This window comes from Pseudoalteromonas carrageenovora IAM 12662 (genome assembly GCF_900239935.1).
Lineage (GTDB): Bacteria > Pseudomonadota > Gammaproteobacteria > Enterobacterales > Alteromonadaceae > Pseudoalteromonas > Pseudoalteromonas carrageenovora.
Map to the genome: position 1 here is coordinate 2,715,219 of NZ_LT965928.1, position 115,343 is coordinate 2,830,561.

The 115,343-nt window shown below is 38.9% G+C and carries 105 protein-coding genes, 1 tRNA gene and 1 riboswitch (2 of these 107 cut by a window edge); of the genes, 32 read left to right on the top strand and 74 right to left on the bottom strand.

The window, feature by feature from the left end; all coding sequences use genetic code 11:
• On the bottom strand, nucleotides 1–2,069 hold the 5' end (the start) of the coding sequence (locus tag ALFOR1_RS12275; protein ID WP_104643128.1) for an Ig-like domain-containing protein. It extends 14,269 nt beyond the left edge of the window; 2,069 of the gene's 16,338 nt are visible here — the first part of the coding sequence; the start codon lies at nucleotides 2,067–2,069; its stop codon lies beyond the left edge, outside the window.
• A 239-nt stretch (nucleotides 2,070–2,308) separates the two neighbouring features.
• On the opposite strand from ALFOR1_RS12275, the gene ALFOR1_RS12280 reads away from it, so the two are divergent.
• The 4 genes from ALFOR1_RS12280 to ALFOR1_RS12295 all read left to right on the top strand — a co-directional run bounded on the left by ALFOR1_RS12280 (nucleotide 2,309) and on the right by ALFOR1_RS12295 (nucleotide 8,600).
• Nucleotides 2,309–4,288 (top strand): TolC family outer membrane protein, encoded by a 1,980-nt coding sequence (locus tag ALFOR1_RS12280; protein ID WP_104643129.1) that lies wholly within the window; start codon nucleotides 2,309–2,311, stop codon nucleotides 4,286–4,288.
• Nucleotides 4,289–4,431: 143 nt separating this feature from the next.
• Complete coding sequence (locus ALFOR1_RS12285) at nucleotides 4,432–6,570, top strand: type I secretion system permease/ATPase (protein ID WP_058548586.1); 2,139 nt, start codon at nucleotides 4,432–4,434, stop codon at nucleotides 6,568–6,570.
• Nucleotides 6,567–7,988 carry an HlyD family type I secretion periplasmic adaptor subunit gene (locus ALFOR1_RS12290; protein ID WP_104643130.1) on the top strand — a complete coding sequence of 474 codons (1,422 nt, stop codon included), beginning with the start codon at nucleotides 6,567–6,569 and terminating at the stop codon, nucleotides 7,986–7,988. The genes ALFOR1_RS12285 and ALFOR1_RS12290 overlap by 4 nt, the downstream gene beginning before the upstream one ends.
• Before the next feature lie 24 nt (nucleotides 7,989–8,012).
• Nucleotides 8,013–8,600, top strand: a complete 588-nt coding sequence (locus ALFOR1_RS12295) for a response regulator transcription factor (protein ID WP_104643131.1) — start codon at nucleotides 8,013–8,015, stop codon at nucleotides 8,598–8,600.
• Nucleotides 8,601–8,603: 3 nt separating this feature from the next.
• Here ALFOR1_RS12295 and ALFOR1_RS12300 read toward each other — a convergent pair whose 3' ends face one another.
• From ALFOR1_RS12300 to ALFOR1_RS12310, 3 genes are all read right to left on the bottom strand, one after another.
• The gene (locus tag ALFOR1_RS12300) at nucleotides 8,604–10,565 is read right to left on the bottom strand and encodes a bifunctional diguanylate cyclase/phosphodiesterase (protein ID WP_104643132.1); all 1,962 of its coding nucleotides are present in this window, start codon (nucleotides 10,563–10,565) and stop codon (nucleotides 8,604–8,606) included.
• Nucleotides 10,565–11,272, bottom strand: coding sequence for a transglutaminase-like cysteine peptidase (locus ALFOR1_RS12305; protein ID WP_104643133.1), 708 nt, complete (start codon nucleotides 11,270–11,272; stop codon nucleotides 10,565–10,567). The genes ALFOR1_RS12300 and ALFOR1_RS12305 overlap by 1 nt, the downstream gene beginning before the upstream one ends.
• 135 nt (nucleotides 11,273–11,407) lie before the next feature.
• Entirely contained in the window at nucleotides 11,408–11,866 is a 459-nt protein-coding gene (locus ALFOR1_RS12310; protein ID WP_104643134.1) for an LPP20 family lipoprotein, read from the bottom strand.
• Between the two features lie 141 nt (nucleotides 11,867–12,007).
• Here ALFOR1_RS12310 and ALFOR1_RS12315 point away from each other — a divergent pair, with 141 nt between their 5' ends.
• On the top strand, nucleotides 12,008–13,201 hold the full coding sequence (locus tag ALFOR1_RS12315) for a flagellar assembly protein FlgT (RefSeq protein ID WP_104643135.1): 1,194 nt from the start codon (nucleotides 12,008–12,010) through the stop codon (nucleotides 13,199–13,201).
• A 5-nt stretch (nucleotides 13,202–13,206) separates the two neighbouring features.
• On the opposite strand, the gene ALFOR1_RS12320 is transcribed toward ALFOR1_RS12315, so the two are convergent.
• Entirely contained in the window at nucleotides 13,207–14,109 is a 903-nt protein-coding gene (locus ALFOR1_RS12320) for a LysR substrate-binding domain-containing protein (RefSeq protein ID WP_104643136.1), read from the bottom strand.
• Nucleotides 14,110–14,218: 109 nt separating this feature from the next.
• Here ALFOR1_RS12320 and ALFOR1_RS12325 point away from each other — a divergent pair, with 109 nt between their 5' ends.
• The 5 genes from ALFOR1_RS12325 (at nucleotide 14,219) to ALFOR1_RS12345 (ending at nucleotide 19,432) form a co-directional block, all read left to right on the top strand.
• Nucleotides 14,219–14,947, top strand: coding sequence for a glutathione peroxidase (locus tag ALFOR1_RS12325; RefSeq protein WP_104643137.1), 729 nt, complete (start codon nucleotides 14,219–14,221; stop codon nucleotides 14,945–14,947).
• A gap of 86 nt (nucleotides 14,948–15,033) precedes the next feature.
• Nucleotides 15,034–16,482, top strand: coding sequence for a dihydrolipoyl dehydrogenase (locus ALFOR1_RS12330; protein WP_104643138.1), 1,449 nt, complete (start codon nucleotides 15,034–15,036; stop codon nucleotides 16,480–16,482).
• Nucleotides 16,483–16,635: 153 nt separating this feature from the next.
• On the top strand, nucleotides 16,636–17,568 hold the full coding sequence (locus ALFOR1_RS12335) for a DHH family phosphoesterase (protein WP_104643664.1): 933 nt from the start codon (nucleotides 16,636–16,638) through the stop codon (nucleotides 17,566–17,568).
• Between the two features lie 123 nt (nucleotides 17,569–17,691).
• On the top strand, nucleotides 17,692–18,291 hold the full coding sequence (locus tag ALFOR1_RS12340; RefSeq protein WP_104643139.1) for a DUF4303 domain-containing protein: 600 nt from the start codon (nucleotides 17,692–17,694) through the stop codon (nucleotides 18,289–18,291).
• A gap of 145 nt (nucleotides 18,292–18,436) precedes the next feature.
• Nucleotides 18,437–19,432: a hypothetical protein gene (locus ALFOR1_RS12345; RefSeq protein WP_104643140.1), complete on the top strand. Its 996-nt coding sequence runs from the start codon at nucleotides 18,437–18,439 to the stop codon at nucleotides 19,430–19,432.
• Between the two features lie 122 nt (nucleotides 19,433–19,554).
• Here the strand turns inward: ALFOR1_RS12345 and ALFOR1_RS12350 are convergent.
• The 17 genes from ALFOR1_RS12350 to rppH form a co-directional block, all read right to left on the bottom strand.
• Nucleotides 19,555–19,629 (bottom strand) — tRNA-Arg (locus tag ALFOR1_RS12350).
• A 121-nt stretch (nucleotides 19,630–19,750) separates the two neighbouring features.
• A complete protein-coding gene (locus tag ALFOR1_RS12355; RefSeq protein ID WP_058548597.1) occupies nucleotides 19,751–20,419 on the bottom strand; it encodes a FlgO family outer membrane protein in 669 nt (222 codons plus the stop codon).
• Between the two features lie 7 nt (nucleotides 20,420–20,426).
• A complete protein-coding gene (locus tag ALFOR1_RS12360) occupies nucleotides 20,427–21,119 on the bottom strand; it encodes a FlgO family outer membrane protein (RefSeq protein ID WP_058548598.1) in 693 nt (230 codons plus the stop codon).
• A 13-nt stretch (nucleotides 21,120–21,132) separates the two neighbouring features.
• Nucleotides 21,133–21,726, bottom strand: a complete 594-nt coding sequence (locus ALFOR1_RS12365; protein WP_104643141.1) for a FlgO family outer membrane protein — start codon at nucleotides 21,724–21,726, stop codon at nucleotides 21,133–21,135.
• Nucleotides 21,727–21,782: 56 nt separating this feature from the next.
• The gene (locus ALFOR1_RS12370) at nucleotides 21,783–22,400 is read right to left on the bottom strand and encodes an SPOR domain-containing protein (RefSeq protein WP_104643142.1); all 618 of its coding nucleotides are present in this window, start codon (nucleotides 22,398–22,400) and stop codon (nucleotides 21,783–21,785) included.
• Nucleotides 22,401–22,410: 10 nt separating this feature from the next.
• Nucleotides 22,411–25,359, bottom strand: coding sequence for a fimbria/pilus outer membrane usher protein (locus ALFOR1_RS12375; protein WP_165491320.1), 2,949 nt, complete (start codon nucleotides 25,357–25,359; stop codon nucleotides 22,411–22,413).
• Nucleotides 25,346–26,176: a fimbrial biogenesis chaperone gene (locus ALFOR1_RS12380; RefSeq protein ID WP_104643143.1), complete on the bottom strand. Its 831-nt coding sequence runs from the start codon at nucleotides 26,174–26,176 to the stop codon at nucleotides 25,346–25,348. The genes ALFOR1_RS12375 and ALFOR1_RS12380 overlap by 14 nt, the downstream gene beginning before the upstream one ends.
• Before the next feature lie 9 nt (nucleotides 26,177–26,185).
• Nucleotides 26,186–26,662, bottom strand: a complete 477-nt coding sequence (locus ALFOR1_RS12385) for a DUF4402 domain-containing protein (protein ID WP_104643144.1) — start codon at nucleotides 26,660–26,662, stop codon at nucleotides 26,186–26,188.
• Nucleotides 26,663–26,665: 3 nt separating this feature from the next.
• The gene (locus ALFOR1_RS12390) at nucleotides 26,666–27,268 is read right to left on the bottom strand and encodes a DUF4402 domain-containing protein (RefSeq protein WP_104643145.1); all 603 of its coding nucleotides are present in this window, start codon (nucleotides 27,266–27,268) and stop codon (nucleotides 26,666–26,668) included.
• 114 nt (nucleotides 27,269–27,382) lie between these two features.
• Nucleotides 27,383–27,880: an SPOR domain-containing protein gene (locus ALFOR1_RS12395; protein WP_104643146.1), complete on the bottom strand. Its 498-nt coding sequence runs from the start codon at nucleotides 27,878–27,880 to the stop codon at nucleotides 27,383–27,385.
• Between the two features lie 216 nt (nucleotides 27,881–28,096).
• A complete protein-coding gene (locus tag ALFOR1_RS12400; RefSeq protein ID WP_058548605.1) occupies nucleotides 28,097–28,780 on the bottom strand; it encodes an SPOR domain-containing protein in 684 nt (227 codons plus the stop codon).
• A 349-nt stretch (nucleotides 28,781–29,129) separates the two neighbouring features.
• The gene (gene galU, locus ALFOR1_RS12405; protein ID WP_104643147.1) at nucleotides 29,130–30,008 is read right to left on the bottom strand and encodes a UTP--glucose-1-phosphate uridylyltransferase GalU; all 879 of its coding nucleotides are present in this window, start codon (nucleotides 30,006–30,008) and stop codon (nucleotides 29,130–29,132) included.
• A gap of 20 nt (nucleotides 30,009–30,028) precedes the next feature.
• Nucleotides 30,029–30,880 carry a thymidylate synthase gene (locus tag ALFOR1_RS12410; RefSeq protein WP_104643148.1) on the bottom strand — a complete coding sequence of 284 codons (852 nt, stop codon included), beginning with the start codon at nucleotides 30,878–30,880 and terminating at the stop codon, nucleotides 30,029–30,031.
• Nucleotides 30,881–30,890: 10 nt separating this feature from the next.
• Nucleotides 30,891–31,694 (bottom strand): prolipoprotein diacylglyceryl transferase, encoded by an 804-nt coding sequence (lgt, locus tag ALFOR1_RS12415; RefSeq protein WP_104643666.1) that lies wholly within the window; start codon nucleotides 31,692–31,694, stop codon nucleotides 30,891–30,893.
• Nucleotides 31,695–31,707: 13 nt separating this feature from the next.
• On the bottom strand, nucleotides 31,708–32,517 hold the full coding sequence (locus ALFOR1_RS12420; protein WP_104643149.1) for a sulfite exporter TauE/SafE family protein: 810 nt from the start codon (nucleotides 32,515–32,517) through the stop codon (nucleotides 31,708–31,710).
• Between the two features lie 71 nt (nucleotides 32,518–32,588).
• Nucleotides 32,589–34,853 carry a phosphoenolpyruvate--protein phosphotransferase gene (gene ptsP, locus ALFOR1_RS12425; RefSeq protein ID WP_104643150.1) on the bottom strand — a complete coding sequence of 755 codons (2,265 nt, stop codon included), beginning with the start codon at nucleotides 34,851–34,853 and terminating at the stop codon, nucleotides 32,589–32,591.
• Nucleotides 34,854–34,883: 30 nt separating this feature from the next.
• The gene (gene rppH, locus ALFOR1_RS12430; RefSeq protein ID WP_002958704.1) at nucleotides 34,884–35,402 is read right to left on the bottom strand and encodes an RNA pyrophosphohydrolase; all 519 of its coding nucleotides are present in this window, start codon (nucleotides 35,400–35,402) and stop codon (nucleotides 34,884–34,886) included.
• Between the two features lie 529 nt (nucleotides 35,403–35,931).
• Between rppH and mutH the strand changes: the two genes are divergently transcribed.
• On the top strand, nucleotides 35,932–36,603 hold the full coding sequence (mutH, locus tag ALFOR1_RS12435) for a DNA mismatch repair endonuclease MutH (RefSeq protein WP_104643151.1): 672 nt from the start codon (nucleotides 35,932–35,934) through the stop codon (nucleotides 36,601–36,603).
• A gap of 290 nt (nucleotides 36,604–36,893) precedes the next feature.
• On the opposite strand, the gene eno is transcribed toward mutH, so the two are convergent.
• The 5 genes from eno to rlmD form a co-directional block, all read right to left on the bottom strand.
• The gene (gene eno / locus ALFOR1_RS12440; protein ID WP_058548611.1) at nucleotides 36,894–38,192 is read right to left on the bottom strand and encodes a phosphopyruvate hydratase; all 1,299 of its coding nucleotides are present in this window, start codon (nucleotides 38,190–38,192) and stop codon (nucleotides 36,894–36,896) included.
• 275 nt (nucleotides 38,193–38,467) lie between these two features.
• Entirely contained in the window at nucleotides 38,468–40,102 is a 1,635-nt protein-coding gene (locus ALFOR1_RS12445; protein ID WP_058548612.1) for a CTP synthase, read from the bottom strand.
• 162 nt (nucleotides 40,103–40,264) lie between these two features.
• Nucleotides 40,265–41,062, bottom strand: coding sequence for a nucleoside triphosphate pyrophosphohydrolase (gene mazG, locus ALFOR1_RS12450; RefSeq protein WP_104643152.1), 798 nt, complete (start codon nucleotides 41,060–41,062; stop codon nucleotides 40,265–40,267).
• A gap of 2 nt (nucleotides 41,063–41,064) precedes the next feature.
• Nucleotides 41,065–43,221 (bottom strand): GTP diphosphokinase, encoded by a 2,157-nt coding sequence (gene relA / locus ALFOR1_RS12455; RefSeq protein WP_058548614.1) that lies wholly within the window; start codon nucleotides 43,219–43,221, stop codon nucleotides 41,065–41,067.
• Between the two features lie 8 nt (nucleotides 43,222–43,229).
• On the bottom strand, nucleotides 43,230–44,555 hold the full coding sequence (gene rlmD, locus ALFOR1_RS12460; RefSeq protein ID WP_104643153.1) for a 23S rRNA (uracil(1939)-C(5))-methyltransferase RlmD: 1,326 nt from the start codon (nucleotides 44,553–44,555) through the stop codon (nucleotides 43,230–43,232).
• Nucleotides 44,556–44,665: 110 nt separating this feature from the next.
• Here rlmD and barA point away from each other — a divergent pair, with 110 nt between their 5' ends.
• Nucleotides 44,666–47,440, top strand: a complete 2,775-nt coding sequence (gene barA, locus ALFOR1_RS12465; protein ID WP_104643667.1) for a two-component sensor histidine kinase BarA — start codon at nucleotides 44,666–44,668, stop codon at nucleotides 47,438–47,440.
• Nucleotides 47,441–47,552: 112 nt separating this feature from the next.
• Here barA and pdxJ read toward each other — a convergent pair whose 3' ends face one another.
• The 10 genes from pdxJ to rpoE all read right to left on the bottom strand — a co-directional run bounded on the left by pdxJ (nucleotide 47,553) and on the right by rpoE (nucleotide 56,262).
• Nucleotides 47,553–48,284 (bottom strand): pyridoxine 5'-phosphate synthase, encoded by a 732-nt coding sequence (pdxJ, locus tag ALFOR1_RS12470; RefSeq protein WP_058548616.1) that lies wholly within the window; start codon nucleotides 48,282–48,284, stop codon nucleotides 47,553–47,555.
• 22 nt (nucleotides 48,285–48,306) lie between these two features.
• The gene (gene recO, locus ALFOR1_RS12475; RefSeq protein WP_058548617.1) at nucleotides 48,307–48,999 is read right to left on the bottom strand and encodes a DNA repair protein RecO; all 693 of its coding nucleotides are present in this window, start codon (nucleotides 48,997–48,999) and stop codon (nucleotides 48,307–48,309) included.
• Between the two features lie 20 nt (nucleotides 49,000–49,019).
• Complete coding sequence (gene era, locus ALFOR1_RS12480; protein WP_058548618.1) at nucleotides 49,020–49,952, bottom strand: GTPase Era; 933 nt, start codon at nucleotides 49,950–49,952, stop codon at nucleotides 49,020–49,022.
• Nucleotides 49,942–50,619: a ribonuclease III gene (gene rnc, locus ALFOR1_RS12485; RefSeq protein WP_058548619.1), complete on the bottom strand. Its 678-nt coding sequence runs from the start codon at nucleotides 50,617–50,619 to the stop codon at nucleotides 49,942–49,944. The genes era and rnc overlap by 11 nt, the downstream gene beginning before the upstream one ends.
• Before the next feature lie 2 nt (nucleotides 50,620–50,621).
• Nucleotides 50,622–51,557 (bottom strand): signal peptidase I, encoded by a 936-nt coding sequence (gene lepB, locus ALFOR1_RS12490; protein WP_058548620.1) that lies wholly within the window; start codon nucleotides 51,555–51,557, stop codon nucleotides 50,622–50,624.
• A 16-nt stretch (nucleotides 51,558–51,573) separates the two neighbouring features.
• Nucleotides 51,574–53,361, bottom strand: coding sequence for a translation elongation factor 4 (gene lepA, locus ALFOR1_RS12495; protein ID WP_104643154.1), 1,788 nt, complete (start codon nucleotides 53,359–53,361; stop codon nucleotides 51,574–51,576).
• A gap of 276 nt (nucleotides 53,362–53,637) precedes the next feature.
• Entirely contained in the window at nucleotides 53,638–54,087 is a 450-nt protein-coding gene (locus ALFOR1_RS12500) for a SoxR reducing system RseC family protein (RefSeq protein WP_058548622.1), read from the bottom strand.
• 19 nt (nucleotides 54,088–54,106) lie between these two features.
• Entirely contained in the window at nucleotides 54,107–55,057 is a 951-nt protein-coding gene (locus ALFOR1_RS12505; protein WP_058548623.1) for a MucB/RseB C-terminal domain-containing protein, read from the bottom strand.
• A gap of 4 nt (nucleotides 55,058–55,061) precedes the next feature.
• A complete protein-coding gene (locus ALFOR1_RS12510) occupies nucleotides 55,062–55,679 on the bottom strand; it encodes a sigma-E factor negative regulatory protein (RefSeq protein ID WP_104643155.1) in 618 nt (205 codons plus the stop codon).
• Nucleotide 55,680: 1 nt separating this feature from the next.
• Nucleotides 55,681–56,262 (bottom strand): RNA polymerase sigma factor RpoE, encoded by a 582-nt coding sequence (rpoE, locus tag ALFOR1_RS12515; protein ID WP_058548740.1) that lies wholly within the window; start codon nucleotides 56,260–56,262, stop codon nucleotides 55,681–55,683.
• A 246-nt stretch (nucleotides 56,263–56,508) separates the two neighbouring features.
• Here rpoE and nadB point away from each other — a divergent pair, with 246 nt between their 5' ends.
• The gene (nadB, locus tag ALFOR1_RS12520) at nucleotides 56,509–58,119 is read left to right on the top strand and encodes an L-aspartate oxidase (RefSeq protein WP_104643156.1); all 1,611 of its coding nucleotides are present in this window, start codon (nucleotides 56,509–56,511) and stop codon (nucleotides 58,117–58,119) included.
• Here nadB and ALFOR1_RS20520 read toward each other — a convergent pair.
• Both ALFOR1_RS20520 and ALFOR1_RS12525 read right to left on the bottom strand, forming a co-directional pair.
• The gene (locus ALFOR1_RS20520) at nucleotides 58,094–58,450 is read right to left on the bottom strand and encodes a hypothetical protein (protein ID WP_058548626.1); all 357 of its coding nucleotides are present in this window, start codon (nucleotides 58,448–58,450) and stop codon (nucleotides 58,094–58,096) included. The two genes, nadB and ALFOR1_RS20520, sit on opposite strands and share 26 nt — an antisense overlap.
• Before the next feature lie 55 nt (nucleotides 58,451–58,505).
• Nucleotides 58,506–58,757 (bottom strand): FAD assembly factor SdhE, encoded by a 252-nt coding sequence (locus tag ALFOR1_RS12525; RefSeq protein WP_058548627.1) that lies wholly within the window; start codon nucleotides 58,755–58,757, stop codon nucleotides 58,506–58,508.
• Nucleotides 58,758–58,921: 164 nt separating this feature from the next.
• Here ALFOR1_RS12525 and ygfZ point away from each other — a divergent pair, with 164 nt between their 5' ends.
• Nucleotides 58,922–59,833: a CAF17-like 4Fe-4S cluster assembly/insertion protein YgfZ gene (gene ygfZ, locus ALFOR1_RS12530; protein WP_104643157.1), complete on the top strand. Its 912-nt coding sequence runs from the start codon at nucleotides 58,922–58,924 to the stop codon at nucleotides 59,831–59,833.
• Nucleotides 59,834–59,845: 12 nt separating this feature from the next.
• On the top strand, nucleotides 59,846–60,331 hold the full coding sequence (locus ALFOR1_RS12535; RefSeq protein ID WP_058548629.1) for an FKBP-type peptidyl-prolyl cis-trans isomerase: 486 nt from the start codon (nucleotides 59,846–59,848) through the stop codon (nucleotides 60,329–60,331).
• 38 nt (nucleotides 60,332–60,369) lie between these two features.
• Here ALFOR1_RS12535 and ALFOR1_RS12540 read toward each other — a convergent pair whose 3' ends face one another.
• The 3 genes from ALFOR1_RS12540 to ALFOR1_RS12550 are packed head-to-tail and all read right to left on the bottom strand — an operon-like array spanning nucleotide 60,370 to nucleotide 62,059.
• A complete protein-coding gene (locus tag ALFOR1_RS12540) occupies nucleotides 60,370–60,858 on the bottom strand; it encodes a hypothetical protein (protein WP_058548630.1) in 489 nt (162 codons plus the stop codon).
• Nucleotides 60,859–60,882: 24 nt separating this feature from the next.
• The gene (locus ALFOR1_RS12545; RefSeq protein WP_058548631.1) at nucleotides 60,883–61,695 is read right to left on the bottom strand and encodes a DUF481 domain-containing protein; all 813 of its coding nucleotides are present in this window, start codon (nucleotides 61,693–61,695) and stop codon (nucleotides 60,883–60,885) included.
• Nucleotides 61,696–61,738: 43 nt separating this feature from the next.
• Nucleotides 61,739–62,059 carry an HI1450 family dsDNA-mimic protein gene (locus ALFOR1_RS12550; RefSeq protein ID WP_058548632.1) on the bottom strand — a complete coding sequence of 107 codons (321 nt, stop codon included), beginning with the start codon at nucleotides 62,057–62,059 and terminating at the stop codon, nucleotides 61,739–61,741.
• A 344-nt stretch (nucleotides 62,060–62,403) separates the two neighbouring features.
• On the opposite strand from ALFOR1_RS12550, the gene ALFOR1_RS12555 reads away from it, so the two are divergent.
• The 7 genes from ALFOR1_RS12555 (at nucleotide 62,404) to ALFOR1_RS12585 (ending at nucleotide 70,538) form a co-directional block, all read left to right on the top strand.
• Complete coding sequence (locus ALFOR1_RS12555) at nucleotides 62,404–63,195, top strand: crotonase/enoyl-CoA hydratase family protein (RefSeq protein ID WP_104643158.1); 792 nt, start codon at nucleotides 62,404–62,406, stop codon at nucleotides 63,193–63,195.
• A 72-nt stretch (nucleotides 63,196–63,267) separates the two neighbouring features.
• Nucleotides 63,268–63,621 (top strand): CidA/LrgA family protein, encoded by a 354-nt coding sequence (locus ALFOR1_RS12560; RefSeq protein ID WP_104643159.1) that lies wholly within the window; start codon nucleotides 63,268–63,270, stop codon nucleotides 63,619–63,621.
• Complete coding sequence (locus ALFOR1_RS12565; protein WP_104643160.1) at nucleotides 63,614–64,333, top strand: LrgB family protein; 720 nt, start codon at nucleotides 63,614–63,616, stop codon at nucleotides 64,331–64,333. The genes ALFOR1_RS12560 and ALFOR1_RS12565 overlap by 8 nt, the downstream gene beginning before the upstream one ends.
• A gap of 39 nt (nucleotides 64,334–64,372) precedes the next feature.
• Nucleotides 64,373–65,203 (top strand): mechanosensitive ion channel family protein, encoded by an 831-nt coding sequence (locus tag ALFOR1_RS12570; RefSeq protein WP_104643161.1) that lies wholly within the window; start codon nucleotides 64,373–64,375, stop codon nucleotides 65,201–65,203.
• A 433-nt stretch (nucleotides 65,204–65,636) separates the two neighbouring features.
• A complete protein-coding gene (locus ALFOR1_RS12575) occupies nucleotides 65,637–68,891 on the top strand; it encodes an nSTAND1 domain-containing NTPase (protein ID WP_104643162.1) in 3,255 nt (1,084 codons plus the stop codon).
• Between the two features lie 23 nt (nucleotides 68,892–68,914).
• The gene (locus tag ALFOR1_RS12580) at nucleotides 68,915–69,298 is read left to right on the top strand and encodes a DP-EP family protein (protein ID WP_104643163.1); all 384 of its coding nucleotides are present in this window, start codon (nucleotides 68,915–68,917) and stop codon (nucleotides 69,296–69,298) included.
• Nucleotides 69,299–69,548: 250 nt separating this feature from the next.
• On the top strand, nucleotides 69,549–70,538 hold the full coding sequence (locus ALFOR1_RS12585; RefSeq protein WP_058548639.1) for a sensor domain-containing diguanylate cyclase: 990 nt from the start codon (nucleotides 69,549–69,551) through the stop codon (nucleotides 70,536–70,538).
• A 77-nt stretch (nucleotides 70,539–70,615) separates the two neighbouring features.
• Here ALFOR1_RS12585 and ALFOR1_RS12590 read toward each other — a convergent pair whose 3' ends face one another.
• A complete protein-coding gene (locus ALFOR1_RS12590) occupies nucleotides 70,616–71,098 on the bottom strand; it encodes a winged helix-turn-helix transcriptional regulator (protein WP_058548640.1) in 483 nt (160 codons plus the stop codon).
• Nucleotides 71,099–71,267: 169 nt separating this feature from the next.
• Here ALFOR1_RS12590 and putA point away from each other — a divergent pair, with 169 nt between their 5' ends.
• The gene (gene putA, locus ALFOR1_RS12595) at nucleotides 71,268–75,071 is read left to right on the top strand and encodes a bifunctional proline dehydrogenase/L-glutamate gamma-semialdehyde dehydrogenase PutA (protein WP_058548641.1); all 3,804 of its coding nucleotides are present in this window, start codon (nucleotides 71,268–71,270) and stop codon (nucleotides 75,069–75,071) included.
• Nucleotides 75,072–75,188: 117 nt separating this feature from the next.
• Nucleotides 75,189–76,382: an HD-GYP domain-containing protein gene (locus ALFOR1_RS12600; protein ID WP_104643164.1), complete on the top strand. Its 1,194-nt coding sequence runs from the start codon at nucleotides 75,189–75,191 to the stop codon at nucleotides 76,380–76,382.
• A gap of 53 nt (nucleotides 76,383–76,435) precedes the next feature.
• Here the strand turns inward: ALFOR1_RS12600 and ALFOR1_RS12605 are convergent, their stop codons facing one another.
• From ALFOR1_RS12605 to ALFOR1_RS12630, 6 genes are all read right to left on the bottom strand, one after another.
• The gene (locus ALFOR1_RS12605; RefSeq protein ID WP_104643165.1) at nucleotides 76,436–77,500 is read right to left on the bottom strand and encodes a general secretion pathway protein GspB; all 1,065 of its coding nucleotides are present in this window, start codon (nucleotides 77,498–77,500) and stop codon (nucleotides 76,436–76,438) included.
• A gap of 11 nt (nucleotides 77,501–77,511) precedes the next feature.
• Nucleotides 77,512–78,429: an ExeA family protein gene (locus tag ALFOR1_RS12610; protein WP_104643166.1), complete on the bottom strand. Its 918-nt coding sequence runs from the start codon at nucleotides 78,427–78,429 to the stop codon at nucleotides 77,512–77,514.
• 183 nt (nucleotides 78,430–78,612) lie between these two features.
• Complete coding sequence (locus ALFOR1_RS12615; protein WP_058548645.1) at nucleotides 78,613–79,131, bottom strand: Lcl C-terminal domain-containing protein; 519 nt, start codon at nucleotides 79,129–79,131, stop codon at nucleotides 78,613–78,615.
• Between the two features lie 9 nt (nucleotides 79,132–79,140).
• A complete protein-coding gene (locus tag ALFOR1_RS12620) occupies nucleotides 79,141–80,793 on the bottom strand; it encodes an Lcl C-terminal domain-containing protein (protein WP_058548646.1) in 1,653 nt (550 codons plus the stop codon).
• 68 nt (nucleotides 80,794–80,861) lie between these two features.
• Nucleotides 80,862–81,194 (bottom strand): hypothetical protein, encoded by a 333-nt coding sequence (locus ALFOR1_RS12625; RefSeq protein ID WP_058548647.1) that lies wholly within the window; start codon nucleotides 81,192–81,194, stop codon nucleotides 80,862–80,864.
• Between the two features lie 21 nt (nucleotides 81,195–81,215).
• The gene (locus tag ALFOR1_RS12630) at nucleotides 81,216–81,920 is read right to left on the bottom strand and encodes a DUF2982 domain-containing protein (RefSeq protein WP_058548648.1); all 705 of its coding nucleotides are present in this window, start codon (nucleotides 81,918–81,920) and stop codon (nucleotides 81,216–81,218) included.
• A gap of 246 nt (nucleotides 81,921–82,166) precedes the next feature.
• On the opposite strand from ALFOR1_RS12630, the gene ALFOR1_RS12635 reads away from it, so the two are divergent.
• The 3 genes from ALFOR1_RS12635 (at nucleotide 82,167) to msrA (ending at nucleotide 86,943) form a co-directional block, all read left to right on the top strand.
• Nucleotides 82,167–83,219 carry an efflux RND transporter periplasmic adaptor subunit gene (locus ALFOR1_RS12635; protein WP_058548649.1) on the top strand — a complete coding sequence of 351 codons (1,053 nt, stop codon included), beginning with the start codon at nucleotides 82,167–82,169 and terminating at the stop codon, nucleotides 83,217–83,219.
• Between the two features lie 3 nt (nucleotides 83,220–83,222).
• Entirely contained in the window at nucleotides 83,223–86,321 is a 3,099-nt protein-coding gene (locus ALFOR1_RS12640; RefSeq protein ID WP_104643167.1) for an efflux RND transporter permease subunit, read from the top strand.
• Nucleotides 86,322–86,406: 85 nt separating this feature from the next.
• A complete protein-coding gene (gene msrA, locus ALFOR1_RS12645) occupies nucleotides 86,407–86,943 on the top strand; it encodes a peptide-methionine (S)-S-oxide reductase MsrA (RefSeq protein ID WP_104643168.1) in 537 nt (178 codons plus the stop codon).
• Between the two features lie 126 nt (nucleotides 86,944–87,069).
• Here msrA and ALFOR1_RS12650 read toward each other — a convergent pair whose 3' ends face one another.
• From ALFOR1_RS12650 to ALFOR1_RS12660, 3 genes are all read right to left on the bottom strand, one after another.
• Complete coding sequence (locus ALFOR1_RS12650; RefSeq protein WP_104643169.1) at nucleotides 87,070–88,899, bottom strand: TonB-dependent receptor domain-containing protein; 1,830 nt, start codon at nucleotides 88,897–88,899, stop codon at nucleotides 87,070–87,072.
• Between the two features lie 37 nt (nucleotides 88,900–88,936).
• Nucleotides 88,937–89,103: riboswitch (cobalamin riboswitch) on the bottom strand.
• Between the two features lie 86 nt (nucleotides 89,104–89,189).
• On the bottom strand, nucleotides 89,190–89,981 hold the full coding sequence (locus tag ALFOR1_RS12655; protein ID WP_104643170.1) for an ABC transporter substrate-binding protein: 792 nt from the start codon (nucleotides 89,979–89,981) through the stop codon (nucleotides 89,190–89,192).
• 174 nt (nucleotides 89,982–90,155) lie between these two features.
• Nucleotides 90,156–90,638: a YajQ family cyclic di-GMP-binding protein gene (locus tag ALFOR1_RS12660; protein WP_058548654.1), complete on the bottom strand. Its 483-nt coding sequence runs from the start codon at nucleotides 90,636–90,638 to the stop codon at nucleotides 90,156–90,158.
• A gap of 151 nt (nucleotides 90,639–90,789) precedes the next feature.
• Here ALFOR1_RS12660 and ALFOR1_RS12665 point away from each other — a divergent pair, with 151 nt between their 5' ends.
• Together ALFOR1_RS12665 and ALFOR1_RS12670 are read left to right on the top strand one after the other, a co-directional pair.
• Complete coding sequence (locus ALFOR1_RS12665) at nucleotides 90,790–91,143, top strand: VanZ family protein (RefSeq protein ID WP_058548655.1); 354 nt, start codon at nucleotides 90,790–90,792, stop codon at nucleotides 91,141–91,143.
• Nucleotides 91,136–92,065, top strand: coding sequence for a ketopantoate reductase family protein (locus tag ALFOR1_RS12670; RefSeq protein ID WP_104643171.1), 930 nt, complete (start codon nucleotides 91,136–91,138; stop codon nucleotides 92,063–92,065). Before ALFOR1_RS12665 ends, ALFOR1_RS12670 begins: the two co-directional genes overlap by 8 nt.
• An 11-nt stretch (nucleotides 92,066–92,076) precedes the next feature.
• On the opposite strand, the gene thiI is transcribed toward ALFOR1_RS12670, so the two are convergent.
• Both thiI and ALFOR1_RS12680 read right to left on the bottom strand, forming a co-directional pair.
• Nucleotides 92,077–93,534 carry a tRNA uracil 4-sulfurtransferase ThiI gene (gene thiI / locus ALFOR1_RS12675; RefSeq protein WP_104643172.1) on the bottom strand — a complete coding sequence of 486 codons (1,458 nt, stop codon included), beginning with the start codon at nucleotides 93,532–93,534 and terminating at the stop codon, nucleotides 92,077–92,079.
• Nucleotides 93,535–93,631: 97 nt separating this feature from the next.
• Nucleotides 93,632–94,285, bottom strand: coding sequence for a TetR/AcrR family transcriptional regulator (locus ALFOR1_RS12680; protein ID WP_104643173.1), 654 nt, complete (start codon nucleotides 94,283–94,285; stop codon nucleotides 93,632–93,634).
• A 174-nt stretch (nucleotides 94,286–94,459) separates the two neighbouring features.
• Here ALFOR1_RS12680 and coaD point away from each other — a divergent pair, with 174 nt between their 5' ends.
• Nucleotides 94,460–94,951 (top strand): pantetheine-phosphate adenylyltransferase, encoded by a 492-nt coding sequence (gene coaD / locus ALFOR1_RS12685; protein WP_104643174.1) that lies wholly within the window; start codon nucleotides 94,460–94,462, stop codon nucleotides 94,949–94,951.
• A 40-nt stretch (nucleotides 94,952–94,991) separates the two neighbouring features.
• On the opposite strand, the gene ALFOR1_RS12690 is transcribed toward coaD, so the two are convergent.
• The 14 genes from ALFOR1_RS12690 to argC all read right to left on the bottom strand — a co-directional run bounded on the left by ALFOR1_RS12690 (nucleotide 94,992) and on the right by argC (nucleotide 106,059).
• Entirely contained in the window at nucleotides 94,992–95,408 is a 417-nt protein-coding gene (locus tag ALFOR1_RS12690; RefSeq protein ID WP_227006944.1) for a hypothetical protein, read from the bottom strand.
• A 128-nt stretch (nucleotides 95,409–95,536) separates the two neighbouring features.
• A complete protein-coding gene (locus tag ALFOR1_RS12695; protein ID WP_104643176.1) occupies nucleotides 95,537–96,049 on the bottom strand; it encodes a hypothetical protein in 513 nt (170 codons plus the stop codon).
• Nucleotides 96,042–96,560, bottom strand: coding sequence for a hypothetical protein (locus tag ALFOR1_RS12700; RefSeq protein WP_104643177.1), 519 nt, complete (start codon nucleotides 96,558–96,560; stop codon nucleotides 96,042–96,044). Before ALFOR1_RS12700 ends, ALFOR1_RS12695 begins: the two co-directional genes overlap by 8 nt.
• Before the next feature lie 510 nt (nucleotides 96,561–97,070).
• Nucleotides 97,071–97,583, bottom strand: coding sequence for a hypothetical protein (locus tag ALFOR1_RS12705; RefSeq protein ID WP_165491321.1), 513 nt, complete (start codon nucleotides 97,581–97,583; stop codon nucleotides 97,071–97,073).
• On the bottom strand, nucleotides 97,583–98,026 hold the full coding sequence (locus ALFOR1_RS12710; protein ID WP_104643668.1) for a hypothetical protein: 444 nt from the start codon (nucleotides 98,024–98,026) through the stop codon (nucleotides 97,583–97,585). Before ALFOR1_RS12710 ends, ALFOR1_RS12705 begins: the two co-directional genes overlap by 1 nt.
• A 176-nt stretch (nucleotides 98,027–98,202) precedes the next feature.
• A complete protein-coding gene (locus ALFOR1_RS12715; RefSeq protein ID WP_104643180.1) occupies nucleotides 98,203–98,691 on the bottom strand; it encodes a hypothetical protein in 489 nt (162 codons plus the stop codon).
• Nucleotides 98,675–99,154 (bottom strand): hypothetical protein, encoded by a 480-nt coding sequence (locus ALFOR1_RS12720; protein WP_232007037.1) that lies wholly within the window; start codon nucleotides 99,152–99,154, stop codon nucleotides 98,675–98,677. The genes ALFOR1_RS12715 and ALFOR1_RS12720 overlap by 17 nt, the downstream gene beginning before the upstream one ends.
• Before the next feature lie 26 nt (nucleotides 99,155–99,180).
• On the bottom strand, nucleotides 99,181–99,714 hold the full coding sequence (locus tag ALFOR1_RS12725; RefSeq protein ID WP_104643181.1) for a hypothetical protein: 534 nt from the start codon (nucleotides 99,712–99,714) through the stop codon (nucleotides 99,181–99,183).
• Nucleotides 99,715–99,729: 15 nt separating this feature from the next.
• The gene (locus ALFOR1_RS12730) at nucleotides 99,730–99,936 is read right to left on the bottom strand and encodes a hypothetical protein (protein ID WP_064386906.1); all 207 of its coding nucleotides are present in this window, start codon (nucleotides 99,934–99,936) and stop codon (nucleotides 99,730–99,732) included.
• Between the two features lie 288 nt (nucleotides 99,937–100,224).
• Nucleotides 100,225–102,090, bottom strand: a complete 1,866-nt coding sequence (gene argH, locus ALFOR1_RS12735; RefSeq protein WP_104643182.1) for an argininosuccinate lyase — start codon at nucleotides 102,088–102,090, stop codon at nucleotides 100,225–100,227.
• A 51-nt stretch (nucleotides 102,091–102,141) separates the two neighbouring features.
• Nucleotides 102,142–103,344, bottom strand: a complete 1,203-nt coding sequence (locus ALFOR1_RS12740; protein WP_058548669.1) for an argininosuccinate synthase — start codon at nucleotides 103,342–103,344, stop codon at nucleotides 102,142–102,144.
• Nucleotides 103,341–104,273, bottom strand: a complete 933-nt coding sequence (locus tag ALFOR1_RS12745) for an ornithine carbamoyltransferase (RefSeq protein WP_089346939.1) — start codon at nucleotides 104,271–104,273, stop codon at nucleotides 103,341–103,343. Before ALFOR1_RS12745 ends, ALFOR1_RS12740 begins: the two co-directional genes overlap by 4 nt.
• Before the next feature lie 7 nt (nucleotides 104,274–104,280).
• Nucleotides 104,281–105,048 carry an acetylglutamate kinase gene (argB, locus tag ALFOR1_RS12750; protein ID WP_058548671.1) on the bottom strand — a complete coding sequence of 256 codons (768 nt, stop codon included), beginning with the start codon at nucleotides 105,046–105,048 and terminating at the stop codon, nucleotides 104,281–104,283.
• A complete protein-coding gene (argC, locus tag ALFOR1_RS12755) occupies nucleotides 105,049–106,059 on the bottom strand; it encodes an N-acetyl-gamma-glutamyl-phosphate reductase (protein WP_104643183.1) in 1,011 nt (336 codons plus the stop codon).
• Between the two features lie 225 nt (nucleotides 106,060–106,284).
• On the opposite strand from argC, the gene argE reads away from it, so the two are divergent.
• Complete coding sequence (gene argE / locus ALFOR1_RS12760) at nucleotides 106,285–107,436, top strand: acetylornithine deacetylase (protein WP_104643184.1); 1,152 nt, start codon at nucleotides 106,285–106,287, stop codon at nucleotides 107,434–107,436.
• A 65-nt stretch (nucleotides 107,437–107,501) separates the two neighbouring features.
• On the opposite strand, the gene panP is transcribed toward argE, so the two are convergent.
• The gene (gene panP, locus ALFOR1_RS12765) at nucleotides 107,502–109,130 is read right to left on the bottom strand and encodes a pyridoxal-dependent aspartate 1-decarboxylase PanP (RefSeq protein ID WP_104643185.1); all 1,629 of its coding nucleotides are present in this window, start codon (nucleotides 109,128–109,130) and stop codon (nucleotides 107,502–107,504) included.
• Between the two features lie 266 nt (nucleotides 109,131–109,396).
• Here panP and ALFOR1_RS12770 point away from each other — a divergent pair, with 266 nt between their 5' ends.
• Complete coding sequence (locus ALFOR1_RS12770; RefSeq protein WP_058548675.1) at nucleotides 109,397–111,280, top strand: bifunctional diguanylate cyclase/phosphodiesterase; 1,884 nt, start codon at nucleotides 109,397–109,399, stop codon at nucleotides 111,278–111,280.
• On the opposite strand, the gene trmB is transcribed toward ALFOR1_RS12770, so the two are convergent.
• The 5 genes in view from trmB to mpl are tightly spaced (at most 1 nt apart) and all read right to left on the bottom strand, a layout consistent with a single transcriptional unit that may run on beyond the window.
• Entirely contained in the window at nucleotides 111,277–111,942 is a 666-nt protein-coding gene (gene trmB, locus ALFOR1_RS12775) for a tRNA (guanine(46)-N(7))-methyltransferase TrmB (protein WP_058548676.1), read from the bottom strand. The two genes, ALFOR1_RS12770 and trmB, sit on opposite strands and share 4 nt — an antisense overlap.
• Nucleotides 111,942–112,709: an ABC transporter permease gene (locus tag ALFOR1_RS12780; RefSeq protein ID WP_058548677.1), complete on the bottom strand. Its 768-nt coding sequence runs from the start codon at nucleotides 112,707–112,709 to the stop codon at nucleotides 111,942–111,944. The genes trmB and ALFOR1_RS12780 overlap by 1 nt, the downstream gene beginning before the upstream one ends.
• Entirely contained in the window at nucleotides 112,710–113,639 is a 930-nt protein-coding gene (locus ALFOR1_RS12785) for an ABC transporter ATP-binding protein (RefSeq protein ID WP_058548678.1), read from the bottom strand.
• Nucleotides 113,639–114,259 (bottom strand): flavin prenyltransferase UbiX, encoded by a 621-nt coding sequence (locus tag ALFOR1_RS12790; protein ID WP_104643186.1) that lies wholly within the window; start codon nucleotides 114,257–114,259, stop codon nucleotides 113,639–113,641. Before ALFOR1_RS12790 ends, ALFOR1_RS12785 begins: the two co-directional genes overlap by 1 nt.
• Nucleotide 114,260: 1 nt before the next feature.
• Nucleotides 114,261–115,343: the 3' portion of a UDP-N-acetylmuramate:L-alanyl-gamma-D-glutamyl-meso-diaminopimelate ligase gene (mpl, locus tag ALFOR1_RS12795; protein ID WP_104643187.1), read on the bottom strand. Its footprint extends 273 nt past the window's final position; the window shows 1,083 of its 1,356 coding nt (coding positions 274–1,356); its start codon lies beyond the right edge, outside the window; its stop codon occupies nucleotides 114,261–114,263.

Sequence of the window (115,343 nt, forward strand, 5' to 3'; positions counted from 1 at the left end):
GTGGCCCCTGCAGGTACGTTGCCAGTATTACCACTTAAAAATGGCGTGGTATCGTTTGTATCTGCAATCGAGTTAATTTGAATTGAAATAGGCGCAAAGGTCACTTCACCACTTGTTTGTGCTGATGCTTCGTTTCCAGCAGGATCGCTAACCGTAGCAGTAACATTAAAGTCGCCGCCAGGAATTGCGCTTGGTGATTCAACACTCCATGTGCCATCGGCTTCAAGTGTCGTGGTCAATGTTTGTAAATTACCGTCACTGTCTGTTACTAAAACAGTGATTACTGAGCCCTCTGGCGCACCGTCAACACGCCCAACAAAAGTTGGAGTAGCATCGTTAGTATCAGCAATTGCTGTAACGGTGATTTCAGGGCTTGTTAAGTCAACTAAACCTTGTTCAATAGCTTGCGCTTGGTTACCCGCATTGTCTGTAACCGTTGCGTTTACATCAAACTCACCTTGCGCTAAAGGAGTCGATACACTGACAGACCAACTACCGTCATCATTAGTTTGTGTTAAAAGCGTTTGGGTTTGACCATTAATATCAGTGATAACAACCGTAATCACTGAGCCTGCTGGCACATCTTGAGCAGAACCTGTAATTACAGGCGTTGTATCTTGTGTATCTGCAATGGCATTAATTTCAACAATAGGTGCGGTCAAATCTATAATACCAGCATCACTTGCTAGAGCCTGATTCCCTACACTATCACTTACTTGCGCATCTACTGTAAAATCGCCCTCAGGTAATGCAGTTCCAACATCCACCGACCAGCTTCCGTCTTCAGCGGTAACGGCAGTTAACAGCTGTACATCTCCTACGCTATTAGTAACCGTTATTGTTACCTCTGTGCCTTCTGGTACACCACTGGTTGTACCGGTTAGAGGAGGTGTTGCATTATTCGTCTCTCCTGCAACCGTTACACTAATTTCAGGTGCTGTTAGGTCAACATTTGCAATAGCTTGATCTATCGCTTGGTTACCAGCGGCATCTACTGCTACAGCATTAACGCTAAACTCGCCCTCTGCTAACGGCGACGTGGTTGTAATACTCCAATTACCTTGCGCATCAACTTGTGTAATAACAGTTTGCTGTGTACCTGTGCTATCTGTAAGCGTTACAGATACATTATCACCGGTATTTAAACCCGCAACAGAGCCTGTTACCGTAACCGTTTGCGAAGCAGAGTCCGCAACTGGGTCAATATTAATAACAGGTGCTGTGGTATCAATTTCAATAGAAATAGCATCGTTAAACGCATTACCATCAGGGTCTACTGCCTCAACAACAACATCAACTGGGCCATCAGCTATTGGGTTTGGAAGCGTAATTTCAAATGTGCCATCTGGACCAATAACTGCAGTGACCACTTGCGAGTTACCATCTTCATCCGTCACCGTTATATTAACAGTTTCACCGATAAGGTTTTCACTAGTACCGCTAATAGTAGGTTGAGATGAGTTGGTTATACCCAACTCGTTTAGCGATATAGACGCGGTGCTATCATCTGGTACTACCCCGTCTGATGTGTCACGTAAGTTAAATGCCTCAGCAGTACTTTGATCAAGTGATGAGTCAAACGCCACACTGTTCGGATCAACATTTTCAGATATACGGGTAAGCTGCACAAACGAGCTACCACCGCCAGAACCAGCAGCGCCACCGCCACCAGCGGCTGTTGCTTCTAGGTTATCTAAAATATCACCATCACCCTCTAGGGCATCTAAAAAGTCAGTTACATCCGAATTAGCCGAGGTTGTAGAATCTTGATCAGTGCCTAAGTCTAAACTTGCAATGGCCTCATCTAAGCTTTCATCAAAAATAGTTGTTTCGCTTGAGTCTCTGGCTTCTTTTGCTAATAAGTCTGGAGTTATTTTTACCTTTTGATTTGCAGGAATAGAAAGTGTTTCACCTTGTACATCAATTTGTAGTGAAGACTTAACAGCCGTAACTACTAAATCTCCCACATTAATGAAATCACCTACGTTTAAAGCCTTAATTGAGCCATCTTCTAAAACTACACCCGCAGAGCCCTGAATATCGGTTACTAATAATTGATTTGCTTCCATTTGGGTACCCTCAAACTTTTTAAATTACGTTCTAATAACTTAAAGGTAGAACACAAAATCAATCTAGGTACTGGACTCAAGTACAGGTTTTGCAAATAAATTCCAAAACAAAATAATCAACAAAAAAGTGGTAGAAAACTTATTTTATGCTACCCAAAATGATTATTTGCAAAATTGATATTCCTTTACTAAATATTGAAGGGAGTATTTTCGGTCTTAACAGGATCTAAGAGGAAGAAATGATTACAAAAAACACTTTTAAAAAGCATCATGGAAATATTTTAATTGGGTTAGCCGTAGCATCGGCCGCTCTGTCTAGTTACGCGCAAGCTACAAGCGAATCAGCTATGCCCCTAACCTATGTTTCTAGTAAAGCCATAGAGAATAATCCTGAAGTCCAAGAAGCGTGGCATGCATTTAAATCCTCTATTTATGGAGTCGATGCTGCACGTTCTGGTTATTTACCCAGTGTTGACGTATCTGCCAGCGCAGGCTACGAGAGAAGAAATTATGGAGTTGAAGAAGAATACAATCGAAATACAGCAGAGCTAAGTGTTACTCAAATGCTTTACGATGGGTTTAGAACATCTAATACCGTTGACCGCTTTAAGCGTATTCAGCTTATTCGCTATTTTGAGCTTATAACGCAAACAGAGCAAACAGCGCTTGAAGCCTCAATAGCATTACTTGATGTACAAAAATTTAAAGAGCTAGTTCAGCTTGCTGAAGCTAACCTACAAGAGCATGAATCGGTATACCAACAAATAGAACAAAGTGTAAGCGCAGGCGTAGCACGGGCGGCCGATTTAGAGCAAATTAGCGGACGTTTATCGCTTGCGCAATCGAATGTACTTACAGAGTACGCAAATTTACATGACGTAAGTGCACGTTATTTACGAGTTGTAGGAGAGCTTCCGTTACAAGAGATTAAACAAGCAGATCTGAATGAAGATAATATCCCTATTTCAGTCAATCAAGCGCTTAGCATAGCGTATAAAAACAGCCCTACCTTTTATGCGTCTTTGTATAATATAGAGGCGCAAAAAGCGAATGCCGAAGCGCAAAAAGCCGCGTTTCATCCTAATGTAGATTTATCTGCCCGTTATGGCAGCCAAGATAGAGATGAGCTTGGGCAAAACGAAACCAGAACAGAAGCCCGTGTAGGCATAGATATAAGCTACAACTTATATAATGGTGGGCTTGATAGCGCTAATCTTGAGCAAGCCTATCAAGATATAAACATTGCTAAATACCAACGAGATCAAGCGTGTATTGATATTCGCCAAAGCTTACAAATTGCATACCATAATGTGACTATACTTGAGCAGAAACTACCCGCACTAGATCAGCACAGAGCATCTTCAACTAAAGTAAAAATAGCTTACAAAGACCAATTTGATATAGGTCAACGTACATTACTAGACGTACTTGATGCAGAAAATGAGTCATTTCAGTCAACTCGTTCATACATAGTTGCGCTTTACGATCGGCAGTCGGCTATTTTAACAATGCTAAAAGAAATGGGGAAACTTCTACCCGCGCTAAACGTAATGTCAGATCAATACCCATCTATAGAAGATTTGACCGACGATCCTATTGTTCACGATGCACAAAATATTTGTCCAACCTACGACGTAGCCACAACCTTTAGCCGTAAAGCCTTTTTACAAAAAAAGGCCAAGCAAGATAACGCCTATATGAGTGTAACGGCAATGCCTCGCTATCTTGATATTCCGCTAGAGACAAATACTGCACCGAGTGGAGAGTTTTTAGATGACGACGGTGACGGTGTGCCAAACGAGCAAGACACTTGCCCAAGTACACCAGCGGCAACGAATGTTGATTTGTCAGGATGTACTTTATACAGCCCAGAAACAGACTCTGTAGAAATAGGGATCCCTTTTTCAGCTGATTCTAGTGAAGTTCGTTCTGAGTATATACGTGAAGTCGAAAGGCTAGCTGATTTTTTAAAACAAAACCCAAATAAAATGGTGGAAATTCAAGGTCATGCTTCTTTAGATGGGGATAAAACTTACAACCGAAAACTATCTGAACAACGTGCTTTTAGCGTTGCACAAATGCTAATTGAGCAATTTGGTATAGAGCCTAACCGTGTTAAATCATTGGGTTATGGCATTGATCAACCACGTGTAAACGAAATATCAGTAAGGGCTAATGCACAAAACAGACGTATTGAAGCCGTTATTACTGATAGTTAATACCAACCAGTTTAAACACAAAGGCAATTAGCGTTATGTAAATAACCTAAACTTTATCTAAAAGCTTAAGTAAAAGCCTTTTATGTAGGGTTTAGGTTAAGTAGTAACAACCGCTTGTAGTTCTTCATAACATTGGATGGTTTATGGAATTAAATGATGTACTTGATCACGGTGGCAAATTAGTCGACTGCTTAGCAGTGCTATGTCGCCACCATGATAAAGATTTTTCAAGAGAAGCCCTTTTAAATGGCTTACCACTTAGCGACGGGAACCTTACTCCTTCAGGATTTGCACGCGCGGCTAAACGTATTGGTTTTAAATCAAAAGTAGTTAATAAGCCACTACAAAAAATAAATACAGCACTATTACCCGCCATTTTAATATTAAAAGATAACCAAGCATGCGTTGTTACTAAAATCGATTTTAGCAACAATCTCGTGAGTGTTATTTACCCAGAGTTAACTGAATCTGTTATTGAGCAAAGCATTGATGAGCTGGCATTAACAAGCGTTGATATGGTTATTTATGCTCAACCCGAATTTGCATTTGACGAACGTACACCAGTACTCGAAAAACTATCAAAAGATGGATGGTTTTGGGGCGTAATAAAGGAGTGTCGATCACTTTACAAAGACGTGATTATATCTGCTATTGCGCTTGGCGTGCTTTCTGTTGCTATGCCTTTATTTGTAATGAACGTGTATGACCGCGTTGTGCCAAACCATGCCACCGAAACTCTTTGGGTACTCGCGATAGGAATTTTAATAGCCTTAACCGCTGACTTTGCACTTAGGTTAGTACGCGGCTATTTTGTAGAGCTGGCTGCCAGCAGAATTGACGTAAAAGTATCAGCGGTGATCATGGAGCGAGTTTTAGGCATGAAGCTTGAAAATCGCCCATCTTCAGCGGGGTCTTTTGCAAGTAACATACAATCTTTTGAAGCGGTAAGAAACTTTTTTAGTTCTATTACGCTTGTAGCCTTAGTAGACCTCCCCTTTGTTGTTTTATACCTGATTGTTATAGCAATTATTGGCGTCCCTCTGAGCCTTCCTATCATTGCAGGCGCGCTTATATTACTTACCTATGCTATAGCGGCGCACCGTAAACTTGAAGCACTTTCAGAGCAAACAATGAAGGCAAGCTCAATGCGAAACGCAGTCTTAGTAGAGAGCCTAACAAATATAGAAGATGTAAAAAGCTTTCACTCTGAGTGCAAAACACAATCCACGTGGGAAAAATCAACCATATACATTGCCCAAGTAAATGCACAAAGCCGATTAGTTTCCAGCTCAATATCTAATACTGCGTCGTGGATACAACAATGTGTAGGTGTGATCATAATGATAATTGGTGTTCACTTAGTTATCGAAGGCGAACTCACCCAAGGTGGCTTAATAGCCGCCTATTTACTCTCATCTCGTGCTATGGGCCCCATTGGGCAGTCTGCTGCAGTTTTAGCGCAGTACCACCATGCTGCTATTGCTATGCAATCTCTTAACGAAATAATGGAAAAAGAGATAGAACGCCCTACTGGTAAACATTGGTTAAGTCACCCTATTTTAAAAGGCGATATAGAATTTAAAGATGTGTGCTTTAAGTACTCTGACGAATCACACAATGCGCTTAACGGGGTTAGTTTTAAAATAAAAGCAGGCGAAAAGGTCGCTATTTTAGGTCGAAATGGTTCAGGTAAAAGTACCTTAGAAAAGCTCATTTTAGGTCTATACGAGCCAAGCTCAGGTAATATTTTAATGGACAATAACGATATTCATCAAATAGATCCGGCAGAACTTCGTCACAATATTGGTTATGTGCCTCAAACCATTTCATTATTTTTTGGTACTTTAAAAGATAACTTAACCATGAGTGCCTGGCATGCTAAAGATGAGCAAATTATAGAAGCGTGTGAGCGAAGCCAATTATTTGATTTAATAAACTCACATCCAGACGGCTTCGACTTGCAAGTAGGCGAGCTAGGCAGGCAACTTTCAGGTGGCCAACGCCAAGCTGTGGGAATGGCAAGAGCATTAATTAACGACCCGCCAATTTTATTATTAGATGAGCCAACGTCGTCGCTTGATCACAACAGCGAAAACAAGATCATTAATAATCTAAAAAAATGCTCTACAGATAAAACCTTAATTGTAGTTACACATCGCTCATCATTACTTGAGCTAGTTGACCGTATTATTGTATTAGACAATGGCAAAGTAGTTGCCGACGGTCCTAAGCAAAAAGTAATTGCTGCATTAAATAATAAAACAGTGGAGCAAGCATCATGAGTAATGACAAAAAACCACTAGAACAACGCTCCTTCGAATCTGTAAGTAGGGCTATTGAATCCAGAAAAAAAGGCAAGCCATCAGTTTTCAATAAATTATTTAGTGGATGGCTCTCGCCACCAAACACGCAAGACTGGGTAGTAGATGCCCAATGGGAAAAAATGCAGCAAGAGCCCGCCAGTGCAAGGTTACTGCTTTATTTAATTTGCATTGCATTTATAAGCCTTATTGTATGGGCTGGATTTGCTAATTTAGATGAGGTTGCACGTGGAGAAGGGCGAGTTATCCCCTCGAATAAATTACAGTTGGTTCAATCCTACGATGGCGGCATGGTAGAAAAAATAAATGTACGTGAAGGGCAAATAGTTAACGAAGGCGATGTACTTATTAAAATTGACCCTACTCGTTTTATTTCTAGCTTTAGAGAAAATCAATCAAAAGTGCAGTCACTTACTGCGAAGGTTGCACGCTTGAAAGCATTAACTAAAAAAGAAGAACTTATTTTCCCTGACGGTTTAGCTAAAGACGTACCTGAAGCCGTTATACATGAGCAATCTATTTACTTAAGTAATCGACAAGAGCTTGAGCAACAGGTGGCAATACATAAGCGTCAGCTTGAACAGCGTCGACAAGATCATATTGAAGCTAAAGCGGCGCTACAGCAGCATACCAACGCATTAAGGCTAACCAATAGAGAGCTTAAAGTAACTCGCCCACTACTGCGTACAGGTGCCGTATCTGATATCGATATTATTAGATTAGAGCGAGAACTAGTCGATATTACTGGCGAAGTAAACCGAACCAAAGCAGTTATAAACCGAAGTCTTTCGGCAATTAATGAAGCTAAGAATAAGGTTACCGAAGTTGAACTTGCGATGATAAACCGCTGGAACAATGAGTTATCTGAGGCACTACTTCGCTTAGAGTCGATTAAAGAAACGGAATCTGGCCTTGCCGATAAAGTCACTCAAACTGAAATTCGCTCGCCAGTTAAAGGCACTGTACAACGCTTATTAGTCAATACAGTAGGCGGTATTTTACAACCAGGCAGTGACGTTATGGAAATAGTACCACTGGATGACCAACTAGTTGTAGAGGCAAAAATTCCACCAAAAGACATTGCTTTTTTACGCCCTGGGCAGCCAGCTATGATCAAATTTAGCGCCTACGACTTTGCTGTGTACGGTGGCCTAGAGGCAGAAGTATTACACATCAGCGCAGACACCATAACAGACGATAGAGAAAACACGTTTTACTTGGTGCAGTTAAAAACCACCAAAAATAACTTTTCTAAAGAACTAACTATTATCCCAGGGATGACCACTCAAGTAGACATTATTACCGGTAAAAAAACCGTACTTGAGTATCTTTTAAAACCTGTTCTCAGAGCAACATCACAAGCAATGACAGAGCGTTAAAGCATTTATATAAACGGAGAAATAATGCGTCAAAGTATTTTTATTACACAACCTGAGTTTGAGTCGAAACACTGGCACACAGCGTTTCCGGGTTGTGTAATATGCACAAAAGAACCTAACAGAGTAACAGCATCCAATGTTATTTGGATTTTAGCTGGCACCTCTAATTGGCTCGAACTTGTTAAAAAATATTCGCAACAGCGTTTACTCGTTATAGTAATGACCAACGAGCTTGAAATTAACGAACTCAGAGCAGCCCTAGAGGCTGGCGCAAGAGGTTATGTAGAGGCTTTAGCTGCTAAGGTTATTATTGAACAAGTATTAGAAACAGCCTGCTCAGGAGGTATTTGGCTGCCAGGTCAATTGCTGTCAAACCTAGTTGGTGCTTTATCACAAACTCAGTTTAACTATACGCATTCATGCAACCTTGACTCGCTCACCAAACGAGAGCGCCAGGTAGTTGGTATTGTGGTTACAGGCGCCACCAATAAACAAGCCGCAGAGTCATTAAACATTACAGAGCGCACTATTAAAGAGCATATGAGCTCTATATTCAATAAACTAAAAGTACGCGACCGAATTCAATTAATGTTAGTCGTAAAAGGGCATTAACTTTTACGACTCTTTAATAACTCCATCAAAGCCAAGATTAATAAGGGTGTCTAAATCATCTTGGCTAGTAACTCCCTGAGCCACCACCTTAATACCAATAGAATGTGCGAGAGTACACACACCACGTAAAAAGGTTTGATTGTCTTGGCTGTAGCTAATGTTGTGACCATACACACTATCAATTTTAATCATTTCTAAGCCAAACTCTTGAATTTTCTTAATTTTGGTAAACTCAGGTCCTACCCGTTTTAAGGCTACTTTTGCACCCATACACCTAACTTGCTCACAAAAGTCTTTAAATATTTCGATTTCGCTAACCGCAATACTTTCACGAATATCAAAGCAAATTTTTGAGGCTAACTCAGGAAATGCCGATAAGTAAGTTAATATAGAAGCAAGAGCCGTATCATCTAATAAAGTTTGCGACGAAAGCTCAACTGAAATAAGCTCGTTTGGCGGCTCAACATTATATTCACTAACTAACTGTTTAATTAACCCCCAATCTAAGCGTGCTAATAGCTTTAAACGGTTAGCCCATTGGTAGTAATAACTTGCGCGGTACAGTTGCCCACCAAGCTCTAGGCTTAGCCCTAGCTGATTTTGCATTAACTGCCCTGTAAAGCTCATTACTGGGAGGGAGTTTATTTCGAGAGTTTGATTATCTAAAGCAGACTCTATTGCACTTTGCCAACTTGTGGCGTCATCAAATAACTCGCTTTTTTGTTTACTGTCGACTTCTTTAGCACGAACAGCCACCTGCTTGGTATTGCCCGATTTTAATAACTCATCAACACGCTTTAATACATCAAACCTCGAATCCTCTTTTAGTATGTATGTACAGCTATGAGGAATTGCTAACTTAACGCTTTTATATTCTTCAATAAAAGCCTGATGCATAACCTTAACTCTTTCACTTAATTGCTCTATGTCGTCTATATCACTAAATAAAACCGTAAAATCACTATGAGAGATACGCGCAATGTAGTTTTCAGAAAAATGCTCTTGGTTTAACTCTAAAAACCCAATTAGCATATCTGAAAAACGGCGCAAAAAATTAACCATTTCGACCCGGCTAATTTGCTCACTAATTTGATCTAAGTTTACAATTCTAAATAAAAATAAAGCACCATGAGCATGATCTTTCGACTTTTGTAAATGCGCCTCAAGCGTAGCGCCAAAATATTCACGATTAGCCAAACCGGTTAATTCGTCATGCTGCGACTTAAACCTAAGCTCTTCTAAGCGCTTACTGTCTTCTTTAATAATGCGGCTAAAACGAGTTGATAACTGATTCATTGACTGTACTAGTCGAGCAAACTCAAATGTGCGCGGCACCTTAGATTTAATAAAGCGTTTTTCTCCAAACGCGTTTGCCTGATAAACCACATCATCTAGTGGTTTTAATATTCTACTTAAAAAGTAAGCACTAACTATACAAGCAAAAAAAGCGACTATTAAAAAGCTAAAAAACAGCTTAAGTGCACTTTCCCATAGGGCTTGCTCTGCGTACTGACTATGGCTTTCTATAAATAACGTACCAAACTGTTGCCATCCATTATTTACTTGCCCTACCCCTGGCTGCACATTTAGCCCATATATTGCTTTAAACCAGTTTGGCGCAGACGCTTCAAGCTCATCTGTAAAAGTGCGTTTAATTATTACCTCACCATTAGGGTCTTGAAGTTCAATGCGTTTGTAGTGCCCAGTATCAAACGTGGCAGATACCAATAACTCAAGTTCTACGGGGTCTTTGTCTAGCTGGCTAATCATTAACGCAAGTGAGCTTGCGTTATCTACATTTTTTAAATACAACTGAGTAGAAAAGTAACTTTTAGCCGAATTAGTGCTAATTAAAACACTGCTAACAAACCCAACAAAAATAACAATTAGCAATGCAATCCAAAGCTCTTGTCGAAGCGTAATTTTGCGCTTTTTAAAATAGTTAGATAAGGAAAATGATGCCATTACCACATAACTCCTTCATTGGTTGTCTGCTCCAAAATTTTACGCCAGCGAGAAAGCCTTGCTGTTGGGCTAGCGACACTTTTGGTTGAATTATTAGCCCATAAACCTTGGCTGTTAAAGCTAAAAACAGGGCTTAAATCTACACGTTTTGCAGCAGGTAAAACCTTTGTAATTAAACTGTCTAAAATAAGTGGTTGAGCGTTAGGTGTAGCAAAATAACCAAGCACCATGTGTGCTTGAGTTTTGTTTGAACCTGCTAGCTTTGCTTTTACGTAAATAAGCCTTAACTTATCGTCGCTCACACCTAATGCTCTTAAACTAATGTATTTTGCAATTGCGTAGTCTTCGCAATCTCCCAAGCCTCGGCCTAATGTTTCTAATGGGGTGGCCCAATAGTCGTTTTGTTTCCAAAGTAATATATCGGTTTGATAACGTAAGTTACGTGCAAAAAAGTCGTTTACTATAAGTATTTGTTGTTGCTCTGGCTTATTTTGTGTTTGTACCAACATACTTTGCCAACTACGGGCAACAGCTACTCGCGCAGGGCCATACTTTTGCCCCATAAGCTCAATAAACGTATTAAATTGAATACTCAGGCGGCTTGCAAAAACACCACTAGAAAGTAAAAAAAACAGCAATAGGTAGCGCAAATTGGCTTTGCACCATGTAAAAAACGTGGGACGAATATGAGTTGGCTTAAGCGCCATTTATACTACTTGTAGCAATAAAATACATCGGTTGAGCACTACGCAGTCTGTTTAAAAATTAATCCTAACAACAGCATAGCACTCAATATAAGAGGATGAGATATTTTGTAAGAGTTTTTTAATAGCGGTCGTAATTTAGTAGTAAGTGACCTTTTTAACCTCACGAGGTTTTACTTCGCCTATGTACAAATCGTGTACGCGCTTCATATTAAGCTCAAGCTCTGTAATGTAGGTATCATCTACAGCGTAGGTTTTAATTATTTGAGCGCCTTTAATAATACCTTGCACTTGGCTTTGTAAATAATCATCTTGTGCAATTGAGCCTTCCACCGTGGTGCCAGCGGTAATTTTTTGCCCGTACACCTGCTCGGTAAGTTCACGGTAGGCTTCAAGCTTTGACGCTTTAATTGCCATTAACTGTTTTTGCGATAAATTAGCACCACTTTGCAAACTTATAGGCGCATAGCCTACTGCTTTTAAAACAGGATAATTATTTGGCTCTACGTATTTGTACTCAACATGTTTATCAAAAATACTGCTACAGCCACTTAAGCTTAAACACCCAAGTGTAATTAATAATGAAATTACTCGCATAGCACATCGCCCTTAAAAAACTAATTACAGCAATCTATGCACGTTTAATGCCATTTATAAGCTAAACAATGCGCTGAAATAACATTGGTACAGTCCTTGCTCTAAACACCTTACTAGCTAAAGTTTAATTGGAGTAAGAGTATGAAGTCGTTTTTATCATTGGCATTTGCAGGCTTAAGTGCAACTGCTTTATTAACGTTTTCGGCTTTTACTAAAGCACAGTGGTATGAATCTACAGGCCATGCACAAATTCAAAATGGCGATGTAGCAGCGGCTAAATCAGCGGCTATTAAAGATGCCATAACTCAAGCTCTTGTATTCTCAGGAGCACGTGTAAGCTCTGTGCAAACCTTGGTAGATGGCGTTTTAATGCAAGATCAGCTCAAAATTAGCAGCCATGGAGAAATTCAAAAAATAGAGCTAGTAAGCGAAGACCGCCACAGCAGTAAATTTGCAATTACCCTACGTTTAGATATTTTTGCTCAAGCACAGCAATGTCCACAAAATAGCTTTAATAAATTTATAGCGGTCACTCAAAGCCGCCTTGTGCATCGCGAGCATGCCATGATGGGTCAAATATTTGACGTAAATAAAGCAATTAGCAAAAATATATTTACCGCACTGCAAAAATCAAAAATGAGTGCTATTCCTATCGCTTATTATAATAACGCGATTAGTGTAGATAAATATTTTTCGCAGCAGCACGACTACTCAAATGCGCAACTAGAAGAAATAGCATCACGAAGTAACGCTCAATATGTATTGCTTAGCCAAATAACGGATTTATCAACCAGTGATAAACTAAATAACGATTACGCATTTTGGCAAGATGAAGCTTATCAACGAGGTTACAACATTGAGTTTGTATTATTTGATGGCACAACATACGAACAACTTTGGCAAAATAGCTATCACACTAAAGCAATTTGGCCATTTGAAAAAACGACAATTATTGACGTGAACTCTGATAGGTTTTGGCAATCACCTTACGGGCAAAGCATAACCGAACTAAATCAGTCGGTAAGTTACGATATTCAAGCAGCTATGGCGTGTTTGCCAACTCAAGGTAAAATAATGCACATGGAAAATAGCAAAATAGTGATTAACCTAGGTAAAGCGCACGGGCTTAAAAAAGGCCAGATGCTAAGCATTGCACATCATAACTACTTAACCGATGCCCAAGGTAATACCATGCCCCACACTATTACAACACTTAACACCATTCGTGTAGAGCAGCTTTATCAGCAAAGCGCAATTGCAATTAGCATCGACGACAAGCCGTTACCAGGTGTGCAAATTAATGATGTGGTAGAAATAATCAGCCAAGATCTTTAAATAGCTTAATTAAGCTTTTCACTCAATTTAGCTTTTAAATTTGGGTGCTTAGTTAACCACTCACCTAATTGCTCAACACCCGACAAGTGCGGGTAATGCTTTCTACATGCAAACACTACATTGCGTTGCTGATTAGGAAATATAGGCAAATATTCAATACCTATGCGCTGTGTACATGCAAGTTTAGGTACAAATGTAATACCATCATCCATAGCCACCAGCGCCAATAACGTTTCAAGGCTATTGCCCTGATACTGCTTTGAGACATCAACCCCAGCCGAAAAACAAAACTTTTGGGCTTGATCTTTGAAGCAATGACCATCACTTAACATTAATAGGCTGTAATTTTGTAAATCGCTTATGGCCACTTTTTTATGTTTAGATAACGCGTTATCGTGAGAAACAGCGACTAAAAAATCTTCTTTATACAAATTAATCGTATGATAATTTTTAAGTTCAGGTACGTCGGCTAATATCGCAAAATCGAGTTCACCGTTATCAAGCGCATCCAAAATTGTTGCCGTTTGCATTTCAGTAAACGCAAATTGACTGTCTTTAAAGGCTTCTTTCATTGAAGTAAGTAAAGCTGGTAGTAAATACGGCGCAATGGTCGGAATGATCCCGATAGTAATTTTACCCTGTAGAGGCTCATTTGAGGTCGCTGCAAGCTCTTTTAAGATTTGTGTTTGCTCTAAAATAATCTCTATTTGTGTCAATAAACGTTCACCTTGAGCTGTTAACGTTATTTGCTTAGTAGAGCGATCGAACAACACAACACCAAGCTCTTGCTCAAGTTTTTTAACTTGTCCACTCAATGTAGGCTGGCTAACAAAGCAAGCATCAGCAGCTTTGCGAAAATGCTTATAGTGCGCTATTGCTTTAACGTATTCGAAATCTTTTAAGTTCATATTCATCACAGCATGATAGGTTATACCTATTAGTTTAATACAAACAAACGATTGGAACTATATTTATTTATTCGCCATAATGGCTCCAACAAATCAAGAGGAACAAACTATGTTAAAGAATATTGAAGGCCAAACAATCCCAAACGTTACATTTGCAACTCGTCAAAACGACGAATGGAAATCAGTAACAACAGATGAAATTTTTAAAGGTAAAACCGTTGCTGTATTTTCATTACCAGGTGCATTTACCCCAACATGTTCATCAACGCATTTACCACGTTACAACGAGCTAGCTGGCGTATTTAAGAAAAACGGCGTTGACGAAATTGTATGTTTATCAGTTAACGATACCTTTGTAATGAACGCATGGGCTGAGCACCAAGAAGCGCAAAACATTACATTATTACCAGATGGCAACGGCGAATTTACTGACGGCATGGGCATGTTAGTAGACAAGAACGACTTAGGTTTTGGTAAGCGCAGCTGGAGATACTCTATGCTGGTTAAAGATGGCGTAATTGACAAAATGTTCATCGAACCAGATTTACCAGGTGACCCGTTTGAAGTATCTGATGCAGACACAATGCTTGACTACATCAACCCAAAACAAATTAAGCCAGAGCCAGTAACTGTATTTACTAAACCTGGTTGCCCTTTCTGTAAAAAGGCAAAAGATCTTCTTACTGAAAAAGGCTATGCATATGAAGAAGTTGTTATGGGTGCAGGCGCAACATTAACAAGCCTTAAAGCAATCACTGGCCGTGACACTGTTCCACAAATATTTATTGGTGGTAAACACATTGGCGGTTCAGACGATTTAGAAAATTACTTTGCTTAATTAATATAATAAGTAAATAAAAAAACCTAATGTAAATAGGTAAAAATAGGGGCATACATGCCCCTATTTATTAGAGGAAAAACGCTATGAAAGAATTGCAAACCGATGTTGTTGTTATAGGTGCTGGCACTGCAGGTTTAAGTGCATACCGTAACGCTAAACAGTTCACACAAAACGTATTAATGATTGAATCAGGCCCATACGGCACAACATGCGCACGTGTTGGTTGTATGCCAAGCAAATTATTAATTGCCGCAGCCGAAGCCGCTCACTCAATTGAAATGGCACCTGCATTTGGTGTACACAGCTCAAAGCCAGAAATTGATGGCAAAGCAGTAATGGCACGTGTTAAAAGTGAACGAGATCGCTTTGCAGGATTTGTAGTAGAAGCCGTTGATGAACTACCAGATGGTGATAAAATTCGTGGTTACGCTAAATTTTTAGATGCCAACCGTGTACAAATAAATGACGATACAATTATAACCGCTAAACGCTTTGTAATTGCCACAGGCTCTCGCCCTTCATACCCTGGCGTATTTAATAACTTTGGCGACAAGCTAATTATTAACGATGATGTATTTGATTGGGACGACCTACCAGAATCAGTCGCGGTATTTGGCCCAGGCGTTATAGGTCTTGAAATTGGCCAAGCACTTAGCCGACTAGGCGTAAACGTAAAACTATTTGGTGTAGGTGGCGCAATTGGCCCACTTACAGATCCAGTAGTAAGAGACTACGCAAACACAGTTTTTGCAGAAGAATTTTTTGTAGATACCGACTCGAACGTATCTGACATGATGCAAGTGGGTGATAAAGCCCAACTAACTTACACCGACAAACAAGGTGCTAAGCATACAGAACAATTTGACTACGTACTTGCAGCCACAGGCCGAGTACCCAATGTAGATAAATTAGGCCTAGAGAACACAGGCATAGAACTTGATGATCGCGGTGTGCCGCACGCCGACCCACATACCATGCAATGTGGAGAATCAAATATATTTATAGCAGGCGATGCCAGCAACATGATCCCATTGCTACATGAAGCATCGGACCAAGGCGCTATCGCTGGTCAAAATGCAGGGCGTTTCCCAGATGTACGTATCGGGCTTCGTAGAGCTAAAATTGCTGCTGTATTTAGCGACCCACAAATAGCAATGGTTGGCGAAAGCTACAAGCAAATTACAGAACGCCTAGGTGAATGTGGTTGTTTTGAAGTAGGCGAAGTAAGCTTTGAAAACCAAGGCCGCAGCCGAGTTATGCTAAAAAATAAAGGCCACATGCGCGTTTATGCAGAGCAAGGCACAGGCTTATTTTTAGGTGCAGAATTTATTGGCCCACAAGCCGAGCACATAGCCCACTTACTGGCATGGGCTGTGCAAAATAAAATGACCGTACCAGAAATGCTAGATATGCCATTTTACCACCCAGTAATAGAAGAAGGCTTACGTACCGCACTGCGTGATTTAAACGCCAAACTAAAATTTGGCCCAGATATTATTAATAGCTGTATGGAATGTGGCCCAGGCGCTTAACGTTTATATAGTAAAAAACAAATACATACTTGCTAACAAAAAGCCAAAACATCTGTTTTGGCTTTTTTATGTGTTTTTTTAACGCTAATCTCTCAAAAAATATATTTGCTGTTACACTCAATTGATTACTCAATTAAAAAAGATGGAACAGCCATGCCCAATAATAAATTTAGACTAGTCACCCGCAGCGATTTTGACGGCTTAGTGTGCGCCGTACTGTTAAAAGACTTAGACCTAATTGACGACATCTTATTTGTACACCCAAAAGATATGCAAGATGGAAAAATAGACATAACAGCAAACGACATCACCACTAACCTCCCCTACGTTGCAGGTTGCCATATTGCATTTGACCACCACTTAAGCGAAACCGTACGTAACGCAAGCGACATAAAAAACCATGTAATTGATCCAGAAGCCCCCTCTGCTGCGCGCGTTGTTTACGATTATTACGGCGGCGCTGAAAAGTTTCCAAACATCAGCATTGATATGATGGACGCAGTAGATAAAGGCGATGCCGCACAGTTTTCAAAAGACGAAATACTCAACCCAACCGATTGGGTATTAATGAACTTTATAATGGATGCACGCACAGGCCTTGGCCGCTTCCGCGAATTTAAAATTTCAAATTACCAATTAATGATGAAGCTCATTGATGCCTGTAAAGATCAAAGCATCGAAGACATTTTAAAAATGGAAGACGTAGCCGAACGTGTTGCGCTTTATAACGAGCATAACGAAAAAGCAAAAGCACAAATAACACAGTGTGCAACGGTACATAAAAACCTAGTGGTACTGGATTTAACACAAGAAGAAACCATTTACGCCACCAACCGCTTTGTAATTTACGCCATGTACCCCGACTGTAATATATCAATACACAAAATGTGGGGCCTTAAAAAACAAAACGTAGTGTTTGCCATTGGTAAATCAATCACCAACCGCAGCTCAAACACCAACGTTGGCGAACTGTGCCTTAAATATGGCGGCGGCGGCCACTTAAATGCAGGTACTTGCCAAGTAGAAACTAGCAAAGCCGAAGCAGTGCTTAGTGAATTGATTGATACGATTACGAGTGATGGCTAGGTTTAGCATCAACAACGCTTCTTATAGAGCGAGCTAATTCTTAGCTCGCTTTTATTATTAGATAATAAGGTTTAATATAGCCAAATAAAGGACAGTAACTAGTTTAAAAGGAATTAATCTCTAATGAATAAAATCGAAAATTTTGAAAATACCCTATATAAAGAATCAAAAGTAGCATTCACTAAGATTATTGAAGAGCACGGTAATGAACTCTATGTTATTGGGTTTTACTTCACAGGAAGCTACAGCCTGCTGCCAATGTTTAATACTTTGTCAGGTTTAAAAAAAGTTCATGAAGAAGAATACGACAACGAAGACGATGATTTTTTATTAGCTAAATGGAACGTTTCTGATTTCCCCTCTCTTGAAATGTACTCCGAATACTTTAATGATACAGAAAAAGCCTGCTATGAATTTGATGATATAGACTACACAGCATCTGATGATCAAATAAATGAGCAATGGCAGCAATGGTTAAGTGCATTAGAAAGGGTTTTAATTCAACTAGACTCCGAGGGTGTGTTCGCAAACGGTATTGATCGTAACAAAATCACCATAGCAATACTTGCATATGATGAAACCGAAGCGGCTCAATTTGAAAGAATCAAGCGCATTAACCCACCCATTGTTTTAGAAAATATAAAAATAGATTTTGATACAATGATTGCCAACCGTAATGAAATTGAACAATCAGTATTGGCAAAATTTGAGGGGGTTTCATAACAGCGCGAATGATTAGTAAAAATAAATTTTTTACATTGACTGTAGAAAATAATTTAATAAAGAGCATTTAGTTATAGCCACATTTAATAAAACACTTGAAAACGGGCTATCATAGTGTTCGCAATAAAACTAGAAGGAACTTTAAATGTGGTTTGAAAAACTGACAGGTTTTGCTGAAGAGTCTCCACTACAAGTTCGTAAAAATTTATCAGTTCACGGGAATATCTTAAAGTCTCATATTAATGGAAATGAGTACTTCCATGGTTTACTGCAAACACCATCATTATCCGAATTACAAAATCGAGTTAACGATATTGAAACGCGAAATATAAAAATATCCATACAAGAAATTGTCGCGGATGTTCAGGAACTACATACGCAAGAAGCAAATGCTGGAGCATTATTTCAAGTTGCTTCGCAATTCAATTTGTTAGAAATGGTTTCTCCAAACGTTACACCAGAACAAGGGGTCGATGGATACGAGTACGATTACACTCAAGGTCCTGCTTGCGCTATTGCAGCTGGCGCGGGAACTATTTATCGTAACTATTTTGCAAATGTTAATGGTGAAGTTGGTCAAACATCTGATAATCAAATAAATTGTCTTTGTGATATTGATGATGCATTAGGAAATAAAAATAATCGCCTATGGAAAATGCAAAATGGCTACGTTTTATCATCTATAGAGGGATTGATAGAAATAAATGCAAAGATTGAATCATTAACTAAATTTGAACTTGATAAATTAAGAGGTTTATTACGTATCGGGATTCAATGGGATACAGAGGTGACACTAAACGATCTAAAGCAAACTGTAACTCAAGTTTATTGCTCTGCACTTCCCATTGCATATTCAAAAATACCACTAGAGTTGTGGGCTAATTTTGCCAAACTAATATTGGAAGCTTCTTATGAGGCAACTATATGTTCTGCTATTTTAAACTTCCAAAAGACGGGTAACAATAAAGTGTTTCTTACACTTTTAGGGGGGGGTGTATTTGGTAATAATACAGAATGGATTTTAGAAGCAATTGAACGCTCTTTGAAATTATACGAGTCCACAGCTCTTGATATATTCATTGTTAGTTACGGTGCCTCGGACCCTTACGTTCAAAAATTAGTTCATAACTTTCAAAAATAACAAAAAATTAGCAACTATCCGTATTGTAAATATTCACAGATATAAAAGTCTAAATTACGCGCTTTAAATGCTTTATAAAGTTAGTATTGCAACAGGAAGACGACATAACCTTCCGTTTTGATTGGTAGCCCCTGCAGGAATCGAACCTGCAACTGCCCCTTAGGAGGGGGCCGTTATATCCATTTAACTAAGAGGCCACATCGAGCTTACAGCTTACAGCTTACAGCTTACAGCTTACAGCTTACAGCTTACAGCTTACAGCTTACAGCTTACAAAATTATAACGGCATCTTGTTTTTCATATCAAGCTAAAATTAACTTAATTGCTTGATAAATATATATCTTCTTTGTTTAGTACATAAAGCGGGATGAGTTTTCTACTAGTGGCAACCACATGCTTGCTGTGCACGTTTATAACGCGGGTATTTACTGCTACGCCATTTGGGCGGTAAATTAACGTGCCTGCTAATACGTAGTTGGCCATGCTGCTTTCACTCAGTTTTTCTATATCGCGAGATAATACAAAGTCACCTCGGTTTGATACATCAATAGAATTCATAGCTTTGAAGTCAACAACACCGTAACCAAATTTTTGCAGCTGATGAATAAAGCTCTCAGCTATTTGATTCCCTAATTGATTACTTTTATTGAGCGATGCGTCTAAATCTACAATGGTTGTTACCGCTATATTAATGCTGTTGTTATCTTGTGCTTCAGACTCAAGCGTGTCGACTAAATCAAGCGCCATTTGTTCAACGTAATTAACAAGCGTTTTATGATGCTTAAGAGGCACAAACGCACTGCTATCTTGAGGCTCTGAATTTTGCTCGGCTTGAACTGACTGTAGCATGCTGGTCAAATCGTAATTTGGGGTATTATCAACCGGCGTAACAACCTCTACTGATTCGTTATTTTGAATAATTGAGCAACCTGCTAAGGTTAAAAGTATGGCTAAGCCTATTGCGCTATTTAAATATTTAAAATGCATTTTGGCCTCACTTACTAGCTTGTTTAAGCATTATTCCATCAGTGCGATAGCTACTGTTAAGTGCATCAACAACTGATTGAGGGATAAACCCTTGCGCAGTACCTACCACTGCCTTGCTTTGTATACCCACTACACGCGCATTTACTAATACGCCACCTTGATGGCTTACTAACGTTCCTGCTAACACATAATTAAAGTTTTGATCTTGGTTTAGCTCCAAGTAATCACGGCTAAATACAAAGTCACCATCGGGCGTTACACGCATGTAATCGGTTGTTTTAAAATCGATAACCGGCACACCAAAACTATGTAGTTCATGCATAAAGCTTTCGGCTATTTGATTGCCTAGTAAGCTACCATCACTATAGTCATCATCTAAAAATACAAAACTAGATACAGCTAGTGGTGTTTTATCGTTCACATATTGCAAGTTTTCCACCATGTCTTGCATTATGCCGCGCACATAATGATTTATATTTTTTCGCTTTGCAGGCGCGCTTTTAGTGTAATTACTTTGCTGGTTCAAGTTAGATTGAAATAGCGCTGTATTAGTCTCAGGTGCTTTTACCGTACGTTGGTCAGATACCAACTGAGCTGAATTATCTTGCTCTACTGGCTTTGCCTCTGGGCTTAGCGAATCTAACATTTGTGAACAGCCAAAGCCTAATGGCAAACATAGGGTAATTAATAGGTTTCTCATGGTGTGCTCCTGATTAATATTCGCTGCGGTACAAAGACCCGTCACGCTGCTGAATTTTTTCATTTCCCCACATTACATTTATAGGGATCTCTGTACTGCCCGCCGACAAAACTTGCTTGTTTTCAATATTAACGAGCCGAGCATTAACTATATAGGCATGCTGCTGACGAGTCACTGTGCCGGTGATCACTAAGTCAATATTTTGGCGATTACGTAATTTACTTAAGTCGCGGCTTAAAATGCTGTCTGCATTTTGCGCTAAAATTAGATTGTTTCCGAGGCGGTACTCAACCGTATGATAGCCAAGCTGGGTAAACTGAGTTAATAAGCTTTCTTGAATTTGCAAGCTCAAGCCCGATGCTTGCCCTGTTACTAGCTTTGTATCTAATGCATCTGCGTAATAAAAGCTGCTTACACCAATGCGCGCATTGGCATTTAAAGCACCATTTACTTGGTTAAGTTGTGAGGTTAAATTAACCATGTACTCGTTAACAGTATAAGGTGCCATTGCCGCTTTAGGGGCGTCAGTCGGTATGCTCGGCTCCTCAGGCGGAACCAAGTTACAAGCTGTTAAATTTAACATTACTAAAGGCAGTAAAAGGCGCATAGTTGCCGTCCTCTTTAAAACATAATGAGGATAAAGCAATTATTATGCCTACTTATTTAATCTAATATGAAGGGCTGTTCGACATAATAACTAACTATACAATTTACACTTTGGCTCTTTAGTTTTTGACAATCAGCTGTCGCGTTTTCTTTACTTATATACGCACCTAGCTTTAAACGATTATACATTACGCCTTTAACATTAATTGTTTCAACATTTATAACGTAATTAGATTCAAGTAGTGCGGGGACCTTTTTCTGTAACTGCTTAAACGCAGAAGCTAATTGCTCTTTGTGAGTAATTGATAGCACTTGTAAAGCAAACTTTGGAGCACTTTTGTTATTATTGTTAGAGTTAAATCTGTTAGTTTTAGGCTCTTTATCAACCACTTTTTTTTCTTGCTTTAATACTGAGGTATTTTCTTCCTTTACCTTTGCAATAGTATTTAATTGCGATATTAATAAGCTTAGGTCTTCTTCAATAAGCAGTAAACGAGATAGTTCGGGCTTCATATTTTGCCATTGTTCAGAGCTCTTTTTTAGCTCATCAAGTTCTTGTGCCGTTATTTTTATATAATTTTTAGTATTTTCATTCTCATCAACTACCTTATTGCTAGCACAGCCATAACTTAATAATACCGCACTAATTAAACAAATAACTTTAGCCCTTTTCATCCTAATTCCTTTAGTGGAGTATTTTGTGTTTTTCCACAGTGCAGTTAAGCCCTTGCGCTTTTATTGCGTTGCATACAGAGATAAGATCTGGCGAAATTTCTTTTGCATACCCTAACGCTAAAATAAACTTATTTTTAACTTTATCATGTATATAAAAAGCTTTTTTGTGCTCTATTTTTGGTGCTATTAATCGGTAATAAATTTTTAATATGTTTAACGAGCTAAAACTCCCCGCATTAGCAATAGCGCCTGTTATTTCGCTAAGGGCTTTTAATGTAAGATCAACCCCCATTACAACATCTCCCTCTGGCGGCAATGACACATTGACATTTTGGGTGCTTTTTAGCTTCTTGCGCTGTTTATATTCATCATTTATAACCGCTTTATATTGCCCAGGCTTTAAATCTGTAAATAAATAATAACCATCATATGCAGCTTGAGCTTGCGCAATTTGTTCACCTTTTTTATTCAACAGTGAAACACTCGCAAACGGTTGAACTTGTATATCATCACCTTTTTGCTGATAAACAACCCCCTCCACTTCACTTGCATTATTTAACGCAAAATCCATGTATTCTACAAAACCAGCTCGAGGCGTTATAGAAAAGCCATCATTAGCGGGAATTATAAATGGATCTTCAAAGCTATCTCTATCAAGTATTATGTCTGTCGTTCGGTTTGCAGGCATTGAAGTTAATAGCGCAATACCATGTTCATCTGTAATTGCTTGGCGGTAATTATGAACCCCTTTGACTTTAACGCCGGCTATCCCGCGCTCGTCATCATCCATAATGCCGTTATTGTTTTGATCTAAAAATACTCTTAGCATTAAGCTACCCGTGTTAGTTAAGCTGTGCTTAGAGATAAAGTATGTATTGTTTTCTACATCAAACCCGAGACTAAAACGACTGTAAATGCCAAGTCGCCAATCATCATTACTATTGTAATTTACGTTACTTGTTAAGCTTAATTTGTCACTTTGCCAGTTGAGGCCTAATTCAGCCGATTGAATATTGTTACTGAGTGAGTCAGTTAAAGTAAGTTCTGCTTGTAAGTCTCTGCTCAGGTTACGGCTAAACTCTGCCTCATAACTTACAATTTCACTTACTGGTGATAACCTATAATCAACACCAAACCTTGTGTAAGTTCTACCAAAGCGCTTTTGAAAACGTGTTGTTCCAAATGTGCTCTTGGAGCTATTATCGTGTTGCCATAGTAATTGGTTACTTAATGCAAAGCCTGAATACGAATAATTTAATTGGTTGCGTACTTGTTTAAAACGCCCTCTGGTATCACTATCGTCATATAAAAAGTTATTTTGATAAGAAAGTCGCCCATAAATATTATTCATTAGGCCACCAGCTAAATTTATTTGATAACTGTTAAAATCTTGCTGTTGTTCGTCGGTGCGGTTAGAGGCACTAAAAAGTAGTGATTGTTCGGCAAGTTGAGTTCGAGCTGTAAATTCAAATTCTTGTTCATTTTTATTGTTTTTTTCAATGTTTGCATTTAATAGTAACCGGTCAAACACACTTATATTGGTACCAAAAGCATATTTGAGTAAATCATCATCTGAATTTTTTTGACCGAACGCTGCCGAGTAAACAGATACGTTATTAGTAAGCCCTTGTTCGTATCTCCCTGCAACTTGCCATCCATGCCCTTGTGAATTAAAAACATTATTATTTAGTAGCTGCTTACCTTGTTCAGTAACTGATAATTCATAGTTGCCTTGCCCTTCTTTGAGCTGATTTCCATCTACAAAGTAATAGTCACTTTTGCGCTCAACTTGCCCTTGGGGGCCATAAAAAATAAGCTCAAAGTTATTAGCTCCAAATAATAAATCTATGTTATCAAAAATATATCGACCATCTGCGAGGCTCAGCTGCTGATCTATTAATATTTCATTGCGGTACAACTCTACATCCCAACCAGGCTGGATAGCACCACTTAAATTAATTTGATTATTAACTATTATTTTATTAGTTACATTATTAGACACTTTAATGCCACGAGCATACTGGCTGTTATAGTTATTACCTACTTGAGTTGCGATTACATCACCAAAAGATATTTCTGTTGGCATAAAGCCATTTTCTATGTTTTTGTCTAAATTTTGCTTTGTAAACGTTAACCTAGAATTGGTTAGTAAATCAGTACTTCGACCAGCCAAAAAATATTCAGCCGATAAATAAGCAAAATCCTGCGTTCCTAAAAGGGAATAGTTTGTGGAATGCTTATCATCGCTTGCGGTAAAGTTTAACTGTAAATCAGCCACTGGGGAGGATAGTGCCTGATAAGGGCTTGCTTTCCAGGGAAGCGTTGGAGGCGACTTTTTATTAGCTGATTTAAAATTACGTGATTGCCTGTACCTTTGTAACTCAACTGGAAGCGGTATTTCTGAGCTAATAAATAGCTCTAGATCTGGGTAATCAATACTAAATTCTAGATTTAAAATACTATGTAAGCTTTTAATATCTACATAAATATCATCTTCAATAGTAATTTGGTTTTTTGCTAAAAAATAGCTTTGAGAAGAGCTAGTAAATACTGCCGGAGTAACAACAGCATTTAAGGAAAGTGGTTTTTGGTTTGCTCCAACGCCTTGAGCTGTTCGATTGCTTACATCTACATTCATGGCAAATTGTAATATATCAAACAGGTCACTTAAACTAACATGCACACTTTGGGCGCTCTTAATAGCGGCAACTTCACCTAGATAGTATGAGTTTAAATGAAGCGAGAGTATTAATAACTCCCCAGTTGCTATACGCTGCTGGGGACTTTCTTTAGCGGCGTTATAATCGTTTAGATCAACGGATGTAGTTAGCTTTAGCTCAATTGCGCGTATTGTTGTTAAAGCATCCTCTACCGAAGCACCTTTGTTGGCATTTGCACAAGTGCTAAGCAGAGCGCTAATGCCTACAAATATTACACACAATAATTTATTTAGCTTCATTCACTGTTAATACATTAAGTGATTGTGATGTTAAAGGAAGCGTGTATTGTGCAAATTCAAGATCTTTATACTCCTGACTTCCTTCATATTTAAAAATAACTTTGCCTGTTTTATCTAAATTTTTATCACTAAATAAGCTAAGCGTTACAAACGCGTTGTTTACTTCGGGATAAATACTTAAATTGCCAATTTCTGCAATTTTAACTTGCTCGTTATTGCTATCAACAAAGTAAGCACTTAATTTACCGTAGCTACTAAACTTACCCTCTCGGTTTATATTTAGCAAAAACTGAGGGCGTTTATTACTGTTATTTAAAACTAATTGAGCTTGTTCAATGACTACATTAGGCTGTTGCATGTCTTTACGTAACAGAATGGGAATACTATAACTCATAATCATATTTACTTTTATAGAGCTTGTTTTATTAGTATTTTCGCCTGGGAGGGCCTGAAACAATAAGTGAGAACGGTACTCACCAGAAACTAAGTTTTTAGGCTTACGTATTGCGATTTTTACTGTTTGCTTTTCACCCGGGGCTAAACGCATTTGTTTTGGTGACAATCGCGCCATTGTACTTAAACTCTCATTAGTAGGTTCTGCTAATTGTATATAACCACCCGTTGGCTGCGCTTGCTTTTCGCTCCACAAAACACGATATGTTTGATATTTATCGCCCGTATTAATTACGGTAACTTTAGCCGTTCTTTGGCGCTCATCAAAACTAATACGAGTTGGAGAAATAAGTAAATTTGCATGTGCACTTTTCCCTATAGTACATACACTCAGTGCAAGCAGCACAACAACTTTATAAAACATGTTTTTCCTTTAGTAATCAATCGTAATTTCTAATTGTGTGTCGGTAATAAAACTACCATCTAAGTAACCTTGGCTTGTCCCTGTAGTAATTAAACGGCCACCTACTTTTAATAAAAGCTCTCCAAACTCATCGCTAGCTTGCGTTCTAGGTAAATCCACTAGGACCACCGAAAACTTAGCACTATTCGATCCTAGTGCTTCGCTTTGCAATGTTGAATCACTTGTTTTATTAAACGAAACTTGAGTAAGAGGAGGTAAGCCAGTAAATAAAAGCTCTGCGGGGTTCCCCTCTGCTAAAACATAAATACTACCAAATGTAGTAGTTTCACCTTCATGATTAATAGTTATAGAGCTTAAGGTATTATTTTGAGGAATAACTAAAGTGCCAAAATTGAGAGGCTCTTGCTGTATGCTATCGCAATAAACCGACTTACTAAAAATCAGCAATAGCGAAGCATACAAAAAGCGCATTATTTGCTTAAGCACTTATCAATAAGACACTTCAATATTGAAGCTACCTGAATACTCACCATCAGGATAATCCACACTTGATACACTTGACGAAGTAGACAACGTTGCGCCTATATTAAATGATACAGCGCCGTCAGCTCCTGCTTGTAAGTTAGGAGATCCCTGCGTATAAAGCGCCCCCGCATTTGTTCCACTTGTTATAAAATATGTCCAAGAATCGACAGTAAAGTCGGGCTCATTTACCCCCTGTCCTGCAGAAGACACTATTAAGGTATTTACCGGATCAGTAATAGTTAAAATAGAATTAGGTACTACATCGGACACACTAAAACCAGCAGCCTCACCATCCTCTATTACTGAAATAGTTGCAGTATTACTAACGGGGTTTGACTGTGTAGAAACAGGGCTTGCGTCAGGGTCTGGATTAACCACAAGTGTAGCTTGTTCAGCGCCTGTTGGATCTGCAATAGCACGAATAGTACCAAAACTTAAATCGTTATCTTTTGTAAGAACAACCGCATTTTGTACCGTTACTTTTGCTTCAAATGATTCTGTTGCTGCAAAAGAGCTAAACGAACTGGCCGCTGTAACTACAGCTAGTGTAGATAAATAAAACTTCATGCTAAATCCTTATGAGAAAATGGGCCTTATTAAATTTTGCCCAACTGTAATTATTATCGACCACTAATTCAAATACTTTAATACTATATAAGCTCAAAAGGCTTAGTTTATCAATTATATTGGCTTTCCTATAAATGCAGCGATATCACACGCTTGATCTAATTGATTTACTAAATAACAAAACATGCTTACCTCAGCATTACTTTTAAACGGACCTACACGTAACCCATACAACGTAATATTGCTTTTTTTGTTCTCAAACACTGCAAAACTAAATTGAGAAAATGCATTAGGATAAAACGCCTTAAGCTTTGTAACTTTCGCAATCGCAAAATCGGGATTTAAATACCAACCGAGTTGAGCCCCTACTTTAGACTCATCTATTAAAGCTAGATCTAAATTCTGAGGGGTAGATAATTTAGCCTCAGAAAGAGAATTAACTGTAGTAGGTTCAAGAGGTTTTACAGCTTCGTTGCTATAAGTAATATCAGGTTTGTTTTGGGTTAATAAAGGAGGGTTTTCACTCAATTCGCTTTGAGAAGATAACGCCATAATTAGCAGCTGTAAATCCGCTTCCATAGCAGTTAATTTGGCGATGCTATCTTGCTGCATATGCCACTGCGATACGAACTCTTTGACCTGTTTGTCTGTTATTAAGGTATGTTGCGTGCTTTCTTGTTTAACCGTCGCACTAGTACATCCATAGAGACCAAAAGGTATAAGTAAAGTTAGTATTAAATGAAAATTCCTAAAACAGCGCATTAAAAGTACTCAGACAACCTAGATAACGTCCCAAAGCAAATTATGCGCCACTTTCAATAAATTTAGTTACAACTTAATAGGTTTATCTGTGTAATTACTTACTATGCAATCAAGCTTATATAGCTTAAATACGTCACAGTCAGCTTTTGCATTTTTAAAGTTTTGGTAAGAGCCTAGCTTCAGCCTGTAAAAAGTTTTGTTATTTATTTTTGCGGTTTCTACATTTGTCAGTATTTTGTCTCTAAATAATGGGGCTGCTTTGGTATTTAGCTCTTTCCATGCCTTTGCTACACCGTTTTGCGAATCAACAGAGGCAACCTGTAATGCAAATACATGTTTAGGTGTATTTAATTTAACAGCTTGCTTTTTATTGCTGTAGTTTTGCTTAACCTGTCGCGGGCGCGATTGCGTACTGCGGGTATTGCGTGGCGAGCGTACTGACTTACTGCTATAGCCTTGGTTAGACTGAGCTATAGCTTTGCTGTTTATAATGTCTATATGGTTTACTAAATAAGTTATTTCTTTTTCTAATTTTAAAATGCGCTCAATACCCGCTCGGGCTTGTTGCCATTGCATGGCGGCATCTTTTAGCTGAGCAAGCTCTAGGGCTGTAATAGATACGTAGTCTGGTGTGTTAGTTTGCGGTGTGTTGCTTGTTTTTATTTCAGGCGTAACACTGCATGCTGTGCCAAATAAAAGCATCAGCAAGCTAAGTAATAGCCCAATGTTATTTTTTTTATGTATAAACATGTATTTGTTGTCCTGAAAGTAGTGCCTTTACACTTACATTTCAGTTAAACATTCTCACAAGAAAGCGTTTAACTTTATTAAGCTTTGAGCTATTAACTTAGCTCTTCGTATGCTTTTTTATGTTTTATAAAACACAATATTGCATACTCCACCCCTTCCTTGAGAGCATTATTTAATACAAATTTAATGCCAGTTAACTTAAACTTTACAACATAAATTACAATCTGTCTGTAATGTCCCTAAAACATTTCTGTTTTAGAGCTTTCTTATTAATGCATATTTATTGTAATGAATAAATATAAAAAAAGGCGCCAAATAGGCGCCTTAAGGAATTAAATAAAATAACTAATTAAATTAGTGTTTTAATAAATGATTTGAGTTCACCTGCAAATTCATCACGGCGTAGTGCAAATTCAATCGTTGCTTTTAAGTAACCTATTTTACTACCACAATCGTGACTACGGCCTTTAATTGCATAAGCATCAACTTTTTCATGCTCCATTAGCATTGCAATGGCATCTGTTAGCTGAATTTCGTTGCCTGCACCTTGAGGTGTTTTAGCAAGTAATGGCCAAATATTTTCACTTAATACATAACGCCCTACTACAGCTAAGTTAGAAGGAGCTTGATCAACAGGCGGTTTTTCTACCATGTTTGTAATGGGTGAGCTTTCACCTTGCTGTAAGTCAACATCGCCTAAATCAACCACACCAAACTTATCTACTTCATCCATTGGCACTGATTCAACCATTATTTGGCTGTGTTTTGTTTGCTCAAAATGAGCAATCATTTCAGCTAGGTTGTCTTTTTTTAGATCGCTTTCTACGTCATCAATAATTACATCTGGCAAAATTACAACAAACGGTTCGTTACCAATAATTGGCGCCGCACAGTTAATTGCGTGGCCTAGGCCTTTAGCTTCACCTTGGCGTACGTGAATAATAGTGACGTCTTTAGGGCAAATAGCCTGCACTTCGGCAAGTAATTGCCGCTTAACACGTTTCTCTAATGTGGCTTCTAGTTCAAAGCTTGTATCAAAATGGTTTTCGATAGAATTTTTGCTTGAGTGAGTTACAAGTACTATTTCTTTAATACCTGCTGCAACCGCTTCATTTACTACATATTGAATAAGTGGACGGTCCACTATTGGTAGCATTTCTTTAGGGATTGCTTTTGTGGCAGGTAACATACGGGTACCTAGTCCAGCTACTGGGATCACTGCTTTCATTTTAGTTTTCCTTAATCTTTTTATACTGAAAATGGATACTGAATCGGTTCGTGGCTTTGATACCCCGTGACTTCAAAGTCGTCACGCGTTACCCACGTTTCTATATCTTCTAACGTCTTTATTTTTGGGTTAATTGCTAGTTTAGGCGATTCGAACGGTTCGCGCTTTAATTGCACGTCTCGCATTAGTTCTAGTTGGTTTTCGTAAATATGGGCATTAGCAATTTTATGATACGCCTTACCTGCTTTATGCCCTGTAATTTGAGCTACCAATGCAAGTAAAACAAAACACTGAATTTGATTGAAATTAAGCCCCAGTGGCACATCACAGCTGCGCTGATACGATGTTAAATATAGCGTGTCACCAAGCAGTGAAAAAGTATGCGTGTGCATACATGGGCGCAAACAACCAAGCTCAAATTCGCCGGGATTATAAAAAGTAACGATTTCCCCTCTATCATCAATACCATTTTTTAAGTTATTAATAACTTTAGCAAGCTGATCGAGCGTTGAACCATCTGGTCGCTGCCATCCGCGGCCTTGCACGCCGTAGACGCGGCCCATGTCGTCTTCACCTTTACGGTTGGGGTTATTAAGCCATGCGCCGTTGTCGTTAGCATTTGCATCCCAGGTTTTACAGCCAATATCACGAAACTGCTCTGCACTATCGTAACCACGTAAATACCCTAATAACTCAGCAATCGCTGCTTTATAGTAGCTTTTTCGCGTGGTGATCATAGGAAACTTATTATTCGCTACGTCGTACTCTAAGTCAGCGTTTATAACCGTTAAACAACGCGTACCTGTACGCTTATTTTCTACCCACTGGCCTTCGTCAACAATACGCTGACATAATTCTAAATATTGTTTCATGCTGTTTTTATTATGCCTTAGCTGTTTTAACTTGTTGTGGTTGTTTGTATGCCCAAATTAATAAACCTAAACCGCCCACAATCATTGGAAGTGATAATATTTGACCCATCGAAATAAAGTCAGCAAACAGCCCTAGTTGCGCATCTGGTTGACGGAAGTATTCAATGCAGAATCTAAATACACCATAACCTAGTAAAAATACACCCGCTACACTACCCGCTGGACGCGGTTTTTTAATAAACCATTGCAGGATTAAAAAGAGTACTAGGCCTTCAAAAAATGCTTCATATAATTGTGATGGATGACGCGCAAGTGGCCCGCCTGTAGGAAATACCATAGCCCAAGGCACATCGGTCACTCGCCCCCACAGCTCGCCATTAATAAAGTTACCTATTCTTCCAGCTAATAAACCAACAGGGACAAGCGGAGCAACAAAATCGCCAACTTGAAGCAATGATTTTTTGCGTGTCCACGAGAAAATGGCTACAGCTGTTATAACTCCCAACGTGCCGCCATGAAAAGACATACCACCTTGATCTATTCTAAATAAATAAAGCGGGTTTTCTATAAAGTAACTAAACTGATAAAACAATACATAACCAATACGCCCACCAAGAATTACCCCTAGCATGCCATAAAATAGTAAGTCGCTTACCTGATCTTTTGTCCAACCTGAATTAGGTTTTGCAGCTTGGCGATTAGTGAACCACATCGCAAACGCAAAACCAATTAAATACATTAACCCGTACCAACGTACGCTTAGCGGCCCAACAGAAAAAATTATTGGATCAATTTGAGGAAACTCAAGTGCCATAAAAAATAAACCTTTAGCTAAAAACCATTTTAAGTGCGATAACAACAAGCAATACCGCGAAAACTTTCTTTATTGTATTAACAGGTAAATAATGAGTTGCTTTAGCGCCTATAGGCGCAACAAACCATGATGTAATAACAATCCCAAATAACACAGGTAAATAAACAAACCCTGCAAAACCATGTTCTAAATCGGTAACTTGCCAACCTGCACTAATATACCCAATAGAACCAAATAAGGCGATAACAATGCCGCAAGCAGCAGCGCAACCTATGGCTTTTTTTATATCTACCGAAAAATAATTAAGCATTGGAACAATAAGCGCCCCACCACCAATACCAATTAAACCAGATAAGCCACCCATTAGAGCCGATATAGCTCCCAAAATAGGGCCTGCTGGTAAAGGCTGCTCCACGACTGCTTTTTTGCGGGTCGACAACACCATCCTCGCAGCAATAAACACGACGCTGATAGCAAACACAGTTCGTAAAATTTGCTCAGGAATGAGACTTGCGGCAAAGCCACTAATTAATGCCCCTAACGCAACGCCTGACATAACCCAAGGAGCTATTTCCCACGGCACATTATCATTTTTATGATGAGCTAACGCTGAAGAGGTTGAAGTAAATAAAATAGAAGCTAGTGAGGTTGCAATAGCAACCACTAGAACGTGGCTTGGAGATGTAACGTCAAACGATAACAGTAACGTACTAAGCACAGGGACAATAATTAAACCGCCACCAATACCTAACAATCCTGCTAAAAAACCGACAACGCAGCCTAGTAGTGCGCAGCTTGCCACTAACAGCCCTAAGTCATACATAGTTATCTCAAATACCTAATAATGTGTTTATATTAAAGGATTATAAAGCCAATAGCATCTGCGGATTGATACTATTTGGGCGTATAAAATAAATCGCCTAATTGATGCTCTAACATAAAGTTTCGTGTTAAGCGCAATACTTGCTTAGCGGTAGATTGAGCTAAGCACTCGCTAAGTAGCTGCTCCATATCACTCACATTTAAGCGCCTGATCACCCATTTAACTTTATTAAGTGATGATAGGTTCATACTTAAGCGCCTGTATCCCATTGCAATAAGTAAAATCGCACCTTCTGGATCGCCACCAAGTTCACCACATAAACTAAAAGGCAATTCGTACTGCTCACACTCACAAGCCACTTTATTTAACACTCTTAGTACGCCTGGGTGATAAGGGTTAAACAGCTCAGCAACACGTGCATTAGCTCTATCTACAGCTAATAGGTACTGCGTTAAATCATTACTACCGACTGAGCAAAAATCGACTTTTTTTGACCATTCAGGCAACATAAATACGCTCGAAGGCACCTCAAGCATTATACCAATATCAGGTCTTTCTATACTTTGCTCTGGGTACTTTTCACTTAGCTCATAGTACGCTTGCTCAAACAATGCTAAAGATTCATCTACTTCATCGGTGCCACTGATCATTGGCAGCATAATCTTTAAATTACCTAAGCCAATATTTGCTTTTAACATCGCTTTAAGCTGATCTAAAAACAGCTCTGGGTGATCAAGACTAATACGAATACCACGCCATCCTAAAAATGGGTTTTCTTCGGTAATATTAAAATAATCTAAAACTTTATCGCCACCAATATCCAGCGTACGCATAACCACAGGGTTTGGGTGGTAGCTAGTAAGCACTTCGCGGTACCAGTTTTCTTGCTCAAATTGCGAAGGAAACTGGCCTTTTTGCATAAACCAAGCCTCTGTTCTGTAAAGCCCTACGCCATCGCAAATATGTGAACTGCTTTGTTCTGTATTTAGCTCAAGCCCGGCATTTAACAGCAAGCTAATATGCTCACCATCAAGCGTGATTGATTCTGATGTTTGCTCGGCTAAAAAGCGGTTATTCAATAAGCCATCTTGGTACTGAAGCTCGGTGTACTCATCTATTAGCATTTGCGATGGGGAAATATATAAACGCCCAGAAAATGCATCCAGAATGAGCGGTTTACCCTCAAACTGTAATAGTGGTAAATCTTCAATACCCCAAATAGCAGGAATACCCATTGCACGCGTTAAAATAGACGCATGGCTATTAGCTGAACCATTAACACTAACTACACCCGCTAAATGCCCTTTTGGCACTTCTGCAAGCATGGCCGGAGTTAATGTATTAGCAATTAAAATAGTATTTGGTGGGTAATCTTTTATAGCGTGTTCGGTGTTTACTAAATGATGTAGCACACGTAAACCAATGTCTTTAACATCAACCGCACGCTCCTTTATATATGGGTCTTGCATGGCATTAAATTGAGAGATTAAGCGCTCTATTACAATTTTTAATGCACTTTTAGCGCACCAACCTTCTTGTAACTGTACCTCAACATTATGGCCTAAGCTTTTTGCATCAAGTAATTGTTGGTAAACATCAAATACAGCCAACGCTTCATGCGGTATCGAGTCACTTAGCGTCATAGAAAGCGTATTAAACTCTTTTCGGGTCGCGGCTACGGCTTGTGTAAACAAGCGGCGTTGCTCTGTTACATCACTGTCTTTTAAAAGCTCTATAGACTTAAAATCAAGCTTTGGCAGCACGACAAATGCTTGGCCAATTCCTATGCCCGGCGCACTCGATACCCCTTTTAAAACTGATGTTTGATGAGATGATTCGTCTTGTCGCAATACTTCTTTTATTTCAGCATGCGCTAGTTGTGATGCAAGTTGTGCAGAGAGCGTAATTAAAAACGATTCTTCATCTTGGCTAAAAACACGGGCCATTTTTTGCTGAACAACAATAACGCCTAATACTTTTTTTTGATGCACCACAGGCACAGACAAAAAAGCATTGTAGCCTTCTTCATTCACTTCGGGGGAGAGTTTAAATCGCGGGTGTGATTTAGCAAATGCTATATTAATTGGCTCTTCGCGTTGGGCAACTAAGCCCACTAAGCCTTCGGTAAAGCCAATTCTAAACTTACCCACCGCATCAGGATTTAACCCTTCGGTAGCCATAAGTACAAAATTGTCTTGGCTGTAATCTGCAAAATAAATGGAGCAGCACTGGGTTTTCATGGCATCTTTAACCATTTGCACAAAGCACACTAAAGCACTGTCTAAATTCGCTTGTTGCGATACAGACTCAGCAATAGACCTAAGTGTAGCCAGCATGTCCTGCTCCTTTATTCTATCGAGAAATTACTACCTTTTACTTCGCCAATGATCTTTGTGTTGTTCTCTTTTATTAAAGGGCATGGCGAAAGGAGCAAACTCCTTCATTACACGTCGATAAACATCCCGTTTAAACGATACTACCTGTCTTACAGGATACCAGTAACTTACCCAGCGCCAATCATCAAACTCTGGATGATGGGTTTTAAGCAAGTTTACATCTTCATCTTTACAACGCAGTTTTAATAAAAACCATTTTTGTTTTTGCCCAATACACACCGGACTAGAGTCGCGACGAATTAATCGTTTGGGTAATTTATAGCGTAACCAATGTTTTGAGCTTGCAACTATTTCAACATCTTCAGGTCGCAGCCCTACTTCCTCGTGTAACTCGCGGTACATGGTTTGTTCTGCTGTCTCGCCATCATCAACACCACCTTGGGGAAATTGCCAAGAATGCTGACCATAACGTCTAGCCCAAAAAACCTGTCCCTGATTATTGCAAATTACAATTCCGACATTGGCACGAAAACCTTCGGCATCAATCACCTTAGTGCCTCATTTGTAAGTCGATTTTTAATGATTGTTCCACATTAGCTGCAATACGGCAAACACTATTATAGCCAAGCTAATTTGTAAGCTAAGTTTACGCTTTTGCATAACCCATAAATAATGAAGTGTGAGTAAAAATTTTAAAAATAATCCACCAAAGCTATTGCGGTTATTGTTTTACTCTACTTACTCACAGTTTGTGCATAACTTTTATAAAACACGCTCGTTTTGCAAACAAATCCACAATATAAGATCTAAAAACTCGTGTTCTCCACAGATTCTGTGGATAAACATGTTTATATAGTTGTATTTATCCCAACAACTTTTAATAGCCTTAATCAAAACTGAATATATAATTTAAAAAAAACCAACTAGCTCAGTAACTTAAAGTAAACCGCTCAATTTTATACATGTACAAAATTAACCCAAACAACACGAGCACAAAAAACGAACAACCCTAAAGATATCCACGGCTTAGCCAATTTGCTATCATGGCTATGGTATTTATTCAACCGAAATTAATAGTATGCGACCATCAAAACCACACTCAATTAACGACCTAATGCAGCGCGTGAATAACATTGCTGGATTAACACTTGGCCAACTTGCAAACCAGTATCACTTTAAAACACCTGATGATTTACTTCGTGAAAAAGGCTGGACCGGGCAACTAATTGAATATGTACTAGGGGCTACAGCAGGTTCAAAACCCCTACCCGATTTTGAAGATTTAGGGATAGAGCTAAAAACATTACCAATTTCATACAAGGGTAAGCCACTAGAGACTACGTTTGTATCGGTAACACCTTTAATAAACGTCACTGGTATGACGTGGCATACAAGCTCTGTGCGTAAAAAGCTAAATCATGTTTTATGGTTACCCATACTAAGTGAGCGAGATATAGCCCCTTTTGACAGAACGATAGGCAGCGGCTTTTTGTGGCAACCAACACCTGAGCAAGATGCGTTATTACAGCGTGACTGGGAAGAACAAATGGAGTTAATCGCACTCGGACGAGTAGATGAAATATCAGGCCATTTAGGGGATGCTATACAAATTAGGCCTAAGGCGGCAAACAGCAAAGTTGTTACTGATGCTATTGGTCCACATGGTCAAATTATCAAAACCCTACCACGTGGGTTTTATTTAAAAACCAGTTTTACAGGTAAAATATTAAAGCAGCAATTTCAGCTCTGAGCTGTGCAGAAAATATTATAAATTAAGCAAATCCTTTTTCGCACTACTTGCGCGTGTCAGCGAGCTTAACGCCTATAAGATATTTCACCTTTTTTAATAAAATAATTTGAGGTTTAAATAAAGAGTTTACGCTTTTGGTGATCCCTCTTTTCGCACTGCGCGCGCCTCAGCAAGCTTAACGCCTACAAAGCATTCTCATCTCTTTGAAAAATTATCAGGCATAAAAAATCCCCGCATTAGCGAGGATTTTATCATCTAAAATTAAAAATTAGATTCTATATAAAATAGAATTACTGACCTTTAACTTCTTTAAGACCGTTGTAAGGTGCTTTTGAACCTAGCGCTTCTTCAATTCGAAGAAGTTGGTTGTACTTAGCAACACGGTCAGAACGGCTCAATGAACCTGTTTTAATTTGACCTGCAGCAGTACCTACCGCTAAATCAGCAATAGTTGAATCTTCCGTCTCGCCAGAGCGGTGAGAAATAACAACTGTAAAGCCTGCATCTTTTGCCATTTTTATTGCAGCTAACGTCTCAGTTAGTGAACCAATTTGGTTAAACTTAATTAAGATCGAGTTAGCAATACCGTTGTCGATACCACGTTTTAAAATCTTAGTGTTAGTTACGAATAAGTCATCGCCTACTAATTGGATTTTATCACCCATTAGTTTAGTTTGGTGTGCAAAGCCATCCCAATCTGACTCATCTAAGCCATCTTCAATAGACACAATTGGGTATTGCTCAGTAAGCTCTTGTAAGAAGAAGTTAAATTCTTCTGAAGTGAATTTTTTGCCTTCACCTTTAAGATCATAAATGTTTGCTTCTTTGTCGTAAAACTCAGATGCAGCACAATCCATCGCTAAAGTAATATCTTTACCTAACTCGTAACCTGCGTTTGCTACCGCAACTTTAATTGCTGCAAGTGCCGCTTCGTTAGATGCAAGGTTTGGCGCAAAGCCACCTTCATCGCCAACCGCTGTTGAATGACCGTCTGCTTTAAGTACTTTTGCAAGGCTATGAAATACCTCTGCGCCCATACGTAGGCCTTCGCGGAAGTTTGCAGCGCCAACAGGTTGGATCATAAACTCTTGAATATCTACAGAGTTATCTGCGTGCTCACCACCATTGATGATGTTCATCATTGGAAGTGGCATAGAGTAAACACCCGGTGTGCCGTTTAAATCAGCAATGTGCTCATAAAGCTCTACTTTTTTAGACTGTGCAGCTGCTTTTGCAGTTGCAAGTGATACTGCTAAGATTGCGTTTGCACCTAGTTTTTCTTTGTTTTCAGTGCCGTCTAAATCTAGCATTACTTTATCAACAGCACTTTGCTCTAATGCATTTTGGCCTTTAAGCGCATCTGCGATTTCATTATTAATAAAACCAACAGCGTTTAATACGCCTTTACCTAAGTAACGTGACTTATCACCGTCGCGTAACTCTAATGCTTCGCGAGTACCAGTAGATGCGCCTGAAGGTGCAGCTGCACGACCCCAAGAACCATCTGCTAAATGTACGTCTGCTTCAACAGTTGGGTTACCACGCGAGTCCATAATTTCGCGACCGATTACTTTTACGATTTCTGACATCTTGATTCCTCTATATTCCCAAAATGGTGAGTTCAGCTAACTTTACTACGTTTTGTATAGTTTATACCAATTGCATTTAATTAGTGAGCTATCATAACGCTAAAAAAACAACTCAATAACAAGGCACAAATTATGACATATAGTTGTTCTATATGAGTAATTTTTAACGCAATTAGTAAGTTATTTAATCCGATACAATGCTCATGTTTTTAATAAAATGGGTATCAGTCAGCCCTTAAAACAAAAAAGCCGTGCAATATGCACGGCTTTTAAAATTACGAATTAGCTTTTTGGTGAATGTGAGCCGCAGCTACAAACCCTTCAAATAGCGGGTGACCATCACGTGGGGTTGACGTGAATTCCGGGTGGAATTGCGCGGCAATAAACCATGGGTGATCTTTATTTTCGATAATTTCTACTAATTTTTTATCTTCTGATAAACCAGTAAAGCTCAAGCCTGCTTTTTCAAGCGCTTCTACAAAATTATTGTTTACTTCGTAGCGATGACGATGACGTTCAACAATTTCAGCATTACCGTATACTTCATGTACTTTAGAACCTGGTGTTAAATGACATTTTTGTGCGCCTAAGCGCATAGTGCCACCTAAATCAGATTTTTCATCACGTACTTCAACCTTGCCTTCAGCGTCTAACCATTCAGTAATTAAACCAACGACAGGCGCTTCTGAGTTAGCGTTAAATTCTGTAGAGTTTGCATCAGTTAAACCTGCAACATTACGCGCGTATTCAATAAGTGCCACCTGCATACCTAAACAAATACCTAGGTATGGAACTTTGTTTTCACGTGCGTATTTAGCCGCTAAGATTTTACCTTCAACACCACGTCCGCCAAAGCCGCCAGGAACTAAAATAGCATCTAAATGAGATAGTAGTTCTACACCTTTGCTTTCTAAATCTTGTGAGTCTACGTATTCAATATTAATTGTTAAACGATTTTTAAGACCCGCATGTTTTAGTGCTTCGTTAACTGATTTGTATGCATCTGGTAATTCAATGTACTTACCAACCATACCAATTGTTACTTCACCAGTAGGGTTAGACTCTTGATAAAGTACTTGTTCCCACTCAGCAAGATCAGCTTCTGGCGCATCTAAATGAAAGCGACGGCATACAAAGTTATCTAATTCTTGAGATTTTAATAGCGCAGGAATTTTATAAATGCTGTCTACGTCTGGTAGTGAAATAACCGCTTTTTCTTCAACATTAGTGAACAATGCAATTTTTGCACGCTCGTTGTTAGGCAGTTTACGGTCTGAACGACAGATAAGAATATCTGGCTGAATACCTACAGATCGCAACTCTTTAACAGAATGCTGAGTTGGTTTTGTTTTCACTTCACCCGCAGGGCCTAAAAATGGCACTAGCGTTAAGTGAATAAATAGCGCGCGTTCGCGGCCAATTTCAGTACCCATTTGACGAATTGCTTCAATAAACGGTTGTGATTCAATATCACCTACTGTACCGCCAATTTCTACAATCGCAATTTCATGACCTTCAGCACCGTCGTATACGCGTTGCTTAATGTCATTTGTAATATGTGGAATAACCTGAATAGTTGCACCTAGGTATTCACCACGGCGCTCACGACGTAACACGTCTTCGTATACACGCCCTTGTGTAAAGTTATTACGACTAGTCATTTTGGTACGAATAAAACGCTCGTAGTGACCTAAGTCAAGGTCAGTCTCTGCGCCGTCTTCTGTAACGTATACTTCACCGTGTTGAATTGGGCTCATTGTGCCTGGGTCAACGTTGATGTAAGGATCCAGCTTTAAAATGGTAACGTCTAAACCACGGGCCTCTAAAATAGCGGCTAGTGATGCTGCTGCAATACCTTTACCCAACGAAGAAACAACCCCGCCAGTAACGAAGATAAATTTTGTACTCATGCGAACCCTAGAATATCAGGAATTAAAAGGAATATAACACCCGAGAAAGAGACTCTGGGTATATCATCAAGACGGGGCGAAATTGTACCAAAACACGCCAGCGCAATCCAGCTAAAAATAGTAAATGCGCGCACAAAAAATGTGCATTTTTTAACATTAAACCTATTTCACTTTTTTAATGGCATCCCACGCGTTGTCCATTTCTTCTAGGCTTGCAGTATCTAAACTTTTGCCTTGAGCAATTAAGTACGCTTGTACCTTTTCAAACCGCGCTGAAAACTTATCATTTGCTTGTCTTAAAAGTTGTTCAGGGTCGCGTTTAACATGGCGAGCAACATTAACAGTGGCAAACAGTAAGTCGCCTATTTCTTCTGCTGTATGCTCAGATAGAGGATCGTGTTCGAGCGCTTCTTTTACTTCTAATACTTCTTCGCTCACTTTATCAAGTGCGCCATGATAGCTTGGCCAATCAAACCCTAAGCCAGCAACACGTTGCTGAATTTTTTTAGCTTTACTAAGGCTTGGCATATTTGCCGGAATATCTTGCCAAAGCGAAGTATTAACCGGTGAAGCTTTTTCAGCACGTTCTTGTGCTTTAATTGCTTGCCATTGCTTTGCTAACTGCTCGTCAGTTAACGCTTGCTGCTCGTTAAATACATGAGGGTGGCGGCGCACAAGTTTAGTGCTTAGCTGATTTATAACATCATCAAAATCAAATAAGTTTTGCTCTTTAGCTAACTGGGCATAAAACACAATTTGAAAAAGTAAATCGCCAAGCTCATTTTTAAGCTCACCTAAATTATTAGTCTCTATGCAATCGGCAACCTCGTACGCCTCTTCTAGGGTATGAGGAACAATTGATTTGAAATCTTGCTTAAGATCCCACGGGCACCCGCCGTTAGGATCTCGCAAGGTTTGCATAATATTTAAAAGCTCAGTTAATGCGTTTTTATCTGTCATGTTTATTGGCTGCGCTTAGCATCGTGAACACCTTCAATCTGAAGTAGTTTTGAAAGTACTCGATTAGTACCTGATAAGTCATGTACTTCAATTTGCATAGTAAATACGGCAAGTTGGTCTGCGCCAACCGTATTTACGTTCATGTTTAATACGTTGACCTTTTCATTAGCAAGCACAGAGCTTATATCGCGGATTAAACCAGACCGATCGCTGGCCTCAATTTTTATGCTCAGTGCATAAGAGCCATTAATATCGTCAGACCAACTTACTGAGATCACGCGTTCAGGATGCTGTGTTTTTAAGTTATTAAATGCGTCGCAGTCATCTTTATGAACACCAATACCACGGCCTTGGGTTATATAGCCAATTATTTGGTCGCCAGGCACAGGACGACAACACTTAGCTACATGACTCATTAAGCTACCAACACCGTCCACTACAATGCCGTTTTTATCACCCGTTACTTTACTTGGTGCTTTAAAACGTATAACCGGTTCATCTTCTGTACGGTCGCTAACAAAGTTAAGCATTTGGTTTAAGCGTACATCACCTGCGCCAATGGCAACCATTAAGTCATCGAGCTCTTTAAAATTAAAGCGCTTGATGGCGGGATCTAAATCTTTGTAGGTTAAATCAAGCTTTTGTAACTCACTGTCGAGGATTTCTTTACCCGCACTTAGGTTTTTATCGCGGTCGAGCTGCTTAAACCAGTGATGTATTTTAGCTCTTGCACGTGATGATTTAATATAACCTAATGATGGATTAAGCCAGTCTCGGCTTGGATTAGGTTGCTTTTGAGTCAGTATCTCTACTTGATCACCCGTTGATAACTGATGTGTAAACGGCACTATTTTGCCAAATACTTTAGCGCCTATGCACCTGTGACCTACGTTTGAGTGAATGTAGTAGGCAAAATCAAGCGGTGTAGCACCTAATGGTAAATCAATAATATCGCCACTTGGGGTAAAAATGTACACACGGTCTTCTACTACTTGGTTTTTTAGCTCTTCGGCTAAATCGCCCCCATCAACGACTTCTTCTTGCCATTGCAGTAATTTACGCAGCCAACTAATTTTTTGCTCGTAACCTGAGCCTCGTCCAGGTAATGCGCCTTCTTTATACATCCAGTGCGCAGCAACACCTAGCTCAGCATCTTGATGCATATCGCTGGTGCGTATTTGTATTTCTACGGTTTTGCCCTCAGGGCCAAATACCACAGTATGAATAGACTGATAACCATTTTGCTTTGGTGTGGCAACGTAGTCATCAAATTCTTTATTAAGATGACGCCAGTTTGTATGTACTATGCCAAGCGCGCCGTAACAATCTTGTAGACGCTCAACCACAATACGCATTGCGCGAATATCAAAAAGCTGATCAAACTCGTAGTTTTTCTGCTGCATTTTTTTAAAAATGCTGTAGATATGTTTAGGCCGCCCGTACACTTGCGCTTCTATACCGGCCTCACTTAAGCGGTTTTTTACCTGCTCAACCATATCTTCCATATAGGCTTCGCGAGCAAGTCGTTTATCATCTAACTGTTTGGCAATGCCTTTGTAGGTATCTGGGTGTAAATACCTGAACGATAAATCTTCAAGCTCCCATTTTAATTGCCCTATTCCTAAACGGTTTGCAAGTGGTGCAAAAATATCGGCTGTTTCTTTTGCGGCAATAACTCGCTCTTCTTCGTCGGCATCTTTTACATTACGTAAATGACATACCTGCTCTGCAAGTTTAATAACAACAGCGCGTACATCTTCAACCATGGTTAATAGCATTTTTCGGATATTATCGACCTGCATAGTGCCTTTACCTTGGTGCGATAAAGTACTAATAGTGGCCATTTGCGCTACACCCGTTAGCAGCATAGCAATGTTATTACCTAGCTGCTCTTCTATGATTTCAAGCGATATAAGATCATTTAAAAAATAAGGCGTTAAATATGCAGTAGCTAACGATTCAGGGTCAAGATTTAGCTCAGCTAAAATTTCTACCATTTCGATTGCTGTGTTTTGCCGGCTTTGGTTATCACATTTATCGCACAGGGCTTGGGCTTGATTTAGTAGCTCTGTTTTTTCCTCAGACAAGCCAAGTAACGAAAGCCGCGTGCTAAAGTCTGTACTCTCATCTTGTTGATGTGATTGTCGTGTAGCTACCATAGTGCGCTTTACCTCCGTTGAAATAACGCCATAGTTTCGATATGCCCTGTATGAGGGAACATATTCATTAGCCCAATTTTATTAAGATCAAAGCCTGCTTGCGAAATAATTGCACTGTCACGGGCTAAAGTAACAGGGTCACAAGACACATATAAAATAGTTTTAAACTGCTTCAGTGGTAATTGCTCCAAAACAGCCATTGCACCTGTACGAGAAGGGTCAAGCACGAGTACGTCTAACTCTTTACTAAACCACTGCGCGTTTTGCATATTTTGCGTTAAATCAAAACAATGAAACTGCGTATTAGTAATTTGGTTAGTTTGCGCATTTTGAGCAGCCATTGCAACAGCTGAAGTGACGCCTTCAACACCAATTACCGATTTGGCTTGTTTTGCCAACACTAATGAGAAATTACCAATACCACAAAACAAATCTAATAGATTTTCGTCCCCATTTAAATTAAGCCAATTTGCAGCTTGCTTTAACATAGCTTCGTTAACTTGCGCATTAACTTGAATAAAATTACTTAAACCAAATTCAAATTTTAGATCTAAATCTTTAAGGTAATAAAATGGCATCGCTAAGTGCGAATGATCAATAACGTCACTCTCGCTTTGCCATACAATAGTATATTGCTGGTTAAGTGCAGCTTGCTCAACTATTGCCTTAAATTCATCGTTAATTGTTTTTGTGTGACGAATAACCACAAAGTTTTGCTCATCACTTTGGCATAACTGCAGGTGACTTATACTGTGAAGCGCTTTATGTTGATTAATTAACTCATCAAAAAGAGTAAATACATTTGCAAAAACATCATTAAGTACCGCGCATTTATTAATACTTACAATGTTTTTAGAGCCACTGGCTCTGTAGCCTACACGCATTTTTTTAGCGGCTTTATCAAACATAACGGCAATCCGAGCACTGCGCCTGTAATGAGTTGATTTGCTCAATAGCGGAGTTTGCCAATTCAGCTCTTTTAATTTAGCAAATTTATTAAATAATTGAGTAACCGCTGTTTGCTTTTCAATAACTTGCTGAGCAACTTCTAGGTGCTGTAACTGGCAACCACCGCAGTGATTATAATGCTCGCAAAATGCATCTGTTCTAAATTCACTGGCGTTTATTACTTTTATTACCTTAGCACTACTGTATTTCGCTTTATCTTCAACAAGTGTTGCTTTAACCGTTTCATTAGGTAATGCACCACTTACAAAACACACTTTATTTTTATGCTTAGCAATACCACGCCCTTGGTGATCTATACCTGTGATATTTAATTCTAATGTTTGTTGCTTAAGCGGTTTTTTTTTCGCTTTAAAAATTTGCGCCATTAGGCATTACCTTCACTTTATTTGTAATGCACCTATGTTTAGATGCTTTAGAATGCGAGTTGAACCGTATATACTCAAATCATACTAATAATGATAATAACGCTCCCATTATGACCAAATTAGGCTTACGCGATTCTGTTTTAACACTGACCCTGATCCCAACGGTGATCATAGGATTACTACTTGGTGGCTATTTTACAATAAATCGTTACATTGAGCTTGATGAAATTTTATATCAACAAGGCGCAACTATTTCTGAGCCGCTTGCTATTGCCCTTGAGCAACCTATGCTTGAAAAAAACAAACAATTATTAAATCGCCTTATTAGCTATACACATAACAAACACTCCCCTGCAATCAAATCGATAGCGATTTTTGATAAAAATAATGAGCTGTTAATGACCAGTAATTACCACCGCTCATTTGACAAGCTTATTAACCAGCAAACACTACAAAATTTAAAAACGACTCATGTGCAAAAAAATGCAGAGCTCATCACTTTTTTTACGCCAGTCATTAACCATACAAGTCATGATTCTAAATGGGACCCTTCGGCTTTTCAGTCATCACTTGGTACTGTAATTTTACAATTAAATAAAGACCAAGCCGTTATTGGCCAGCAACGAGCGCTATTAATTAGCGGTATTGTTATTATTTTGTCGCTGGTGTTTGCCGCTATTTTGGCATTAAGACTTAGCCGTATGTTTATGAACCCTCTTAATAAGTTAGTACTTGCCACCGACAAACTTGTTGAAGGAAAAAGAAACACTGGCTTAACCGATAGCATGATTGGTGAATTTGAGCTGCTACGCGAAGGTTTAAATACCATTGCTCACACTATGGTGATGCAAAAAGATGAGATGCAAAAAAATATTGACCAAGCAACCAGCGACTACCGTGAAACACTTGAGCAATATGAAACCTCAAATATAGAACTCTCATTTGCTAAAAAAGAAGCGCAAGACGCTAACCGAGTTAAATCAGACTTTTTAGCTAAAATGAGTCACGAGCTGCGCACTCCGCTTAATGGTGTTATTGGCTTTACCCGCCAACTTTATAAAACGCCACTTAATAAAAATCAAAAAGATTACCTTGATACAATTATGCTCTCGGCAAATAGTTTAATGACCATAATTAGCGATATTTTAGATTTTTCTAAACTTGAAGCGGGTGCAATGGAGCTTGAGTCAATTCAGTTTCAACTTCGCGATGCTGTTAATGAGGTAATGACATTACTAGCGCCTAGTGCACACGAAAAACAATTAGAGTTATCTATATACATAAACCAGCACGTGCCAGATGATTTAACCGGCGACCCAACGCGCTTTAAACAAGTTTTAATAAACCTTTTAAGCAACGCGATTAAGTTTACTGAGAAAGGCTCAATTAAGGTCGATATAAGTCACCGGTTACTCGATGACGAGCGTGCTTCTTTATTGGTTTCGGTAACCGATACTGGTGTGGGTATCCCTATGGCCAAAAGGGATTCACTATTCACCCCTTTTGGCCAAGCAGATTCAAGTATTACACGTAAATTTGGTGGCACAGGCCTGGGGCTTATTATTACCAAGCATATAGTTGAGGCGATGAGCGGCCGCATTACATTAAACTCAGCACCAGGTAACGGCACATGTTTTACATTCAATAGTGTATTTAACTTACCAAACCATATATTTACTAACGACTTACCATCGAAATCGCTCATTGGTAAGCGTATTTTATATTTAGAGCCGCATGAACATACACACCATGCAGTGCTTTCATTATTAACTCAGTGGCAATCAAACGTAACAGCGTGCTTTAACGAGACCAGCTTTTTAGATGCTATTAAAAATAGCGAATATAAATATGATATTTGTTTAATTGGCCATATGGCGTCTGTTGATGATATGCAGCAGCTAAAAAGCTATGTAAAAGCCGTACGCGAATCAACCGACTACTTATATTTAATGCTTAATACTGTATCGCACAACATGCGAGAAGCGTTTATAGGCAGTGGCGCTGACGCTTGTTTGAGTAAACCGCTTAATCACCGTAAGTTATGTGAAGTACTTGCTGCGCCTTATAGACTTGATCACCCTACTCATAATATTGAGCAAAATGAGCAAGCTTTATTACCATTAAAAGTGCTTGTTGTTGACGATAACGACGCTAACTTAAAACTTATTTGTACGTTATTAAAAGAGCAAGTAGAGGTTGTAGAAACCGCTCATAATGGCTCTCAAGCATACAGCTTAAGCAAAAGTCATAAGTACGATGTGATATTTATGGATATACAAATGCCAATAATGGATGGCATTACCGCATGTAAGCTTATTCGCGAATCATCATTAAATGAAGATACACCTATTATTGCAGTAACAGCCCATGCGCTTCACAGTGAAAAAGAACAACTTTTAAAAGATGGTTTTAAAGGCTATTTAACTAAGCCTATTGATGAGGATATGTTAAGCCAAATTATTTGCGATCATAGCCCACAAACACCTATAAACCGTGATAAAGCTAAAATAGATATTCCACAAAGCCCTGCTCCATTTCAAAGTACTCGAATTGACTGGGCGCAGGCATTGCAACGTGCTGGCGGCAAAAGCGAGTTAGCACTCGAGATGCTTAATATGCTACTGCTAAGTGTGCCTGAAACACTCACACTCCTTGCTAAAGCTATTGAAAGTAATGATTGTAAGCAAGTACTTAGCATAGTGCACAAGTTTCATGGTGCATGTTGTTACACCGGCGTACCTAAGCTTAAATCACTAGCAGAAACCATTGAAACATCACTCAAAAGTGAATGCATACTAGAGAATATTGAACCTGAGTTATTTGAGCTTCAAGATGAGCTTGAAAATTTATTAGCTGATGCCAATGTCACCGAGCTTCAACGCTAGCTTACGGCTACTTAAACTAAGTTGCTTAAATTCAGTAACTTAAATTTAGTTACTTAAACTAAAAAAGCGCAGTAAAACTGCGCTTTTGTAAAATTTAAATCAAAGATAAAAATTACATTCTTGCTTCAATCATTAATCGCTTCATATCGCGCACGGCTTTATCAAGGCCATCTATAGCTGCACGAGCTATAATAGCGTGGCCAATGTTTAGCTCGTATATTTCGGGCATTTCAGCAATTGGCTTAACGTTATGATAATGAAGGCCATGTCCTGCATTTACAATTAAGCCTATGCTTGCTGCATATTTAACGCCTTCGCGAATGTGCTCAAGCTCTTTATGTAAGTCAGTGTCATTAGTAGCGTCGGCATATGCGCCAGTGTGTATTTCAACAAATGGAGCGCCACATTCTTTTGCTGCGTCTAACTGCACTTTATCTGCATCAATAAATAGCGATACTTTAATACCCGCATCACCAAGAGTTTTAGTCGCAGCTTTAATTTTATCTATATTGCCAGCTACATTTAAGCCACCCTCAGTCGTTAGCTCTTCACGTTTTTCAGGTACTAAACACACGTACTCAGGTTTTACTTCAAGCGCTATTTTTATCATTTCATCGGTAACAGCGGTTTCAAGATTCATACGAGTTTGAATAGTTTTAGCCATTACATAAACGTCACGGTCTTGAATATGGCGTCTGTCTTCACGTAAATGAATCGTAATGCCATCAGCACCTGCGTGCTCAGCTACACTGGCTGCGTGAGCCGGATCTGGGTAGTTTGTTCCACGTGCTTGGCGAAGTGTTGCAATATGATCTACGTTTACACCTAAAAGAATATCTTTCATTGTTCTACCTGTAAAATTACGTTTATTGAGAGGCCATAAATAGCTCACGGCTTTTTAATGGTTTACTACCTAGTAAGGGCTTTAATAAATAGCGACTTAATTGCTTTGCCATATATAGCACATCGCTTTGGCTAAAGTCATGATTTGCAATTGCATTAAGCTGTTTACCACTAAATCCTGAGCGTACATCGTCTTGCATTAAAAAACCAAGCTCAGGGAAATAGCTATACGTAAGCGCTTCGTCTATTGGCTCACCGCTTGCGTCAAAACTAAAATCGACACCGTAGCCTAAAAGCTCTAACAATTGAAACTCGTATGAGCGCAGCACAGCTTGCAAATTAGCACCGCTATTAAGGTTACCAAGGTGAGATTTGTAAAGTTCAAATACTTGTTCAATGGGTTCATTAACAGGCACAATACGATTAGTTAATTCATTTAAATAAAAACCACAGTATAACTCGTCACCTTTTAAATAATGCGGGTTACCATGTAATTCGAATTTATTGATATATTTTAAATCATACTTGCCGCTGTAGTGAACAAGTAATGCCTGAAACGGCTGAAGTTGTGCTTTATGCTTAGTGGCCTGGCGGCCACTAATTCGCGCCAGCATTCTTAACTGGCCCACGCCCTCTACCAGCATATCAAGCATTACTTGGGAGTCACTATAAGGACGCCGATGTAACAAATACGCTGTGTAGAAGTCGCTATCCATTCATTAAGCTGCTTATTGGTTTAGTCTTCACCGTAACCTAAGCTTCTAAGTGCTCGTTCGTCATCAGCCCAACCAGATTTAACTTTTACCCAAAGTTCTAAAAATACTTTGTTGTCGAGCATTTCTTCAATGTCTTTACGGGCTTCACGGCCAATCGTTTTTAGCTTTTCGCCTTTATTACCGATTACCATGCGCTTTTGTGTTTCACGCTCAACAAGTATTAACCCGTTGATATGCCATACACCGTTTTCTTGCCATTTAAACTGCTCTATTTCAACAGTTACAGAATATGGAAGTTCTTCACCCATGAAGCGCATTAGCTTTTCACGAATAACCTCTGCTGCCATAAAGCGCATAGAACGATCGGTAACGTAATCTTCAGGGAAGTAAAACTCACAAGGAGGTAAGCGTTTAGTTACTTCTGCTTTGATCAAATCAACGTTTTTACCTTGTGTTGCCGATACTGGCATAATGCCAACAAAATCAAACTTGTCACCAAGCTCTTTCATGTGAGGTAGCACTAAATCGCGGTTTTTAACTTGGTCAATTTTATTTATAACCAATAATACCGGCTTACCACTTTGCGACACCTTATTAAGTACCATTTCGTCATCAGCATTCCAATGAGTGCCTTCAACAACAAAAATAATAAGCTCTACATCACCAATTGAACTAGACGCTGCACGGTTCATTAAACGGTTAATAGCACGCTTTTCTTCAACGTGAAGACCTGGTGTATCTATGTATACCGCTTGGTGTTTACCTTCGGTATGAATACCCATAATACGGTGGCGTGTAGTTTGTGGTTTGCGCGAGGTAATACTTACTTTTTGCTCAATGATTTCATTAAGCAAAGTTGATTTACCTACGTTTGGGCGACCAACAATGGCAACCATTCCACAAAATGTATCTACATCACCTTCATGAGGTTGTATTAAGGTATCAAGGTTCATTTTTAAGTATCTTCAATGCTTTTTCGGCAGCTTTTTGTTCGGCTTTACGGCGCGAGCTACCAACAGAAATTATGCTATCCATTCCATCAACAATACATTCAACCGTGAATGTTTGATTATGTGCTTGGCCTTTAGTGTCAACAACAGTGTAACCCGGTAAAGATAATTTACGGGCTTGTAGATACTCTTGCAGCAGGGTCTTCGGATCTTTTTGATTAAGCCCTGGTGAAATAGCATCAAGTCGAGACTCGTACCACGCTAAAATTAGTTCTCCGCAGCGTTCAATATCTGAATCTAAAAATACTGCGCCAATAATGGCTTCAACTGCATCAGCAAGTGTAGACTCACGGCGGAAACCTCCACTTTTAAGCTCACCCGGCCCCAAGCGCAAGTAATCGCCTAGGCCAAATTCGAGACCAAATTCAGCAAGAGTTTGGCCACGCACAAGCGTAGAACGCATACGGCTTAAATCGCCTTCGCGTGCTTTTGGAAATTTAGCATAAAGCGCATTGGCAATTACAAAGCTTAATATTGAGTCGCCTAAAAACTCTAGTCGCTCATTATGTTGACCTTTGTGGCTGCGGTGCGTCATTGCTTGTTCAAGTAAACCTTGATCAGCAAATACATAGCCAATTCTATTATATAATTCTGTTACATTTTTTTTCATTGTTACTGAATATTACCTAGGCGTTCAAAACGAACACCAGTTGGAACCCATCCTGGTAAAACATCATCTGGGCCATTTTCAAATTCAAAACTCATCCATATAAAGACAGCTTTACCCACCAAGTTTTCTTTTGGTACAAAGCCCCAAAAGCGACTATCTTGGCTGTTATCGCGGTTATCACCCATCATAAAATAATGATCAGCAGGTACAGTCCATTCATCTGAAGGTGTGCCTGGTTGCTGATAGTAACGCCCTTTTCTTTCAGGTGCGCGTGGGTTGATTAAAATGTCGTGCTTTAGTGTAGTTAAATTTTCGTTTACACGTGCAAGCGACATTTGGCCTTGTTTAAATTCGTTATCATTAATTAGTTTAAAATCAATTTTATTGAATTCATTGCATAGAAGCTCGCCCTGTTGGGTTTCACCTTCTTTACAGTTTGGTTGAATATATAAACGCTTATCGCGATAAACAATTTTATCGCCCGGTAAACCAATTGCGCGTTTAATATAATCAACTCTTTCATCTAACGGATATTTAAAAACAACAATATCACCACGTTCTGGCTCACCCATATCAACTAACTGAGTACGCCAAACTGGGTCTTTAATTCCGTAAGAATATTTTTGCACTAAAATAAAGTCGCCAACTAATAAAGTAGGCATCATTGAACCTGATGGAATCTGAAACGGTTCAAAAATAAATGACCTAAAAATAGTAATAGCTGCAATCATCGGAAAAATCGACTTTGCAGTTTCAGTTATTACTGGTTCTGGTGCTATTAGTGCAGCTGTTTCTTCATCTAACTGGCTGCCAGCAGAGGTTTGCGCTATAGCCAAACGCTCTTGCCTTTTTGGCGCATACAACAGGTGGTCTATTAACCATATTAAACCTGAGCCTAAGGTTAATAACACCAATAAAACTGAAAAGTAACCAGCCATCTATAATCCTTTGTTTTTATTTACCAACTTTCAAAATAGCTAAAAACGCTTCTTGAGGCACTTCAACATTACCTAGTTGCTTCATTCGTTTTTTACCATCTTTTTGCTTTTGCAGTAGCTTTTTCTTACGACTCACGTCACCACCGTAACATTTAGCTATTACGTTTTTACGTAACTGCTTAACCGTTGTACGCGCAATAACATGCTGTCCGATAGCTGCTTGAATCGCAATATCAAACATTTGACGCGGGATGAGCTCTTTAAGCGCATCAGCAAGCTGACGCCCACGCGATTGAGCGCTATCTCTGTGTACAATAATTGCTAACGCATCAACACGCTCACCGTTAATAAGTATATCAACGCGTACCATGTCTGAGGTTTGAAAGTGCTTAAAGTTATAATCAAGTGATGCAAAACCACGACTTGTTGATTTTAACTTATCAAAAAAGTCCATTACCACTTCAGCCATCGGTAGCTCATACGTCACAGCTACTTGCTTACCGTGGTAACTCATTTTGGTTTGTACACCACGCTTATCAACACATAACGTAATAACACTACCTAAATACTCTTGAGGAACAAGAATATTAGCCTCTACTACTGGCTCACGAATTTCTAAAATATCGTTTACCGCAGGTAAATCAGATGGATTATCAATCTGAGTAGTACCTTCTTTAGTAACTACTTCGTAGATTACAGTAGGTGCCGTCGTAATTAAATCAATATCGTATTCACGCTCTAAACGTTCTTGAATAATTTCCATGTGTAGCATTCCTAAAAAGCCACAGCGGAAACCAAAACCAAGTGCGGTCGAATTCTCTGGTTCAAAGAATAACGACGCATCGTTTAAGCTTAATTTATTTAGTGCATCACGGAACGATTCATATTCATCAGATGCAATTGGGAACATACCGGCATAAACCTGTGGCTTAATTTTTTGAAAGCCTGGTAAACGAAGCGGTGCTGCATTTTTTTGATGAGTAATGGTGTCGCCAACTGGCGCACCGTGTATTTCTTTAATACCCGCAATAACAAAACCTACTTCGCCAGTACGTAAAATACCGGTATTTGTTTGCTTAGGGGTAAAAATACCAACATGGTCAGCGGTATGAACGTGCTCGTTTGACATTATTTTTATTTTGTCGCCCGCGCGTAGTTCACCATGCTTAATACGTACAAGTGATACAACACCTTGGTATGGGTCAAACCACGAGTCAATAATAAGTGCTTGTAAAGGCGCTTCTTTATCACCTTCTGGTGGCGGAACGTCTTTAACAATCATTTCAAGAACTTCGGCAATACCTACACCTGTTTTAGCGCTACACTGCACAGCGTCTAAGGCATCAATGCCAATAATACCTTCAATTTCTTCAGCTACACGAAGCGGATCGGCTTGCGGTAAATCAATTTTGTTAAGTACAGGAATTACTTCTAAGTCCATTTCGATAGCGGTATAACAGTTTGCCAATGTTTGCGCTTCTACGCCTTGGCCTGCATCTACTACTAATAATGCACCTTCACACGCAGCTAATGAACGAGATACTTCATAAGTAAAATCAACATGCCCTGGCGTGTCGATGAAGTTAAGTTGGTATGTTTCACCATCATTTGCTTTGTAGTTCAACGTTACACTTTGCGCTTTAATGGTAATACCACGTTCGCGCTCAATGTCCATTGAATCCAAAACCTGCTTCTGCATTTCACGGTCGGTTAAACCGCCACAAACTTGGATCAAACGGTCAGAAAGGGTCGATTTACCATGGTCAATGTGGGCGATGATCGAAAAATTACGGATATGCTTCATAAACTGGATTCTAAACTTCTATTTTAATGGACTAAGTACATACACCTAAGTGACTTGAAAATACTTGCTTTAGGATGCCACAAATTTAGTTTATAACTTTCACACTAAACTTACGCTTTTTAAGGTGGGTTAAAATTATTTTATAGCTTGAATAACATTGATTTAGAGCCGTTTAGCCTAAATAACTTTCCTCGCGTAAAACAATTATAAAAACCACGGCTCCTTGTATTTCCAAGTTACTTTGGTATAAAACGGCAATTTTACATTTAATTGGCGTCAATCACCATCTATTTGCGTTAAAGGAATACTAATTGGATGAATTTTTATAACTTTTATATCGTGCTTAAGAGATTTAACACGTGTTTTAGCAATAAAATAACCACTTATCCCACCTAAAACCGCTGCTAAAATTTGCCAGCCTTCACTAGCTATAAATAACTGAGCTGCAATAAAAGCAAAAATCAGGCTTAAAAATAACGGTAGCATGTAAACAGCAAAAGCATGTTTAACCATATGGCTATCATCAAGAGACAGTGTGACTTTTTGACCGACCTCTACGGGGGATTCAAATTTAAAGGGGAATGTTTTTTTAGCCGTGCCAAATAGCTTACCAAACACTTGTGAACCACAACGTCCGTTGCAGCCTTCGCAAGCTTGTTTTTGCTGGGCTTCTAAATGCGCAGTGTGGCCATCGAGGGCCACAACTGTGAGGGTCTGTTCTATCATAACAATCCTTACGAATCGTTTATAATGCGCGGGTTACTGACTCTGCTATTGCTTTTGCGGTCATACTTGGCACATTACCAACAACGGATACATCGAAATTACCGCCATTATGCACATATACAGTCGTTGCACCAGAAGTTAATGCACCGCTTAAACGCTTGCCCGGTAATGGGCGCTGAATAAATACCGACACTTCTACAAACCCGTCTGAGAACAGGTAATAGTCTGTAAGTTCATTATTTAAATCGAGCTTATGGCGGTCTGATTTTAGAAGTTCAAAACCATCTGGCAACCAACTAATTTTCCAGTTTGTGGCCGTGCTATCGTTATTGTTCAATGCATCATTTGGTAAAGGCGTTGGAAAATTACGATTAAGTACTTCAAGTAACATAGCCGCAGGCTGCTCTGTTACGCTAATATGCGTAAGCTGCAACTGCTCAAGTGCTTCGCCTTCATGATTAACGTACGCTGCTTTTAATAAAAGCGACGACTCCATATCAAGCCAAATCCAATAGTTATATTTATACTCGTCTTTAGATTCTATTCGCACTAGCTGCGCAGCACGCCCAGCTATTCGCCCTTTTCCACCTAAAACAAAGTCATAATGCGCACTTAAGCGCTCGATATCTTTGAATAATACTTCAGGAATTGGACCCGCTATTGAGTCTGTTTTTAAAGAGTAAGGCTGAGATTGCGGCTCAAAGTAAGTAACTTGATTATCAACACGAACCATTTCTAAACCAGCGCCGTTAAGCAAGCTTAAATGCTCAAGTTCTGTTTCGCCCTGAAGCGCATGTACCCATCGATAGGGTTCCATTGCTTTACCTTTAACAACCACAAACGAGGCGTCAAAATTACGGGTGTGAACGGCATTCGCCATTTTAAGTAATAAATCTTTGGCAGGATTTGTGTCGTTGGCAAAGGCATTTACGCTTACGACCAACGACAGAACAAAAGTGATTACTTTCATTTAATTAGTTTTTTTCCTCAGACGCTTTGGTGCTAGTTTGCGCTGTTTCTAAAGAATTCGCAACTCGGGCTTGGCGTTGGTGCTCTAAAACTAACGCGCCAATACGTTGCTGTTGTAACTCACGTAAACCTTGCTCTGCATTTTCAAGGGCAGGCTCTGATGAGTAACTTACCGGAGATGCCATACCTGTTAACGGAGTCGTTTGCAGTAATGGAATTTCACTTTGTTGCTCGTTATTGCTTTGTGGCAAGGTGTTTACACCTACAATGGCAAACATCGCTACACTTGCTGCAATAGCAAGTTGTGCAACAGGTTTACGCCAATTAAAAGCAACTACGTTGTTGTCTTTTTCGGTTGAGCTTTGCGGCTTATTTGCTGCTTTAGACTGAGAAAAATCAGCGTATACAGGCTCACTTTCTAGCGCTAGTGCAACGCGATCGCTAATATCAATATGGATGTCGTTGTTATTTTTTTGAGCACGCATCGCATCACCAATTAACGCATAACGACCGAACGTAGTTACATCTTGCTCTGCAATTGTTGCATCAGCTAAATGTTGCTCGCCGTCAAGTAATGCTGATAACGCTTCGTTATCTAACTTGCTAACGTGTGCTTTTGTCATACTAAGACTCGCCTATTAATGGGTTTAATTTGTTATCTATTGCTTCACGGGCTCTAAATATACGCGAACGTACAGTGCCAACTGGGCAATCCATTACCACGGCTATTTCTTCATAGCTCATCCCTTCGATTTCTCTTAGGGTAATCGCGGTTTTAAGGTCTTCAGGCAAACTATCAATCGTATTAAAAATAACAGCGCGTACTTCTTCGCTTAAAAGTAGGTTTTCAGGAGATGCATTAGAACGCATTGAATCTGCACCATCGTAAAACTCGGCATCTTCGGCGTCTATATCATTCGCTGGCGGCTTACGCCCCTGGGCTACTAAGTAATTTTTAGCACAATTAACGGCAATACGGTATAACCACGTGTAAAAGGCGCTGTCCCCTCTAAAGTTAGGAAGTGCACGGTAAGCTTTAATAAACGCTTCTTGTGCTACATCTGCAATATCGCCTTGGTTAGATACATAACGTGAGATCAAACCTGCAATTTTGTTTTGATACTTCTTTACTAATAGGTTGAAGGCGTTTTTATCTCCTTGCTGGACCCTTTTTACTAGCACTAAATCTAATTCCTGCTCGCTCATTCGAGCCGGTACTCCTATGTCTGATTTTTGCTTGTTATTCATATTGTCGTCATTGTTCACAAATACTCTGACCCCTTTATGAATAAAAAGTTCTGCTTAATATTATTTTTTTATAAAATAGTTGATAAATAACGGCGCTAAGCCTTTAAAATCACTACGTAGTAATATGACAAATATGATACAACTACAGATATTAAAAACAAATATTGCTCTATTTGAGCATTGTAACCGCAAAGTACCTCTGACATGAACCAAAATAAACATCACATTGCAGATGTCGCTATTATCGGTAGCGGCGCAGCAGGCTTATCGCTTGCATTGTCTTTAGCTAATTATTGTAACGTTACCGTGATCAGTAAAGGGGCGCTTACCGAAGGTTCTACCTTGTACGCTCAAGGCGGTATAGCCGCGGTTTTTGATAAAAAAAATGACAGTATAGAATCCCATGTAGAAGATACCCTCGACGCTGGCGGCGGCCTGTGTGACCGCGATGCTGTTCATTACACAGCAAGTAATGCACACGACTGCCTACAATGGTTAATAGACCAAGGCGTGCCTTTTGATATGGAGTTTGACAGTAAAGGTAAAGAAAGATTTCATTTAACTCGCGAAGGCGGTCACAGCCATCGCCGTATTTTACATGCAGCCGACGCAACAGGTAAAGCGGTACAAACCACCCTTATTAGCCAAGTAAAAGCGCATAAAAATATAACCTTGCTTGAGCAATATAATGCAATTGATTTAATTACTGATAAAAGCGCCGATAAACCAGGGTCGCATATCCATGGTATGTATGTATGGAACAAAAAAGCTAAAAAAGTAGAAACTATTTCGGCTAAATTTGTGGCTTTAGCTACCGGTGGTGCAAGTAAAGTATATCTATATACCTCTAACCCTGATGTTTCAAGCGGTGATGGTATTGCAATGGCATGGCGCGCGGGCTGTAAAGTGGCCAATATGGAGTTTAACCAATTTCACCCTACTAGTCTTTATCACCCAGAGCTGCAAAACTTTTTAATCACCGAGGCAATGCGCGGCGAAGGTGCTTATTTAAAACGCCCTGACGGCTCCCGTTTTATGAAAGACTTTGATGAGCGTGAAGAGCTTGCACCTCGTGATATAGTCGCTCGCGCAATCGATTTTGAAATGAAACGCCTTGGTGCTAATTGTGTTTATTTAGATATAAGCCACAAAGACAAAGACTTTATTATTGAGCACTTTCCAACTATTTACGCAAAATGTTTAAGTGTTGGCCTTGATATAACCAAAGAGGCAATTCCGGTTGTGCCTGCGGCGCATTATACCTGTGGCGGTGTAATGACCGACTTTAACGGTAAAACCGATTTGGATAACCTATATGCCGTTGGCGAAGTTGCTTACACCGGTCTTCATGGTGCAAACCGCATGGCAAGTAACTCATTATTAGAGTGTATTGTGTTTGCTCATGCTGCTGCTAAAGATATTTTAAGTAAAATTGAAACAGCACCAGAGCCTATGGCGCTTCCTAATTGGGATGAAAGTCGTGTTAGTAACTCAGATGAAGAAATTGTCATTACCCATAACTGGCACGAACTACGTTTATTTATGTGGGATTATGTAGGCATTGTGCGCTCAACTAAACGTTTAGAGCGAGCACTGCACCGAGTTGAGTTACTGCAACAAGAAATCCACGATTACTACGCAAACTTTAGAGTAAGTAATAACTTACTTGAGCTTCGTAACTTAGTACAAGTGTCTGAACTTATCATTAGAAGTGCAATGGAGCGAAAAGAAAGCCGAGGCCTTCACTATACAATTGACTACCCTGAACAAAATGAAAACCCAACACCGACTATTTTGACTCCAAAGCGCAGTTAATTGCATTTAAAGTGGCGCGTTTTAAACGTGCATAACTTTGCGCATTAACACCATTGGCTGAAATTATTAGCCAATGGTGTTCGCTAAAGCCCTTTATATGCAGCCATATACTATTGCCATAAAAACGACTCTTTTGAGTTATTTCACCCTGCACTTTTAGCGTTTCGCCTTCAAACCTAAAAAGCTTAGGTTCTAAAATTATTACGCCCTGTATAGGGTGTATCGCTAAAATTTTTCGCCAAACTATATAGGCAGCTATCGCATTTATAATCACACAAAATAGCATAGCTAACGCCGCGTCTAAAAACATACAAAGTAGTAAGCTAAGCACGCAAAAAAAGACCACAATCGGTTTGTGGTCTGCTTTATTATTTGTAACTGTAAATCTATACACGAACTCGGTCTAAGATGAGTGAAACCATGCTATTTAGTTCTTCATCTTTACATTCTTCATGGCCCATAAACCATGCAAATAAATCAGGGTCTTCTTGCGTTAGTAAACGCTGAAAAATAGCTTGTTGTTTTGCATTAAGCGAGTCGTATGCTTCTTCTACAAACGGCATAAACAAAACGTCTAGCTCTAACATGCCACGACGACAAGCCCAACGAATACGTGCTTTACTATGAATTTCAACCATTTTAAACCTCATACTTAATTAACCTGAGTTTACCAAAATCAGGTGTATTTAGCAGCTATTAATCATTCATTAAATAATAAACTAATCGTTGTAGTTGCTTGCCTGTACCATACGTAACAACTGCGTTATTATGTCACTTCATTTGTATTGCAAAGAAGGTTTTTATGTCGAGCGTTTATGCATGTCCGTTATCTCATCAGCTTATTAGCCTCAGTGGTGCTGATAAATTATCTTATTTGCACGGGCAAATCACTCAAGATCTCAATAAATTAACCAGCAGTAATTATTTATGGGCTGGCCATTGCAGCGCTAAAGGTAAACTTTGGGGCGTATTTAAATTATTTTCTTATCAAGATAGCTATTACCTAGCAGGTAGCGAAACCGAAGTAGAAAAGTCGTTAGCTGAGCTTAAAAAGTACGCTGTATTTGCTAAAGTTGAAATTAGCGAGTGCTCTAAACGTTTAATCGGTTTAATTGGCGATGACCTTAGTGATGTACTTACACACCTTGGTATTCATTTTGAAGACGATACAAACGCGTGTGACTTTAATAATGGCAAAGCACTTAAATTAGCCCCTAACCGTGTACTGTTAATGGTAGATGGCCAATTTAGCATGCCCGATAGCATATCAACACTTGATAACGAAGCGCTTTGGCAGCAAGCTGCAATGCTTGCTGGCGAGCCTCAATTAAGCAGTGACGCGGTAGGTGAATACGTACCACAAATGGTGAACTTACAAGCCATTGGCGGTATTAGTTTTAAAAAAGGTTGCTACACGGGCCAGGAAACCGTTGCCCGTATGAAATACCTAGGTAAAAACAAACGTGCCATGTATATCGTTTCTGGGCAAAGCGAAGGCTTACTAGAAGAGCTTGATTTAGAAACCCAATTAGGTGAAAACTGGCGACGTGCAGGTAAACTGATTGCACAAAGCTTTGATGAGCAATCTAATAAATTAACGGGCCTTGTTGTGTTGCCTAACGATACCGATGTAACTCAGGTAATTCGTGCAAAACACGCACCTCAGGTGGAGCTAAGCATTCTGCCTCTACCATACTCTCTTGAAGATGAATAAATAGGAATGACTATGATCGTTGCGGCAAATAAAGTAGTAAAAATGCATTACTCAGTAATGGATAATGATGGCAATAGTATTGATAACTCGTTCGGTGGTGAACCGCTAGTTTTTATTGTTGGCACTGGCTACTTAATTTCAGGCCTAGAAAACGCGTTACAAGGTAAGCAAGCTGGCGATACGCTAAGCGTAAAAGTAGAACCTGAAGATGGTTACGGCGAGCGCCACGACCATTTAATGCAAGCAGTACCTAAATCAATGTTTGAAGGTATGGAAATTGAAGTCGGTATGCAATTTCGTGCATCAACTGATGATGGCGACCAATCGGTAATGATCATCGACATCCAAGATGAAGAAGTTATTGTAGATGGTAATAACCCGCTTGCAGGTATTACACTTAACTTTGATGTAGAAATTTTAGAAGTACGTGACGCTAGCGAAGATGAAATGGCTCATGGCCACGTTCATGGCGAAGGTGGTTGTGGTCACGACCACTAATCTAAATACTTATAAAAAAAGCGCCTAAGGCGCTTTTTTTATATCATATTATTTCGCTTAACCACTTTGGGCTCGCTTTGTTGCTTTTCGGGCTGTGCCATGGGTACATCATTTTGTTTAAGAGCACTTAATAAACCTTGTTGATCGTTAGTTCCTAAGCGATACATAGTGCCATCTTTTAGCGTTAATTGTACTGCACTAAAACCCGACACAGAATATACCCAGCCATCGTGCGTAATGCGCATACCAATACCATGCCTGTAAGAATTTTGAACCGCTTTTGCTTCAGTGATTTCACTCAACTCAACACTTTGCCCTGCTACGCCTGGGCCAAACGCCCAACTAATAGCGCTATCATTTACTTTGATTGTTAAGCCATGAAATAAGAAACCCACCAGCACTAAAATACCGGCAAATATCATCAAAGGAGCATCAGCACCTATTAAATTCCACGCCAGAGCAACAAAACCGCCAATCCATGCCAATACAAAAAATATAAACACCGCGTACTGCTTATGCTGATACATAGTTATCTCTAAAATTAAAAAATATTAAAAGCTGTATACCAAGGTGGCACTCAACTCTGAGTCGTATTTGAGGTTATCGTCTTCTGGCTTTGAATTATAACGATACATATAAGCAAACTTAAGTGATACCGCACCAATAACTTGGCTAATGAGCGCAGTTTCTGATTTTAAACGAGAGTTTAACCCAGAAAGTGATTGCTCAATACTTACATCTTGGTTAAAACGAGTTCGTTTTGAAACTAATCGCTCCCACTGCATAGCAACACGGACTAAGTAACCTGTTTTGTTTTGCTCATCTTCACTCACTTCAGATTCATCATCTGCAACTGAGCGATACAAGCCAGGCCCAACATCAATATCAACTTTATTTTTTACGCCCTGATATACCCGCGCGCCATAACCGGTTGCTATCGTGCTTTTAAAATCAAGGCCGCTAAATTCATCTTCTTCATAATCGCCATAAATAAAAAGTGAAGAGTTTTTAACGCCTACTTTGTAGTTCCCCTGAGCAGATACAAATATACGATTTGCGGTTACATCGGTTGTACCCGTATCGTCATTTTGGTCGCGCTTATAAAGGGAGTCTATTTTGAATTGATTTCGCCATTTCTCAAAGTCTTGATACAAGTTGCCTTTGAGCTTAAAGCTTGTGGAGTTGGTGTTACCTTTACTTAAAATTAAGCCAAACTCGGTATCACCATAAAACATTTCGCCTTTGTGTAACTCATGAATTTCTTCATCTGAAAGCTTGCCATATTCATGAAAATCCTCAAACGGATCAACTGCCCAGCTAGGGCTACTAATCATTAAAAGAATTAAAAATAAATACTTACGCACAGAACTCTCTCTGATACACAATTAAAACAAGTAAGCGCAATGCTTACGCTGTTTCTTTCCATAAAATATGACAAAACGGTGCGTCTTTATCACGGCTAATTAAAATTTTTGCAAATAACACATCGTCGGTTTCAAACTCTAAACCTACTAATACCTGAATAAAGTGTTCAGGCTCTATTTCAAGCGCTACAAAGTCTTGCCATTGGTCATCAGGTTCACCTTCTTCAATAAATCCTAACTCTTCTCGGTATTCATTAAAGTCCTCAACGTCTTTATCGCTAAGGTTATTAGGCGCCAGTTCTAAAAAAATATCATAGGCTTGGTGAGTAGCTTCTTCTTCTGTGTATAAACGTGGACCCGACATAATTGCTTAACCTTAAGCTTTAAAGTGGCGTCATAATATCAAAACTAGAAACAAGTTTGAGAAAAATACGCTTAAAAAACAGATTTTTTTGTTACCGAGTCATGCTTGATTCAGCATTTAATAAATTCATTACTTAAGGAACTTCCTAACACCTTGAATAACTGCATTAATTACATTTATTGCTATAAATAAACCATTAAAAACAATACCAATAAATAAAAGTAGATACTCGCTAAATTAATTAATTATGACTAAAGGGTCACTAAATAATTCAATTTATTTTTTATAAATATGTACTTAACGCTGATAAAAACTTAAGCTCAAAAGAGGTCAGAGGAGTAACCATGATAAAATTAGAAAAACTAAATAATATTGCTACTGTCACACTTTGCAGGGCACAAAAACAAAACGCCCTAAGCTTTGAAATGTTTGTACAATTAAAAAAAACAATCAATAACATCAAACAAGATCGCAGTATTAGAGCTGTAATCATTAAAGGCGAAGGTGAACACTTTTGTGCAGGGCTTGATGTAGCAGGCGTTATGGCTTCCCCCTTTAACATTGTAAAATTACTATTTAAGTGGTTACCGGGTAATCAAAACCTAGCTCAAAAGGCTGTTTTAGGCTGGCAATCGTTAAGTGTACCGGTTATTGCACAAATAGATGGCAACTGCTTAGGTGGAGGATTACAAATAGCCTTAGGAGCCGACTACAGAATTGTTAATAACAATGCAAAACTTGCCATTATGGAAGCCCGCTGGGGACTTTGCCCTGATATGGGTGCAAATGTAGTACTAAGTGGCCTTGTAAAGCGCGATCATGCACAATGGCTTGCCAGTCATGCAAATCCAATTAGTGCTCAGCAAGCTGAACAATTAGGGTTAGTTACTCAACTCACCGACGATACACAAACGGCAACACACACCATGTTAAACACATTGCTTGAGCGCTCGCCAGATACATTAGCTGCAATTAAACGTATAACACAGCAAAGCTATAAGCTTAATCAACGTAAAATATTAGCTAAAGAAACATTTAGCCAAGTGCGATTACTGCTAAACCCAAACACTAAAAAAGCGATAGCTAAAGCTAAAGGGAAAACGGATATAACTTACAATAATGCTAAGCGCTGGTAAGACTAACGCCCAATGCATGGCGCGCATAAATTTGCTAAAGTTAAACCCTCATTTTATTTATAAGCTACTTAAATGAAGTACTTACTCAGCAGCGCTATTATATTATTGTGTTTAACTTTAGCTAAATTAGTTATGCATTTTATTGGCGGCAGCTTTCCTGCCCCTCTGCTAGGCATGGTTATTTTACTCACTATACTGTTATCGGGCATTGTAAAAGAGCATTATGTAATGCCCTGCGCATCACCAATCTTAAATATTATGCCAATATTTTTCATTCCTGCAGGAGTCGGTTTTATTGAGCATATAGACCTTATAAAATCGAACGGGCCTTTTTTAGTCTCTGTGGTATTACTCGTTCCTACCAGTACTTTACTGCTGGTAAGTGCGGTTATGGCTTATTTTAAAGGTAGAGATAACAATGACTGAGCTAACACCTAATTTATGGTGGTTAAGTATCCCCTTTATTGTTGCCTTATTTGTACTGCTAAGGGCCCTAAACAAGAAAGTTCAAAACGGTGTTTTAAAATCACTTACTAATCCGGTATTTTTAAGTATTGCTATTATTGCTTTGCTGCTTGTTAACTTAAACTTGCCCTATTCCCAATTTGCCTCTCACAGTCAACTACTTAGCTGGTTATTAGAACCCGCAATTGTTGCCTTAGCACTGCCTTTATATCAGCAATTTATTCATGTACGAAAAAACTTATTACTCATAGTAAGCTCCTGCAGTTTAGGCATTGTTAATGCTACTTTTGTTGCATTTGTACTGAGTGTGTTATTTGACGTGCCTAACAGCTTAAGTGCATCTGTTGCGGCTTTAAGTGTAACAACGCCCATCTCTTTAATAGTGACAGACTCCTTAGGAGGAATAAGCTCGCTCGCCGCCGCCTTGGTTATTTTTATAGGCTTATTAGGGGCTTTATTTGGCTTTATGCTATTTAAACTGGCTGCTATTTATAATCACGAAGCGCAAGGCGTTGCAATGGGAACTGCGTGCCATGCAATTGGCACTGCCGCAGCCCTTAGTGAACATCCAAAAGTAGGCGCATTTTCGTCTGTTGCTATGGCATTAAGCGCATTATTAACGGCAATTATAGTGCCGTTGCTCTATCCTTTTTTAGTCAACACTTTGCTATAGTTAGCAAAAATCGTATTACCATCATTTAAAGAGCCCGCTATGATCAGTTCTGAAATAGAACAATTTGAAAAATACTACACCATGCTCACCGAGTACCTAGTTACCTACAGCATGCAGATTGTAGGCGCTATTTTTATATTACTACTGGGCTTATGGGTAGCTAAAAAAATAGCCAATGTGGTTGCAAGCTTAATGGCTCGTCATAATATCGACGTTACTTTAACCAACTTTGTAAGCAATGTAGTTAAGGTATTGCTTATTGTTATGGTGGTTATTATAGCACTGGGCAAAATAGGGATAAGCGTTACTCCTTTTGTGGCAGCAATAGGTGCAGCGTCTTTAGGTGCAGGTTTAGCACTGCAAGGTATGCTATCTAACTATGGTGCAGGCCTTGCCATTATAGCTACACGCCCTTTTGTAGTTGGCGATACCATTGAGGTTAAAAATGTAAGCGGCCAAGTTAAAACTATAGAGCTTGGCTACACCATTTTAATAGATGAAGAAAAAGTAGAAATTACTATTCCTAACAAACATATAATGGGCGAAATAATTCATAACTCATTTAGTTATTCATTAGTTAAAGGTGAAATAGATATTGCCTATAGTGCATGTGCTGATACCGCTATTAGTCTTATTGAAGAAGTACTCAACGCACACGAGTTAGTTGCTCAAAACCCACACTCTCAAATAGGCATAGAGCGCTTTGCTGATAGTGGCGTCACTATTAGTTACAGGTATTGGGTGCCTACTACAAAAATAATCGAAACAAAGCTCGCTATTAACGGTGGTGTTTATAAAGCTATTAACAACGCTGAAATTGAAATACCGTTCCCGCAACGCGTAGTGACCATAAATAAAAACGATATTTAACCTTTAAACTTAGTAGGTAATGCAGTATTGCATTACCTACATCACTAGGGCGTGTTGATCTTTGCGGATTGAAATTTGTTCAATCTAGGGGCGATTAAATCGCGGCGCGAGGTTTGTAACCTAGTGGGCTAAGTAAAAACTGAGTAACAAAGAGTTTATCGCCCCTAGGCAGAACCCGAAGGGCAGCGCATGTTTAGCATTTATGCTGCGTTATCGCCTATTTATGGGGAGTAACCACACTTCATAGGCTCCGCCTTGCCTAAAAACCAAACACACTGCTGCAAATTCAACCATCAAAGTTCAACACGCCCTAAACTTCCCTTTCTTAGCAAAAACTCTTTTTGTGTTTGTTGTTTATTCTGTAATATAAATAATTAGTTAAATAACTATTTATTCTCTCGCTTTAATCACACAATAACAATAATGAGCCATTATGAATCGCAGCCTCTTTTACTTAGGTGATTGGCAAGTCAATCCCCAGTCAAATACCGTTCAGCGAGCAGGTAAAACTAAGCAATTAGAACCTAAAGCCATAGATGTATTAGTGCACCTGTGTTTGCAAAAAGGTGAAATAGTCACCAGCGATGAGCTATTAGATCATTGTTGGAAAAATATTGAAATTGGCGATAACCCGCTACATAAAATCATTACTCAGCTACGAAAAGCCCTTGGCGATAAAGCAAGTGAACCCACCTACATAGAAACTATTCGAAAGCGTGGTTACCGCGTTATTGCAAAACTTGAGTTTCCTTTAGCTGAAGACATAAAAACAACTGAAAACACATGGCAAGGTGGCTCTCCTTTTTTAGGATTAAGCGCATATAATCCAGCCGATACACACCTATTTTTTGGCCGAAATAAATCGGTATCTACCTTACTTGATAGAATATCGAGTCAAGTTAATTTTGGACGCGCATTTTGTTTAATCCTAGGCCCTAGTGGCACAGGTAAGTCATCATTAGTTAATGCGGGTATACTGCCAAAGTTACTCGACGAGCGAGGCTATAACGGCATCGGAGTTCTTTCTTATTGTCAGCTCGATTTTGCAGATGTACATAAAGATAGGCTTTTTTTAGATTTAGCCTCTGCGCTACTCGACTGGGATATAAACAATCGACCTGTATTTGAAGGGTTAAGCGCGCAAGTACTTGCTCAGCAGCTAGAGCACAGTATTGATAATGTCATCAATACCATAAAATCAGTGCTTAGCAAAACCTCTACACAAATCCACAAGCCGCAATTATTTTTATTTATAGACCGTTTAGAAGTACTACTCTCCTCGCCACTATTTAGTAACGAAACACGTAGCCACTTTTTATCAGTTATTGAGCACTTAGCAACGTCTAAAGCGGTGATTGTATTTAGTGCGTGCAGAAACGATTTTTATCCTTTAGTGGTTGAGCAACCAAGCCTAATGGCTGGCAAAGCTAATGGCGCGCATTACGACTTAATACCCCCAAACAGGCACGAGCTTCAACAAATTATTCGCTTGCCAGCAATAACCGCTAATTTAACGTTTTCACACGACCCGCAAACCCAAACACCACTGGATGAAATACTGTGCGCCGATACCGCCAACAACCCCGATGCACTGCCTATGCTGCAATACACTCTGCAAGAGCTGTATTTACAGCGTAGTGATAATAACGAGTTACTGCACAGTGTTTATAAAAAACTTGGCGGTATTGAGGGCGCCATAGGCAAAAAGGCAGAAGATGTATTTATTGGCCTTTCTAAAGCGCAACAACAGCAACTAAAAAGCGTGTTATCACAGTTAATAACGCTAAACCCTGATGGTAAAACGATTACTAGCCGCGCAGCGCGCTGGAAGGCATTAACCAATACCAGCCAAAAAGAGCTTGTTCAAGCCATGGTCGATAGCCGCTTATTTGTATCGCACTTACAAAATCATGAGGCCTGTTTTAGCCTTGCGCACGAAGCATTATTACGTCAATGGCCACGCGCGAAACAGTGGATAAGCGATCACAAAGATGCATTAGCAATAAAAAGTCGCTTACAACACCAAGCACAAAATTGGATAGATGAAGGTAAAAGTAGCGCTTACCTCCTTGCGCCAGGTAAACCGCTACAAGAAGCGCAGCTATTGCTTAATGACAAACTGTTTAAACTAGATGATAACGAGCATGCTCTTATTAAAAGCTCTGTAAAAAGAACAAAAACAAAAGTAAGAGTAAAGCGAGTGACCGTTGCTCTATTATGCTTACTTACATTTACCGCATCATTAATGAGCTTCACTAGCTTTAAAGCCCAACAACACGCGCAAAAAAAACAGCTTGAGGCAGAAAGCTTACTGGGGTTTATGGTCGGCGACTTTGCCGACAAACTACGCAGCGTTAAACGTATGGACTTACTTGATGGCATTAGTAATAAAGCACTTGAGTATTTTACTAATCAAGTTGATGAACCAAGCTCGCTATTTAACTTTAGCAGTCAACAAGGCGAATTTAAAAGTCGCTTTCAATACGCGCAAACTCTGGAAGCCATGGGGGAAGTGGCCTATTCTCGCGGGAAAACCATTGAGGCCTTCACTGCCTTTGAAAACGCCCGCATTCGCCTTGAAGCATTATTAAAAATCCAGCCAAACAACTTAGAGCTACTCACCCTCGCCGGTGCCAATGCCTTTTGGCTCGGCCAGCTTCATTATGATAAAAGTGATTACGCTGCCACTGAGCCATTATTTAAAAAATACCATTCATATAGCGAAAAGATGTATTCGTTAGCACCGAATGATTTTAGCTCGATTATGGAGCTATCTTATTCGTATAATTCGCTGGGATCTTTGTATTTAAAGCAATTTAACTACATAGCCGCAAAGCAAAGCTTTACAGAGTCACTCACCCTTAAAAATGAAGCCCTTGAGCTTAAACCCAGCAACAAAAACTTACTGCGCGATAAAGCAGATACCATCAGTTGGCTGGCAAAAACAGAAGAGAAGTTAGGCGGCTTTAGTACAACGGTAAATATGTTAGAAAATGCAGCTTCAGTGGTCAAAGAAATGACTAATCGCTACCCCAATGATGCAAGCCTTTTGTATATGTCAGCAAATATACATATGCAGCAAAGCTATTTATTGAGCTATTTAGCCGATAAACGAATAGCTTACCAAAAAGCGCTATTTGCTAACAAAATGGTAAGCAATGCATTAAAACAAGATTTCAAAGACAATAAACTTCAGCTTATGTATTACCGATCTTTAGCGCAATTATTGATGTTATCTAATGACAAAAATATTGATCCAAGGATAGAAGAAATTATTACATTCTTAAAGTCACAAAGCTTTAATAATACCAGGCTCATTAATATAAAAATTGTTTTGATTCAGTATTTTATAGATAGAAACTTACAGCATAAAGCCCAAAAATTATTAACTACGCTTGAGAGTAACGAAAACTACCAACAGTTGATAACTAAACAAGTAAAAATTGGTGATAATTTAGTACTTTTACGAATAAACCTGCTGAAAGCTAAGTTAGCTGCTACGAGTATACAAAAAAAACAATTTTGCTTAAATGCGCTTCAAGAAATTGCTAAAACAGTAAATACAAACCAAAGCATTCTCATAACATACCCACAGGTTCAGGCATACACTTGCTTGAACCGAGCAAACGAAATACCCAAAATTAAAGCCCGTCTGGTTAAGCTGGGCATTAACAACTTTCAACTATAACCATAAATACAAAAGGAAATAATATGAATAACACTCAAGAGCAAATTCACTTTACAGTTAACATTGCACTAGGCAGTGACAACGAAGCTAACTTTACATACTCTGTAGATGGCAAAGAAGTGACAGGCGGCGGAGTTGTTAGAACCGAAACTGCGGGCATTTATAGTTTAGATGAAGCCACGCTTGCTAAGGGCTTTTTATTTACTGGCGCCACTATTACTGATGTCGATAAAGAAGCGCCTTGCGCTCAAGACTTCAGCTTTAAAGTAAGCGATAACGGCCGTAAAATTACCGTTATCGACACCGATGAAAACCCAGGTACTGCCTGTTTAGTATTTAATGTTGAGTGCAATGGTAATCCTTATACAAGTACCGACCCTCAAGTTATCAATGAAGAAGAAAACTAATTAACAACGCTTTATTATTGATTTCTAAATTGCACAGGCCTAATTTACCCCTGTGCAATTTATTTATAGACTTACCACCTTTTCGCCTACTACTCTTCAAAGTTATAAAAACTAAACCTCAGTACTTTCCTAATTAAAAACATAATAAAATAAGCAACTTAAACCAGAAGGTTACCGAAAGGTTTAAAACCCATAAATTAAATACACTGCTAGACACCAAGTTTCATTAACAATAAAAATGAGCAACACCATGTCTAACAATAATGAAAATAGTAGAGCAAATAACACCAACAACGCTGTATCTGCATTAATGAGCAGCATTTCTAATACCGTTAACAATGAAAAAATAAGCGCGATTATTAATGTTACTAATGTGATGGCCGATGCTATTTTTATTGTAAATGCACACGGTGTATTTGAGTCTGTAAATCCGATTGCTGCAAAGTTTTTTAATATGCCACTTGAAGCCATAATTGGTAAAAAGTGGCAATCGTTTTTACAAGAGCAATATAGAGACGATTACAATTACATGTTTGAAAGTTGGAAAAACAATTATCAAACGCCGCTTAACCATGGTCCTAAAGAAGTAAAAATAATTAAAGCCAATGGTAACTTTTTAGATGTTGAGCTATCTATATCATGTTTACCCGAATCGGTAGTCGCAAATACCCCACTTTTTATTTGTATAATGCATGATATTTCAAAGCACGTTAAAAAGTATAAAGTACTGGAAAATGTAGCCAAGCTTGATCATCTCACTGGCATTGCTAATCGTTGTACTTTAGAAAAAACCATCATTAAAAATTGGCAAGAGTGCATAGTTAACAAGCAGCCTCTTAGCTTTATACTTATTGATATTGATTACTTTAAATTATTTAACGATAACTTTGGCCATGTAAAAGGTGACAAATGCCTTCAAAAAGTCGCGCGTACAATTGAAGAATGCCTCCCCTCTAAAGACAGTTTAGTAGCTAGGTATGGCGGTGAAGAGTTTGCCGTTGTACTACCTCGTTCGCACATTTCAAATGCACAAATGATTGCTAAGCGCATCCAAGATAAAATTCTAAATATTAACTTTAGAGATATTGGCCTACCTGCAAACGTAAAAATAAGTGTAAGCCAGGGCCTTGCCTGCGAATACGATAATCAGTACAGAACATCTGAAGCATTAGTATGCGCAGCTGACACGGCGTTATATAGAGCGAAGTCGGAAGGTCGTAATAAATTATGTATAAGGTAATGTACGACCTATATTGATAGAACCTTTATGTACTGAAATAAAAAACCGCACTTAGCGGTTTTTGTTATTAAATAGGATTATACGTCTATTAGCAGGCCTTTATCTTTTTTGATTTTTTCGATAACCATATAGGTATGATGAGTCCCTACCCCTGGGATATCGACTAAATCACCTAGTACCTGCCTGTACTCTTCCATGTTAGACACACGAATTTTTAAAAGGTAGTCATAGCCGCCAGCTACCATGTCACACTCGACGACTTGTTCTATCCTTAATATGTGCTCTCTGAATACTTTAAATACAGCGGTGTTTGAAGCAACAAGTGATACTTGAACATGCGCCACTAAGCTCTGATTAAGTTTAGCTTCGCTAAGCTTGGCATAGTAGCCTTCAATATAGCCTTCTTGCTCTAAACGTTTAACACGGTCAAGGCATGGGCTGGCACTTAAATTAACCTGTTTTGCTAGGTTAACATTCGAAATTCTGCCGTTCTTTTGAAGAACGTCTAATATAGCTAAATCGATACGATCAAGCATGCGTAATCTATTTGGAATGCTCATAACAGAATTTTATGCGGATAAGTTAAATTTATACCCTGTAAATTATCGTAAATCGTGAAATTTAACCAGCATATTCTGCTGAAATTTATTTAGAATGCACTCACAATATCACTGGTAATTTATTGGTAATTAACTTTACTTTAAATCTTAACACTCCTGAGGGTTGCTTATGTTATTCAACGGCGATTTAACAACGACTTGTCCTATTAGACAAAGAATCCGTGACTTTTACCGCATAGACGAGAATGCGGTTATTGATCATATTTTACCGCTTGCAGAAGTTGGCGTAAAAGCACGAAGCCGTGCGTGGGAAAGGGCTCGTCAGATTGTTTTAAACATTCGTAAAGACCAAGATGGTCAAAGCGGTGTTGATGCGCTCTTAAACGAATTTTCACTTTCAAGTGAAGAAGGCGTTGTATTAATGTGTTTGGCCGAAGCACTGCTTCGCGTACCAGATAAAGCAACTCAAGATGTGCTTATTCGCGACAAGTTAGCTAAAGGCGATTGGAGCTCTCACTTAGGAAGCAGCGATTCATTATTTGTAAACGCATCTTCTTGGGGATTATTAGTAACCGGTAAAATGGTTAACTACACAGACAAAACTAAAGAACAACAGTTCGGTATGCTTAAAAAGACCATTGGTCGTCTAGGCGAGCCGGTTATTCGTAAGTCTGTAAACTTTGCAATGAAAATTATGGGTAAGCAATTCGTAATGGGTCGTACCATTGACGAAGCAATTGAGCGTGCTGCCGACACAGAGCAAAAAGGCTATGTATATTCTTACGATATGCTAGGCGAAGGCGCGCGCACCATGAAAGATGCCAAGCGTTACTTTGACAGCTACATGAATGCAATACACTCAATTGGTAAAGCGGCAAATGGCCGTGGACCAGTTAAAAGCCCGGGTATTTCAGTTAAACTTTCTGCGATTCACCCTCGTTATGAGTTCACTCATAAAGAACGTGTAATGCAAGAAATTGTGCCAAAACTTAAAGAGCTTGCGCTTGCTGCTAAAAAGTACGATATCGGCTTTACGGTAGATGCTGAAGAAGCTGACCGTTTAGATATTTCTTTAGATGTTATTGAAGCGGTATTTAGCGATAAAGATCTTGGTGATTGGCAAGGTTTTGGTTTAGCGGTACAGGCTTATCAAAAACGCGCTATTTTTGTAATTGAATGGCTAACTGACCTTGCAACTCGTGTGGGTCGCAAGATGATGGTACGTTTAGTTAAAGGTGCATACTGGGATACAGAAATCAAAACCACTCAGCAAGATGGTTTAGAGCACTTCCCGGTGTTTACGCGTAAAGCGACAACTGACGTTTCTTACAAAGCATGTGCAATTAAAATGCTTGAAGCGCGTGACGTGCTTTACCCACAATTTGCAACACACAACGCTTACACTGCAGCGACTATTTTAGAAGTTGCTAAAGGCGATAACACAGGTTTTGAATTCCAACGCTTACACGGTATGGGTGAATCATTATTTGACCAAATCGTTAACGAAGAAAAAATTCAGTGCCGCGTATATGCGCCAGTAGGTCAGCACGAAGACTTACTTGCTTATCTTGTACGTCGTTTATTAGAAAACGGTGCAAACTCTTCATTTGTAAATGCAATAGTAGATACAACTAAACCTGTTGAGTCGTTACTACCAGACCCAGTAGAAACACTGCAAGGCCTGCGTAACAAATACAATACGCAAATTAAAATGCCAATAGACTTATACGGTGAAGAACGTGCCAATTCAAAAGGCATGGATTTAACTGATATTAACGTTATTACCCCTTTCAAAGAAAACCTTGATATGTGGTTTAACGAGCATTTAATTGAGCCAAGCCAAGTACCAGAAGGCTCACTTGCAGTTAAAAACCCTGCAAACCATAAAGAAATTATTGGCCACGTTAAATTACAATCTGGCGATGAAATGAAAACCTTGCTTGCAAATGCAGAAGCCGCATTTGAGACTTGGTCACAAACATCAGTAAAAGAGCGTGCTAACTTATTACGCCGTGTTGCTGATATTTTAGAGCGTCATCACGATGAGCTAGTGGCTATTTGCATTAAAGAAGCGGGTAAAATTGCGCAAGATGGTATTGATGAAGTACGTGAAGCTGTTGATTTTTGCCGTTACTACGCAGCGCGCGCTGAAGAGCTTTCTCAAGATGAGCGTTTTGAAGCCCGTGGCGTAATTTTATGTATTAGCCCATGGAACTTCCCTCTAGCGATTTTCTTAGGCCAAGTGGCTGCTGCTATTGTTACTGGTAACACTGTAATTGCAAAACCAGCTGAGCAAACAAGCTTAATTGCGCTTCGTGCTATAGAGTTAATGTTATCTGTTGGCTTACCAGAGCATGTTGTACAACCTGTTGTTGCACGCGGTTCAGAAGTTGGTAAAACAATTGTCCCTGATGAGCGTATTCAGGCTGTTATGTTTACTGGTTCTACAGAAACAGGCACACTTATTTCTCAAACACTTGCTGCCCGTAACGATATTCAAGTACCGTTAATTGCAGAAACAGGTGGTCAGAACTGTATGATTGTGGACTCAACAGCCCTTCCTGAGCAAGTTGTTGACGATGTAATTAGTTCGGGTTTCCAAAGTGCTGGACAACGTTGTTCTGCTCTTCGTGTGCTGTTTATTCAAGATGACGTAGCTGATGGCATTATTGAAATGCTTAAAGGTGCTTTAGCTGAATTACACATTGGCGACCCTTCATTACTTTCAACCGATGTTGGCCCAGTAATTGACGAAAAAGCGCTTAAAAACTTAAACGACCATGTTGAGTACTTAAAAGGTAATTCTATACTTCATTACGAGTGTAAAATTCCGGATAACACGCAAAATGGCGCTTACTTCTTTGCTCCTCGCTTATACGAAATTGAAGATTTATCAGTACTTAAGCGTGAAGTATTTGGCCCATGTGTTCATGTTGTACGCTTTAAATCGAACGATATTGATAATGTGATTGACCAAATAAATAACACAGGATACGGCTTAACAATGGGCGTGCATTCACGTATTGAAGAGCGCTGTGAGTATTTAGCTAAAATGTCGCGTGCGGGTAACGTATACGTAAACCGTAACATGATTGGCGCTATTGTTGGTGTGCAACCGTTTGGTGGCCGTGGTTTATCAGGTACAGGCCCTAAAGCTGGTGGCCCTAACTACCTTCAACGTTTAGTGAAAGAAAAAGCATCACCAGATAACGTGCAAATGACTAACCTGACGCCAGATGAGCTTGATTTACACCACTATAGCGGTGCAAATGAGCAAGTTCAAAAGCTAATGACGAACTCAATGCGCGATGAAAAAATTTGGCGTGCAACACCATTAAACGACCGCGTTTCGGCTGTACGACAGTTACTTGCTAAAATTGCTACAGTAGAAATTATTGACGATTTAGCAGACGATTTAGCATTAACGCTTTCAGAAGCACGTGCTCAGCTTAACCGCCTTGAAAAACACATGCGTAAGTTTACTACCCTGCCAGGGCCAACGGGTGAGTCTAATACACTTCACCTTGAAGCGCGTGGTTGTGTAGTGTGTTACGCCGATAAAAGTACTTCATTTAACTTTTGGGCATTGTCTATCATTACTGCAATTGCCGCAGGTAATACGGTCATCACTGTAGCGTCTGAGCTGTTTTATGATGAAGCGGTTGCCTTTAAAGATAAATTTATCTCTACAGGTGTTGCCGAGGGCGTATTCCAAGTAGCTAAACCTAATCAGTTACAAGCTATTTTGGCGCATCCTCATTTAGCAGGTGCGGTAGTTGCTGCTCGCTCGTCTCGTTTAGGCTACTTCAGCCAACAACTTGCACAGCGCAAAGGGGCAATTTTACCGGTAATTAGCTCTGAGTATTACGATACATTAATTAAGCGCTTAATTACTGAAAAAACAATTAGTATTGATACAACAGCATCAGGTGGTAATACCTCGCTAATGACGCTTGTTGAAGATGATGAGTAGTTAACTCAATACTTTTACACTAAAAAATAAAAAAGGCACTGTAAAGTGCCTTTTTTATTAGTCAGTAACGTACATATTTGTTAAATTAACGAAAGATTAACAACAGAAGCCACTAGATTGAAAATTATTCCCATTTCAAAACTATTACCCGGTATGTTTGTTCAAAGTGTTACTAAACAAACAGGCCGTATAAAGATCAAAAATCAGGGATGGGTAAAAACTCAGGCTGGTATTGATAAGCTTAAAAATGCCGGTATTTTAGAGATAGAAATAGACCCAGACAAAACCCTCACAGATTCAGTACCTGAAAAAGAACCAACCCAGACATCTACTATCATTAAAAAACGTGATCCCTGGCAGAAAGTTCACAGTAGTGAACAAGAAATGGGTAAAGCAAAAAAGCTTTACGACGAAGCTAAAACCTTACAAATAAAAGCATTTAAAGATATTAAGGCTGGCCGAGATATAGATATAGCGCCATTTAGAGAGCTTGCCAGTGGTTTTATGGACTCAGTATTTAGAAACCAAGATGCCCTTGCATGTTTAACGCAAATGCGCCAAAAAGACGCTTACTTACTTGAGCACTCAATAAACGTGTCTATTTTAATGGGCATTTTTGCAAAACATTTAGGCATAAATAAAGACCTAATAGTAGAGCTAACAACAGGTGCTTTATTGCATGATATAGGAAAAATAAAAACCCCAGATGAAGTGCTCAACAAACCAGGGCGTCTAACCGAGGCCGAGTTTGAAATAATGAAGCTACACGCACTTTATTCAAAGCAAATACTAGAAGAGTCTGGATTAACTGGTGTAGCTGTAGATATTGCTGGTATGCACCATGAACGATTGGATGGCAAAGGCTACCCCTATGGTAAAAAAGGTGATGAAATAAGCTTATATGTTCGCATGGCATCGATTGTAGATGTATACGATGCATTAACCGCAGAGCGAGTTTATAAAGCAGGTATGGAGCCTATAAAAGCCTTTAAAATATTAAAAGACGGATGCCCGGACAGTTTTGATGGTGAGCTATTAACTAAGTTTATCCAGTGTATTGGTATTCACCCTGTAGGTACTCTTGTCAGGTTGTCGAGTCAAAAAGTGGGCTTGGTAACTGAAAGCAACCCAGCGACCCCCTTAAAGCCTACAGTTAAAACTTTTTATAGTGCTAAACATGGTCGCTATACGGAAGTACAAGATATAGATTTATCAAATAAAAAAACGTCTGACTCGCTAGAGTCTGCCGTAAAACCAAAAGAATATAATATTGATTTAGAACGCTTTTATAAAAATTCTATTTTACCTTAATAAAGCCGCTCAGAACGCGATAGTGCGGCTCTATTGATACAACTCCTACCTTATTATTGCGGCCAGTCTTGCAATGCTTTTAAGCTAAACTCGTAACCATCAAAATCAAGTACACTTTGCTCTGGCGTAATCTCTATTACAGTTAAAACTCCGATGCTTTCACCTTCATGAAGCTCTCGTCCATTTAACTTGATCCAACGTTTATCTGCGCTTGATGAGTAAATATGCGCCTGATATTTTATGCTTGGTAGCATTGCTTGTAGGCCGTCTGGTAATAGCTCTACAGGGTTAACACGAGAAGAAGTACGAGAGCCTTGAGTTACTTCGTAATCTTGCTCCTGTTCAGAGTCTTTTATTGCTTGTGCAAACGCGTCTTTTAATTTAGTCGGCACCGCATCTAATTCAGGATCGCTTTGTGTCGTTGATGTATTTTGCCCTGCATTACTATTAACAGGTTTACCCAGCACTTTATATTTGCTCATATCTAGCCCAGCAGAGCTTGTATTTGGCGTTTGAGGCTGCATAAACTGTGAGTTTTGCCCTTGTGCATTATAGGCATTGGGGTTGTAGTTCTGCACAGGTTGATTAAATGTATTTTGGCTATAACCATTGGCATTTATAGGCATTTTTACATTATAACCTTGCTGAGTTTGCATAGGATTATCATTCATTGGAATATATTGCCCTTGCGGGGTTAGCAGCATTTTTTGCACACCAGATTGTGTTTGTACATATACAACCTGACCTTCAATAGACGCTTTATTAGTGCTATCTGCAGTTTTCATAGACTCTAAAGGCGATGATTTATTTGCTGAATTTAAAGATGCTGTTTGCTCTTCTTCGCTCACTTTTACAGGCGCTTTACTATCCGCTTCAATTTTTGTAGCTTCGTTAAGTACTGGCTTTTCAAAAAAGGGGCTGCTTTGTAGCCACTTACCACTGGCAAACCCACCAGCGACAGTTATAAAAGCGGCAATACTGCCTCCGAGTAACCACGCTAATTTACGATAACGCTTGAGTGCTTGTTGTTGTTTTAATTGTTCTGATTGCAAATCGTATTGCTCGGCGCTCATATCTGCTTGTTGCGATTGTTTTAATGCATCTAATAAATAAGACATTAATCACCTAACTATATAATAAATGAAAGGCCAACACCTGCTGCAAACAATGCAACAAAGGCAAAGCCGTACGAGGTGTATCCACTTGGTTTTGAAGCGCTATTATCAGTTGCTATAAAATCCATAGGTAATGACTCTTGCGCTGATTTTTTTATTATATCGCTATCAACTATTAGCTGTTGCTTTGCAAAAGCCCCTACTAATGCCCGCTCACATACTAAGTTCATCAAGCGAGGCACTCCGCCAGTTAACTGATGTACAGTTTGCATGGCATCCATTGAAAATACTCCTTTATCACAGCCTGCTATATGTAAACGGTGCTTAATATAAGCCACCGTTTGCCCTTGCGTTAACGGTAATAAGTGATATCGAGCAGTAATTCGCTGAGCAAGTTGCCTTAATTCATTTCGTTTTAATAGCTCTTGCAATTCAGGTTGCCCTACTAGCACTATTTGCAGTAACTTTTTATGATCAGTTTCTATGTTAGTTAATAAGCGTAACTGCTCTAGTACATCAGGTGCTAATAATTGGGCTTCATCAATAATAAGTATGGTGTGGCCACCCGACTTATTATTCATTTCTAAATGCTGTTTAATAATATCGGTTAGGCTTTTTAGTGTGGCATTTTGCGAGTCGTAACTAATTTTTAGCTCATCACAAATACTTGCTAAAAGTTCAAGCTCTGATAACGCAGGGTTATGGATCATTGCCACTTGCGTATTTTCTGGCAGCTGCTCTAACATACTGCGCGTAATAGTTGTTTTACCTGTGCCTACTTCGCCCGTTAATAATACAAAGCCGCCATCTTCACCCAATCCATAGGTTAGGTGTGCTAATGCTTCTTTGTGGCGTTCACTTAAAAATAAGTAATGAGGGTTAGGCGAGATCGAAAAAGGTTTTTCGCTTAGGCCAAAATAGCTTAAATACACCGTGATATTCCTTCGTAATTAAATCACGGCCTATAATGGCAAAAAAACACACTAAGTAACAATCTTATAAGCACTTTATTGGTGAAATAACGTAAATTTATGTAAAACAAAAAAGCACAGCGTTAAAGCTGTGCTTTTGTTACGATGCCAATAAATACTGCATCATTTAAATAGTGGTTTATATTATTTTTCGTAACGAACTAAGCGTAAATACACGTTGCTTGTTTTAGCATGTAAACTATTTAACCCGCTATCAAACTGATATACCCACGCTGAGCTCATTGTGCTTACACCTGATGTATTAGACCAATAATTTTGTAACTTAGTGCCTAAAAATACATCTTCATTAATACTTGGCTCTGTACAGCTGTGCTCTAAAATACTCGCCAGCTCTTTAATATTAGGCACTTGCCAATCATCGTAATCGGCGGTTGTATCATTTTTTGCTCCGCGCAGAGCTTCTTGCCAATTAATAGAAGGTGTAGACCCTTCGCAAAGTTCTGTATCCTCGTTGTAGGTTTGCGAATAGCTACATCGTTGCCACATTAAACCTGTTTCACTGTCTGATACAGTACCGTCTGTATTTATAGTAAACCTATCTGTTGCGGTTGTAGTGTCTGCACCTGCGTAACATGTTTGTTCAGCAGCAACATTAAAGCTAAACGCGGTAGCAGCTAGAACATAGAGTAATTTTAATTTCATCATTTTCTCCTAACGGCTTCTAACTAGGCGTACATAAGCGGTGTTTTCTTTAGGGTAAGCAAGGTCATTCCCGCTACTCATATCGATAATATAAGCTTGCGATAAACTAGTACCATCGGCGGCTGTTTGCGAGGTCCAATAAGGTAAATCTACATCTTCTATCTCGCCCGCTTGAGGAATATAAGGAAATAACGATTCGTCGATCAATACTCTTTGCCCTTGCTTGCCATAATCAATTAAACCTAAAAGCTCAGTGTACGTTGGTAAACGCCAATTAGTACCACCACAAAAATCTAAGTCGTTCACTTCGTTTATATAACTTTGAACTCCACAACTTGTATCGTTAGGACACGTGCTATTTGCAGTACTTGTATCTGTAAAAGTAGTCTCTCCTATATCCCAAAAGTAATGATTTTGCCCATCTCGCAATGAGGTGTCTGGCACAGTACCTGAAGGAGCACTTTTTACTTCCCACACTAAGCCAGTCACATTATCGCGAATACAGGTAAAGTCACTGCTATCATCTGCAACTTCATCGGCAAACTTGTTTAACTTAGTATAATCAAATGCCAGATTACCTTTACCTACTTTATCTAATCTATTTGCGTAACTATCGCGGCCAAGCTCAGCATCTTGCTCAGGAAAGTCATCACTTGCGCAGTTTATTCGTTGAGTATTGTTATAGCACTCACCTACACCGCTGTCGTTTATAAGTCCCAGCGCTTTAGGTGTAACATCAACAAATAAAGAATCTGTATCGGTACGCCCTTTTGAATCTGTTACTGTCACCTCAAAGCTTAAAGTAGTATCTGTATCTACATCAGATGCAGTAAATGTTGTTGTACATTGGCTCGCGCTACTAAGCGTTTCGGCATTACCGGTAAGTTGTTGCCAGGTACACTCATAAGTATCCGTGACTGTTTCACTGCCTGTTGCATCTAGGGTAACTAATTCAAACTCTTCTACAGTTTGATCATCCCCAGCATTAGCATCCACCAGCTCATTAGTTTTATTAAGTGTCATATCATATTGCGTACTTGCTTGCCCACCTTCATCGTCAGTAATTGTTAATTTCCAAGATAAATTGGTATTGCTTTCAAGTAACGGATGAGAGAAGCTCAGCGTTGACTCATCAAAGCTTGTAATATCAAGATCTAAGCCTGATAACTGTTCCCAAAAATAAGTATCTATTTGGCCATTGTCATCAGGATCTGTTGATTCAAGAGCACTTAAGGTAATTGTATCTTTATAAACAGAGGGAAGTGTTTCGGGTAAGGTTTGCGTTACTACCACAAGAGGTAGCTGATTATTAGAACTAACAGAAATTGTAATATCATCACTAACAGCACTGCTTCCAGTACTTTGATAGCTAACTCTTAAAATTATTTCGCTGTCAGCTTTAACATCTGGTGCTGTAAGGGTTTGCTCTGCACCATCAAGTGGGAATCCATCTAAACTTGGGCCACTTACTTGTTGCCAAGTAAATGTACCGTCTGCAGGAGAGCCTTGTGCAGTAATGGTAAATTCACTTTTTTCGATAATTTGTAAGTCAGTTCCGGCATTCACTGATGACTCTATACCGGTATCGTCGCTACCACCACCGCCTCCACACGCACTCAGCAAACCGCAAGAAATGAGAGGGATTAAAGCAAACGCTTTCATACGTAGCACCTTTTATGTCAAATAATTACTATAGTGTAATCACAAGCAATAAAGATGCCATTAAATAGCTACATATAAGTATCTTGATGGATACGCACAAACAACTTTGTACCTATTTTACTGTAATCTACCTTGTACTCTCGACCATCCAAAGCCTGAATAAAAAGCAGTTGCTTTTCTTCACCAAAAACATCTGCACTGCTAACGTAAACCATTTCTAGGTAACGGTCTTTTGCGTCACGTCGATTTTTAGGTAACTCTTCTTTAAATGGTTCTAGGCCATTTTGAGTTACTTTTATTTTAGGGTGGATCTCAGAGTTAACTACCACTAAATCAAGTTTTTTGTCTTTATGTATTATGGTATTTCGACCACTTTTTAAAAAGGCTCTGTCTTGGCTCATCTTCTTTCCTACAGCCGCAATTTAATTATTAATTTGCGACGCTATAAACTGACTGGGCTGGCGCTTCCACTTATTTAAGTTAGCACTAAATGCCCAAATATCTCTATCTAATACACTGGCAGGTAACAATAAGTCGTAACCTGTTAACAGTTGAAGGTGCTTAGTTCTATTAGCAAACATAGCTATAAGTCCAGTATAGCTCTTTCCTTTTAAGGAAGTGTAATGTGTATCTTCTATTAACCATTCTGATGGGCAATTGCCATTTTTGCAATGTTTTTGAACAACTTGCATAAATAAGTTGCGCTGTTCTATTAATAGTTTCCCTGCAATTCGCGGTGCAATACTTGTTAAAAACTCATCTATGTCGTTTAATTTAACACCCACAGCATTAAGCTCTAGGTGATCAAGCCCATCTTCTACTTTGGGGATCCCACTGTGATGAAAATTACTCCAAGACATGCTCCACGCGCCATATTTGTGGCAATAAATTAATTCAGACTCACTTAAAACTAGACTGTAATAAGGCTCTTGAGTTTTTAAAAAACCAACAAAAATAGCGGCTATACACAAACTTACTAAAAATATTTCTAGTATGCTAATTTCACCCGGCCGCAATAAGTTAAACAGCATGATAAAGGCAAGGCCTACCGCCCCAACAATAAGTATTTCTATTGCATAGCGAGCTCCTTGAGCACGATATTTAACCGCTTTGTTAAGTTTATCCATATTGATAAAACACCATATAAAATACAAACATAATAACGGCCCAAAGTATGACCTTTCTTGTGGTTAAACAAAAACTACAGGTGGTTTTAAATTTCATACATTTACCGCTTTTCCTCAACAAAATAGGAACAATGAATAAATCTTATTTACTTTTACGCTTAACGCACAAATTTATGAGATACATAACCGCCTTTTCCCGGTCTTATTTCGTACAATACTTACAATTCATTTTCAGGTATGAAATCAATGTACTCAAGACAATCAGGTAAAGCTCTCTTTCCATTTATCATTACACTACTTTTAATATTTAGCGTTTACTTATATTTACCCGCTAGCCACGGTGAACAGGCCGATTTATCGCAAATGTCGACCCAAGTAACAGCTCACACGGTTACCTCTCAAGAAAACGCAGTAATGATAGAAGCCATTGGTAGTGCCCGCGCAAACCAAGCAATTTATATTAAAAGTGCACAAAACGACTATGTCACAGATATATACTTTAAAGATGGCGACTTAGTCAGTAAAGGTCAAAAATTAGTTCAACTACAAAGCCAGCAAGAACAACTAGCGGTTAAAGAACTAGGCATAAACCTGCGTGAAGAAAAGCGCCAGCTAGACCGCCTTACTGAGCTTTCACGTACGCAATCAACAGCAAAGTCACTACTAGAGGAGCAACTTTCGCGTGTTGATGCAACAGAGGCTCAACTAGAAAGCGCAAAAACAAAGCTAAACGAAATGACGATTACTGCGCCTTTTTCTGGTCTACTAGGTAAACGAGAAATATCAGTAGGTGCATACGTAAGTAATACAACCATTATCACAACACTTGATGATATTAGTATTATTAAAGTTGATTTTAAAGTGCCTGAAAAATACTTATCTCAGCTAGCTATAGGTATGAAGGTATTAACTCAAAACGACGCCTACCCAGGGCAAACGTTTAACGGCAAAGTAACGCATATTAGCTCGCGTATCGACTCTGTAACTCGCAGCGTTGAAGTTACTGCAAGCTTTGCTAATAAATCAGGATTACTTCGCCCTGGCATGTTATTAAACACGGCTCTGGAGCTAAGTAGTAATCAGGCATTAATGGTGCCTGAAAAAGCCGTGATCCCACTTCAAGATAAACATTTTGTATTTCAAATTACTGATGGTGTAGCTAACCGAATTGAAGTACATGTTGCCGGCAGAAACAATGGTTGGGTTGCTATTGATGAAGGCTTAACCGATGGCGAGCAAATTGTTACTGAAGGGCTAATAAAAATTCGCTCTGGTAGCAAAGTAAGCATAAAGGGGTAATACGTGAAGATTACAGATACTAGCGTTAAACGCCCTGTTTTTGCCATTGTAATTAATTTACTACTGCTTACTTTTGGTTTGGTTGCTTTTACTATGCTGCCACTTCGAGAATACCCAGATATTGAAACGCCTATAGTAAATATAAGTACTGAGTACACTGGCGCGTCTGCTGAGATTATAGAAACCAAAATAACGCAAATAATTGAAAATCGTATATCAGGTATTGAAGGTATTAAAAGTATTAACTCATCAAGTCGTAATGGACGTTCAAACATTACTATTGAGTTTAATATTAACCGCGACATAGACGCTGCATCTAACGATGTACGAGAGCGAGTTGCTCGCGCTCTAGATAGCTTACCTGATCAAGTACGCCCACCTGAAATATCTAAATCAAATAGTGATGAAAGCCCTATTGCGTGGTTTGTACTAAACAGCGAAACAATGGATTCGTTGCAACTATCTGATTACGCTCAGCGTTTTACTGTTGACCGTTTGGCCGTCGTTGATGGTGTATCAAACGTACGTATTGGCGGAGAGCGCCAATACGCGATGAAAATTTGGCTAAATCGCCAAGCCATGGCTGCCCGTGGAATTACATCAAGTGATATAGAAAATACGCTACGTACAGAAAACGTTGAGCTACCAGCGGGTGAAATTGAGTCGATAGATCGTGACTTTACTGTACGTACAGCCCGAAGCTATAAAGATCAACGCGATTTTAAAAACCTAGTAATAAAGCGTGGTGAAGAAGGCTATTTAGTACGTTTAGGTGAAGTTGCCGACGTTCAGCTAGAAGCTGCTGACGATGAAAGTTTGTTCCGTGGTAATGGCCGTAACATGATTGGTTTAGGCATTGTTAAGCAAGCTAAAGCAAACACGTTAACCGTGGTAGACAATGCCCGCAGCGAACTTGAAAAAATAAAACGAAACCTACCTGAAGGTACTACTATTCAAGACAGCTACGACTCCTCTGTGTTTATTAAAGAGTCAATTAGTGAAGTTTACAGCACTCTAGCAATATCTATGGGGCTAGTTGTACTGGTTATATTTTTGTTTTTAGGCAATATACGAGCAACGCTTATCCCGGCAGTAACTGTACCCGTAGCACTGGTTGGTAGCTTTATGTTTTTACTTGCTATGGGTTACTCAATCAACCTATTAACGTTATTGGCATTAGTATTGGCTATTGGTTTAGTCGTAGATGACGCCATTGTAATGCTTGAAAACATTCACCGCCGTATAGAGCTGGGTGAGCCACCGTTGTTAGCCGCATTTAGGGGCGCACGTGAAGTAGGTTTTGCAATTGTAGCAACCACACTAGTGCTTATATCGGTATTTGTGCCGCTTGTATTTATGGATGGCCGTATAGGCGCCTTATTTACAGAGTTTGCAATGGCTGTAAGTGCTGCCGTATTTTTCTCAAGCGTTACCGCGCTAACGCTTGCTCCTGCCCTTTGCTCTAAAGTACTTAAAGTATCTGACAAACCAAACAAGTTTAGCCTGTGGATGGACCGTCAGTTTACTAAAATAGAATCAAGCTATCGTAAGTCCTTATCTACCAATATAACCCGTAAATGGGGATTAATGGTGAGCTTATTACTTGCTGGCTTTGTTAGTTATTCGCTATTTTTACAAGTCCCCTCTGAGCTAACGCCAAAAGAAGACCGTGGTACATTCTTTATTATGATGAGTGGTCCAGAAGGCGCAAGCTACGAAAATAATGCCGCCAACATGGCAAAAATTGAAGAGCGCTTAATGCCCTATTCGCAAGCAGGTGAGCTTAGCCGTGTGCTTGTTCGAGTGCCTGGTTGGGGCGGTAGCGGCGGCGTGGCAATTGTAGGTATGGCCGATTGGGATAAGCGTAAACGCTCTACGTGGGAAGTAATGGATGAAATAAGCGGTAAAATGCAAGAAGTTACCGATGTACGTGCCTTTGCCATTATGCGCCGCGGTATTGGCGGTGGTGGCTCATCTCGCCCTATTGAGTTTGTATTGCAAGGTAACGATTACGCACAACTAGCCGATTGGCGCGACCGCATAATAAAACGTGCCGAGCAAAACCCAGGCCTTGTAAGAATCGACCATGATTATAAAGAAACCTTCCCACAGTTTTTAGTTAGCATAGATAAAAACAAAGCGGCTGATTTAGGTGTGTCGGTATCAGATGTGGGCACAACTCTTGAAACAATGTTGGGTCAGCGCCGCGTAACTACCTTTATTGACCGTGGTGAAGAGTACGATGTAATTTTAAAAGGTACAAAAGCCGATTTTGCTAACCCTACTGATATTTCAAACATATACCTTAAATCGCGAAGCGGTGAGCTAGTACCGCTAGACAGCCTTATCAGCTTAAAAGAAGAAGCCACAGCATCGCGATTAAATCGTTATAATCGTATGCGCGCTATAACGCTAAGCGCTAACTTAGCTGATGGCTATACGCTTGAGCAAGCGCTTAACTTTTTGAATGAAGTAGCCGCGCAGGAAAACGATATTGATGGTGCTGTAGATTATAAAGGCGAATCTCAGCTTTATTACGAAGGTGCATCTGCGATGACCTATGTATTTATACTTGCTCTTACGGTTACTTTTTTAGTACTGGCAGCGCAATTTGAAAGCTTTATGCACCCGTTTGTAATTATGCTAACTGTACCGCTTGGCTTAATGGGCGCTATGTTTGGTTTATGGTCTACTGGCCTTACGCTCAATATTTACAGCCAAATTGGTATTGTCATGCTCATAGGTTTAAGCGCTAAAAACGGTATTTTAATCGTTGAGTTTACTAACCAGCTACGTGATAAAGGCGTTGAATTTAGCGAAGCTATTTTGCAGGCAGCAACTCAGCGCTTACGCCCTATTATTATGACCTCGCTGACCACGGTTATGAGTTCGGTACCTTTAGTACTTGCCTCAGGTCCTGGTGCTGAAAGCCGCATGGTAATTGGTGTTGTTGTATTTACAGGCGTTATAGTCTCTACCTTGCTGACGCTTTTTGTTGTACCTGCTGCGTATTATGCGTTAGCTCGAAACACACAATCGCCTGAGTTTTTACAACAAAAACTTGATAAACAAGCACAAGATAAACCTTTAGAAGAGATCTAACCGCTTAATTGCGCCGTAACCTTGTTGTTACGGCGCATTCATTTTATGCTCGCCTTTAAACTCCATACACATTTAGGAATAATTTATGAGCTCAGCAAAGCAAGTAACAACATTTGGTGGCGGCTGTTTTTGGTGTATAGATGCTGCATTTAGGCGTGTAAATGGCGTATTAAACGTAAGTTCTGGTTACACTGGCGGCGAAACAAACACGCCGACTTACCAATCAGTTTGTACAGGTACTACCGGGCATGCAGAAGTTGTTAAAATTGAATTTGACAGCGCTATAGTGAGCTTTGAAAGACTTTTAGCAATGTTTTTTACTTTGCATGATGCAACGCAATTAAATCGCCAAGGTAACGATATAGGCACGCAATACAGAAGCGTTGTCTATTACCATGACGACGCGCAATTAACACAAACCAATGAAATGATAGCCCAATTACAAAACCACGTTAGCGAGCCAATAGTGACAGAGGTTAGCCCAGCTACAACGTATTACCCAGCAGAGCATTATCATCAAGATTACTACAACGAAAACCCACAACAAGGTTACTGTAGTATTTTAATAGCACCTAAATTACACAAGTTTGAAACCGTTTTTAAAGAGTTTTTAACTGAGTAACTAATTTAAGCAGTTAATTTAAGTAGTTAAATTTAGCTACACATTAAAAAGCCCGATTTAAATCGGGCTTTTGTATTTTCAGCTCAACTTAATAAACCTTTAACTAGAAAAGGTTATTAAAGACGACTAAAACTGGTAGCTTGCGCCTGCAAAGAAGCGACGCTCTGGTGTGTTGTAGTAATACACTTCGCCCGTTGTAAAATCAGCATTTGAATCAACCGCGTTGTATTCTTTATCAAATAAATTTTCTACACGAAGAGATACTTCAATGTGCTCATTTACTTGGTAATTACCCGCTAAGTTCCAAAGTGTGTAAGAACCTAAACGCGTTACTGCGCCTTCTCGGTCACTACGGTATTGCATATCTAGTGTTGCATCAAATGCACCAAACTGTTTTGCTACTTCCCAGTTGAATGTACGTTTAGCAACGTTACGTAATTCTGCGCCTGTTTCTTTGTTTTCTGCACTTAAGTAAGCAAAGTTAATATTGCTATCAAAACCATAAAACTGCTGAGAAAGGCTAAACTCAACCCCTTCATAGCGTGCTTCGTTAATGTTAGCTAAAGCAAAATTTGCATCGTAATCAATTTTATCTTCAATGTCGTTTCTAAAAATAGCGACATCAACTTGTGCAGCATCAAAGTTAACATTTACGCCAAGTTCACGGTTTAAAGACTTTTCAGGCTGCAGATCAGGATTACCAAAATTAGGATAGTATAAATCGTTAAAGGTAGGCGCTTTAAAACCTGTACTTTGGCTTATACGAAATGTTGAATCTTTAGATAAATGGTAACCCGCGGCAGCAGTGTAAGTTGTTTCGTCACCAAACTGCTCGTCATCATCTTGGCGAAAAGTTAAATTAGCCAGTACTGTGTCGGTATCGTAATAAGCACCTACAAACACAGCAAGTACGTCACGGTTATCTTCAACAAATACCTCAGAGCTGTGCGACACATCATCGTTATACCAGTTAACACCACCACTAATATTAACGTCACTAGAAACTGTATATTGGCCGTTATAATCAATTTGTGTACGTTTAGTTATAAACGTGCTTGTGATTGGCAAGCCCGTAGAGAAATTAACATACGTGTTATCAGAGTCATCTGTTGAAATTGCAACATCAATACTGTGCGATTGGTTGGTATAATTTTTATTCCAAAGCGCTGATAACTGATAGTTTTTAAAGTCATTAACCTCTACAGTACTTGTTGCAGGGCTAAAGCGACTATCGTAATCTGCGTAACCTTCGTTGTATTGACCTAGTAACTTAAAGTCGCCGTAATGTGCGTCGGAGTAATTTACTTTAAAACCAAGGTTTTTATTTTCATAGCCATCTTCATCGGGTGCCACACCTTGCAATGCGTCAAAGCCATCTGTTTTTTCATAACCCGCATTAAAAGCGGTGGTTACCTCAGCCGATTTAACAGAGCCCGCAACTTGATAGTTTTGGTATGCGTCTGAGCCAAAAGTAGCATCTAAAGATAAATTATCAGCTTCACGCGTAATAATATTAATAACACCCGCAAGAGCATCTGAGCCATAAACAGCAGCACGTGAGCCTTTAATAATTTCGATACGCTCAATACTATTTAAAGGAACATTACTTAGCGCTTTTTGACCAAGCGTTGCCGAACCCGTCCGTACGCCATCGATTAAAATTAACGTATCGCCAGAACCCGTACCACGTAAAGACACGCCAGAATTTTGGCCAAAGCCACCGTTAGGATTAATTTGAAAGCCAACTTGTTTACTTAATAGCGTTGGTAAGTCACGCACGTTGCTTGCATCTATTTCGGCGCGGTCAATAACATTTACGCTTGCTAAAACATCATTAATTGATTGCTCAAATTTATTAGCAGTAACAGTTATCTTTTCGATTGAATTATCTGTAGCAGACACAGAAAATGACAGCGCAGCAGTAATTGCAACGCCAAGTGTTGTTTTATTTAACATGATGGTCCCTATCTTTGCCCACCGCAAAGATTTAAGTAAGTAAGATTACTTTAAGGCCGGTCTCCGGACTCAGTAAACACCTTTAAAAAAGTGTTAATACTTTACCGTTGCGGGGGCAGTGTTGGGATTGCTTTTGTCATAAATACGCACCAACTTCCCGATTATCTTGCTGTTAGTTTCAATACCTTAAAACCAATGCATGAGCACTAAGCAAGCACCTTAAAAATATGCGGCTATTGTGAGTACTTTGTTTACAAATGTCAACGGACGTCTATACAGCTAAAACCTAATTACTCTGGTGTATTATCAAAGCTAGATGGTGCTGAGTATTTATTTAGTAACTTTATAATATGGGGCTTTGTAGCTGCTGAGTTAAGAATTGAATCTATTTTAGATGCAGATATTTTGCTTTGCTTAGGGCTTACTAAAAAGTGAGTGTCGAACACCGCGTCTGGTTTTTCGCTTTTATATAACAAACTCATATCGAATATTTTTTTATTTTTAAAATATTGATAAGCAATATTATTTAAAACACCGACATCTGCGCGCTGCAATAACAGCATTTTTACTACATTGAACTCGTCAACTGTGAGGCTAACATTATGCTCTTCACTTAAGTAATACGCGTCGGTATTAAACCCTGCAAAGTGATAAGAGTAACCAAGTACACCGGCTTTAGTTAATGATTGTAAGTCATCAAAGTAGGTTTGATCTTTGGCGTTTTCTTTAAGTGCATATAATTCATTTTTAGTAATAACATAAAATTTGCTTTGGGTAATATTTTCTCGCACTGATAGAGGGATCCATTGCTGCGCCATTAAAAATAAAACATCAAATCTGTTTTGCTCTACTGATTTGGTCAACCTTTTTACAGGTAATGAATTGAGTATAAAGTTATATTCACTTTGGGTATTGTTTAATACTTTAATAAACTCAGGGGCTAAGCCCTGCTGTTTTTGGGCATTAATGACTATAGGAAAATAACCATCTTCTACTAATACATTTATATCTATTGCTTTACTTGTGCTTGAGCAACTAAAAAATACAAAAGTAATAAAAACTAAAAGTTGGTAGCGATTCATTAATACACCTAAAACAAAAATATTTAATAAGAGTATAAGTATAGTAGCTTAATTATTAAACATAGTTTGATTTATTAAGGGTGCTAACAGCGCTTAAAAATAGCTCAACCTGAGCTTATATTATTAAGCGCAGGTTGAAGAGGTATTATTTATAACTAGCCCTACTATAAATAATTAATCGCGGAAGTTTTTAAACTGAAAAGGCTGGCCTAAGTCCGCGCTGCGAACTACCTGCATAGCTTCTTGTAGATCGTCACGCTTTTTACCTGTAACACGTACTTCTTCACCTTGAATAGCTGCTTGTACTTTTACTTTAGAATCTTTAATGGCTTTAACTACTTTTTTAGCCATGTCTTTTTCAATACCTTGTTTAAGGCCAACGTTACGAAAAACATTTTTGCCTGCACGCGTAATATCTTGCAGCTCTAAACTCGCTACATCCATACCGCGCTTTGATATTTTACTGGCTAAAATATCAAACAATTGCATAACTTGTGAGTCAGCTTCTGCTTTTAGTTTAATTGTTTTGTCGTTTAATTCGATTGAAGCGTCTACGCCTCTAAAGTCAAAGCGCGTTTCTAACTCGCGATTTGCGTTATCAACCGCGTTTTTAGCTTCGTTCATTTCCACTTCAGATACAATATCAAATGAAGGCATTGGTTTCTCCTAACTATTTAATCTTAATTTTATGCGGCAATTATAACGCTAAAATTATAAATCTTTACATTTTTCTGCATGCTGTTCAGGTGCGATACTAATTTAGTTTGATATACTTGCGACTCTTTTTTAAGCGATTTTAGGATTTGTCGTGACAAGGCGTGTTTATCAAGCAATTTTTTTAATCAGCATAGTGGCTTTTACCTTTTTATTTGCCAAGGAAGTAAAAGGCGGAGTTGTAAATTTATTCCCCCATGTTGATAAAGTCGCCCATTTCGGGATTTTTTTCGTACTAGCTATCATAATGGATAAAGCGTTTAAGCTTCCTTTGTATGCACAAATAATGCTACTGGCTGGATACGGTGCATCTATAGAAATAATGCAAGACGCCCTTCCCTACAGACAGGCATCACTAGGTGATTTTTTTGCTGACTTTGCTGGTGCTGCTAGCTACTTTTTAATTAGAGTTATTTTTACCCCCCGAAAAAAGAACCCATATGGCTAATATTTTAATTGTTGGTGATGGCGCTATAGGCTTATTACTGAGCCACTTTTTAAGCGCATCAAATCATGTAACGGTATTAACTCGTAAAGCCTCTACGAACACACGTTTTTATAGCCGTGGTAATAATGCGTCTAAAAAAATTAACGCACAGTTTATTTCTTTAAATCAGCTAAATAAAAACAACGAATTTGATCTTGTATTATTTACGGTTAAAGCCTTTCAGGTACCCGATGCCTTTGCTCAAGTAAAACCTTTTTTACCTAAAGGTTGCTCTGTCGTTCTTTCGCATAATGGAATGGGAAATGTTGACGAGATAAATGATCAGCTTAATAGCACCCAAGCACTCTACTTTTTAACCACTAGCATGGCAGGGTATAAATCTAACCTGTATATTGTGCAACATACAGGCGAAGGACAAAGTGTGGTTGGCGGTTGTAACAGCCTCGCACTTCAAAATAACGAAGTTACCGCAGAGGCTTTAAAAGCAGTACCTAACATTAAATGGACTGATAATATTCATCAGCTTCGCTTTGAAAAACTGCTTGTAAACATTGCGATTAACCCTCTTAGCGCCTTAAACAATATTAAAAATGGTGAGCTACGCTCTCCTAAATATAACGCAATAATTTTTAGCGCACTTAATGAGGCATGTAATATAGCAAAAGCCCAAGGGCTTGATATTCCTTTAATTAAAGCATTAAACACCGCTTATAAAATAATGGAGCTAACCTGCGATAATTACTCATCTATGCAGCAAGATGTTGTTCATAACAGAACGACCGAAATTGCAGCCATTTGTGGGTATATTCGTCAGCAAGGCAAACTTTATAATATTAAAACACCTTATAATAATGAACTACTTGCTAAAATTGAGGCAAAAAAAGCGTGGTTTAAACCACGCTTATATAAATACTTAACCTAAATTTTGATTACTTACGGGCGATAAACTTTAACTGTATCAAAGCCTTGCTCATGTAAAATAAGCGCTTGTAACTGGCTCATCACACCTCTTTCGCAATATAAGTAATAATCTTTATCTTTTGGTAAATCACCAAACTTAGTCGCTAAACGGAAAAACGGTAAATGCACCACTTCAATGCCATCAACCTCTAGTGGTGCTGCATCTTCTTCTTCAGGTGAGCGAATATCAACAACCACTGCGCCAGCTGGTAAATCAGCAACCGACTCAGCTTCTTTTAACTCTTGCTTAGCTTCTACGTCAATGTCGCGTACATCCATAATGCGGGCATTTTCTACTACGGTATTTAGTACATCAAAGTCGAACTTTTCTTCTTCGCCTTTAATAACATCAATTTTAGCTTTAACCGTTGGCTTTTTAGAAATTACTCCACAGTACTCTGGCATCGTTTCGGCCATTTCTGCGGTACCAATTTGGCGGGCAATATTAATAATTTCTTGCTTATCGTGCTGAATAAGCGGGCGTAAAATAAGCGTTTCGGTTACGCGGTCAATCACGCTTAAATTAGCTAGTGTTTGGCTTGAAACCTGACCAATACTTTCACCAGTTACAAGTGCTTGAATGTTTAGCTTTTCAGCAACTTGGCTACCTGCACGCATCATCATGCGTTTTAGTACAACACCCATTTGGCTGTTTTCAACGTTTTCTAAAATCTCTGCGACTACGGGTTCAAAATCAACAGTTACAAACTTAACTTTATGGGTAGAGCTAAACTTTTTCCATAAATAGTAACTTGCTTGTTTAACACCAATTTCGTGAGCTGCGCCACCTAAATTGAAGAATAAAAAGTGCGTACGAGCGCCTTTACGGATCATTTGATAACTAGCTACACCAGAGTCAAAACCACCCGACATAAGCGAAAGCACGTCTTCTTGAGTTGGCAGTGGGAAACCAGCCATACCAAAATGTGTTTGCGTTACTATGTAAGCTTTATCGTCTTTTACTTCTAAGCGAATAGTTACTTCAGGGCGGCTTAACTTAACGCGTGCACCTTCTACGTGCTGGTTTAAACCACCACCTACGTAACGCTCTAAATCTGTTGAAGTAAAATCGTGTTGCCCGATACGTTTAGCGCGTACACAAAATGTTTTGCCAACAATCGTATGCCCTACTAGATCAATCGTTTTTTTATAAATATCGTCAAGTGTAGTGAAGTCTGTTTCGGTTACTTCAATAAATTGCACAATTCCAGGAATACGCTGCAGGCTGTCAATAAAGTCTAAGCGCGTTTGTGCATCAACCAATTTAGTAACGACTGAAATGTTATCCCAGTTGTTTCTTACTTGTACTTTTTCGTCAACACGACGCAATACAATTTTAATGTTATTTTCTAACACTTTAGTAAAGCGTTTACGTACCGAACGGCTTTTAATGGCAATTTCAGGATGTAGTTTGACGATAAATTTAAGCATAGTTCACTCTTAGACTGCGGGAATTCGCGCTCCCAGGCATTGGGCGCGCGATTATATCAAAAAATTTTGCGTCTAGGAACTAACCAGAAAAATGAGACTAAGCAACACTTGGGGCGTGTTGTGCAAGTTCGGTGTACTTTTCACGTAGTTGGTTCATTTTATCAATACTTTTATCAGTACTGTAAGCCCTGAATAAAGTCAGTACCTTTAAAATACCATGGTAAATATCTTGCTCAGCGAGTGCGCCACTTGGTCTACGTGCTTTTATGTAGGGTGTCCAAAAGCTCACGGTAAGCTTGAGTGTATGGGCAAGTTCTAATGCGTCTTGCTCTTCTATAAATATCATATCGCTATCGCGTAAGCCTAAAATAACTTGGCGTACCTGCTCGAGCAAAGCTGACTGAAAACCAATATACGCTTGTTTTAAGCTTTCATCTCTGGAGAGAATATCGCCCAAGTTGTCGTAAAAAAAGTGATAACGCCACATCAACTCAAATAATGAATCTAAATACGCTGTTAGGTGATCAAACGCATCATCGTTTGCATGTATTGGTTTAAAATGAGTGTTTAAGTGCTCGCTATAAAGCGCAAAAATATGACGGATAATGTCTTCTTTATTTTTAAAGTGATAATAAAGGTTACCCGGGCTCATCCCTAAATGCGATGCAATATGATTAGTTGATATTGCACGCTCACCATGTTCATTAAATAACGAAATACTGGTGTGTATTATTTTTTCCTTGGTATTCATATGCGACTACTCAAATTAACTTATAAACTACATTACACTAAATATGATCTTTGCAGTATAAACAAATCGAGCTGGTTTAAATACCACCATAATTTACTATTTTAAAAACGAGCTAAGCTGATTTGTACTACAAACACTGATAGACTACTCAAAAAATAATAGTTAGTGAAACTTATGAACGTTACGGCAATTTACCCTGGTACATTCGATCCTTTAACCAATGGGCACACAGATCTTATTCAACGCGCAGCTAAAATGTTTAGCACTGTGATTGTAGCTATTGCTCATAACCCATCTAAACAACCGTGTTTTAGCCTTGCAGAACGAGTGGATTTAGCCAACAACATTTTAGGCCATTTAAGTAACGTAAAAGTAATTGGTTTTTCGGGTTTACTGGCAAATTTAGCCTACGAACATAAAGCTGATGTGCTTATTCGCGGTATTAGAGCAGTGTCTGATTTTGATTACGAATTTCAGCTCGCAAACATGAACCGTCGCCTAAATCCAGATTTAGAAAGCGTGTTTTTAACACCTTCTGAGCGTAATTCATTTATATCGTCAACACTGGTTAAAGAAGTTGCCCGCCATAATGGCGATGTGAGCGAATTTGTTCACCCTGTTATTGTTGATGCCTTAACAGAAAAGTTGGGCTGCGACGCGTGTTAAGCTAAATATATTAGCGCGCTTTTTGGCGCGCTGGTACACCTTACATATTTTGAGTCGTTTTTTGCAATAACTGGCTGCTTAGTAAAAATTTTTTAATTTTTACTAAGCCCAAAATATCTTTATTAATAATTAAGACTATTGCCATAATTAAATCACTCGAAAACTGACCGACCCCGTAAACTCCCCAAAGCCACCAATAGTCATAGGTAACCAATACTACATAATCGTAATGCATAGCCATATGTAAAATTGCATTAAATGTTAAACCAAAAACAAGGTAATAATAGGCTGTGGCGTTTGCATGTGCATAACTATAAGAGAAGTAAACAAGAGTGAGGATGGTAAGTAAATCTGCAATTACTAAATCTAAATATATTGAATCAGTAAGGGTAAGTGATGCTTTGAACATAATTAGGCTGAATGTATAGGAGAGCATCATAACTAATGAAATGAACATTACATGCTTATTACGGCAGTTAATTGTACAAGCGTAATTATATAAAAATGGCACTACAAAAGCCCATGTAATAAAGATGCTCAGGTAATCGTTTATAGTACTTAATGCCATAAATACATTTTGAAGCATTAGTAAGTACCCAATCTTCTAACGAGATAATTTTTGACTTTTACTAAACCTAAAATATCTTTATTTGTAAATAAAACCACTGCCATAACTAAGTCACTTGTAAGCTGACCAATACCGTAAAGCCCCCAAAACCACCAAAACTCCATATTTCCCAAGACAATGCTATCGTAATGCATTCCAAAAAATACAAACGCATTAAAGCTAAGCCCCACTATTAGGTAATAAAAAGCAGTAGGCTTGTTTTTTATGAAAAAGCCCGCCCACATCATCAAAGTTAATATTGTAGCTGCATCAAATAAAAAAAGGTTTAGGTGAGGCGTAGCTGTTTGCGGATCCATAACCATGCTTGATGTATATGAAACCATCATAATAAATGATATTTGGGCTAGGCTTTTATCTGGTTTGTTAATACTTGTTGATAAGTTATATAGAAATGCAAAAACAAATAACCAAGTAATTAAAATGGTTATGTAATCATAAAGGTTAGCCATCGCCCATAATAAATTATGCATATTGTGAGGGCTTAAATTTTGTTGTTAAATAATCACTTAACTTTGCTAAGCCTAAGATATCTTTATTAACAATTAAAGCTAATGGCATAATTAAATCTGTAAAATACGTGCCAAATACATAAACATTCCAAAACCACCAATAATACAATGTGCCACGTACTTCAATATCGTAATGCATTGCTAAAAACAAACTCGCATTAATACTTAAGCCTATAACCACATAGTAAAAAGATACAGGCATAGCTTCTTTGCTTATGCGTTTGTAGAAAAAAATAGCAGCTAAAGTAACAATATCAAAATAGAAGTAGTATAAGTGCGATACTGTAACCATATCGAATAATGTACTTGAACTATAGGAAATCATCATAATTAAAGATAAGTACACATTCGCTTTTTGAGAAGTATTTATACTTGCTGATAGGTTGTACAAAAAAGCGAAAACGAACAGCCATGTGATGAAAATGCCTACATAATCTCTAATTACAACTAAACTCCAAAGAATATCTGCCATAGAAATTAACGCCTCAGAATGTCGCTTTGCAAAACGTTTTTAAGCCTCACAAGTCCCAGCAAGTCTTTATTTATAATTAGCACTAGTGCCATTGTAAAATCGCTAAAATACATACCAAAAATATATACGGTCCAAAACCACCAATAGTAAAGTGTACCCTGTATAACAATGTCGTAATGCATACCTAAAAATAAGCAGGCATTAAAGCTTAGCCCTACAATTAAATAATAAAAAGGCGTAGGTACAGCCTGTTCCGTGAAATTATGCCACAGAAGTAAAACAAGGAGAGTTACAGCGTCATAATAAAAATAATTTAAGTGCGATGGTGTAATAAGTGGGTCCATAAGCAAACTAGCTATGTAGGATACCATCATAATAAATGAAAGTTGTGCCCTGCTCTTATCTGGCTTATTAATACTTGCCGATAAGTTATACAAAAAGGCAATAAGAAAAAACCACGTAAACAAAACGCCTACGTTGTAACCTAAATCGACCAGTCCCCAAAGAATATCAGCCACTTTGCTTCAATCTCATAACACCGTTCACCAACTTATCAGTAGCATGCACTAACATTAAGAAATCCTTTTTAACGAAAAAAATACTAACCATGATGATATCCATCATATTAATAACAACCGTATAAAAAGACCAAAACCACCAAGGTGTGTAATTACCACGTACAAACACATCTATGTGCATAGCTAAAAATAATAACGAATTGATGCTCAAGCCAAATAATAAGTAAGTAGACATGCGCTTTTCAGGTAAGTAATACCGCAGAAAAAAAATAAAAAATAAAGTGGCTACGTCATAGCAAAATAACTCTATGTAGGTAATATCATAAATATCAATAAAGAAACTAAAGCAATAAGATATGGCCATAACTAAAGATAGCCATACAGCCTGTTTTGTTGGATTGTTAATGCTAGTTGTTAGTGAATATAAAAAGGCCATTAAAAACCCCCACTGCACTAACACACCGATATAAACTGACACTTCAGGAGGGATTAGAACATTATTCACTATTGCGGTTTCTTAGCAAAGAACGAGTAAATAAGGTTTTTTAAATAAATAATTTTTAAAAAATCTTTATTGATAAATAACACTAAAATCATGGTTAGATCTAATACCAATACTACCGTCACATAAAAATCATAAAACCACCAGTGGGTGTAGTTATGTAAAATATGACGATCTAAGTACATACCCAGAGCTAAACACATATTTATACTAAGCCCAAATATAAGGTAGTTATAGGCAGTTGTTTTTTCTTTAATATATAAGTTCTGCACAAGTACCAGTACAACTAGCGTAATGGCATCTAGTAAAGCAATATCAAAATAAGTAACTGTCTGAAAGTTAAAGAACATTCCCGGGAAGTATGAAACAGCCATTATAAGCGAAAGAACAACTAATGCCTTAAAGCGTGAGTTAATAGACGAAACTAAAGAGTATAGAAATGCCATAAGAAAACCCCACTGCATAATAATACTTAAAGTATGTGCAAAGCTTATATCTGAGATAAAAGAAATAAACCCCATCTTAAAAGCAAGCTCGGAGAATAAAGATCTCGAAATTTATTAAAACAACCATTTACTAAACAACCTGACTTAACACTAAACTTTTTAACAATTATTATTAATTACAAAGTTCTATTAAAAAACCAACTTTTAAACTTAACAAGACCTAAAAAATCTCGGTTAATAAAGCACACTGTGATCATGCAAATATTTACACTTCCTACCACAACCGTAAATACTGACCAAAACCACCAATATTCATAATATTTTGAAAAAGTCATATCTAGGTGCATTAAAAAACTAAAAATAATATTAATGCATATTCCTGCAGTGACATAATAATACGCTACCGGGTATGATTTAAATTTGAAGCGCTTTAAAAAGAGTAGAGCAAGTAATGTACATGCATCTAATAAAATAAAATCTAAATAAGTAGTTTGCCCATAATCAGTGAACAAACTTCCCGAATAGCAAATGCACATAACAAGTGAGATATACACAAGCTCTTTACCTGGCTTGTTAATCGAGTTTGCTAATGCATGCAAAAATGCAAAAAAAACCCATTGTACAATTGCTCCAAGATAAATTGCGTAATTATAACTTACTGTCATTTTCCCCTCTATTTAAAATAACGGGTTGAGAGGGATTTACCATTCGGTGGTTAACCACTAATGAAAGCATCATTAAAACATCAATTACGTTTACGCCGATAGAATAAACACTCCAATACCACCATGGCTCAAAGTTATACAAAATGTATATATCACAATACAAAAGCAACGTAAGTACGGCATTAGCAGTTAAAGCCAAAACGAGGAACAGGAAAGCTTTAGTACGTTTAAAAACATCGAAGTACTGCAAAGTTAGCAGCGCTGCAATTGTAATAAAATCGTAGAGCGCCCAGTTAAGATACAAATTCTCTAAAAGTTTTATATAGCTGCTGAAAATATATGAGCAGAGCATTAATGCAGACAAATAAACAGGAGTCTTATTTTCTTTGTTTATGCTGGAGACCAAACAAAATAGGAAGGCCATTAAAAAGCCCCATTGGGAGAAAGCCGCTACATAATCCATTAGGGCTTCAGAAATATACATTTAAGCTAGATTGTTGGTTTGCTTATGGATGATTTCAAAGCAATAGCTAACTTCTTCTTCAACCTATTAAGCAACAAAAAATCTCTATCTACGATTAGCGCTACAGCCATTAGTAAATCAAGTGTGAAAACTGAAAAAGTATACAAATCCCAAAAAAACCATGGTTCAGTATTCCCAAGAATAAATACATCTAACTGCATACCGAGGGCTAAAACAATATTAATAGTAAGGCCTACTAATAAGTATAGATATGAAGGAGTAGTAACTTTCATTATGGCTCTAGAGCCTAGAAGAAGTAAAATAATCATAAAATTATTTACAACGAAATCAAAATACGTCAGGTCATATATTGAAAACCAATCTAAGAAATAATCAAATAAAGCACAAGATAAAAACATTACGAAAGAGCTGAGTAATAAGGTCGTATTCCTTTTTATATCTAAACTGTAGACAAAAATGTTAAAGAATAGGGCCATTAAGAAAGCCCACATTATAAAAGCCGATAAAGAAAAATGACCAAATAACTCAGTTAGAAACATCTTTTACCTTACAAATTATCTTGGACGAGGATTGCCTCCAGGAAGAATAGTTGGAAGATGTCCCATGCTTTCATTGCTCGCAGCACTCATCGCCTCTTGAGAGAAACTTACTGTATCAGATTGTAGTGTTTTAGGGCTAGCAGTTTGTTCCGTTGCAGGCTGTAATTGTTGTGTTTTATTGTATGCTTGCATTTGTAACTGGCTATTAGCTGAAACTTGCATGTGATTGATCCTTGTAAAAGTTTTAATATTTTTTGGCGCAACTTTTAATCACACCATCATATAGGTAATTGCATTACCTGTTTTAAGCAGTGATAGCTATTTTGCTATCTGACTTATACAAAGCAACCAATGTGCCAACATTTTTTGACATTAAAAATATATGCTATCAGCAGCACTTTATTAAAACTAACCTAAAACCTTCACTAAACCACAAACTCATCTGACCAGTCTATTATACACATAAAAAAACGCACAGGGGTAACCGTACGTTTTTTATATCCAGGGAATTTAAGCCACGTATTTACACGGGATCTCCGCACGTGTACTTGGCTTTAAAATATATTCCATTGCTACTTCGTCACAGTTTTCTTTACGAAGGCAGAGTTCGCAATCTTTCATTACCTTCTCTGGTAACGATTCTTTGCTACAAAAAGTAAAACGTTGCTGCTCAAAAAAATCTGGCACACGCGTCAATACAATAACGCGGTTAAGCGCCAATTTTTTGGCTTTTGCTAATAAGTGCTCTACAAGTTGCCTGCCCTGCCCAGATACAGCACTTTTTGGGTCTATGCCTAAAGAGCGTATTTCAGCAAGGCCAGTATCGTAAATATATAACGACGCACAGCCCGACACTTTGCCATTTATTTCAGTTACGGCAAACTCGTTAATAGAGTGCACCATGTCGCTTTTAGCACGAGGTAAGTTTTCACCTACGGTTGCCCAGTGTTGAATAAGCGTTGCAATGGCCTCAACATCATCTAAATTTGCATCACGAACCGTTATTTGCTGTTTTTTTTTGGCTTCTTTAACAGCATTCGTTACTTGTTCAATAGACGTACCACCAAGCGCTTGACGAGCTTTAATACAGGCATCTATTTCAAGTACTGGGTAAACGTCATCTTCAAATACGTCATTAACCGATTTGTACTGCTCAAGTGAAAGCTCCTCTAAGGTTTTACCTTCACTAATGGCAAGCTGCACCAGCACACCAACAATGTGATGACCTTCTCTAAAGGGCACACCTTTAGCAACCAAGTAGTCAGCGAGTTCTGTTGCATTAGCGTGGCCGCCTTTTGCGGCTGCTAACGTTTTATCACCGTTTACTTTTACGCCTTTAATACACGCTTGTGCCATATGAATACACGCAAGCCATGTTGGCATAGCATCAAATAGGCCTTCTTTGTCTTCTTGCATATCTTTGTTGTAAGCAAGTGGCAGCGCTTTTAACGTCATCATCATAGCGCTAAATGCACCAAATACACGCCCAGTTTTACCACGAATGAGCTCTAATGCATCTGGGTTCTTTTTCTGAGGCATAAGCGATGAGCCTGACGTTACGTTATCAGCAAGCTCTATAAATCCGGCTTCACCCGAATTATAAAAAATTAAATCTTCAGACATACGTGATAGGTGAATCATCGAAATAGACGCACAACTCAAAAGCTCGACTACAAAGTCACGATCAGATACACCATCAAGGCTATTTTTTGTTGCACCAGTAAAGCCTAAACCTTCGGCTAAAGCTTGGCGATCAATTGGGTAAGCTGTACCGGCTAATGCTCCACTGCCCAGTGGGCAAAAATTCATACGTGCTTTGGCATCTTGTAAGCGGCTTTCATCTCGCTCTAGCATTTCAACGTAGGCCATACACCAATGACTAAATAACACAGGTTGAGCGCGTTGCAAGTGAGTGTAACCCGGCAAAATAGTGCCTAGTTCACGCTCTGCAAGGGCAACAAATTCAGCTTTTAATCCGGCTATTGCACCCAGTAAATGATCGGCAGTATCACGGCACCATAATCTAAAATCGGTAGCTACCTGGTCATTACGGCTTCGGCCTGTGTGTAGCTTTTTAGCTAAATCGCCTACTTTTTCGATTAATGCAGCTTCAACGTGCGAGTGAATATCCTCAGCACCTGAGGTTGCTACAGCTTGTGGATCTGCTTTTACTTCTTCAAGCAGTTCGTTTAATGCTGCGACTAATTTTGTATGCTCGTCACTTGAAAGCACATTCACTTGCTCAAGTGCGCCTGCCCATGCCACAGAGCCAATAATATCTTGCTCTGCTAACTGGTAATCGAACGGAAGTGAGTCGTTAAATTGTTTAAACGCCTCATCTGGACCCGTAGAAAAACGTCCGCCCCATAATGCCATGAAATCTCTCCAAACCCTGAAATGCCCCTTTTACAAGGGGCTATAAATAATTTACTTTTTAGCCATTGCTGAAATTCTGCTCGAAAGCGAGAATAAACGAATAAAGCCTTCAGCGTGCGATTGGTCATACACATCGTCTTCACCAAAGGTAGCAAAGTCTTCGCTGTATAAGCTATTAGGTGATTTTTTCTGAACAGCTGTCACTTGGCCTTTGTAAAGCTTAAGTACAACTTCACCCGTTGCTAATGTAGAAAGTGCTTCTGCGCCGGCTAAAATAGAATCTTTAAGAGGTGTAAACCAACGACCATCATAAACTAAGTGCGAAAACTCACCGCCGAGTACTTCTTTCCATTTACGGCTAGATTTATCAAGTACTAGCTCGTCAATAGCTTGCAGTGCCGCCATAATAACGGTGCCACCTGGCGTTTCGTAACAACCACGCGATTTCATGCCTACTAAACGATTTTCTACAATGTCTACACGCCCAACACCATGTGGTGCTGCGATGTCGTTTAATTTAACTAAACAGTCGTAAGGTTTAAGCTCTTCACCATTTACCGCAACTACTTCGCCTTCGATAACCGTAAGCGTTACATGCTCAGCTTTATCAGGTGCTTGCTCAGGAGAGTTAGTCCAAGTCCACACTTGGTCGCTAGGTTCACACCATGGGTCTTCAAGCTCGCCACCTTCGTGCGAAATATGCCATGCGTTAGCATCACGACTGTATATTTTTGTAGCAGAAGCAGAGCACGGAATATCACGCTCAGCTAAGTAATCTAGTAATGATTCACGACTCGATAAATCCCACTCACGCCATGGCGCAATTACTTTTAAATCGGGTGCAAGTGCTGCAAAGCACGATTCAAAACGAACTTGGTCGTTACCTTTACCAGTACAACCATGAGAAAGTGCATCGGCACCTACTTTACGTGCAATTTCAACTTGTGCTTTAGCGATAATTGGGCGCGCCATTGAAGTACCAAGTAAATAAGTACCTTCGTAAATTGAACCGGTTTTAAGCGTTGGGTAAATGTATTCACTTACCATTTCGTCTTTTAAGTCAACTACGTAACACTCAGACGCACCTGATGCGATTGCTTTAGCTTCTACGCCTTCAAGCTCTTCAGCGCCTTGGCCTACATCGGCAACAAACGCGATTACTTCACAATCGTAGTTTTCTTTTAACCATGGCACGATAGCCGACGTATCAAGACCACCTGAATAGGCTAAAACGACTTTTTTAATTGAACTCATAGGTGTTCCTTAACAAAATTTGGATTTAGTAATGTAACTAGCAGAGCATTTTGCGCATGCATGCGATTTTCTGCTTGTTGAATAATTTTAGATGCTGGGCCATCCATTACCTCAGAGGTAATTTCAAACTCACGGTGTGCCGGTTGGCAATGTAATACCGTAGTCGCACCTGTTTGATCTAGCAATGCTTGGTTTAACTGATAAGGCATGTATTTTTCTTTTACAAGCTCAAGTGGCGTGTCATCCCCCATTGAAACCCACGTATCGGCGTAAACAACGTTTGCGCCAACAGCCGCTTCAACACGATCACTTACCATTACTGATGCGCCATTCATAGCTGCTATTTGTTCAGCCTTTTTAAGAATTTGCGAATCAGGCGAGCTGCCTTTTGGCGTTACCGCTACAAAATCAGTACCAAGCGTTGCCGCTAAGAGCATAAGTGAGTGAGTTACATTATTGCCCTCACCTAAGTAAGCGACTTTAAGCTCGCTCACATCGCCATGTACTTCTTGAAGCGTTAAAAAATCAGCCAATGCTTGGCATGGGTGATATAAATCACACAAGCTATTAACCACAGGCACAGATGAGTATTCACCTAGCGTTGTTAATGTGCTGTGCTGATTAACACGCGCTACAATACCATCAGCCCATGTAGAAATATTAAGTGCGAAATCTTTTACCGATTCACGTGCGCCCATAGCGCCATTTTGCTGATCTAAATATACAGCGTGACCACCTAAGCGATTAATACCAATATCAAATGATAAACGCGTACGTAAACTTTGTTTTTCGAATAACGTAACAACAGACTTGCCCGCTAATACTTGGCTGTATTTCTCTGGATTTGCTTTTAAATCACGCGCTAATTTTAATAAATTAAGTGCGCCTTGTTGGTCTAATTCTAGACCCGTTAAAAAATTCTCTAACATGGTAACCCTATGGTGTAATCTTTGTTCCGACATGCTCGCCTTTTAGCAAAGCAGTTAAGTTTTCTGGCTTTTGCCAACTGGAAATATACACACCTCGTCGTAAATGTTGGGCAGCGTGTAGGCTGGTCTTAACTTTGACCTCCATCCCGCCCAAAATTACTCCTTCATCAATTAAAGTATCAATGTGTTTTGTGTCAAGTTGATGTAGCGGTTGTTTATTTGCATCAAGCACTGCCTCTACATCTGTCATAAATATAAGTTCAGCGTTTAAATTACTGGCAATCGCTGCTGCAGCTTCATCGGCATTCACGTTGTACCAGTTACCTTGCTCGTCAAAGCCAATAGAGCTCACAATAGGTAAGCGGCCAATTTTAAGTAAATCATTAACGATAGAGTCATCATTACTTTTACACTTACCGACTTGGCCAAGTGCTTTTAGCTTTTGCGAAGCACTAACACCGGCTTCATAAAGGCTTAATCCAACAGGTTTATGTCCTGCATTTATGGCTTGGCTTACAAGCTGTTTATTAGCACAGCCAGCAAGTGCGCCTACAATATAAGGCATTTGCTCTTTTGGGCTGATACGCAAGCCCTGGTGCTTTGCACTAGCAAAGCCTGCTTGCTTTAGCCATGTATCAACTAAAGAACCGCCTCCATGCACAATGACAAACTCATCATTGTTTTGCTCATTTAATACATCAAACAAAGCTTTTGCTGCATTTTCTATATTAAGTACTGCACCACCGAGTTTAATTACCCACGTTTTTTTGCTCATTTAAAACGCCCCTTTTAAGCCAGAAGTGTGTTTTAAATTCATGGATAAGTTAATACATTGTAATGCTTGGCCTGCAGCGCCTTTTAATAAATTATCAATAGCAGACATAACGATTAACTGCGTCCCTTGTTGTTGCCAACCAATATCAACATACGGTTGTTTTGCAACACCTTTAATAGACGGTATTTTATTTTCTAGTAGACGAATCAATGGCTCATCTGCAAGTACTTTATAAGCGTCTAAAACGTTTTCCTTGGTAACGCCAGGCTTAAGCTGTACATAAATAGTTTCCAAAATACCACGCGGAAAATTACCTAAATGCGGAGTAAATAGCACTTTGTGACCTAAGTGCTGTTCAACCTCTGGACCGTGGCGGTGGTTAAACAAACCATATGGAGCCAGCGACACTTCACAAAAGTGAGTACCTACGCTTGCTTTTCGCCCAGCACCAGTGACACCCGATACCGCATTAATAATAATATTTTCATCACTTAATAAATCAGCTTGTTTAAGAGGTTTTAGTGCGTTGAGTGCCGCAGTCGGGTAGCAACCTGCCACTGCAACAAGTTGTGCATTTGCTATAGCATCACTATTCCATTCAGCTAAACCGTAGGCCGCTTCGTTTAATAGTTCAGGATGTTGATGCTCAAAACCATAGTAAGTAACGTAATCGTCGTTGCTTGCTAGGCGGTAGCCACCTGATAAATCAAATACCTTTTTGCCCATAGCTAAAAATTGGGGTGCTAAATCAACACTTACCTTATGATCTGTACATAAACAAACATAGTCAGCGCTATTGTTAATGTCATCAAATGCTGAAGCGCTAAGAGGGAGTAAAGGCGTATCGAGTAAGCCTAGGTGCTCAGGATAAAGATCGCTTAGCAATTTATTTTTATCTAAACTACCTTCAGATACATAACAACCTGCTAATTTAAGGTGTGGGTGATTAGCAACTAAGCTTGCTAACTCTGCGCCGCTGTAACCGCTTGCGCCAATAATTACTACATTCATTGATTACTCGTTATTTTAAAATGTATTGCTAAATATATATGTTGTTCGCTTAATGTTAGCTAAAACGCTAAATTAAGACTTAATTTAATGAATTTGTAGATTATCGTCGCATTATTGTCATAGCTTTACTTTAATATATTTATGCTTAAAAAGTGAATTGATATTCATCATAAATACTTTTATATTGTTATGCAATTAAATTGAATAATAATTTTGGATTTTTTTATGCCTTTGCCTTCGTTTATTTCTATGTACCAACAACTCATTGCCGCTCCTTCTATCAGCGCAATAGAAGATACGCTTTGTATGAGTAATAAAAACGTAATTGAACTACTTGCACAGTGGTGTGAAAGCTTAGGCTTTACTTGTGAAATTATAGAGTTAGAAGGTGGTAAAGGCCGCTATAACTTATTAGCTAAGCGCGGCCAAGGTGATGGTGGTTTAATGCTTGCAGGACACACCGATACTGTGCCTTTTGATGATAGCCGTTGGAATCACGATCCATTTAAACTAACGGAACACAATAATAAGTTGTATGGCTTAGGTAGCATTGATATGAAGGGCTTTTTTGCTTTTGTGCTGCAAGCAATTAGTGAACTTGATGAAAAGCAACAAACCCAGCCAATTTTAATACTCGCCACTGCTGATGAAGAAACGACAATGGCGGGTGCTCAGCAAATTTGTAAGCATCAAAATTTAAAACCTGCTCGCTGTATAATTGGCGAACCTACTGATATGACACCAGTATTTACACACAAAGGGCATATGAGTACTGCAATAAGAGTTGTCGGTCGTTCTGGCCATAGCTCCGATCCCGAACGTGGTCTTAACGCCATCGAAGTAATGCATAAAGTGACTACAAAATTACTAAACTTAAAAGAGCTATTAAAGAATAAATATTCAGTAGAGCACTTCAAAATTCCCTACCCTACGTTAAATTTGGGCCATATACATGGTGGCGATAACGCAAATAGAATTTGCGGCTGCTGTGAAATGCACATAGATATGCGCCCATTACCCGGGCTAAGTATAAAAGACTTACAAGCATTACTTATTGATGCAACTAAAGAGATTAATGAGCAATACCCTAATGCAGTTAGTGTAATTGATTTACACGATCCTATACCTGCATTTAGTGGTAGCACCGACAGCGCCTTAGTAAAAATGGCAGAGAAAATAGCGGGACAAAAAGCGGTTGCAGTAAACTATTGTACTGAAGCACCTTTTATACAACAGCTTGGCTGTGAAACAATAGTGATGGGACCTGGCTCTATTAACCAAGCTCATCAGCCTGATGAGTTTTTAGCTATGGAAAAAATAACACCATCGCAAAAAATGATTACTGACATTATTAAGGCCAATTGCTTTAACGCTTAAAGTAATTACGCATTAAAAAGCAAAAAAGGCGCCAATTGGTGCCTTTTTTAGCAACTACTTTAACGCTACTTCATATATTTACTTAAGTACTTTTTAAATACCGGATCTGATTTTGCTAACTCTTTTTGCTCAGCTAAAATTTCTTTCAAAATTTTACCTGAGGTAAGTGGATTAGCAAGTACCACCCTGAATACAACTGTAGGCTGGTTATCATATTGAACGGGTGTTAAACGTGTTCGCGATACAAACGAACGACCCGATTCACGCTGGCGTTTTTGCATACTGGCAGTAAAACGATTGAGGGATGCAAAAATATCAATACGTGTTTTTTCATCAGCTTCTGCAATAGCTTCCTTAATTTGTTTAGGAACGTAGCGGTAGGTTAATAAGCACAGTTCTGGCTCTGAAATAAGCTCAAAATCTTCATCAGCTTTTATTAAATCAGCAAAATAATGTGCTTTTTTAATGCTGCGATCAATTAGCATTTCATAGCCTTTACGACCAATAACGCGTAAGCATGCATGTACTAACATAGCCATACCAGGCCGGCTGCCTTCAAGTGTATGACTACCTAAATCTTTTGAACCTTTACGTAATATATACTCAGCGTGATGCTCAATTGCATCGGTTGCCGCAGGGTCCTTAAACAGCACTAAACCCGCGCCCATTGGTACATACATTTGTTTGTGTGCATCTATGGTAATAGAGTCTGCGCGCTCAATCCCTTTTAAAAGTGGGCGGTGTGTTTGCGATAAAAGAGTCGCCCCCCCCCACGCTGCATCTACATGAAAATGACAATTTATTTCGTGTGCTAAGTCGGCCATATCATCAAGTGGATCTATATTACCGGTTTCGGTAGTACCAGCTACACCCACAATTGCCATGACTTTAATACCTTGAGCTTCAAGCTCTAGGGCTTTTTCACGCATGGCAGCAACGTCAACTTTATTATTTTTGCAGGTTTTAATACCAATTAAATTTTCACGGCCAATGCCCAGCAAGTCAACCGACTTACCTAGAGAGTAATGCCCGCGTTCAGAAATTAATACCGCCAATCCTTTGTAACCATAATGCAGCATGCCAGCAATTAAACCCTGTGCCCCAATTCCTTTAAAACTACCTTGGGGTTTTAATAAACGGTTGCGTGCAATCCAAAGTGCAGTAATGTTAGCTACAGTGCCACCAGAGCAAAAAGCGCCTAATGATGTTTTAGCGCTATGCATCCATTTAGAATAAAAGTCATCATCCTGCCCATAAGCCAAATGATGCATCATTCCAAGTACTTGTCGCTCAAGTGGGGTAAACGCCTTTGAGGTTTCTATTTTTACTAAGTTTTGATTAAGACCCACCATTAGCTTTGAAAGCGGCAGTAAAAAATGCGGTAATGCCGACGTCATATGCCCAATAAAGCTAGGTGCAGCCGTATGCACAGAATGGGCAACTAATTGGTCCATAATATCTTGTGCATAGGCAGATACAAACGTTGGATCTTCTGGGATCACTGCCGATTGAAAGTCTTTTTCAATTTCGTGTAATGGTTTTTCAATTGCCGCAATATTTTCGTTTAGAAATCCAGCTAAATTACTCGAAATTTCAAGCTCTATTTTGCTTAAAGTTGAGTCTGGCGCTTCAGGTACAGTAAATATACGCTTAAGGCTTTCTTTAGAGGCGACGGCACAACGCTTTTGATCCATCTTTATACCTAGTGTGTGTGTAGCTAAAACACGTATTTACCTATTAAAAATGTCAAATTAAGACATTATTTTAAGCAACCGTGTTTCTTTAAAAATTGCGCTAACTTTACTGCAATATAACTAAAATGTCTCGTTTAAACCCATAAAAGCAATCAAAGCGATGACAAAAAAATGATAATTTAATTAATATTCAACTAAACCCAATTATTTATTGGGCATTTGTTTATTTTGCGTATAATAAATTTGATATCAAAAAAGGGACACACATGCTTAAAGGAAGAGTAAAAGTTAGTTGGATTATGGCTGGTTTTAGCTTGTTTTTAATAAGTTTACTTACCTATGTTTACTACACTTACCAGACTACACGTGCTGAGATAATGCAGTCGGTTGATAACCGCTTGTTAAATGCAGCCACCAGCGTTAAACATATTTTAGGTGAAAAATACTTAATTGCAGTAAACCAAGGCAACAATGTAAGCTTTGCTGACTATCAAAATAAAAGCAAACAGCTTTCTGAGTTTGCTCAAGCCCTTGATATTGCATATGTATATTCGATGATACTAAAAGATGGCAAAGTACATTTTAGTTCATCAAGCTACACGCAAGACGATCAAGATAATGGGAAAGTGACTCAATTTTTAGACCTCTACCCTGAAGCCACCGACGCTAACATAAGCGCATTTTATTCTACTGAGCCTGTGTTTGAAATTTCGAGTGATCAGTGGGGTCATTTTAAAACTATTTTTATTCCCTTTGTTGACCCAATTAACGGCAAAACCTACTTAACCGGTGCCGATATAACTATTTATAATTTAAACCAGCAACTTAAAGAGAGTGTATCGAAGGCTGCTGCTATGGCGAGCTTTTTCTTTTTTATCGCCATATTAGTTTCTGCTATCTATATATATTTATTAAAACGCTCGTTAGCGACCGACTCAAGTACAGGTTTTTCAAACCATATAGCGCTTGAATACTACATAAAAAAAAGCAATGCCCATCATATGCAATTAGCCGTAATTTGGGTTAATGAAATAGAAGACATAAACAGTTTTTACGGCACCGAAGTAGGCGATAAAGTAATGAAAAATTTGCTTACTCACTTTAAACTTCGCAGTTCTACAAATTGCTATATATACCGTTTAGCTACCAATAAAATTGTGTTACTTGCACCTAAAGAAATGAGTAATGATGAATTTACCGAGCTTGTTAAAACTTATAACTTTAATACGCCCGTTTTAACCGACCCTTTTATTTATATAACTCTGTGTGCCGGAATTGCTAGCGGTAATAAATCATTACTACTTGAAAATGCTCATATTGCAGCGCTGCAAGCTAAAGAAGGCCGCCACAGTATAGTGAACTATTCAAAAGCCCTGCACGATGTAAAAACGCAATATCAATACAATGTAGAAATGGCTAAAGAGGTTCGCGAAGCATTTGATAACAATCGAATAGTCCCTTACTTTCAGCCAATAGTTGATACAACTACAGATAAAATTGTGCAATACGAATGTTTAGCGCGCATGGTCACGGCCCAAGGTGAAATATTAAAACCCGACGCATTTTTAAATGTAGTAACTCGCTCAAGAATGGATGGCTTACTAACTCGTACTATATTTTCGCAATGTGTAAGCCGCTTTAGAAAAACCAGTATTTGCTGGAGCCTAAATATAACCGCACAAGATATGCTTGACCCTAATTTAAGTGAATTCATTGCCTATGAACTTAAACGTTACCCGCACCCAGGTAATATCACGTTAGAGCTTTTAGAAACCCAAGCTATTGCTAACTTCTCAGAAGTAAAAGCCTTTATTGGTATGGTAAAAGCAAAAGGTGTAAAAGTAATTATTGATGACTTTGGTAGCGGTTATTCAAACATATCAAATGTACTAAAACTTGAAGTAGATGGAATAAAGTTAGATGGCGCACTAATAAAACAAATAGTAAACGATAAAGATATTTACTTGTTTATCGAACATATAGCGAGTTTTGCAAACCAATTAGGGCTAAAACTAATAGCTGAATCAGTTGAAAATACCACCATAGTAACGGCGCTAAAAAAAGCAAATGTGGCACTGATGCAAGGCAATTACTTTGCTCATCCAGCGCCACACGTTAATACTGTAACTGAAGAAGAAACAATACTTTAAAGATTAATAACTAAACGGTGGCTTTGTTGGCCACTAGCCCAGTATTTACGCTCAAAGGGTGTAATTGCATCATCTGACTCATACAATGTTACATCGCAAGGGTTGCCAGTTAGCGCAAGCGCCCTTGCAAACTCTTTTACGTAAATATCCCAGTTACTGCGTACTTCTAATTGCCCGCCTAGCTTAACAATAAACGGAAAAATAGCCGCACCGTGCCACCTGCGCTGAATATGCTTAGATTTAGGCCACGGGTTAGGGTAAAGCAAATAATGATGTGTAGGCTGCCAGTTAGCTGCAACCGCTAAACGCCAAAAGTCGTTTAAATCGGCTTGCACTAAAATATACTGCCCGCTATCTGTTTGCTTGTATTCTACGTCGTGTTTATCAAGTCGATGAGACGATTTATCAATACCTATAACCAGTGCATCGGGGTGGCGCTTAGCTAAGTTAGCGCTACTCTCACCTACTCCACAACACGAGTCTAAAATAAGCGGGCCATTAAAGGCCTGTACTTTAGCGTTTACTTCATCAAACGCTTTTTGAGTATGCTCAGCAATTGGCTTTTTAAACTCAGCGTTTAAATGTTTATTAACTATTTCATCAAGCTTTTCGTGAATACCTGCTTGGTTAGATACAATACTGCGTGAATTTGCATCGCTCATTAGTGTCTTAGCCCCACACCTTTTTTAATTAGCGTAAGTGCTAAAGTAAATAATACTGTAATAAATACTAAAATAACCCCAAGTGCTACGCTTAAATCAACATCCGACACACCTAAAAAGCCGTAACGGAATGCATTAACCATGTAAATAATTGGATTAATTTGCGACACATTTTGCCAAAATTCAGGTAATAGTGTAATCGAATAAAATACACCACCTAAGTATGTTAAGGGCGTTAAAATAAAGGTAGGAATGATACTAATATCATCAAAGCTATTTGCGTAAATCGCGTTAATTAACCCACCTAATGCAAATACAGCTGACGTTAAAATAACTGTCGCCATAATTACAAATATATTATGTATTTGAATATCAACAAATAACAACGATACACAGGTCACTATAAAGCCAACCATCATGCCTCGAGTCATACCGCCGCCCATATAGCCAAGTACAATAATGTAATTAGGTACAGGTGCAACAAGTAGCTCTTCAATGCTTTTTTGAAATTTAGTTGAGTAAAAACTAGAGGCCACATTAGAGTAGGAGTTAGTTATGACCGACATCATTATAAGTCCAGGTACGATAAACTCCATGTAGCTAAAGCCGCCCATATCACCAATACGTGAGCCAATTAAATTACCAAAAATAACAAAGTATAAACTCATTGTAATCGCTGGCGGTACTAGGGTTTGCACCCAAATACGTAAAAAACGAATACACTCTTTAATCCATAAACTTTTTAGCGCTACGCCATACTTAAACATTTATTCGCCCCGCCCTTGCTCTAGTAGTCCTACAAATAACTCTTCTAACCTGTTTGCTTTGTTACGCATGCTTAATACCGTATTACCTTGCTCAGTAAGCGCACTAAACACAGCATTTAAGCCTTGTGACTTAGCAACTTCGACTTCAATTGTATGATCGTCCGTCATTGTAAATTTATAGCCTTCAAGCGTTACAGGGTTGGCTGGCATTTTCAAATCTAAAATAAAGGTTTCTTTATCAAGCTTTGCTAGCAACGCTTTAATCGTCGTGTTTTCAACAATACGACCGGTATCAATAATGGCAATGTTTTTACACAACAGCTCTGCTTCTTCTAAGTAATGGGTAGTTAGGATAATTGTTACGCCTTGCTCATTAATTTGACGTAAAAAATCCCACATTGAACGACGAAGCTCTATATCAACCCCTGCTGTTGGTTCATCAAGTATAAGCAGCTTCGGTTCGTGCATAAGAGCGCGAGCAATCATTAATCGGCGCTTCATACCGCCAGAAAGCGTGCGTGCCTGCTTGTCTTTTTTCTCTAATAAACCTAGTTGCTTTAAATACTTATCAGCGCGTTTGTGCGCCTCGCTGCGAGTAACACCATAATAACCTGCTTGGTTAACCAGTATTTGCCCTAACGTTTCAAACTGGCTAAAGTTAAACTCTTGCGGAACAAGCCCTAAATGCGCTTTAGCTGCCTCTAAGTCTGTATCAATATTGTGCCCAAATACTTCAACCTTGCCTTTTGTTTTATTAACCAAAGACGATATAACACCTATGGTGGTCGATTTACCCGCGCCATTAGGGCCTAATAAAGCAAAAAAATCGCCCTCATTAACTTGTAAATCAACACCTTTAATAGCCTCTACGCCATTTTTATAAACCTTGGTAAGGCCTTCTATATTTAAAGCAATATTTTGCTTACTCATTATTTACCCTCACCATAACCCCAACGTTTTGTTAGGTTATGTTCAATGTTTAAACGATCTAAGATTCGCGCCACCATAAAATCAACTAAGTCTTCTATGCTTTGCGGTTTATGATAAAAGCCAGGCGCTGCGGGCATAATAGTCACCCCTAAACGAGATAACTTAAGCATATTTTCCAGATGGATTTCGTTGAATGGCGTTTCACGTGGTACTAAAATTAATTGTCCACGCTCTTTAATAACAACATCGGCGGCGCGCTCTAGTAGATTATCTGACGCACCTACTGCAATTGCCGAAACAGAGCCTGCACTACAAGGACATACTACCATTTTTTTAGGTGCCGCAGAGCCTGAGGCTACCGGACTAAACCAATTGTCTTTACCGAATACTTTTAACTGTTCATCCTTAGCGTTAAATAACGTACTTAGCTGTTCAGTTGCTTTGTCTTCGTTGCCAGATAACTTTATATTTGATTCTGTATCAAGTACTACACGGGCTGCGCTTGATATAAGTACGTACACTTGAAATTGCTGTTCAAGTAATACTTCAAGTAGTCTTAAGCCATATGGTGCACCTGAAGCGCCACTAAATGCCAGTGTGATTCTGTCTTTAAATTGCACATTATTCTCCGCTGTATTTATTACTCAAACCATCAACAAGCTGTTGATGAAGACCATTAAAGCCGCCATTACTCATAATTAGAATGTGCTGATCAGGTTTTATATTTGCAAGTACACTGTCAATAATAGTTTGCGTGCTGTTAAAGCATTGCATACCCGCTTTATCTGCTTGCTCTTTCAGTGACCAACTTAAGTTATCTGGTTCAAATAAAAGTACATCGTCAGCATCGCGTAACGAATCAAGCAATGTATACTGATGTACTCCCATTTTCATGGTGTTTGAACGAGGCTCTAAAATAGCGATAATTTTTTCATCGCCTACTTTTGCTCGAAGCCCAGCAAGTGTGGTTTTAATGGCTGTTGGGTGGTGCGCAAAATCGTCGTACACTTTAATGTTATTTATATTTGCTTTAAGCTCCATTCGCCTTTTAGGGCTAATAAACTCCCCAAGTGCAGCAATACTATGATCTATAGCAATACCTACATGGCGCGCCGCAGCTATAGCCATAATAGCATTTTTAACATTATGCTCGCCAATTGCCTGCCAGTTAACAGTGCCTTGGTGTTCATTATTTAACAGTACATTAAATTCACTGCCGTCGGCTTTTATTAACTCGTACGTCCAATCGCCATCAAGCGTTTCGCTTTCACTCCATAAGCCTTGGTTAGTAACATCGCTAAGTGCTACATCTTGCTTTGGCCAAATAACTTTGCCGCTTTGAGGTAATGTACGCATTAAATGATGAAATTGTTTTTTAATTGCATTTAAATCTTCAAAAATATCTGCGTGATCAAATTCAAGATTATTTAAAATTAGCGTACGCGGTAAATAGTGAACAAACTTACTACGCTTATCAAAAAAGGCGGTATCGTACTCATCGGCTTCAATTACAAAAAATGGGGTCTCGCCCACTTTGGCCGACACACCAAAATTTTGTACTATGCCACCAATTAAAAAACCTGGTTTTAAGCCTGCATATTCAAGTATCCACGCCAGCATGCTCGCTGTAGTGGTTTTGCCATGCGTGCCAGCTACAGCAAGCACCCATGAGTTTTGTAATAAATTATGCTTAAGCCACTCAGG

Excerpts from the sequence above, each read along its gene's own strand:
- ALFOR1_RS12280 (WP_104643129.1), top strand. The coding sequence starts at position 2,309 with ATGATTACAAAAAACACTTTTAAAAAGCATCATGGAAATATTTTAATT.
- ALFOR1_RS12285 (WP_058548586.1), top strand. The coding sequence starts at position 4,432 with ATGGAATTAAATGATGTACTTGATCACGGTGGCAAATTAGTCGACTGC.
- ALFOR1_RS12290 (WP_104643130.1), top strand. The coding sequence starts at position 6,567 with ATGAGTAATGACAAAAAACCACTAGAACAACGCTCCTTCGAATCTGTA.
- ALFOR1_RS12295 (WP_104643131.1), top strand. The coding sequence starts at position 8,013 with ATGCGTCAAAGTATTTTTATTACACAACCTGAGTTTGAGTCGAAACAC.
- ALFOR1_RS12300 (WP_104643132.1), bottom strand. The coding sequence starts at position 10,565 with ATGGCATCATTTTCCTTATCTAACTATTTTAAAAAGCGCAAAATTACG.
- ALFOR1_RS12305 (WP_104643133.1), bottom strand. The coding sequence starts at position 11,272 with ATGGCGCTTAAGCCAACTCATATTCGTCCCACGTTTTTTACATGGTGC.
- ALFOR1_RS12310 (WP_104643134.1), bottom strand. The coding sequence starts at position 11,866 with ATGCGAGTAATTTCATTATTAATTACACTTGGGTGTTTAAGCTTAAGT.
- ALFOR1_RS12315 (WP_104643135.1), top strand. The coding sequence starts at position 12,008 with ATGAAGTCGTTTTTATCATTGGCATTTGCAGGCTTAAGTGCAACTGCT.
- ALFOR1_RS12320 (WP_104643136.1), bottom strand. The coding sequence starts at position 14,109 with ATGAACTTAAAAGATTTCGAATACGTTAAAGCAATAGCGCACTATAAG.
- ALFOR1_RS12325 (WP_104643137.1), top strand. The coding sequence starts at position 14,219 with ATGTTAAAGAATATTGAAGGCCAAACAATCCCAAACGTTACATTTGCA.
- ALFOR1_RS12330 (WP_104643138.1), top strand. The coding sequence starts at position 15,034 with ATGAAAGAATTGCAAACCGATGTTGTTGTTATAGGTGCTGGCACTGCA.
- ALFOR1_RS12335 (WP_104643664.1), top strand. The coding sequence starts at position 16,636 with ATGCCCAATAATAAATTTAGACTAGTCACCCGCAGCGATTTTGACGGC.
- ALFOR1_RS12340 (WP_104643139.1), top strand. The coding sequence starts at position 17,692 with ATGAATAAAATCGAAAATTTTGAAAATACCCTATATAAAGAATCAAAA.
- ALFOR1_RS12345 (WP_104643140.1), top strand. The coding sequence starts at position 18,437 with ATGTGGTTTGAAAAACTGACAGGTTTTGCTGAAGAGTCTCCACTACAA.
- ALFOR1_RS12355 (WP_058548597.1), bottom strand. The coding sequence starts at position 20,419 with ATGCATTTTAAATATTTAAATAGCGCAATAGGCTTAGCCATACTTTTA.
- ALFOR1_RS12360 (WP_058548598.1), bottom strand. The coding sequence starts at position 21,119 with ATGAGAAACCTATTAATTACCCTATGTTTGCCATTAGGCTTTGGCTGT.
- ALFOR1_RS12365 (WP_104643141.1), bottom strand. The coding sequence starts at position 21,726 with ATGCGCCTTTTACTGCCTTTAGTAATGTTAAATTTAACAGCTTGTAAC.
- ALFOR1_RS12370 (WP_104643142.1), bottom strand. The coding sequence starts at position 22,400 with ATGAAAAGGGCTAAAGTTATTTGTTTAATTAGTGCGGTATTATTAAGT.
- ALFOR1_RS12375 (WP_165491320.1), bottom strand. The coding sequence starts at position 25,359 with ATGAAGCTAAATAAATTATTGTGTGTAATATTTGTAGGCATTAGCGCT.
- ALFOR1_RS12380 (WP_104643143.1), bottom strand. The coding sequence starts at position 26,176 with ATGTTTTATAAAGTTGTTGTGCTGCTTGCACTGAGTGTATGTACTATA.
- ALFOR1_RS12390 (WP_104643145.1), bottom strand. The coding sequence starts at position 27,268 with ATGAAGTTTTATTTATCTACACTAGCTGTAGTTACAGCGGCCAGTTCG.
- ALFOR1_RS12395 (WP_104643146.1), bottom strand. The coding sequence starts at position 27,880 with ATGCAGCAAGATAGCATCGCCAAATTAACTGCTATGGAAGCGGATTTA.
- ALFOR1_RS12400 (WP_058548605.1), bottom strand. The coding sequence starts at position 28,780 with ATGTTTATACATAAAAAAAATAACATTGGGCTATTACTTAGCTTGCTG.
- galU (WP_104643147.1), bottom strand. The coding sequence starts at position 30,008 with ATGAAAGCAGTGATCCCAGTAGCTGGACTAGGTACCCGTATGTTACCT.
- ALFOR1_RS12410 (WP_104643148.1), bottom strand. The coding sequence starts at position 30,880 with ATGAAACAATATTTAGAATTATGTCAGCGTATTGTTGACGAAGGCCAG.
- lgt (WP_104643666.1), bottom strand. The coding sequence starts at position 31,694 with ATGGCACTTGAGTTTCCTCAAATTGATCCAATAATTTTTTCTGTTGGG.
- ALFOR1_RS12420 (WP_104643149.1), bottom strand. The coding sequence starts at position 32,517 with ATGTATGACTTAGGGCTGTTAGTGGCAAGCTGCGCACTACTAGGCTGC.
- ptsP (WP_104643150.1), bottom strand. The coding sequence starts at position 34,853 with ATGCTGGCTACACTTAGGTCTATTGCTGAGTCTGTATCGCAACAAGCG.
- mutH (WP_104643151.1), top strand. The coding sequence starts at position 35,932 with ATGCGACCATCAAAACCACACTCAATTAACGACCTAATGCAGCGCGTG.
- eno (WP_058548611.1), bottom strand. The coding sequence starts at position 38,192 with ATGTCAGAAATCGTAAAAGTAATCGGTCGCGAAATTATGGACTCGCGT.
- ALFOR1_RS12445 (WP_058548612.1), bottom strand. The coding sequence starts at position 40,102 with ATGAGTACAAAATTTATCTTCGTTACTGGCGGGGTTGTTTCTTCGTTG.
- mazG (WP_104643152.1), bottom strand. The coding sequence starts at position 41,062 with ATGACAGATAAAAACGCATTAACTGAGCTTTTAAATATTATGCAAACC.
- relA (WP_058548614.1), bottom strand. The coding sequence starts at position 43,221 with ATGGTAGCTACACGACAATCACATCAACAAGATGAGAGTACAGACTTT.
- rlmD (WP_104643153.1), bottom strand. The coding sequence starts at position 44,555 with ATGGCGCAAATTTTTAAAGCGAAAAAAAAACCGCTTAAGCAACAAACA.
- barA (WP_104643667.1), top strand. The coding sequence starts at position 44,666 with ATGACCAAATTAGGCTTACGCGATTCTGTTTTAACACTGACCCTGATC.
- pdxJ (WP_058548616.1), bottom strand. The coding sequence starts at position 48,284 with ATGAAAGATATTCTTTTAGGTGTAAACGTAGATCATATTGCAACACTT.
- recO (WP_058548617.1), bottom strand. The coding sequence starts at position 48,999 with ATGGATAGCGACTTCTACACAGCGTATTTGTTACATCGGCGTCCTTAT.
- era (WP_058548618.1), bottom strand. The coding sequence starts at position 49,952 with ATGAACCTTGATACCTTAATACAACCTCATGAAGGTGATGTAGATACA.
- rnc (WP_058548619.1), bottom strand. The coding sequence starts at position 50,619 with ATGAAAAAAAATGTAACAGAATTATATAATAGAATTGGCTATGTATTT.
- lepB (WP_058548620.1), bottom strand. The coding sequence starts at position 51,557 with ATGGCTGGTTACTTTTCAGTTTTATTGGTGTTATTAACCTTAGGCTCA.
- lepA (WP_104643154.1), bottom strand. The coding sequence starts at position 53,361 with ATGAAGCATATCCGTAATTTTTCGATCATCGCCCACATTGACCATGGT.
- ALFOR1_RS12500 (WP_058548622.1), bottom strand. The coding sequence starts at position 54,087 with ATGATAGAACAGACCCTCACAGTTGTGGCCCTCGATGGCCACACTGCG.
- ALFOR1_RS12505 (WP_058548623.1), bottom strand. The coding sequence starts at position 55,057 with ATGAAAGTAATCACTTTTGTTCTGTCGTTGGTCGTAAGCGTAAATGCC.
- ALFOR1_RS12510 (WP_104643155.1), bottom strand. The coding sequence starts at position 55,679 with ATGACAAAAGCACACGTTAGCAAGTTAGATAACGAAGCGTTATCAGCA.
- rpoE (WP_058548740.1), bottom strand. The coding sequence starts at position 56,262 with ATGAGCGAGCAGGAATTAGATTTAGTGCTAGTAAAAAGGGTCCAGCAA.
- nadB (WP_104643156.1), top strand. The coding sequence starts at position 56,509 with ATGAACCAAAATAAACATCACATTGCAGATGTCGCTATTATCGGTAGC.
- ALFOR1_RS12525 (WP_058548627.1), bottom strand. The coding sequence starts at position 58,757 with ATGGTTGAAATTCATAGTAAAGCACGTATTCGTTGGGCTTGTCGTCGT.
- ygfZ (WP_104643157.1), top strand. The coding sequence starts at position 58,922 with ATGTCGAGCGTTTATGCATGTCCGTTATCTCATCAGCTTATTAGCCTC.
- ALFOR1_RS12535 (WP_058548629.1), top strand. The coding sequence starts at position 59,846 with ATGATCGTTGCGGCAAATAAAGTAGTAAAAATGCATTACTCAGTAATG.
- ALFOR1_RS12540 (WP_058548630.1), bottom strand. The coding sequence starts at position 60,858 with ATGTATCAGCATAAGCAGTACGCGGTGTTTATATTTTTTGTATTGGCA.
- ALFOR1_RS12550 (WP_058548632.1), bottom strand. The coding sequence starts at position 62,059 with ATGTCGGGTCCACGTTTATACACAGAAGAAGAAGCTACTCACCAAGCC.
- ALFOR1_RS12555 (WP_104643158.1), top strand. The coding sequence starts at position 62,404 with ATGATAAAATTAGAAAAACTAAATAATATTGCTACTGTCACACTTTGC.
- ALFOR1_RS12560 (WP_104643159.1), top strand. The coding sequence starts at position 63,268 with ATGAAGTACTTACTCAGCAGCGCTATTATATTATTGTGTTTAACTTTA.
- ALFOR1_RS12565 (WP_104643160.1), top strand. The coding sequence starts at position 63,614 with ATGACTGAGCTAACACCTAATTTATGGTGGTTAAGTATCCCCTTTATT.
- ALFOR1_RS12570 (WP_104643161.1), top strand. The coding sequence starts at position 64,373 with ATGATCAGTTCTGAAATAGAACAATTTGAAAAATACTACACCATGCTC.
- ALFOR1_RS12575 (WP_104643162.1), top strand. The coding sequence starts at position 65,637 with ATGAATCGCAGCCTCTTTTACTTAGGTGATTGGCAAGTCAATCCCCAG.
- ALFOR1_RS12580 (WP_104643163.1), top strand. The coding sequence starts at position 68,915 with ATGAATAACACTCAAGAGCAAATTCACTTTACAGTTAACATTGCACTA.
- ALFOR1_RS12585 (WP_058548639.1), top strand. The coding sequence starts at position 69,549 with ATGTCTAACAATAATGAAAATAGTAGAGCAAATAACACCAACAACGCT.
- ALFOR1_RS12590 (WP_058548640.1), bottom strand. The coding sequence starts at position 71,098 with ATGAGCATTCCAAATAGATTACGCATGCTTGATCGTATCGATTTAGCT.
- putA (WP_058548641.1), top strand. The coding sequence starts at position 71,268 with ATGTTATTCAACGGCGATTTAACAACGACTTGTCCTATTAGACAAAGA.
- ALFOR1_RS12605 (WP_104643165.1), bottom strand. The coding sequence starts at position 77,500 with ATGTCTTATTTATTAGATGCATTAAAACAATCGCAACAAGCAGATATG.
- ALFOR1_RS12615 (WP_058548645.1), bottom strand. The coding sequence starts at position 79,131 with ATGAAATTAAAATTACTCTATGTTCTAGCTGCTACCGCGTTTAGCTTT.
- ALFOR1_RS12620 (WP_058548646.1), bottom strand. The coding sequence starts at position 80,793 with ATGAAAGCGTTTGCTTTAATCCCTCTCATTTCTTGCGGTTTGCTGAGT.
- ALFOR1_RS12625 (WP_058548647.1), bottom strand. The coding sequence starts at position 81,194 with ATGAGCCAAGACAGAGCCTTTTTAAAAAGTGGTCGAAATACCATAATA.
- ALFOR1_RS12630 (WP_058548648.1), bottom strand. The coding sequence starts at position 81,920 with ATGGATAAACTTAACAAAGCGGTTAAATATCGTGCTCAAGGAGCTCGC.
- ALFOR1_RS12635 (WP_058548649.1), top strand. The coding sequence starts at position 82,167 with ATGTACTCAAGACAATCAGGTAAAGCTCTCTTTCCATTTATCATTACA.
- msrA (WP_104643168.1), top strand. The coding sequence starts at position 86,407 with ATGAGCTCAGCAAAGCAAGTAACAACATTTGGTGGCGGCTGTTTTTGG.
- ALFOR1_RS12650 (WP_104643169.1), bottom strand. The coding sequence starts at position 88,899 with ATGTTAAATAAAACAACACTTGGCGTTGCAATTACTGCTGCGCTGTCA.
- ALFOR1_RS12655 (WP_104643170.1), bottom strand. The coding sequence starts at position 89,981 with ATGAATCGCTACCAACTTTTAGTTTTTATTACTTTTGTATTTTTTAGT.
- ALFOR1_RS12660 (WP_058548654.1), bottom strand. The coding sequence starts at position 90,638 with ATGCCTTCATTTGATATTGTATCTGAAGTGGAAATGAACGAAGCTAAA.
- ALFOR1_RS12670 (WP_104643171.1), top strand. The coding sequence starts at position 91,136 with ATGGCTAATATTTTAATTGTTGGTGATGGCGCTATAGGCTTATTACTG.
- thiI (WP_104643172.1), bottom strand. The coding sequence starts at position 93,534 with ATGCTTAAATTTATCGTCAAACTACATCCTGAAATTGCCATTAAAAGC.
- ALFOR1_RS12680 (WP_104643173.1), bottom strand. The coding sequence starts at position 94,285 with ATGAATACCAAGGAAAAAATAATACACACCAGTATTTCGTTATTTAAT.
- coaD (WP_104643174.1), top strand. The coding sequence starts at position 94,460 with ATGAACGTTACGGCAATTTACCCTGGTACATTCGATCCTTTAACCAAT.
- ALFOR1_RS12690 (WP_227006944.1), bottom strand. The coding sequence starts at position 95,408 with ATGTTCATTTCATTAGTTATGATGCTCTCCTATACATTCAGCCTAATT.
- ALFOR1_RS12695 (WP_104643176.1), bottom strand. The coding sequence starts at position 96,049 with ATGCATAATTTATTATGGGCGATGGCTAACCTTTATGATTACATAACC.
- ALFOR1_RS12700 (WP_104643177.1), bottom strand. The coding sequence starts at position 96,560 with ATGGCAGATATTCTTTGGAGTTTAGTTGTAATTAGAGATTATGTAGGC.
- ALFOR1_RS12710 (WP_104643668.1), bottom strand. The coding sequence starts at position 98,026 with ATGGCATTTCTATACTCTTTAGTTTCGTCTATTAACTCACGCTTTAAG.
- ALFOR1_RS12715 (WP_104643180.1), bottom strand. The coding sequence starts at position 98,691 with ATGACAGTAAGTTATAATTACGCAATTTATCTTGGAGCAATTGTACAA.
- ALFOR1_RS12720 (WP_232007037.1), bottom strand. The coding sequence starts at position 99,154 with ATGGATTATGTAGCGGCTTTCTCCCAATGGGGCTTTTTAATGGCCTTC.
- ALFOR1_RS12725 (WP_104643181.1), bottom strand. The coding sequence starts at position 99,714 with ATGTTTCTAACTGAGTTATTTGGTCATTTTTCTTTATCGGCTTTTATA.
- ALFOR1_RS12730 (WP_064386906.1), bottom strand. The coding sequence starts at position 99,936 with ATGCAAGTTTCAGCTAATAGCCAGTTACAAATGCAAGCATACAATAAA.
- argH (WP_104643182.1), bottom strand. The coding sequence starts at position 102,090 with ATGGCATTATGGGGCGGACGTTTTTCTACGGGTCCAGATGAGGCGTTT.
- ALFOR1_RS12740 (WP_058548669.1), bottom strand. The coding sequence starts at position 103,344 with ATGAGTTCAATTAAAAAAGTCGTTTTAGCCTATTCAGGTGGTCTTGAT.
- ALFOR1_RS12745 (WP_089346939.1), bottom strand. The coding sequence starts at position 104,273 with ATGTTAGAGAATTTTTTAACGGGTCTAGAATTAGACCAACAAGGCGCA.
- argB (WP_058548671.1), bottom strand. The coding sequence starts at position 105,048 with ATGAGCAAAAAAACGTGGGTAATTAAACTCGGTGGTGCAGTACTTAAT.
- argC (WP_104643183.1), bottom strand. The coding sequence starts at position 106,059 with ATGAATGTAGTAATTATTGGCGCAAGCGGTTACAGCGGCGCAGAGTTA.
- argE (WP_104643184.1), top strand. The coding sequence starts at position 106,285 with ATGCCTTTGCCTTCGTTTATTTCTATGTACCAACAACTCATTGCCGCT.
- panP (WP_104643185.1), bottom strand. The coding sequence starts at position 109,130 with ATGGATCAAAAGCGTTGTGCCGTCGCCTCTAAAGAAAGCCTTAAGCGT.
- ALFOR1_RS12770 (WP_058548675.1), top strand. The coding sequence starts at position 109,397 with ATGCTTAAAGGAAGAGTAAAAGTTAGTTGGATTATGGCTGGTTTTAGC.
- trmB (WP_058548676.1), bottom strand. The coding sequence starts at position 111,942 with ATGAGCGATGCAAATTCACGCAGTATTGTATCTAACCAAGCAGGTATT.
- ALFOR1_RS12780 (WP_058548677.1), bottom strand. The coding sequence starts at position 112,709 with ATGTTTAAGTATGGCGTAGCGCTAAAAAGTTTATGGATTAAAGAGTGT.
- ALFOR1_RS12785 (WP_058548678.1), bottom strand. The coding sequence starts at position 113,639 with ATGAGTAAGCAAAATATTGCTTTAAATATAGAAGGCCTTACCAAGGTT.